General features: G+C 43.5%; 89 protein-coding genes and 1 pseudogene (1 of these 90 cut by a window edge). 19 read left to right on the top strand and 71 right to left on the bottom strand.

Annotation, left to right across the window (positions count from 1 at the left end; all coding sequences use genetic code 11):
* Window positions 1-87 precede the first annotated feature (87 nt).
* The 14 genes from MHI55_RS20580 to adhE form a co-directional block, all read right to left on the bottom strand.
* Window positions 88-1,077 (bottom strand): zinc ABC transporter substrate-binding protein, encoded by a 990-nt coding sequence (locus MHI55_RS20580; RefSeq protein WP_340390621.1) that lies wholly within the window; start codon window positions 1,075-1,077, stop codon window positions 88-90.
* 339 nt (window positions 1,078-1,416) lie between these two features.
* Window positions 1,417-3,477 carry a methionine--tRNA ligase gene (metG, locus tag MHI55_RS20585; RefSeq protein WP_315371686.1) on the bottom strand — a complete coding sequence of 687 codons (2,061 nt, stop codon included), beginning with the start codon at window positions 3,475-3,477 and terminating at the stop codon, window positions 1,417-1,419.
* A gap of 419 nt (window positions 3,478-3,896) precedes the next feature.
* Window positions 3,897-4,148, bottom strand: coding sequence for a membrane protein insertion efficiency factor YidD (gene yidD / locus MHI55_RS20590; RefSeq protein ID WP_017687565.1), 252 nt, complete (start codon window positions 4,146-4,148; stop codon window positions 3,897-3,899).
* Between the two features lie 2 nt (window positions 4,149-4,150).
* Entirely contained in the window at window positions 4,151-4,615 is a 465-nt protein-coding gene (locus MHI55_RS20595; protein WP_017687564.1) for a Fur family transcriptional regulator, read from the bottom strand.
* Window positions 4,616-4,953: 338 nt separating this feature from the next.
* Window positions 4,954-7,209 (bottom strand): stalk domain-containing protein, encoded by a 2,256-nt coding sequence (locus MHI55_RS20600; protein ID WP_036614422.1) that lies wholly within the window; start codon window positions 7,207-7,209, stop codon window positions 4,954-4,956.
* A 275-nt stretch (window positions 7,210-7,484) separates the two neighbouring features.
* Complete coding sequence (gene nagZ / locus MHI55_RS20605) at window positions 7,485-9,113, bottom strand: beta-N-acetylhexosaminidase (RefSeq protein WP_340386725.1); 1,629 nt, start codon at window positions 9,111-9,113, stop codon at window positions 7,485-7,487.
* A 28-nt stretch (window positions 9,114-9,141) separates the two neighbouring features.
* Window positions 9,142-10,773 (bottom strand): response regulator, encoded by a 1,632-nt coding sequence (locus MHI55_RS20610; protein WP_340386727.1) that lies wholly within the window; start codon window positions 10,771-10,773, stop codon window positions 9,142-9,144.
* The gene (locus MHI55_RS20615; protein WP_340386729.1) at window positions 10,770-12,605 is read right to left on the bottom strand and encodes a sensor histidine kinase; all 1,836 of its coding nucleotides are present in this window, start codon (window positions 12,603-12,605) and stop codon (window positions 10,770-10,772) included. The genes MHI55_RS20610 and MHI55_RS20615 overlap by 4 nt, the downstream gene beginning before the upstream one ends.
* 33 nt (window positions 12,606-12,638) lie before the next feature.
* The gene (locus MHI55_RS20620; protein ID WP_076327972.1) at window positions 12,639-13,469 is read right to left on the bottom strand and encodes a carbohydrate ABC transporter permease; all 831 of its coding nucleotides are present in this window, start codon (window positions 13,467-13,469) and stop codon (window positions 12,639-12,641) included.
* Window positions 13,469-14,353, bottom strand: coding sequence for a sugar ABC transporter permease (locus tag MHI55_RS20625; protein ID WP_340386731.1), 885 nt, complete (start codon window positions 14,351-14,353; stop codon window positions 13,469-13,471). The genes MHI55_RS20620 and MHI55_RS20625 overlap by 1 nt, the downstream gene beginning before the upstream one ends.
* 51 nt (window positions 14,354-14,404) lie before the next feature.
* Window positions 14,405-15,772, bottom strand: coding sequence for an extracellular solute-binding protein (locus MHI55_RS20630; RefSeq protein ID WP_036674965.1), 1,368 nt, complete (start codon window positions 15,770-15,772; stop codon window positions 14,405-14,407).
* A 221-nt stretch (window positions 15,773-15,993) separates the two neighbouring features.
* Window positions 15,994-16,746 carry a pyruvate formate-lyase-activating protein gene (gene pflA, locus MHI55_RS20635; RefSeq protein ID WP_036614436.1) on the bottom strand — a complete coding sequence of 251 codons (753 nt, stop codon included), beginning with the start codon at window positions 16,744-16,746 and terminating at the stop codon, window positions 15,994-15,996.
* Window positions 16,747-16,835: 89 nt separating this feature from the next.
* The gene (pflB, locus tag MHI55_RS20640) at window positions 16,836-19,094 is read right to left on the bottom strand and encodes a formate C-acetyltransferase (protein ID WP_076327975.1); all 2,259 of its coding nucleotides are present in this window, start codon (window positions 19,092-19,094) and stop codon (window positions 16,836-16,838) included.
* A gap of 940 nt (window positions 19,095-20,034) precedes the next feature.
* Window positions 20,035-22,647 (bottom strand): bifunctional acetaldehyde-CoA/alcohol dehydrogenase, encoded by a 2,613-nt coding sequence (gene adhE, locus MHI55_RS20645; protein WP_340386733.1) that lies wholly within the window; start codon window positions 22,645-22,647, stop codon window positions 20,035-20,037.
* Window positions 22,648-23,077: 430 nt separating this feature from the next.
* Between adhE and MHI55_RS20650 the strand changes: the two genes are divergently transcribed.
* Entirely contained in the window at window positions 23,078-23,794 is a 717-nt protein-coding gene (locus MHI55_RS20650; RefSeq protein WP_101313605.1) for a Crp/Fnr family transcriptional regulator, read from the top strand.
* An 87-nt stretch (window positions 23,795-23,881) separates the two neighbouring features.
* Here the strand turns inward: MHI55_RS20650 and MHI55_RS20655 are convergent, their stop codons facing one another.
* From MHI55_RS20655 to MHI55_RS20680, 6 genes are all read right to left on the bottom strand, one after another.
* Window positions 23,882-24,595: a hypothetical protein gene (locus MHI55_RS20655; protein ID WP_017687552.1), complete on the bottom strand. Its 714-nt coding sequence runs from the start codon at window positions 24,593-24,595 to the stop codon at window positions 23,882-23,884.
* Window positions 24,596-24,792: 197 nt separating this feature from the next.
* Window positions 24,793-25,524, bottom strand: a complete 732-nt coding sequence (locus tag MHI55_RS20660; protein WP_101313604.1) for a hypothetical protein — start codon at window positions 25,522-25,524, stop codon at window positions 24,793-24,795.
* Between the two features lie 194 nt (window positions 25,525-25,718).
* Window positions 25,719-26,015, bottom strand: a complete 297-nt coding sequence (locus MHI55_RS20665; protein WP_074096966.1) for a helix-turn-helix domain-containing protein — start codon at window positions 26,013-26,015, stop codon at window positions 25,719-25,721.
* A 331-nt stretch (window positions 26,016-26,346) separates the two neighbouring features.
* Window positions 26,347-27,075 (bottom strand): trehalose utilization protein ThuA, encoded by a 729-nt coding sequence (locus tag MHI55_RS20670; protein WP_017687549.1) that lies wholly within the window; start codon window positions 27,073-27,075, stop codon window positions 26,347-26,349.
* Between the two features lie 24 nt (window positions 27,076-27,099).
* The gene (locus MHI55_RS20675; protein WP_017687548.1) at window positions 27,100-28,068 is read right to left on the bottom strand and encodes a sugar phosphate isomerase/epimerase; all 969 of its coding nucleotides are present in this window, start codon (window positions 28,066-28,068) and stop codon (window positions 27,100-27,102) included.
* Between the two features lie 201 nt (window positions 28,069-28,269).
* Entirely contained in the window at window positions 28,270-29,382 is a 1,113-nt protein-coding gene (locus MHI55_RS20680) for a Gfo/Idh/MocA family oxidoreductase (protein WP_339191531.1), read from the bottom strand.
* Window positions 29,383-29,572: 190 nt separating this feature from the next.
* Here MHI55_RS20680 and MHI55_RS20685 point away from each other — a divergent pair, with 190 nt between their 5' ends.
* Window positions 29,573-30,391, top strand: a complete 819-nt coding sequence (locus MHI55_RS20685) for an AraC family transcriptional regulator (protein WP_036674960.1) — start codon at window positions 29,573-29,575, stop codon at window positions 30,389-30,391.
* A 25-nt stretch (window positions 30,392-30,416) separates the two neighbouring features.
* On the opposite strand, the gene MHI55_RS20690 is transcribed toward MHI55_RS20685, so the two are convergent.
* Together MHI55_RS20690 and MHI55_RS20695 are read right to left on the bottom strand one after the other, a co-directional pair.
* Window positions 30,417-30,731 (bottom strand): hypothetical protein, encoded by a 315-nt coding sequence (locus MHI55_RS20690; RefSeq protein ID WP_036674958.1) that lies wholly within the window; start codon window positions 30,729-30,731, stop codon window positions 30,417-30,419.
* A gap of 32 nt (window positions 30,732-30,763) precedes the next feature.
* Window positions 30,764-31,702 carry a Gfo/Idh/MocA family oxidoreductase gene (locus MHI55_RS20695; RefSeq protein ID WP_036674957.1) on the bottom strand — a complete coding sequence of 313 codons (939 nt, stop codon included), beginning with the start codon at window positions 31,700-31,702 and terminating at the stop codon, window positions 30,764-30,766.
* 121 nt (window positions 31,703-31,823) lie between these two features.
* On the opposite strand from MHI55_RS20695, the gene MHI55_RS20700 reads away from it, so the two are divergent.
* Window positions 31,824-32,513, top strand: a complete 690-nt coding sequence (locus MHI55_RS20700; RefSeq protein WP_340386735.1) for a VTT domain-containing protein — start codon at window positions 31,824-31,826, stop codon at window positions 32,511-32,513.
* A 181-nt stretch (window positions 32,514-32,694) separates the two neighbouring features.
* On the top strand, window positions 32,695-33,657 hold the full coding sequence (gene msrA / locus MHI55_RS20705; protein ID WP_127545601.1) for a peptide-methionine (S)-S-oxide reductase MsrA: 963 nt from the start codon (window positions 32,695-32,697) through the stop codon (window positions 33,655-33,657).
* A 103-nt stretch (window positions 33,658-33,760) separates the two neighbouring features.
* On the opposite strand, the gene MHI55_RS20710 is transcribed toward msrA, so the two are convergent.
* The 3 genes from MHI55_RS20710 to MHI55_RS20720 form a co-directional block, all read right to left on the bottom strand.
* Entirely contained in the window at window positions 33,761-34,996 is a 1,236-nt protein-coding gene (locus tag MHI55_RS20710; protein ID WP_340386737.1) for an MFS transporter, read from the bottom strand.
* 82 nt (window positions 34,997-35,078) lie between these two features.
* The gene (locus MHI55_RS20715; protein WP_340386740.1) at window positions 35,079-35,687 is read right to left on the bottom strand and encodes a TetR family transcriptional regulator C-terminal domain-containing protein; all 609 of its coding nucleotides are present in this window, start codon (window positions 35,685-35,687) and stop codon (window positions 35,079-35,081) included.
* A 137-nt stretch (window positions 35,688-35,824) separates the two neighbouring features.
* Complete coding sequence (locus tag MHI55_RS20720) at window positions 35,825-36,625, bottom strand: lipid II flippase Amj family protein (RefSeq protein ID WP_036614460.1); 801 nt, start codon at window positions 36,623-36,625, stop codon at window positions 35,825-35,827.
* A gap of 391 nt (window positions 36,626-37,016) precedes the next feature.
* On the opposite strand from MHI55_RS20720, the gene MHI55_RS20725 reads away from it, so the two are divergent.
* Window positions 37,017-37,487: a DUF2188 domain-containing protein gene (locus MHI55_RS20725; RefSeq protein ID WP_340386742.1), complete on the top strand. Its 471-nt coding sequence runs from the start codon at window positions 37,017-37,019 to the stop codon at window positions 37,485-37,487.
* 125 nt (window positions 37,488-37,612) lie between these two features.
* On the opposite strand, the gene MHI55_RS20730 is transcribed toward MHI55_RS20725, so the two are convergent.
* On the bottom strand, window positions 37,613-38,347 hold the full coding sequence (locus MHI55_RS20730; RefSeq protein ID WP_036614465.1) for a YitT family protein: 735 nt from the start codon (window positions 38,345-38,347) through the stop codon (window positions 37,613-37,615).
* A 950-nt stretch (window positions 38,348-39,297) separates the two neighbouring features.
* On the opposite strand from MHI55_RS20730, the gene MHI55_RS20735 reads away from it, so the two are divergent.
* The 4 genes from MHI55_RS20735 (at window position 39,298) to cysK (ending at window position 42,548) form a co-directional block, all read left to right on the top strand.
* Window positions 39,298-40,335 carry a nucleotide-binding protein gene (locus MHI55_RS20735; RefSeq protein ID WP_051447360.1) on the top strand — a complete coding sequence of 346 codons (1,038 nt, stop codon included), beginning with the start codon at window positions 39,298-39,300 and terminating at the stop codon, window positions 40,333-40,335.
* On the top strand, window positions 40,332-40,565 hold the full coding sequence (locus tag MHI55_RS20740) for a hypothetical protein (RefSeq protein WP_017687536.1): 234 nt from the start codon (window positions 40,332-40,334) through the stop codon (window positions 40,563-40,565). The genes MHI55_RS20735 and MHI55_RS20740 overlap by 4 nt, the downstream gene beginning before the upstream one ends.
* Before the next feature lie 479 nt (window positions 40,566-41,044).
* Window positions 41,045-41,428, top strand: a complete 384-nt coding sequence (locus tag MHI55_RS20745) for a hypothetical protein (RefSeq protein ID WP_339186606.1) — start codon at window positions 41,045-41,047, stop codon at window positions 41,426-41,428.
* A 163-nt stretch (window positions 41,429-41,591) separates the two neighbouring features.
* Window positions 41,592-42,548, top strand: a complete 957-nt coding sequence (gene cysK, locus MHI55_RS20750) for a cysteine synthase A (protein WP_340386744.1) — start codon at window positions 41,592-41,594, stop codon at window positions 42,546-42,548.
* Between the two features lie 489 nt (window positions 42,549-43,037).
* On the opposite strand, the gene MHI55_RS20755 is transcribed toward cysK, so the two are convergent.
* Entirely contained in the window at window positions 43,038-45,002 is a 1,965-nt protein-coding gene (locus MHI55_RS20755) for an ATP-dependent DNA helicase (RefSeq protein WP_338587805.1), read from the bottom strand.
* 206 nt (window positions 45,003-45,208) lie between these two features.
* Here MHI55_RS20755 and MHI55_RS20760 point away from each other — a divergent pair.
* Window positions 45,209-46,708: pseudogene (locus tag MHI55_RS20760) on the top strand (catalase); the annotation flags it as partial.
* Window positions 46,709-47,354: 646 nt separating this feature from the next.
* Window positions 47,355-48,716, top strand: coding sequence for a right-handed parallel beta-helix repeat-containing protein (locus MHI55_RS20765; protein WP_340386746.1), 1,362 nt, complete (start codon window positions 47,355-47,357; stop codon window positions 48,714-48,716).
* A gap of 139 nt (window positions 48,717-48,855) precedes the next feature.
* Here MHI55_RS20765 and MHI55_RS20770 read toward each other — a convergent pair whose 3' ends face one another.
* The 11 genes from MHI55_RS20770 to MHI55_RS20820 form a co-directional block, all read right to left on the bottom strand.
* A complete protein-coding gene (locus MHI55_RS20770) occupies window positions 48,856-49,137 on the bottom strand; it encodes a DUF6809 family protein (RefSeq protein WP_340386747.1) in 282 nt (93 codons plus the stop codon).
* 240 nt (window positions 49,138-49,377) lie between these two features.
* Complete coding sequence (locus tag MHI55_RS20775) at window positions 49,378-54,075, bottom strand: ATP-binding protein (RefSeq protein ID WP_340386749.1); 4,698 nt, start codon at window positions 54,073-54,075, stop codon at window positions 49,378-49,380.
* 99 nt (window positions 54,076-54,174) lie between these two features.
* Entirely contained in the window at window positions 54,175-54,816 is a 642-nt protein-coding gene (locus MHI55_RS20780; protein ID WP_340386751.1) for a DUF6037 family protein, read from the bottom strand.
* 737 nt (window positions 54,817-55,553) lie between these two features.
* Window positions 55,554-55,799: a hypothetical protein gene (locus tag MHI55_RS20785; RefSeq protein WP_340386753.1), complete on the bottom strand. Its 246-nt coding sequence runs from the start codon at window positions 55,797-55,799 to the stop codon at window positions 55,554-55,556.
* Window positions 55,800-55,876: 77 nt separating this feature from the next.
* Complete coding sequence (locus MHI55_RS20790) at window positions 55,877-56,317, bottom strand: hypothetical protein (RefSeq protein WP_340386755.1); 441 nt, start codon at window positions 56,315-56,317, stop codon at window positions 55,877-55,879.
* Window positions 56,318-56,375: 58 nt separating this feature from the next.
* Window positions 56,376-56,759, bottom strand: coding sequence for a hypothetical protein (locus MHI55_RS20795; protein WP_340386757.1), 384 nt, complete (start codon window positions 56,757-56,759; stop codon window positions 56,376-56,378).
* The gene (locus tag MHI55_RS20800) at window positions 56,753-57,175 is read right to left on the bottom strand and encodes a hypothetical protein (protein ID WP_340386758.1); all 423 of its coding nucleotides are present in this window, start codon (window positions 57,173-57,175) and stop codon (window positions 56,753-56,755) included. The genes MHI55_RS20795 and MHI55_RS20800 overlap by 7 nt, the downstream gene beginning before the upstream one ends.
* Before the next feature lie 21 nt (window positions 57,176-57,196).
* Entirely contained in the window at window positions 57,197-57,658 is a 462-nt protein-coding gene (locus MHI55_RS20805; protein WP_340386759.1) for a WXG100 family type VII secretion target, read from the bottom strand.
* Window positions 57,659-57,869: 211 nt separating this feature from the next.
* Window positions 57,870-59,291, bottom strand: coding sequence for a hypothetical protein (locus MHI55_RS20810; protein WP_340386761.1), 1,422 nt, complete (start codon window positions 59,289-59,291; stop codon window positions 57,870-57,872).
* 315 nt (window positions 59,292-59,606) lie between these two features.
* Window positions 59,607-61,475 carry a hypothetical protein gene (locus tag MHI55_RS20815; protein ID WP_340386763.1) on the bottom strand — a complete coding sequence of 623 codons (1,869 nt, stop codon included), beginning with the start codon at window positions 61,473-61,475 and terminating at the stop codon, window positions 59,607-59,609.
* Window positions 61,476-61,547: 72 nt separating this feature from the next.
* On the bottom strand, window positions 61,548-62,000 hold the full coding sequence (locus MHI55_RS20820; RefSeq protein ID WP_340386765.1) for a GNAT family N-acetyltransferase: 453 nt from the start codon (window positions 61,998-62,000) through the stop codon (window positions 61,548-61,550).
* A gap of 960 nt (window positions 62,001-62,960) precedes the next feature.
* Here MHI55_RS20820 and MHI55_RS20825 point away from each other — a divergent pair.
* The 3 genes from MHI55_RS20825 (at window position 62,961) to MHI55_RS20835 (ending at window position 64,986) form a co-directional block, all read left to right on the top strand.
* The gene (locus MHI55_RS20825; RefSeq protein ID WP_340386767.1) at window positions 62,961-63,479 is read left to right on the top strand and encodes a GNAT family protein; all 519 of its coding nucleotides are present in this window, start codon (window positions 62,961-62,963) and stop codon (window positions 63,477-63,479) included.
* 520 nt (window positions 63,480-63,999) lie between these two features.
* Window positions 64,000-64,563 carry a DUF4879 domain-containing protein gene (locus tag MHI55_RS20830; protein WP_076250953.1) on the top strand — a complete coding sequence of 188 codons (564 nt, stop codon included), beginning with the start codon at window positions 64,000-64,002 and terminating at the stop codon, window positions 64,561-64,563.
* Between the two features lie 120 nt (window positions 64,564-64,683).
* On the top strand, window positions 64,684-64,986 hold the full coding sequence (locus MHI55_RS20835) for a hypothetical protein (RefSeq protein ID WP_340386769.1): 303 nt from the start codon (window positions 64,684-64,686) through the stop codon (window positions 64,984-64,986).
* Between the two features lie 545 nt (window positions 64,987-65,531).
* Here the strand turns inward: MHI55_RS20835 and MHI55_RS20840 are convergent.
* The 8 genes from MHI55_RS20840 to yaaA (MHI55_RS20875) form a co-directional block, all read right to left on the bottom strand.
* On the bottom strand, window positions 65,532-66,125 hold the full coding sequence (locus tag MHI55_RS20840; RefSeq protein ID WP_340386772.1) for a hypothetical protein: 594 nt from the start codon (window positions 66,123-66,125) through the stop codon (window positions 65,532-65,534).
* 296 nt (window positions 66,126-66,421) lie between these two features.
* On the bottom strand, window positions 66,422-66,916 hold the full coding sequence (locus MHI55_RS20845; protein ID WP_340386774.1) for a hypothetical protein: 495 nt from the start codon (window positions 66,914-66,916) through the stop codon (window positions 66,422-66,424).
* A gap of 26 nt (window positions 66,917-66,942) precedes the next feature.
* Window positions 66,943-71,724, bottom strand: coding sequence for an RHS repeat-associated core domain-containing protein (locus MHI55_RS20850; protein ID WP_340386776.1), 4,782 nt, complete (start codon window positions 71,722-71,724; stop codon window positions 66,943-66,945).
* 31 nt (window positions 71,725-71,755) lie between these two features.
* Window positions 71,756-73,225: a hypothetical protein gene (locus tag MHI55_RS20855; protein WP_340386778.1), complete on the bottom strand. Its 1,470-nt coding sequence runs from the start codon at window positions 73,223-73,225 to the stop codon at window positions 71,756-71,758.
* Window positions 73,226-73,631: 406 nt separating this feature from the next.
* Window positions 73,632-74,810 (bottom strand): IS110 family transposase, encoded by a 1,179-nt coding sequence (locus tag MHI55_RS20860; protein ID WP_076254983.1) that lies wholly within the window; start codon window positions 74,808-74,810, stop codon window positions 73,632-73,634.
* A 154-nt stretch (window positions 74,811-74,964) separates the two neighbouring features.
* Window positions 74,965-76,593, bottom strand: coding sequence for a hypothetical protein (locus MHI55_RS20865; protein WP_340386780.1), 1,629 nt, complete (start codon window positions 76,591-76,593; stop codon window positions 74,965-74,967).
* A 314-nt stretch (window positions 76,594-76,907) separates the two neighbouring features.
* Window positions 76,908-77,402: a YaaA family protein gene (locus tag MHI55_RS20870; RefSeq protein ID WP_256720011.1), complete on the bottom strand. Its 495-nt coding sequence runs from the start codon at window positions 77,400-77,402 to the stop codon at window positions 76,908-76,910.
* 35 nt (window positions 77,403-77,437) lie between these two features.
* Window positions 77,438-77,659: a peroxide stress protein YaaA gene (gene yaaA / locus MHI55_RS20875; RefSeq protein ID WP_256720010.1), complete on the bottom strand. Its 222-nt coding sequence runs from the start codon at window positions 77,657-77,659 to the stop codon at window positions 77,438-77,440.
* A gap of 577 nt (window positions 77,660-78,236) precedes the next feature.
* Between yaaA (MHI55_RS20875) and MHI55_RS20880 the strand changes: the two genes are divergently transcribed.
* Window positions 78,237-79,697 (top strand): S1 family peptidase, encoded by a 1,461-nt coding sequence (locus tag MHI55_RS20880; RefSeq protein WP_076250940.1) that lies wholly within the window; start codon window positions 78,237-78,239, stop codon window positions 79,695-79,697.
* 52 nt (window positions 79,698-79,749) lie between these two features.
* Here MHI55_RS20880 and MHI55_RS20885 read toward each other — a convergent pair whose 3' ends face one another.
* The 5 genes from MHI55_RS20885 to MHI55_RS20905 form a co-directional block, all read right to left on the bottom strand.
* A complete protein-coding gene (locus MHI55_RS20885; protein WP_076250938.1) occupies window positions 79,750-80,160 on the bottom strand; it encodes a hypothetical protein in 411 nt (136 codons plus the stop codon).
* Window positions 80,161-80,235: 75 nt separating this feature from the next.
* Entirely contained in the window at window positions 80,236-80,493 is a 258-nt protein-coding gene (gene yaaA, locus MHI55_RS20890) for a peroxide stress protein YaaA (RefSeq protein ID WP_076250937.1), read from the bottom strand.
* Window positions 80,494-80,622: 129 nt separating this feature from the next.
* On the bottom strand, window positions 80,623-81,501 hold the full coding sequence (locus tag MHI55_RS20895; protein WP_083684427.1) for a prohibitin family protein: 879 nt from the start codon (window positions 81,499-81,501) through the stop codon (window positions 80,623-80,625).
* A gap of 397 nt (window positions 81,502-81,898) precedes the next feature.
* On the bottom strand, window positions 81,899-82,651 hold the full coding sequence (yaaA, locus tag MHI55_RS20900; RefSeq protein ID WP_076250933.1) for a peroxide stress protein YaaA: 753 nt from the start codon (window positions 82,649-82,651) through the stop codon (window positions 81,899-81,901).
* Window positions 82,652-82,769: 118 nt separating this feature from the next.
* Window positions 82,770-83,054 carry a DUF3139 domain-containing protein gene (locus MHI55_RS20905; protein ID WP_076250931.1) on the bottom strand — a complete coding sequence of 95 codons (285 nt, stop codon included), beginning with the start codon at window positions 83,052-83,054 and terminating at the stop codon, window positions 82,770-82,772.
* 231 nt (window positions 83,055-83,285) lie between these two features.
* Between MHI55_RS20905 and MHI55_RS20910 the strand changes: the two genes are divergently transcribed.
* Complete coding sequence (locus tag MHI55_RS20910; RefSeq protein WP_076250929.1) at window positions 83,286-84,056, top strand: hypothetical protein; 771 nt, start codon at window positions 83,286-83,288, stop codon at window positions 84,054-84,056.
* A 101-nt stretch (window positions 84,057-84,157) separates the two neighbouring features.
* On the opposite strand, the gene MHI55_RS20915 is transcribed toward MHI55_RS20910, so the two are convergent.
* The 6 genes from MHI55_RS20915 to MHI55_RS20940 all read right to left on the bottom strand — a co-directional run bounded on the left by MHI55_RS20915 (window position 84,158) and on the right by MHI55_RS20940 (window position 91,290).
* Window positions 84,158-85,228, bottom strand: a complete 1,071-nt coding sequence (locus tag MHI55_RS20915; RefSeq protein ID WP_256720009.1) for a cell wall hydrolase — start codon at window positions 85,226-85,228, stop codon at window positions 84,158-84,160.
* 280 nt (window positions 85,229-85,508) lie between these two features.
* Entirely contained in the window at window positions 85,509-86,726 is a 1,218-nt protein-coding gene (locus tag MHI55_RS20920; protein ID WP_036614537.1) for an MFS transporter, read from the bottom strand.
* Window positions 86,727-86,839: 113 nt separating this feature from the next.
* Window positions 86,840-87,655, bottom strand: coding sequence for a carbohydrate ABC transporter permease (locus MHI55_RS20925; RefSeq protein ID WP_076250927.1), 816 nt, complete (start codon window positions 87,653-87,655; stop codon window positions 86,840-86,842).
* Between the two features lie 49 nt (window positions 87,656-87,704).
* Window positions 87,705-88,577 carry a sugar ABC transporter permease gene (locus MHI55_RS20930; RefSeq protein WP_017687487.1) on the bottom strand — a complete coding sequence of 291 codons (873 nt, stop codon included), beginning with the start codon at window positions 88,575-88,577 and terminating at the stop codon, window positions 87,705-87,707.
* A gap of 3 nt (window positions 88,578-88,580) precedes the next feature.
* Window positions 88,581-89,855, bottom strand: a complete 1,275-nt coding sequence (locus MHI55_RS20935; RefSeq protein WP_076250925.1) for an extracellular solute-binding protein — start codon at window positions 89,853-89,855, stop codon at window positions 88,581-88,583.
* A 250-nt stretch (window positions 89,856-90,105) separates the two neighbouring features.
* Entirely contained in the window at window positions 90,106-91,290 is a 1,185-nt protein-coding gene (locus MHI55_RS20940; RefSeq protein ID WP_340390622.1) for an LLM class flavin-dependent oxidoreductase, read from the bottom strand.
* 685 nt (window positions 91,291-91,975) lie between these two features.
* Here MHI55_RS20940 and MHI55_RS20945 point away from each other — a divergent pair.
* Window positions 91,976-92,857, top strand: coding sequence for an AraC family transcriptional regulator (locus MHI55_RS20945; RefSeq protein ID WP_083684424.1), 882 nt, complete (start codon window positions 91,976-91,978; stop codon window positions 92,855-92,857).
* 84 nt (window positions 92,858-92,941) lie between these two features.
* Here MHI55_RS20945 and MHI55_RS20950 read toward each other — a convergent pair whose 3' ends face one another.
* The 9 genes from MHI55_RS20950 to MHI55_RS20990 all read right to left on the bottom strand — a co-directional run bounded on the left by MHI55_RS20950 (window position 92,942) and on the right by MHI55_RS20990 (window position 108,014).
* Complete coding sequence (locus MHI55_RS20950) at window positions 92,942-94,000, bottom strand: hypothetical protein (protein ID WP_083684421.1); 1,059 nt, start codon at window positions 93,998-94,000, stop codon at window positions 92,942-92,944.
* A gap of 2 nt (window positions 94,001-94,002) precedes the next feature.
* Window positions 94,003-98,580, bottom strand: a complete 4,578-nt coding sequence (locus tag MHI55_RS20955; protein ID WP_340386782.1) for an ATP-binding protein — start codon at window positions 98,578-98,580, stop codon at window positions 94,003-94,005.
* Between the two features lie 81 nt (window positions 98,581-98,661).
* Window positions 98,662-99,360 (bottom strand): hypothetical protein, encoded by a 699-nt coding sequence (locus tag MHI55_RS20960; protein WP_340386784.1) that lies wholly within the window; start codon window positions 99,358-99,360, stop codon window positions 98,662-98,664.
* Window positions 99,361-99,599: 239 nt separating this feature from the next.
* Window positions 99,600-100,520, bottom strand: a complete 921-nt coding sequence (locus tag MHI55_RS20965) for a hypothetical protein (protein WP_340386786.1) — start codon at window positions 100,518-100,520, stop codon at window positions 99,600-99,602.
* A gap of 8 nt (window positions 100,521-100,528) precedes the next feature.
* Complete coding sequence (locus MHI55_RS20970; protein ID WP_076318928.1) at window positions 100,529-101,896, bottom strand: nucleotide sugar dehydrogenase; 1,368 nt, start codon at window positions 101,894-101,896, stop codon at window positions 100,529-100,531.
* Between the two features lie 154 nt (window positions 101,897-102,050).
* A complete protein-coding gene (locus tag MHI55_RS20975) occupies window positions 102,051-102,854 on the bottom strand; it encodes a response regulator (RefSeq protein WP_036674925.1) in 804 nt (267 codons plus the stop codon).
* 276 nt (window positions 102,855-103,130) lie between these two features.
* Complete coding sequence (locus MHI55_RS20980; RefSeq protein ID WP_174806433.1) at window positions 103,131-104,531, bottom strand: glycosyltransferase; 1,401 nt, start codon at window positions 104,529-104,531, stop codon at window positions 103,131-103,133.
* 22 nt (window positions 104,532-104,553) lie between these two features.
* Window positions 104,554-105,762: a HEAT repeat domain-containing protein gene (locus MHI55_RS20985; RefSeq protein WP_340386788.1), complete on the bottom strand. Its 1,209-nt coding sequence runs from the start codon at window positions 105,760-105,762 to the stop codon at window positions 104,554-104,556.
* Between the two features lie 26 nt (window positions 105,763-105,788).
* On the bottom strand, window positions 105,789-108,014 hold the full coding sequence (locus tag MHI55_RS20990) for a hypothetical protein (protein WP_340386790.1): 2,226 nt from the start codon (window positions 108,012-108,014) through the stop codon (window positions 105,789-105,791).
* Window positions 108,015-108,870: 856 nt separating this feature from the next.
* Here MHI55_RS20990 and MHI55_RS20995 point away from each other — a divergent pair.
* Window positions 108,871-110,115 carry a DNA polymerase IV gene (locus MHI55_RS20995; protein ID WP_340386792.1) on the top strand — a complete coding sequence of 415 codons (1,245 nt, stop codon included), beginning with the start codon at window positions 108,871-108,873 and terminating at the stop codon, window positions 110,113-110,115.
* Window positions 110,112-110,453, top strand: a complete 342-nt coding sequence (locus tag MHI55_RS21000; RefSeq protein WP_047843669.1) for a YolD-like family protein — start codon at window positions 110,112-110,114, stop codon at window positions 110,451-110,453. Before MHI55_RS20995 ends, MHI55_RS21000 begins: the two co-directional genes overlap by 4 nt.
* 216 nt (window positions 110,454-110,669) lie before the next feature.
* On the opposite strand, the gene glsA is transcribed toward MHI55_RS21000, so the two are convergent.
* The 5 genes from glsA to MHI55_RS21025 all read right to left on the bottom strand — a co-directional run.
* Window positions 110,670-111,611, bottom strand: a complete 942-nt coding sequence (glsA, locus tag MHI55_RS21005) for a glutaminase A (protein WP_036614565.1) — start codon at window positions 111,609-111,611, stop codon at window positions 110,670-110,672.
* Between the two features lie 144 nt (window positions 111,612-111,755).
* Window positions 111,756-112,238, bottom strand: a complete 483-nt coding sequence (locus MHI55_RS21010) for a GNAT family N-acetyltransferase (RefSeq protein WP_340386794.1) — start codon at window positions 112,236-112,238, stop codon at window positions 111,756-111,758.
* A 264-nt stretch (window positions 112,239-112,502) separates the two neighbouring features.
* Entirely contained in the window at window positions 112,503-113,738 is a 1,236-nt protein-coding gene (locus tag MHI55_RS21015; RefSeq protein ID WP_340390623.1) for an OFA family MFS transporter, read from the bottom strand.
* Between the two features lie 180 nt (window positions 113,739-113,918).
* Window positions 113,919-114,719 carry a LytTR family DNA-binding domain-containing protein gene (locus MHI55_RS21020; protein ID WP_340386796.1) on the bottom strand — a complete coding sequence of 267 codons (801 nt, stop codon included), beginning with the start codon at window positions 114,717-114,719 and terminating at the stop codon, window positions 113,919-113,921.
* Window positions 114,720-114,729: 10 nt separating this feature from the next.
* Window positions 114,730-115,343, bottom strand: partial view of a sensor histidine kinase gene (locus MHI55_RS21025; RefSeq protein WP_235431634.1) — the final stretch only. It continues 1,048 nt past the right edge of the window; only the last 614 of its 1,662 coding nucleotides appear in the window; its start codon lies off the right edge, out of view; its stop codon occupies window positions 114,730-114,732.

Below are 115,343 nucleotides of genomic sequence, written 5' to 3' on the forward strand. Positions count from 1 at the left end.
CTTCATTATATATAAGAATCCCATAGCGTCCTAAGAGCCTTCACCGTGAACGGTAAAGACTCTTCGATCTGAATTCTTCATTATATCTTATTTTAATGCGATCAGCAGATTTTGCAAATTTTTCTCCATGAGGGTGAAATAATCATCCCCGTTTGTTGCCTGCTCCTTGGTCAATCCCTCAACCGGATTAAGGACCATGGTCTCCACTCCTGCTTCACTTGCCAATGTTTTCGCCAATTTGTCAGATACCAGCTCTTCGAAGAAAATGTATTTAATGCCTTCATCTTTAACGAGTTTCGCAAGCTTCACAATATCCTGTCCTGTCGGTTCAGCATCCGGGGAAAGTCCCATAATGGCATGCTGGGTTAATCCATAATCACGTGCAAGGTAGCCAAACGCTTGGTGCGAGACAACAATTTCGTTGTTTGGTACGTTAGCCAATTCATCTGTAAAACGCTGATCCAGCGTCTCAAGCTTCGTACGAAGCTCTTCATAACGTTGTTCGTAACCTGTTTTGTGATCAGGATCTGCCTCGACCAGACTATTTTTGATGTTTTCAGCCATGATCATGGCTGATTTCGGACTAACCCACGTATGTGGATCAATATGATGATCAGCGACATCTTCACTGGTAGCCTCATCTGTATGTTCATCCGCATGCTCGTCTTCGTGCTCTTCGCCGTGACCGTGCCCATCATCACCCTCAGCGGTTAACAGCTTAACACCTTCGCTGACGGCAACAGACTTCACCTGAGTATCACTATTCAGCGACTTCAGGAAATTTGGCACCCATCCTTCCAGTCCAGCTCCATTATAGAAAAACAGCTGTGCCTTGGACGTATTAACAATATCCTGACTCTTCGGAGTCCAGTCATGTGGCTCTACTCCCGTTGGCAGCAGGTTAATGACATTGGCATCCTCACCACCGATTGCAGTCGTAAAAGCATATACAGGATAAAATGTCGTCACAACGTTTACCTTGCCTTCCACAATCTTCGCACTATTGGAACTATCCTGCCCACACGCTGACAATACCAGCAAAGTGAGAATAAGCAAACCCGTCCACAGTAACTTCATGTTGCCTCTTTTGCTCGTCGTGCCTGTCCGGTTATCCTGAGCTTGATGTTGCACTTTATAAAATGTCATTATGATTCACTCCGCATCTCTTAATCGTAAACATTACTGAAAGAATTATAGGTAACCTGAACCTACTTGTCAAGCTATCCCGTCCTATTCATTCTTTCCTGAAGTACGGAGTTCATAACAGTATATGCTTGTTCTCTTCCCGTCAGATACGAATTATATCAACAAAAAAAGGGACCCGAATTATATCGGGCCACCTTGAGTCATTTTTATGACAGACTTTGAATCAATTTCATAACTCAATAAAAATAGATTTTCGATTCATTTATATTTTTATTTCACTTGTGCGCCATTAGGCATGTTGTCTGGTACTGTAGCAAGTGTAAGTTGGTCGCCATGGGATGCTGCAAGGATCATACCCTGAGACAACTCACCACGAAGTTTCACCGGTTTGAGGTTCGTGACACAGATGACTTTGCGTCCAACCATCTCTTCTGGCGAATAGAACTTCGCAATTCCAGATACGACCTGACGCTGCTCATAACCCAGATCGAGCTGCAATTTCAGCAACTTATCCGCTTTTTTGACCGGTTCGCAGGCAATGACTTGCGCGACACGCAGTTCAACTTTGGCAAAATCGTCAATCCCGATCTCTTCGGTACCTTCAGGTGCAGTTACAGGTTCAACAGCTGCTGAAGCTCCAGCATCTGCTTGACTTGTTTCAGGCTGTGCTGCTTTTTGGCCACCAGTCATTGCTTCGGAGATATAAGCAATTTCCTGTTCGGAATCCAAACGTGGGAAGATTGGATCACCTTTTTGCAATGCGTTTCCAGTTGGAACCAGACCCCATTGCTTGGCTGTATCCCAAGCCGTAAGTTCACCTTCCTGAATGCCGAGCTGTGCCCAGATTTTATGAGGAGCACGTGTCAGGAACGGTTGCAACAGAATAGAAGCAATTCGCAAGCTTTCGATCAGGTGAGCCATAACGGATGCCAATTCATCGCGTTTTGCTTCATCACGAGCCAGCGCCCATGGCTGCGTCTCATCAATATATTTGTTGGTGCGGCTGACAAACTGGCTGATCGCTGTCAGTGCTACGGAAAACTGCAGGTTTTCCATCGCCTGTTCCACTTTTTCCACTGTAACATGGCCTGCTTCTTCCAGCGAAGCATCAAATTCCGTTACATTCGAAGCAAACGCAGGCGCTTTGCCTTCAAAATATTTGTCTACCATGGCAACGGTACGGTTCAACAGGTTACCCAGATCGTTCGCGAGGTCGGAGTTAACGCGCTCTACGAAGCTCTCCGGTGTAAACGTACCATCGGAACCAAACGGTACTTCACGCAGCAGGTAATAACGCAGTGCATCGAGACCGTAACGGTCAATCAGAGTCACTGGATCAACGACATTACCTTTTGATTTGGACATCTTGCCATCCTTCATCAACAACCAGCCGTGTGCAAACACTTTCTTCGGCAAAGGCAAGTCCAGCGCCATCAACATAATTGGCCAGTAGATCGTATGGAAACGAACAATTTCTTTACCTACCAGATGAACATCCGCAGGCCAGAACTTGTTATACAGGGATGCATCGGATGAACCGTAGCCTAGTGCTGTAATATAGTTGGACAACGCATCAATCCACACGTAAACCACGTGTTTTGGATCGCCTTTAACTTTGACGCCCCATTCAAATGTAGTCCGCGATACGGCCAAATCTTCAAGACCTGGCTTGATGAAATTGTTGATCATCTCGTTCTTACGGGATTCCGGCTGAATAAAGCCCGGGTTCTCTTCATAATATTTCAACAAACGATCTGCATATTTGCTCATACGGAAGAAGTAAGATTCTTCTTTGACCAATTCAACTGGGTGTCCGCTATCCGGGCTCTTGGCCGAGATAATCTCACCATTCTCATTCTTCTCTACATCCACCAGTTGAGTCTCTGTGTAATACGTCTCATCCGGAATGCTGTACCAGCCTTCGTACTCCCCTTTGTAGATATCTCCCTGTTTCAGCAAACGGTCAAAGATATCCTGAACAATGGTTTTGTGACGTTCTTCGGTTGTACGGATAAAGTCGTCATTGGAAATGTCCAACTTGTTCCACAGTTCCTTGATCCCCACAACGATATCGTCGATAAAAGCTTGCGGTGTCTGTCCTTTCTCTTGTGCCTTGCGCTCAATCTTCTGGCCATGTTCATCGGTTCCTGTCAGATAATGAGCATCATAACCGCGTAGACGCTTGTAGCGAACCATCGCATCTCCCGCCACAGTTGTATACGCATGCCCAATATGCAATTTGTCACTCGGATAATAAATCGGGGTTGTCAGATAAAATGTTTTTTGGTCAGCCATGAATGACTTCTCCTCCTTCAAATGTTCCTGCTTCATGTGATCCCTTCGTCCAAAACAACTAAAAAAGAACACAAAAAACTCCCGCCCCTATGGGACGAGAGTTGCTCTCACGTGTTACCACCCAAATTCCCCATGTTTTTCGCAAAACACAGGCTCTGTCGGTCCTTCGACCGCCCATTAACGCTGGATCACGCCTCAGCCTTACGACAGCAGCTCTGAAATCACTGTCTGCACGCTCGAAAGAGGTTCCTCCGGGACCATATTCCATCCTCCTCCCAGACCGGTTCTCAGCTCATCCGGCTCTCTGCACTGGGGGTGTGTCTGTACTTATCCCTTCACTGGAAAATCATATAGGAAAAATATACTGAAATGCGGACCCCTTTGTCAAGTGGACAGCATACTCAAGTTCAATCCTGGCCTGCTTCCATACCACCCGAATACTTCAGGCAACATCGTTACTCTGATACCATCATAGACTTTTCCGCCTTTGGTGGCACCAGATCTACACCGCCTGGATGAAACGGGTGGCATTTGGCAATACGTTTCGCTGTTAACAACGAACCTTTGAGCGCACCGTGCACTTCAATCGCCTCCATGGCGTAAGCCGAACAGCTCGGATAGAACCGACATGTTGGCGGTGTTAATGGAGAGATATAGTTGCGGTACACCCGAATAGGTGCCTGAGCAATTCTGCGCGATAACTTCATGGTCAGTGCTTCCCATGAGCGTGTGTATGTCCCGATGCCGCTTTGGCCGGAGCATGCTCTGCACAGTCCTTACAATATCCAAATACCTCGAACTTGTGGTCTACAACCTGAAATTGCTCAGGCGCATCTGCAAGCTGCATCGGGCAAAAAATAATAGGATATGTCTTCTGACACTTCAGACAGATCATATGATGGTGATGATGATCTTCACTACAGTGCGCTTTGAATTTAACGCCATCTTCGAAGATGACCTGTTCCAGTACACCCAGTTCCTGCATCACCCGCAAATTACGATATACTGTGTCAAAACTCAGTCCGCTGTAAGTCTTACCCATATATTCATAGACGTCCTTGGGTGTAAGATACCCGGGAGACTCGGCAAATAACCGGGCCAGTGTTTTCCGCTGATCGGTAATGCGAAGCCCCTGTGAGGACATGGTCGAAATAATCTGTTCTGTCGACAGCATGATCTAAAGCACCTCCTGTCATACGAGCATTTTGCATCATTCATAGAGCGACAGTTTATTCGGCAAAAGCAAAAACTTTTGCTTTCTTGTATACCTCTAATAATGCATCAAATTACGATTAGAGTCAACGAAGACACCGGGTTAGGTCATTTTAACATCACATAAAAAGGACTCCATGCACATGCATTGCCATTAGTCTAGCTTGAGCTAATGACATTACATTTTGATGGAGTCCCTTCCTGACGGTTCAGATGATCAATCGTTCGGGCGACTTTTGGGGTGAACGGGTATATATGATATAAGCTTTCACTCCAAACCGTCCGTGCATGTTCATGTTATTACTTTTCAGCCGGAAGCGGCGTGAACAGCAGGTTAACAGGCAAGTTACTTCCTGGTGCCGCCGAGAAGAGAATGGTTACACTCTCGCCGTACGAACCTGTGCGATACATAACACTTTGCTCATTAGGTGCAGTTACAGATTTACCTGTGGAAATCTGAACGACCTGTCCATTCACGAGTGCCACACCTGAATATCTGCCTCCACGAGGGTTGAATGAAATCAAAGTGCGCGGAGCAACATTATTCAATGTAATTTTGTACAATACACCGAAGTTACCTGCGTTGGACGCTTCAGTGAAAGCCATAGGGTCCGTTCCCACAAGATTTGGATCACTTGCATTGTCTCCAAGTGGAAGACGTGCAGGTTTCGACCCTACTTCTTGGTCATACGTAATGATCCGTGTTGCATTTGGATAGGTACCACGGTTGTGAACTCCATCACGATCCAGAACCGGCAGGCTCGATAACACTTCCATCGGGTCCTTGTTTTCTTCGATCATGATAATGTTGTAATCCAGTTCATAGTCACTGAATACATCCGAATACAAGGAAATGACTTGTCCCTGTTTCATCGGAAGAACGCTCAGATCATTAAGAATCAGCTTGCTTTCTCCTGGCTGGATGTACACTTTCTTTTGTCCGGTACCATTCTGCATCGACTGGAACCAACGGTCAATGGACAGCTTTCCAGCTACCGTTGCAAAAGGAGACGGTCCTGCAAAACCCATGTTTTGCTGGTCAATGGATGCCGTGTATGCATTGTTGTTTGTCGCTACAACATACATTTTTACGCTTTTGCCCGTGTTGTTCACATGGTGAATCATGAAGCGTGTCTGTCCAAAGGAAGATTCCTTGTACACAATGCCTTCCGTATTCACGGTTTCAGGGCTGTTACTGCGGATCAGCAGACTTGGTTCATCATAATAAGTGAAAGGTACTTTCTCCAATGCCGGTACTCCACCACCGTCAAAAGTGAACTTCTCACCGACTGGTGTGAACAATTGATTAAAGTCAGTCACACTATAAAGTGTTTCTCCCGTAATATTGATCATCTTGGTATAGCTATCGCTAGCACCATGTTTATCGGTAACTGTAATCGTTACGGTCTTCGGTCCTGGAACAAAGAATGCAAGTGCATTGTTATCCCATTCGGTTTTTACAATTGCATTCTCATCATCTGTGCTTTGATCAATATAAGTGATTTTCTCACCCATTTTGTATTCTTCTTTATCTGTCGTAAACATCGCGACAGGTGGCAGATTCGGTCTTTCAACCTTAATCGTAACCGAATACGGATCGCTCCATTGACCACTTGAATCCTGAACCGCATAGGTTACTGTGTATACACCTGGTTGGTCGAATGAATCCTGACGGCCTGTCCAACGCTCATCTACAATGCTGAGTCCCTTGGGAGAGCTGGATCTGGTTGTGTAGGTTACCTGGTCTCCGGCAAAAACCTCTTTTTGTACCGTGAAGCTTGCCACCGGTTTGGTACTCAGATTCAATACAACCGTTTTGGCAGATTGATTTACTTTATACGTAATGTCCAGAGCCTGTGTAATTGAAGTCAACGGCACCATGAACGTATTTTTTTGTTGATAAGCCGCGCCCTTCATCGTTCTCGACACACCATTAACGGTATAGATCTTGCTGTTTGTTTTGAAACGCAGCTCATCTTCACCACTAATAATGATCGTTTCTTTAGTTGTGTTATCATATTTGACATCATAGCCAACCCGATCAACGAGCGCACGGATCGCTACATAGGATACACCATTTTTTACAGCCATCGGCTGTCCAGCAAGATATGTTTTGCCATCTTGCATCATTTTATTACTGTTCATATAAAGAGTGAGGTCTCCACCCCGGCCTCCAGCAACAGATGAACCGCCTGTAGATGGTTGCTCCACTTCTACTGGTGCAGGTGCTGGTGTTTCCTCAGCTGTACCTTCTTCGTCCATAGGTTCAATTACCGGCTCAACAGGAGTCGCGTCTGTTCCTGTAGGAACATCTGTCTCAGGAGGGTTCACTTCTTCAGTTGTTTCATTATTTGATGTTGGAGTGTTTGTTCCGGATTTCACTTCGGATTCCGCGATGGTCTGTTCTTTCTTCACAACCTCCACGGATTTAACTTTGGCTGTATTCACTGATGTAGTATCGCTCTGATCTGCTGATTGTGCATTGGCAGGAATCACTGCAAACGCCTGAAACACAGCAAAAGCGGTAAGTATGGACAATTTCTTCTTCAAATTCATTCTTTGTCTTTGGCTCCTTCTGCTCCCATTTTATAAATATCCCCCTCAAAAAGTCATATTATTAGACGCTTGGAACCGGGAAAAGTTGCTAAAAAGTTAAGAGGAGAATTGTAAACTTTTAATAGAAGGAAAATACTATGAAAATAGTTATCTATCAATTATCTTTTTGGCATTCATATCCCAAAATTAACCAATAGAAAATTCCAACAAAAAAATCTCTCCAGGAGATGGTTAATTAGCACCATATCGCAGAGAGATGTAAGGATTAAATAGGTCTAGCGCAAACGGACAGGTAGACTTCCTGTTGGCTGCAGTCCACCTGTTAACACATGGGACAGTACCCGAACAACTGCAGGTGTATTCTCATATGTACATACATAACTACCCGGCCTCGAGATCTCCAGCAGATCATATGGATTGCGTAGAGCAATTACAATCAGCGAATGATTTTCACTAAGCTTTTCAACCAAAAACTGTTGCCCTTTCGGAAGATGACCTGCCGATGTGTACGTACATACGATAACTTGTTCACTATCTGACACATCAGCCAATATCCGATCTGTTTCATCATAAGTGGGCTGCGTTGTAATTTTGTGCTCACGAACTCTGCCTCGCAGCTGCGATAACGCCATACCCAACGATTCTGTATGGGACCATGGTTCATCCACCTCTGTCCGTTGCACAACCTCAGGCCAGATGACATATACGCCCTTCTCTGGGTCCAACGGCAACAGCCCATCATTATGAACGATGGTAATACTGCTTGAAGCAATCTTGAACAACGTCAATTCGTTGGGCTCAGTGGGTTTAGTGCAATCAACAGGTTCAACATCGGTTGCTTCGACCGTTTCACTCGCTTTCGGCGAAACCAGATGATCATTCTGCTGGCCACAGCGCTTTTTTTTCCATGTCATAATGCGTTCAACCGCCTGATGAATAACCTCTTCCGAGATCCGGCCCGTTTGAACTGCTTCCACAATGGCTTCCAGCGTAGCAACCTGATCTTGCAAGGTATGACTCACCAGAATCAGATCTGCTCCTGCTTCCACAGCACGAACGGCAGCTTCAGCTACCCCATATGGCTTGGATATCGCATGCATTTCAAGACAGTCTGTAATAATAATGCCTTCAAAACCCATTTCCTCACGTAGCAGACCCGTTAACACCTTATGTGACAACGTTGCCGGAATGGGCTCGGGCTCAATCGAAGGGAACATCACATGAGCTGTCATAATAGCATCAACTCCGGCCTCAATCGCCTTGCGGAACGGCAACAACTCCATCTGTTCCAGCCTGTTTCGATCATGAGGTACCGTAACCATACCAAGATGAGAATCTACGGCGGTATCTCCGTGCCCCGGAAAATGTTTGGCAGTAGCAGCTATGCCCTGTGATTGATATCCGGTGATGGCTGCTATGCCATGAGCGGCCACACTTTCAGCATGTTCACCATACGAACGCACACCGATAACCGGGTTAAGCGGGTTGTTATTCACGTCGACCACTGGCGCAAGGTTCATATCAATACCGATGCTTTTTAACTCACAACCCAGAATTCGAGCACACTCCAGTGTATATTCCGGATTGCCTGTCGCACCAAGTGCCATATTACCCGGCACTTGGGTCATTCCCTCTTGGTCAATCCGTGCAACCATGCCACCTTCCTGGTCCACCGAAATCATGAGTGGTAGGGCCCCCGCTTCAGCAGCCATATCTTGCAGTTCGGCGGACAGCCGTGTCAATTGATCTACACTTTCGACATTACGCCGGAAATAAATGACGCCGCCGACGTGATAGTCACGGATTAAGCGAGTAACCTGTTCATCTGCGTGCTGACTGTGAAATCCACACATCAACAATTGTCCTACCTTTTGCCCCAATGTCAGATCATTCAAGGGTTTCATTCGACCTCTCCTCCCGTTTCCCTTGCTACTACAAACCCAATTGTTTACTCTGCCTGTACTCGGAGGGTTTCATGTGGAAGTGTTTATGAAACACCTTGGAGAAGTACCGGCGCTCCTTGAAACCTGTGGCTTCCCCAATCGCTGTAATGCTCCATTCGGTTGTACTCAACAATAAAGCGGCACTTTCCATCCGTTTCTGCGTCATATATTCCACAAAAGTAACACCCATTTGGGTTTTAAATAGCTGGCAAAAGTATCCCGGGCTGATTCCAAGCCAATCTGAGACTTCATCTATTCCCAAGTCCTGTTGCAGCCGTGCGTCCATATACTCACATGCAGAGAGGATCAGTTCCGATACAGAAGGACGTGGTTGCGTTTGTTTGCCCTGACAGGCATGGGCAACAACCTCTGCAAGTTCAAGAAGTTCCCTCATGGATACGGCCCCTTGCAGTGCATTCCAATAATTCACTTCGTGTTCTTCAGCGAGGACCTGTACTTCACGCAATTCCCGAAGCATGTGTACAAGCATAAACCGAAAATTGGTTTCATCTATCTTGCTGAAGGATTGTCCTGAATTCCCTATTTGCTGTTTAAGCCGATCCAATACATCACGTAACCCCTGCTTGTTCCCTTGACGAATCCACCGAGTAACCAACTCCAGATCTTCTCTTGTAATCCATGAGTTAGCCCCTTTGGAGGCCGTATGATCATACGATAAGGTGGTTTCGGGACAACCTGCCTTCAGCACCTTGTCTTCACTCTCCGAATGGGACATCAGTATTTTTTGATAATGCCGGTATCGCTCCAGAATTTGACTTTCCAGGTTCACGGGCACAGCATCCTGAACAATCCTAACCTTCACATTTGAATCCAGAGACAATATCACATTTAATTCGAGACACAGTTGATGGGCCAGTTCCTCTGAGCGACGTTTCCACTCACCTGATGCCTCCAGCAGGATGCACCACTCCCCTTTGCGGGTCGAAAGAATCTGACAGTCCTCCGTAATTCGATCTGCCACTTCCCTAAGTCTGGAACTTATGGTCTCATGCCATCGTTGATGCTGAAGCTCGGACCAGCCGATAGAATGGCGAAAATAACCGACCGCATCCACCAGCAGCAACGTATACGGTGTAGCAGTTGTTATGAATTCAGGAACAGAGGCAGGATAGACAACCTTCAACGGTGCTTCTCCTCGCAACAGGTCAATCAATTGTTTGTGTCTGATCCAGCTTTCCATCTCTTGGCTGCGATAACGTTGCGATTCGTTTTCCTGACGTCTCTTCTGGATCTGCCCGGCAAGTTCACGCAGTTTATGTTCCAGATTCAAATAATCAATTGGCTTACATATGTATTCATGTACGTTATACTTGATAGCGGTTCGAGCATATTCAAACTGCTGATACCCGGTCAGTAAAATAATCTCACACGTTTCACCCTGCTCTCGCAGCAAACGAATAAGTTCCAATCCATCCATAGACGGCATTCGAATATCACACAAGAGAATGTCTGGATGACTTTCTGTTACTTTCCCCAGCGCTTCTACACCACTTCTCGCTGTACCTGTGATTTCAATCCCCATCTCTTCCCAGGGTAAAATGTAGTTCAGATTCTCCAGAATCGGCAGCTCATCGTCAACCAGCATTGCAGTCAGATTCATCCGGCTTCCTCCTGCTCATATAATGGAATGATGCATCGAATAACTGTGCCATACCCCGGTGCTGAACATATAAATATGCCATACCCGGCCCCATATTGAATACGAATTCGATCTGCCACACTTCGTAATCCCAATCCCCTGCGTTCCGTTATGGACGATAATGATTCCGCCCCTTCCGCGAGCATATCTTCCGGCGGATCTTCTGCCATATACTCAAATCGTGCGAGCATTTCCTGGGGAATACCGATCCCATTATCCTCAACACATAACACCAGATGACCCCGTTCCGCATATGCGCTTATCCGCAGTACACCTGGGTAGGTGATCCCCTCAAACCCGTGTTGAATGCTATTTTCCACCAGAGGCTGAAGGGTAAGCTTAAGCAGAATTGAGCTGTATAGATGGGGTGGAATGTCAATCTCATAGGTGAACAAATCACTGAACCTGTACTGTTGAATCTCCAGATAACTCTGCAAATGTCTTATTTCCTCACCCAGCGGAATCTCCTCCTGATCCTGAATGCTGATACGAAGCATATTGCCAAGTCTGGTCACCATCTCGCTTACTTTGCGGCCCTCCCCACGCAGCGCTAATCCATTAATGGATTCCAATGTGTTAAACAGAAAATGAGGTTTGATCTGGGCCTGTAGTACACGCAGTTCCGCTTGGGCCTTCTGCTCTTGCTCTGCCCGAACACGACGGAATAATCCCCCGATCCGATCCAATAGTTCATTGAACCCTTGCGCAAGCAGCTGCATTTCATCGAACCCTTTTCCTTCCACCCTTGCATTAAAATCACCATCATCCACACGACGCATAAACCTTACAAGTACAGCAATGTTCCCCGTAATGCGATTCATGAAAAAAAGATTAAAGATCATCGCTGCGAGCAGACATAACAGAATAATGATGATAGACCAACCTGCAAAGGCATTGGTTTCCGCAGATAAGGCTTCCCATGAAGTCACACTGACGAGACTCCAGTTATAGTTCTTCAGATGATATTGCGAAATGATGCTCTCTTTGCCGTCAAAGACCGTTCTGACACTGCTAAAACCGGGACCGTAACGGCTGGATTCAGCACCAAGGTTTTGCATGTTCTCACCGTTATATATACCTGCAGGATCATAGACGATCAGCCCTTCTTCATTAATTAACAGGAATGATGTATCCTGTGCCGAATCGCTGATTTGTAGGTGACGGAAGATCCGGTCGATCTCTCCTTTTTTGATCTGAACAACAAGCACGCCGATATTTTGAAAATAACTGAGTTCTTTGACCAGTCTGATCTGGGTGAAGACAGGCTCTACCCCGGTTAATTCGGGATATTCCAGAGGTGCGAGCCATTTAGGCACGCCATTAAGTTGCTGAATTTCGTTGAATAAGGGATGCACTTTGAATTGCTGAAAAGGAAGGGCTTGAAAATTTTCTTTGGTGAAAATGGAGACAATCTGGTTGTTCTCGGAAGAACGCAAATCATATAAAAAGGCATAACTGATGAACGGATAATTATATAGAAGGGAACGGAAATTGCGCTGGCTGGCATTCAGGGATAACTGATTACCGGTTCCCAGATCCTGCTTGGTCGGATCTTTGGCATTCAACGCCATTTGAAAAACCGATGTCGCTATCCCGTTGTCGGTCACATTATTAATCTGCTGAAATACATTCTCGATATTGTAACTAATGGCCTGAAGCGCATATTCGGCCTGTTGATTGTATTTTTTCTCAATCGTATGTGATGTGACCAGAAACATGCCAATGCCCAGTGCACACATCGGAACAATAATCAGCAGCAGAAATGCCAAGGCCAGCTTCATTCGCAAGTTCATATCCCGTTCTCCCTATTAACTGGTTCATGGTATTTAACCTTTGACACCACCTGCAGTTACTCCTTCTATAATTTTCTCCTGGAGTATAGCGTAGATCACAAGTACAGGTACAACGCTGTATACAATACCTGCCGACATCTGAGCATAGTTCATCTGATATTGATCCCGAAACTGGACCATGCCCACTGGCAGCGTACGCAATTTATCGGTGGATAAAAAATAGTTGGCGAGTAAAAATTCGTTCCAGTTGCCGAGGAAATTAACGATAAAAACGGTAACAATAGCCGGAACGGTAAGAGGTATGACTATTTTAGCAAAGATACCCGGGGCCCTCAAGCCGTCCATGACCGCCGCTTCCTCAATCTCCCCAGGCAGAGAACGCATAAAAGCTGCCAGGATAATAATTGTAAAGGGGATCGCATTGGCCACATAGGGCACGATCAATGCCAGATGTGTATCCAATATGCCCATTTTGCGTACAAGCAGATAAATCGGTAGCATAAGTGCATTGTTAGGAATAAGCATACCCGCCAGAATCAGGCTGTACAGAAACAGGCTCCATCTCCGGTGTCTCATCCGGGTTACGGCAAAAGCAAACATGGCACCGAGCGCAATCGTACACGCCGATGATAAAATCGAAATGTACAGGCTGTTCCAGAAATACGTGCCAATCTTGGCATTCACCCAGGCCTCCACGTAATTGTTAAACTCCCATGTTGTAGGCAAACCGAATGGATTCAGGGCGATTTCATTGTTATCCTGCTTGAAGGAAGAGAAAATTACAAATAAAAAGGGAAACAAAATCGCGATCAAATACAACATTAACAACACATGAGGTATACTGCTTTTTATGCTTTTCGCCATCAATATTCCACCTTCTCGCCCCGCCTCGCCACCAGCAGTTGATATACCACAGTGAGCACAAGCGTCAGAGCAAAGATCAGCACTGCAATGGTATTGCCATAACCATATTTGAAGTTGGTAATTGCATATTTGATCATATATGTCGCCAGAACCTCAGTGGACCCAGCGGGCCCACCTTTAGTCATGACAATCACGATGTCGGCTGCTTTCATGGCACCTGCGATGGACAACATGATCACAACTGAAATGATCGGCCGGATCAGCGGCAACGTAATTCGCATTGCACGTTGTACCGCCGTTGCCCCATCAATTGCAGCCGCTTCATCCAGATCACGGGGAATCGCCAGTATGGCCGCCAGCACCATGACAATGTAAAATCCCGTCCACTGCCAGGCATTGGTCACCAAGATGGACAACATGGCAAATCGGTTATCCGATAACCAGTAGATTGGATTGATTCCCAGCACATGAAGCATTTTGTTTAATAGCCCGATATTCGGTTCATAGATGAATCCCCATAAAATACCGATAACGGCTGTCGACATGATGGATGGTAAAAAAACAGCGGTTTTATACAGACCTTTCAGCCTTTTCACATTGGCAATCAGAAGCGAAAACAGGACGATCAGGGGTACCTGAATCAGTACCGAAAATCCGATGAAAAAGCCGTTATTCCGTGTGGAAATCCAAAAACGTTCATCGGTCAGTGCCTTCACATAGTTGGATAAACCCACAAAACGTGGCACAGCCGATACCCCATTCCAACTCGTCAGACTGTAATACAGGGAGCTACCAATAGGGTATAAAAAGAACATTACAAACAGAATTAGGGCTGGCATTACAAACAACGTATAGATTAACGGGCTGCGGAGTGAAGTATTCATGGTCAGCCTCCTTCAGTCACTTCAACGATCGCAGTTTCGACTTGAATTGGTTTATTCCACTGAGGCGTTTGCTTCCTCTTGCACCTTTTGCAACTCTTCTGCCATTTTCTCTGGCGTGGTCTGCCCACCAATCAACTTCTGGATTTGCAGATTACTGATCTCTGTTGTCACATCAGCCTGAACGAGTGCATCAAATGCCGGGAACGACGTCTTGGACGCATTAAGCACAGCCACAATTTCTTTCATCAGATCATCGGTAATGCTATCGGTCAGCACTTTCTCGTCCAGCTTCATGGCAGGCAACACACCGTCTTCCACAAGGCCGCGGATCTGCATATCTTCATTGTAGAAATTTTTGATAAAAGCTTTCACTGCGTCCAGCTTCTGCGGGTCATCCGCCACTGCTGCCGAGAATCCGTATCCATTGTTCACATCCCGCATCAAAGACGTCTGATCACCTGCTCCGTTCTCTACCGGAGGCATATTGAAGAATCCAACCTTGCCAATGAGCGATTCACCGCTCTGACCTTCCTTAAATACAGATGATTTCCATGTTCCGTCATACATTAATACCACTTCTCCACTTGTAAATTGCGTGGTATATTCGGCATACTCAAAGCCCAGCTCACCTTTTTTGAAATAACCCTTATCCACCCATTCCTTATGTTTGGCAAAACCTTGCACAACACCCGGATCGGTCCACTTCGCTTCACCTGTTGCAAACTTTGCGGTAATCTCCGGCCCGGCATACCGGGACCACAGATGGTTGGTTAACATAAGCGGCACCCAGCCCGCCTTAGATGCAGAAGCAAGCGGCACTTTGCCATCAGCCTTGATCTCAGCCAGTATATTGTCCAGTTCAGCCATGGTCGTTGGGGCTTTCCATCCTTTTTGTTCAAAGTACTCTTTATTATAGAAAAAACCTTCGCCCGAACCGCCAATCGGCAGTCCATATACTTTGCCTTCATACGTAAACGGTTCAAGGGATGTAAACTGGTCCTGAATGCCCAGCTCTTGCAGGATTGGGGTCAGATCAAGCAGCATACCTTCCTTGGCATAAACTTTGGAATCCGGGCTACCGAACAGTTCAAATATATCCGGCGGGTTACCTGCCGCCATCTCTCCGCGAAGCTTTTCCTTACGATTCACATCGGATTCGACACCATCCAGCGTAAAGGTCAGATTGGGTATCTCTCCCTCAACTTTGTCTACAACATCCTGCAGAATGGCCAGTCTTTTCTGTTTGTCGGCTCCCACCTGCGTGTGGCGGAGAAGCATTTCAACCGGTTCCTTACTTGTTTCCTCCACAGGTGTATTACCTGCGCCTTGCTGTGGCTCGTTACTTGAGCTTGCACATCCCGCCAAAGTCCATGAAGTGATAAGCAATAATGAAAGCAGTAATGTCATTCTTTTTTTCATCTGGTTGACCCTCCTCAAGATATTGAGCGTTTGGCTTTACACTCTGATTATAAAAAGCCGGAGCTTACATCGTAAGGATGACAATTCATCAATGGAGGGATAAAATCCTTCACTGGACCCATAATCTTGCATTTCCAATGGATAACAGCAAAAAAACAGCCCCTGCGAAACATGTTCGCAAGGACTGCTTGGTTGATTGTTTTTACTATATAAAGGTCAGATTACTTACCTGAACAAGCCATGCCAGCTGTTTCCTGGCGACCTTGTTCGATCAGGCGATACGCCCGCTCCACTTCTTCTTCACTTGGTGAAGGAACTCCATCCAGTGGATATACTTTACCGAGCGCCTCCCATTTGTAGATCCCCATCTGATGGTATGGAAGAATTTCGAACTTCTCGACGCCATTTAATGTTCCGATAAACCGTCCGAGGTTAAGCAAATCCTCTTCCTCGTTATGAATGCCAGGCACATACACGTGGCGTATCCACATTTTCCGACCTTGCTCCGATAACCACTTGGCCGTTTTCAACGTTCTCTCGTTGGATTTGCCTGTCAGCTTGATATGTTTCTCATCGTCAATATGTTTGAGGTCCAGCAGAACCAGGTCTGTGTGATCCAACAGATCGTGAATCCGTTCCGGTTCGTTAAAACCGTTGCTGTCCAGTGTCGTATGCAATCCCCAGCGCCGCTTCACTTCCTTGAAGATCTCGGCTACAAAGTGGGCCTGTAACGTTGGTTCTCCGCCAGATATCGTGAGCCCGCCTCCAGAGCTGCGGTAGTAGGATAGATACGGCTCAATTTCAGCCAATACCTCCTCTAGCGTCATTTCTTTTCCGCCATCCAACGCCCAAGTATCAGGGTTGTGGCAATACTGACATTTGAGTAGACATCCTTGCATAAAAAGCACAAAGCGGATGCCTGGGCCGTCAACCGTCCCGAAAGTTTCGAGTGAATGAATATGTCCGTTAACCATGCTGCCTCTTCCTTTCTGTATCCGCATCCGCTGTGCGTTTAATATGATTTGGAATATCTTGCTCTAGCGGTCTTCTACTAGCAAATTACTTACATCGAGCCATGGAACGTACGGTTGATGACATCCAACTGTTGTTCACGAGTCAATTTAATGAAGTTAACGGCATATCCGGATACCCGTATAGTCAGTTGTGGATAGCTTTCCGGGTGATCCATCGCATCAATCAATTGCTGACGATCAAATACGTTAACGTTCAGGTGATGAGCGTTTTGACCGAAGTAACCATCCATCATCGCAGTCAGATTGGATTTACGTGTAGTCTCCTCTTTACCCAATGCTTTTGGCACGATGGAGAAGGTATTGGAAATCCCGTCAAGACTGTGTTCATAAGGCAATTTGGCTACCGAGCCAAGGGATGCCAGTGCACCTTTTTTGTCACGACCATGCATTGGGTTTGCACCTGGAGCAAATGGTTCACCTGCTTTACGACCATCCGGTGTAGTCCCTGTTTTCTTACCATATACCACGTTGGAAGTGATCGTCAGAACGGATTGTGTTGGAACTGCGTTACGGTAAGCTTTGTGCTTGCGAATCATGCCCATGAAGTTCTCGACCAGTTCAACAGCAATGCTGTCTACGCTGTCTTCATTGTTACCGTAACAAGGGAAGTCTCCTTCGATTTCGAAATCAACAGCGATGCCTTGTTCGTTACGAATTGGTTTTACTTTGGCATATTTGATTGCACTCAGTGAATCTGCTGTAACCGAGAGACCAGCGATACCACAAGCCATCGTACGTACAATGTCACGGTCATGTAATGCCATTTCGATACGCTCATAGCTGTATTTATCGTGCATGTAGTGAATGACGTTGAGGGTGTTCATATACAGCTTAGCCAGCCACTCCATCATTGGTTTGAAGCGTTTCATAACCTCATTGTAATCCAGCACTTCGCTAGTAATGGCAGGATACTCAGGTCCAACTTGTGCTCCGGATTTCTCGTCACGACCACCGTTGATCGCATACAGGAGAGCTTTTGCCAGGTTGGCACGAGCGCCGAAGAATTGCATTTGTTTCCCGATCTTCATAGCCGACACACAGCAAGCAATACCGTAATCGTCACCGTAGATCGGACGCATCAGATCATCATTCTCATACTGAATTGAACTTGTTTCAATGGATACTTTGCTGCAATAATCTTTGAAAGCTTCTGGAAGTTTCGTTGACCAGAGAACAGTCAAGTTTGGTTCTGGTGCAGGACCCAAGTTGTGCAGTGTATGCAGGAAACGGAAACTGTTTTTGGTTACACGTGTTTCGCCATTCACGGACATACCACCGATGGACTCAGTCACCCATGTTGGATCTCCACTGAACAGTTCGTTGTAATCCGGTGTACGCAGGAATTTGACGATCCGCAGTTTCATTACGAAATGGTCAACCAATTCCTGAGCCTGTTCTTCGGACAAAATCCCTTCTTGCAGGTCACGTTCAATGTAGATATCCAGGAAAGAAGATACACGTCCGAGTGACATCGCAGCACCGTTCTGTTCTTTGATCGCAGCCAGATAACCGAAGTACAACCATTGGAATGCTTCTTTTGCTGTTGTCGCTGGCAAGGAAATATCGAACCCGTGCATATCGCCCAATTGTTTCAATTCTTGCAATGCACGAATCTGTTCAGACAATTCTTCCCGCAGACGAATGACATCTTCATCAATAACATCAACTTCGAGTGCATTCAGTTCGCCTTTTTTGTTACGAATCAGGAAGTCTACCCCGTACAAAGCTACACGACGATAGTCACCGATGATCCGGCCACGGCCGTAAGCATCTGGCAGACCTGTAATAATTCCTGCTTTACGCGCTGCACGCATGTCGGAAGTATAAGCATCGAATACACCTTGGTTATGTGTTTTGCGAATGTTTGTAAATATATCAATGACGCCCTGTGGCATTTCAAAGCCATATGCCTCACATGCGTCAATCATCATGCGAATTCCGCCTGTTGGTTGAATGGAACGTTTGAACGGAGCATCGGTCTGAACGCCGACAATCTGCTCTTTGGATTGATCCAGATAACCGGGTTGGTGAGAAATAATAGTACCTGGTGTGTTCACGTCAACGTCAAGGACACCGCCGTTATCCCGTTCTTTTTTGGTCAGATCAGATACGATCTCCCACAATTCTTTGGTATTCTGGGTTGCACCTGCGAGAAATGCTTCGTCACCGTAATACGGAGACAAGTTGTGTGCCAGAAAATCATTCACATCTACGGATTTGGTCCATGTTCCTTTGGTAAAGTTTCTCCAGCCTGTTTGTTGTTTGACATCTTTTTCAATCACCGACATCGTAATCCCTCCACTAATTTGGATTTCTGGACACATAACATCTTGCTTCATTCGTAGCATTGTGTGCCCAGAGCCGCGATTAATGTGAATTGTTTCACATAAACCGGAACATGTTCTCTCTACTTGGGAACCGGAACCGCGGGATGAATGTTTTTCTTACATTTTCAGTATACGACTTGGGGCTTTCATCATCTGTGATTTTTGTCACAAAGCCAGTGAACTAACTCACTCCACCTGCGCTGTGTCCCATTGACCCCTGTAAATTCACACTTAGCCACTGCGCGGGCAGAACAACTTCCGCTCGCTGTTATCCCCGGATTTTTTCAATTTTATATTTCAAAGGGGAAAATCCGGGGATAAAGGCGAACGCTCCGCTTCTTCAGTTTTTTCTGCCCACTCCGTTATTGTGTGAACATCTGGCTCAAACAGCCACATCACGGATTCCGTGTAACCTCTATAGAACCCTTTTGCTCCTCTACGCTCGGAGCAAATCAAATCTTAGAAAAAATCCTGAAAAACAGATGCTCGCTCTTCTGTTTTTCTGCCCACTCCGTTAATGTGTGAACATCTGGCTCAAACAGCCACGTCACGGATTCCGTGTAACCTCTCTAGAACCCTTTTGCTCCTCTATGCTCGGAGCAAACCAAATCTTAGAATACTCCTGAAAAACAGATGCTCGCTCTTCTGTTTTTCTGCCCACTCCGTTATTGTGTGAACATCTGGCTCAAACAGCCACGTCACGGATTCCGTGTAACCTCTCTAGAACCCTTTTGCTCCTCTATGCTCGGAGCAAACCAAATCTTAAAATACTCCTGAAAAACAGAGGCTTCACTCTTCTGTTTTTCTGCCCACTCGTTATTGTGTGAAAGACGGCAATCGGGGCTCCCCTCTCGGGGAACCCTGATCTTCTTGCCGTAAGGCACGCTTCGTTCTAGATTTATTATTCAAACTTTCCGTAGAAAGCGTTGCGGTATACATCAGCCAGTTCAGTTACCAGCGGCAACTTCGGATTGGCAGTTGTACATTGGTCTTCGAAGGCACGGTCAGCCAGATAATCGACATGTGCTTCAAAGTCTTTGGCATCAAATCCGATTTCCTGGAACGATTCTTCAATACCCAATGTTTTGTTCAGTTTGCGAATGGCATTGATGAGACTGGTTACCCCTTCTTCTGTCGTACGAGCAGGCAATCCCAAGATGCGGGCAATTTCGGCATACCGCTCATCCGCTACAAAGTGCGAATATTTCGGGAACGATGCAAATTTGGTCGGTTTTTTTGCGTTGTAACGAATGACGTGCGGCATCAGAATGGCATTGGTGCGTCCGTGTGCGGTGTGATACTGACCGCCCCATTTGTGCGCCAAACTGTGGTTAATGCCCAGGAATGCGTTGGCAAATGCCATACCAGCAATCGTTGAAGCATTATGCATTTTCTCACGTGCCAGTTTATCTCCTTGCAGTGCCGATTGCTCCAGGTATTGGAATACCAGTTGGATTGCTTTGATCGCAAGTCCATCCGTGTAATCATTTGCCATTACAGACACATAAGCTTCAATCGCATGCGTCAGTACGTCCATCCCTGTATCCGCTACAGCCGTTTTAGGCAGGGAGTATACGAACTCCGGATCGACAATCGCTACGTCTGGTGTCAGCTCATAGTCGGCCAATGGATATTTGGTGTTACCTTGATTTTTATCTGTGATAACCGCGAACGATGTCACTTCAGAACCTGTACCCGATGTGGTTGGGATCGCTACAAATTTGGCTTTTACGCCGAGACGTGGATATTTGTAGATCCGTTTGCGGATATCCATGAATTTTTGTTTCAGGTCGTTGAAGTCCGTGTCTGGGTATTCATAGAACAACCACATGGCTTTGGCAGCATCCATCGGTGATCCACCGCCAAGTGCGATAATGCAGTCTGGTTGGAAGCGGCGCATCATTTCGGTTCCGCGATCTACCGTTGTTGTGGATGGATCTGGCTCAACATCGGAGAACACTTCGATCGCTACTGGCATTTGGCGTTGACGCAGATAGTGTTCTACCTTTTCAACATATCCAAGCTTCACCATCATAGCATCCGTAATAATGGCCACACGTGTGATGTCAGGCATTTTGGCAAGATACTGCGTTGCCCCTTTTTCGAAGTAGACTTTGTTCGGCACTTTGAACCATTGCATATTCACGGTACGGCGAGCCACCCTTTTCACATTGATTAAGTTCACAGCGGTTACGTTGGAAGAAGTCGAGTTACGTCCGTATGATCCGCATCCCAGTGTCAATGAAGGCATGTTTGTGTTGTAGATATCCCCAATGGCACCGTGTGTGGATGGTGAGTTCACAATAATCCGTCCGGTTTGCAGACGATCTGCGAATTTGCCAATCACTTCTTCATTTGTGGAGTGGATAACCGAGGAGTGACCCATGCCGCCAAATGCAACCACTTCTGCTGCACGTTCAATTCCCTCTGCTGCCGTTTTAACTTTGTAACAAGCCAGTACCGGGCTTAATTTCTCAGCCGACAATGGGAATTTAGTACCTACCCCTTCAATCTCGGCCACAAGAATTTTGGTGCCTGCTGGAACTTCAATACCGCACAATTTCGCAATGCTCACCGCAGATTGACCAACAATCGCCGGATTCACCGCACATTTCTCGGCATTAATCGCACCTGCTGTCAATTTTACTGCTTCATCTTTGTTAACAAAGTAACAGCCATTTGCGATCATTTTTTTCTTCACTTGATCAAAGATCGGTTCTTCAATGATGACCGCTTGTTCAGAAGCACAGATCATGCCGTTATCGAAAGACTTGGACAGGATCAAATCCGTTACTGCCTGATTGATATCCGCGCTTTTCTCGATAAAGCAAGGTACGTTACCCGGTCCTACGCCCAGTGCAGGTTTACCACAGCTGTACGCTGCACGTACCATGCCTGATCCGCCTGTTGCCAGAATGAGAGCCACATCATTGTGATTCATCAGTTCGTTTGTACGATCCATGGAAGGATCATCAATCCACTGGATACAATCTGCTGGTGCACCATGTTTCACAGCCGCTTCCAGCAGGATTTTGGCAGCTTCCCGGCTACAATTCTGTGCAGATGGGTGGAAGCCAAAGATGATTGGGTTACGCGTCTTGATGGAAATCAATGCTTTAAACATCGTCGTTGATGTTGGGTTGGTAACTGGTGTAATACCCATGATGATGCCGACCGGCTCCGCAATTTTCTGGAAGCTTTCATACTCGTTATCTTCAATCACACCTACGGTTTTATCGTACTTGATACTGTGGTACACATATTCTGTTGCAAATATATTTTTGGTGATTTTATCCTCATATACTCCGCGGCCTGTTTCTTCTACGGCCATCTTGGCGAGCATCATGTGTTTATCCAGACCCGCAAGCGCCATTGCTTGCACAATCCGGTCAATCTGCTTCTGGTCCATTTTCATGAATGCGGCGTGTGCTTTATTCGCTTTGTCGATTAACGTTTGAATATACTGACCTGCTGTCGGTTCTTTTGCTGGGGCGACTTCGTTCTTTACAGCCATCTCCCTCATCCTCCTAAAGGTTCGTATTAGTTTGTCTCTCTCGTTTACATTCACATCGTAACATGACAATAAACTTAATTATGTGATTTTTTTCACAAAGTATAACAAATTTAATTTAAGTTTTGTAGTGTCCTTCATACGACCATTTTCACTTCCTATTTAAAATATAGGGCTGTAAAATTCATCCTCTCCATCAAAAGTGAATTTTATCACAATGTTTGAAATTTCGTCATTTTTGCCCCCTTTCCTTCCCCCTCAAACGGTAAGATTAGGTATATACTGAACTTAAAAATTGAACCACCGCAATTTGTACCGTCCTTCCTCCCGGCCGAGATGACCCTGATCAGGACGGCAACGGTTTGCGGCGAACCTCGGAGGCTACTGCTTACTACAGAAGGTCGTCCGATGGACATAAAGGGGAGATAGACTTATGAGAGAACTAACAACTGTACTGGAAACGCGCGGTAATACTAACTGTTTCTCGGAAGCAAATTTCAACCATCTGCTGGTTACCATGAAAGATAGAACCTATCCGGAAGGTACACATCTGTACTGGGAAGGCGACATCTCTGACAAACTTTATTATATGAAACGGGGCCGTGCCCAGATCACCAAATCCACGGATGAAGGCAAGGAACTGATCATGTACATGTATCAATCCGGTGATATGATTGGGCAGGCTGATCCCTTCTTTGGCTCTAAACACAGCTTCTCAGCGGAAGTATTGGAGGACAGTGAGATCGGTGTACTGGAACATAAAGACCTGGAAATGTTAATCTGCCAGCATTGTGACTTCGCGATCGATTTTATGAAATGGATGGGCATCCACCACCGGTTGACACAGACCAAATTCCGGGATCTCATGTTATATGGCAAACCGGGTGCACTTTGCTCCACCCTCATTCGGTTGTCGAATTCGTATGGTGAGCCTCATGGAGAGCATGTCATTATTCACAAAAAAATTACCCACACGGACCTGTCCAATATGATTGGAGCCACTCGTGAAAGTGTAAACCGCATGTTAAGCGACCTGCGTAAGAAAGATGGGATTGAATATGACAATGGAATGATTGTCATCAAAGATCTGAAGATGCTGCAAGGAATCTGTCACTGTGAGCTTTGCCCGAACGAGATCTGTCGTATTTAATATTTGACTATGCTGATCGGATCTTGTTTATATATTTAATGAAAAAAAGCCCAGTTCTCTAAAAAGAGATTGGGCTTCTTGGTATACTTAGGATGCATTGGTTAATTCGAGCTTTACCGCATCACGTGGATTCAATTTCATGTCCAGACCATTTTCCATTAATTCTTTGTCATTCACCATAATGACCCACCGCTCATTCATACGAGGCGTGACATTCTCGACCGAGACGACAAATTTGTTGTTCTCCGACATTCTTACAATGCCGCTGGACTTCAACACATCGCGAACTGTGCACTCTTGAACGTAGACGCCGGCATATTGACGATTAAGGGTTGGCATAATGTTTCCACCGCTAACCTTGAGTAACGTTGTCTGATATGCAACGCCATCCCCCCCACTGTCAGCGGCTTTCACGTAAATGATCACTTCATCTTTGGCATGAAGCTCCATGTCCCAATCTTCCTGTTCAATATCCTTGCCGTTTAATTTGACAGCCCAGCTCAGCGAAGAATCCAGAGAAACTTCACCCACGGATTGAATCCGCTTGCCATCTGCCGTAAAATCAACCAGTCCGCTATTGAGTAATGCTTTTTTGAGTGTCAAACCCTCACTAAAATCTCGCTTAATGGACTTTGTTGCATCAGGCAAAAACGTACTGCCATCTACAGCCACTGTGATTGTATTCGCTGTTTCTGTCTCTTTGACAATTGGCTGCTCAGAAGGCTGTGTCTCACTACAACCAGCCAAGATCGCCAGTAGGAGCAAACATACACCTATGTAACCGGGGATTTTCTTCATCATGTAGGTAACACCACCCTGCGTAAAATCATTCACCCTGTTGTCCATAACCTCTATTATGGCACAACCTTCGGCAAAAAAAAGTGTCAAAGCCGTTACTTTTATAGGCTACCGCCTGCAAATAAGGCTTGTACAAGAAAGAGAGCCTGCACACAGGCTCTCCAATCTATATCATTTTTATGTTCTCATTGGTTACGTTATCATTGGACACTAGCCTGCATGTATGTCCGTCCTCCATCGCCATCTTTCAGATATGGATTAAGCCCGAAGAACTGCTCCTCAGATACGTATACACCTGTCAGCAATCGCCCTTCAAGCAATCCACCGTCAACCTGCACGCAACATGAAGGTGCGTCTACATACTCCTGATACAACGGAATCTGCCCATATTGTTGATGGACCTTAAATACCTTGCCTTGCTCATGCAAAGGCCGTTCCGAGAAATAGGTAGGCACAATATAACGGGCAATGACATCCAGCTCCTGCACGCTATAAAAGGGTTCATCACCAAGCCATGGTGCAAACATTCGAATCTTCTCATATTGAGACCAGACAACCGCCTGAATCAGCATTTCTGCCTGAACCAACCGACCTTCTCCCACATCTAAAGCCAATTGCTTACCATGCATAGTTTCTTCCATCTGAGACATCGTTGAATCAGGTTGTCCCAGCTCACATCCGATACACTTCCAGCCCCTGGACGTTTGAATCCATTTTTGCAGCACCGCCGGAGCTAATCTCGGACCATCGCTGTTCACAGAATGCGTATTCACTTCGGCAAGATCATCCTTAACCGAACGGGAATAGGCTGTGCGCTTAAACAACTCTGCAGCTTTTTTGTAAATTAGATGGACCTGAATGGATGCGCTCTCAAGTTCTGCAATATCTTTTTTGCCGTAGCGTACTTCACGGGATAAGCTTTCTTCTCTCATGACAAGTGGGCCTCCTTCGCTCCGGCCGTCTGTGGCCATTTTCTATAGATTATACTACAACTCATGACAACATGTGCATAGCCCAAGAGAAAAACGCCGATCAACATAGTACTTAAGACAAAAACCCCTGATTTCCACAGAAATCAGGAGTCTATGTCATTCATGCAACAAAAGTGGGTGATATTGCTTATGCGTTAGTCAACCCACTGCTCAGCCCAGTCTTGAATTTGATTCATGACAGGCTGGAGCGCTCTACCTTTATCCGTCAGTTCATATTCAATACGAACTGGCGTCTCGGGATAGACGTGACGAACCAGAATACCTTCACTCTCCAGATCTTTCATCCGTTCGGATAACATCTTATCACTCATGGATGGAATCAGATTGGAGATATCCTTGAATCGCTTCGAACCACTCATCAATGTTTGAATAATTAAACCATTCCAGCGCTTGCCCAAAAAAGAAAACGCCGTCTCAAAACGCGGACACATCCGCAAGTCTTGACCTTCCACATTAATCACCTCTTTAGAGATCACTCAAATCAACTTACATTTTGTTAGTATATTTCATAATAACATATTTAAGCTTCAAAGAAAACGCCTGCAACTAAAAAGTTTAAATTTTAGAAGCATATCATCCAAAATGGATCATACATCCCAGTATACATTACACGCTACGTCGTCACCATGGGAAATATCGTATAACTTCCCCATAGTACTATCTTACCCAAAAAGAACCCAGCTGCCACAGTCATCAATGACTCGGAGAAGGGTTCTTTTTGAATAAAACTTATAATTTCCATTACACGATTGAGTTAGTGAATTAGACCAGCACGCCACCAAATGGTCTTACAGGTTCGCTCTTGCCAAATTCCGGCTTAAAGCTGCGGGCAGGATATGCCCATTTCACAGCATTGCTGATCACTCTTAATATTTCCGGTTTGTAATAGGTCGGATACGTCTCATGACCTGGTCGGAAATAAAAGATTTTACCTTCACCACGCCGGAACGTACATCCGCTCCGGAATACTTCCCCACCCTGGAAGTTGCTCACAAACACCAGTTCATCCGGTACTGGAATATCGAAGAATTCACCGTACATCTCTTCTTTTTCCAATACAATCTTGCCTTCGATGCCATCCGCAATCGGATGAGATGGGTTAACACACCATACAATTTCCTGCTCGTCAGCTACACGCCACTTCAGATCGCAGCTTGTTCCCATCAGCGCTTTGAATGGTTTGGAGAAATGACCTGAATGGAGCACAATCATTCCCATCCCGTTCAGCACTCGCTGCGCAACCTTCTGTGAGATCTCATCGCTTACGCGATCATGTGCCATATGTCCCCACCATATGAGCACATCTGTGGAATTCAGCACTTCATCACTTAATCCGTGTTCAGGCTGATCCAGTGTAGCTGTACGAATAGCAAAGCCTTCGCCGCCAAGTCCGTCAGCCAGTGCTCGATGCAGACCATCCGGGTAGACTTCCCTTACTTCATCGTGAATTTTCTCATGGACAAATTCATTCCAAATGGTGACGTTGATCATATTCAATTTCCCCCTAGTGTAGCTCTAAACCCACCACATATCGCCCAGCGGTTCTTCGATTAATACTTGCTGGAGATTTTGCACGGCTTTAGAGAATCCTTCTTCAACCGACATCAGACCGTCTTCGTGCTCAATACTTACTACATAATCATATCCGACCAGACGCAAGGCACTCATAATGTCTGCCCATGTCTTGTTATCATGTCCATAACCAACCGAGCGGAACTGCCAAGCCCGATCCAGCATATTGGTATAGTCCTGCATATCCGTTACACCGTGTTTGTTCACGTTGACCGGATCAATCGTTGTATCTTTTGCATGGAAGTGATGGATGGCTCCTTCACGTCCTAAGATGTGAATTGCCTGAACCGGATCAATACCTTGCCACCACATGTGACTTGGGTCCAGATTGGCTCCGATCACTTCACCTGCTGCTTCACGCAGTCTCAGCAAGGTTGCTGGTGTATGAACGGAGAATCCACCGTGTAGTTCCAATCCAACTTTTACGTTACGATCTGCTGCAAACTTACCCCACTCTGTCCAGTAAGGGATCACTTTGTTCTCCCATTGCCACTTCAGGATCTCCTGGAAGTCATTTGGCCATGGTGCAACAGGCCAGTTCGGATATTTGGCATCCTCATGGTCTCCCGGACAACCGGAGAATGTATTCACTACAGGTACTTCCAGCTTCTCAGCCAGTTCTACCGATTTAACAAAATCATCGTGAAATCCTTTGGCAATATCCTTTTGCGGATGTAGCGGGTTACCGTGACAGCTGAGTGCACTGATCGTCAAACCACGTGATTCCACTGCATTTTTGAAGTTTTTCAATGCTGTAGGATTGCTTAATAACTCATCTGGCTTACAATGTGCATTGCCTGGATGTCCACCTGTTCCGATCTCTACTGCTTTTAATCCCTTGGATGCTACATAATCAAGAGCATCCTCCAATTTACGTCCTCCGAATAGTACCAAAAATACGCCGAGTTTCAAGTGCGATTCCTCCCTGGATTAGATATCGTATGATTGCTGAATTCATGAATATTGAACTGTATACAATTACCGTTCAGATCACATGCCTGTTTGATTAGTGTGGAAAATCGAGAGTGTTTCTATCCTGAAATTGAACGTAAGAATACTGGTTATTCTTCACCACTTGTAAGAGCATCAAGCTGCGAACACTTTTTTCTCGGACTAGTGTGATTCCACGGTTTCAACCTCAGTTTGAACTGTGCGAGTTACTGCAAAAGAATCATAGTTGCTCTCCAGATGTATGTGCTTGCCTTCAAGTGAAGAACGCTGGAATGAGTGCATGGCTTCCAGTACGTGATAAGCAAGCTTGCCACTGGCTTTGTGTTCCCGTCCGGCACGAATGGATTCAACCATTTCGGTTACGCCGATGCCTCGTTCGTTTTGTCCACTTTCGAAGACTGGTTTGACCGTCTCCCAAGTGTCTTGACCGTATCTGCGAACCTTCACTTCCCCGTTAAAATAATTGGGGTCCGGTACACTAAGCGTACCTTCTGTACCATAGATTTCAATACGTGGCAGATCCGAAGCTCCGCGAATATCGAAACTGGTAATCATGGTTGCAATGGCTCCTTCTGCGAAATCAATGGTTCCTGCCAAGTGAGTAGGCGTCTCTACTTGTAGCGCTGTACCTTCCTTCGGTCCGGAGCCAATCTTGCGATCTGCAATCTGTATGCCTGCCGAGGCGCTGATTCTGCGTATCGGTCCAAGCAGCGTAATCAGAGCGGTCAGGTAGTAAGGTCCCATATCAAACATCGGTCCGCCACCTGCAACATAAAAGAACTCCGGATTAGGATGCCAAGCTTCTGGTCCTCCACCCATGAAGAATGAAGTCGCTGCAACCGGCTTGCCAATCAGCCCATCCTCAATGGCTTTACGAGCTGTCTGTATGCCTGAACCAAGGAAGGTATCCGGTGCAGAGCCAACATACAATCCCTTTTCCTCAGCCAACTCAACAACCTTGCGACCATCCTCAAGAGAAATTGCCAGCGGCTTCTCGGCATACACATGTTTGCCTGCTTCGAGTGCAGCCAGATCGGTCATGGCGTGACTGCCAGGAACCGTAAGGTTCAACACAAGTTCAATTTCGTTATTTTGCAGCAACTCATCTACATTGTAAACGTTTGCGATATTAAATTCATCTGCCCGTTCCTGAGCGCGTTCACGAATCAAATCCGCAACAGCCACGACTTCAATGACCGGGTTGTTTTTGAGATTTTCCAAGTAGATGGCGCTGATGTTACCACACCCGATGATGCCTGCTTTCATTTTCTCCACTGTGACGTTCATCTCCTTACGCATGGTGAAAATCTGCGTTTGAATGGTTGAGATACATATGTTTTGTTGGATGTTTCCTGTTCCTTAAATCTAATACTATGGTATTCCGTTTCAGCTTCAATTAAAATGAATAATATGATTGAAACATGAACTATCTGGTCATAATTTTCAAATTGCAAGGAGTATGCCCATGCCGACAGATCAAACCTGCCAAGTTCTTACAGCAGGCTTTTCATTTCATCGTAAACCCTACGCTATGGTGCAGCCTGAAGGGGTGAAGAACTACCTGTTAAGACTGCAAACAGACGGACGTTGCCGTGCACGCATAGACGGGGACATGTCCCTGGTGGATGCGGGCGATCTGCTTCTTTTTGATCCTGACGAACCCTATGAGCTGAGAATAGACAATGAAACCAATCCGATGGGAGAACGACTAGTGGAGAGTGGTGACTATCACATCTTCTTTAATGGTTCCTGGGTGGATGAGTGGTGGAAACGTCACAAACGGCCGACCCGAATCAAAGTCGAACTGACGGAAAGTCTCTTGGTCCTGTTTCGACAGCTCGTACTGGAGCAGCGCCGCATCTCCAATCCTTATCCGGAAATTTCAAGTTATTATATGCGAATTTTATGTCTCGAAGTGGATCGTCTGCTCGCGGAGCATCCAACGATAACCAACACCAATTATGTGGCTTATGAGATCAAAAACTACATTGAAGAAAACGCTTCCTCTTTATTCAAGCTCGATGATGTGGCAACACATATTGGCATCAGTGTTTCACGGGGCGTTCATCTCTTCAAAGAAGCGTTTGGCAAAAGCATCATGCAATACACGCTTGACGTACGGCTGAATATGGCCAGGGAACGAATTATTTTCAGTCCAATGACCCTGGAGCAAGTGTCTGAGTCTTCCGGCTTTAACAACTATACCTATTTTCATCGGGTATTCCGTTCCCGGTTCGGCATGTCCCCGAAGGAATTCCGCGTCATTCACCGGGAACAGATGTAATCATACCAGTATACGTAAGTTGAACTTATTTGCGCGCGGCTATGGCCTCGGATACAACCATCGCCAGATCTTCATTGCCAAACATGGACAACACGCCAAGTACCGTATCATCCGGGATTTCACCGGCTTCCTCCTTGGATACAATCAGCTTCTGCACCTGCTGCAAACGCTCGTTGCTCTGCTGATCCGGGTAGGCTTGCCGGTACATCTCTTCCGGGTCCAAACCATTATTGACACACCACTGGGCAAATACGAGGATCATCATCTCTTCTTCCTGTTTATAGGTTTCTACAACAGCTTCCTCGATCTGTTTATTACGTTCCTTTTCATATTCATCCATGACTTGTATTCCTCCGTATGTGTATTCTGCAATTATTTGCGAATCAATTGTTCCGCCAGTTCATGACTGTCCATGACGTGACTTGCACTGATCAGGCAATCATCAGGTGAGTCCAGACAAGCCAGGAAATTATCAACTGCTCCGCTAAAACCTCTGCGTGTTAACACGGTTTCCCAGCTCCCGAACGTTTCTTTGGTTTCCAGACTCCCCTGTTCCATGCAGCTGATCGTGTCCATGTTCACCACTTCAACAGATCGTCCACCACCATGCAATTCGATCTTCTCCAGATCTGCCCCAGCTTCACGCACCATATCGAATCGACCGTAGGCTGTTCTGCCCAGCTTGGCCGTTCCGGTTGCGTGCAGCAGTCTGTCCAGATCATTCTTCCGAATCCATTGATGAAGCAACTCCACATTATGATCCGAGTACCACAACATCAGATCCAGCATATGGATGAGATCATCATAGATGGTTTCAGCCGCAGGACGATCCTGAATGCCTGTACGATGTTTGGTCACTGTCAAGGATTCAAAACCTTTTCCACCCTGCATCCATTCTTTCGCTTTTTGGTACATCGGTGCGAATCTACGGTTAAAGCCTACTGCGAGTAGCAGCCCTTGTGCCTCGGCAAAAGCAGTCATCTCTTCCGACTCCCGAATCGTATAGGATAACGGTTTGTCTACGTACACGGCTAATCCCTGTTCCAGACATTGCATGACAATGTCAAAGTGCGCTTCCGTTGCTGTATGTACAAACACCGCATCCAAGTCCCAGGACAACAGTTCTTTCAGATCCGTTGTTCCCCGTTCTAATCGATACGCCTCCTGAACGGCTTTGACCGGCTCCGGAGATCGGTTCATAATGCCTACAATCTCCACGTTCGGATGAGCTGTTAACAGCGGCAAATATACTTTACGTGCAATATCGCCGAGGCCGATAATTGCAACTCGTTTACGTTGGGTTGTTTCCATGATGATCATTCCACCTTCAGTTCGGTTCTATATTTCCACGTCCTATAGTGTAACCCTTCGGACAGCAACTTGCCAGTGATTGCAGCACACTTCGCACGAATTGTTCAGACAATGGGCGAACGTGGTAAACTTAGGAGGAACAGCAGTACAGATCGGGACACGACCAGACCTGCCTGATCTGAAAGGAGCGTTTGGGATTTTGCGAAAATGGTTATGGCTTCTGTTATATGTTTTACTTGCAGGAGTCACGTTTATTTACAGATATGAACTGCTGGCCTGGACAGATCTTCATCAGTCCATTCCGCTGTTACTCGCCATGGCAACATTGTTTGCTCTTGTGCCTGTAATTCCTTATAAGTTTGTTATTATCGCCTTTGGTTACAGTTACGGTACCACCACGGCAGCCTGGATATGCTGGCTTGGCACCACACTTGCAGCCATGCTCGTGTATGGCGGAGCAAGAACCATCTTCAGACATCAGGCGAGATCGTACCTCGAACGTATTCGGGGTCTGAACCGTTTTACCACATGGATGGAAGCACATCCGTTCATGGGTGTCATGTCGATGCGACTGTTGCCGATCGTGCCTCAGATGGCCGTTAATATCTACGCAGGTATAACGTACACGCCATTCTGGGTCTTCATGCTTGCCACGGCCATTGGGAAAATGCCAGCGATTTTTGTATTTGCCTATGCAGGTGCACAAGCTGAAACCTCAATCTGGCTGAGCCTGGCCATCCTTGCCGGATATCTGGTGCTCATGGCCATTGTATTGCTCTTATTTCGCTTTCGGTCACGCAACAAAGCCTGAATTCAGAATTCGCAAACCGTTCAGATTCAGCTTGTTTTCATTCCGGCTTGGTTGGCTTGCCAATTCAGGATATAATAGAAGAGCAAGCCTAATGCTTGTGTAACAAGTTTTAATAAAACGGTAGATTGCTGGAGCTCGAACACGAGCGCTAAATCTTCATCAGAAATGGAGTGACTATAGCATGGAACAACATTCAAGTGAGTTAGCAACTTTTGCAGGCGGATGCTTCTGGTGTATGGTATCCCCCTTTGAAGAACTGCCCGGTATTCATAAGATCGTATCGGGTTATACAGGAGGACATACCGAGAATCCAACATATGAAGAGGTCTGCTCGGAGACAACAGGACATGTAGAGGCTGTGCAAATTACGTTTGACCCTGCCATCTTCCCTTATAAGAAACTGGTTGAACTGTTCTGGCAGCAGATTGATCCTACGGATACAGGCGGGCAATTCCATGACCGTGGATCTTCCTATCAGACGGCCATCTTCTATCACAGCGAAGAACAGCGCCAGATTGCGGAAACTTCCAAAGCGGAGCTGGGACAAAGTGGACGTTTTGACAAACCAATCTTCACTCCGATTTTGCCAGCCAAACCGTTCTATGAAGCGGAAGAACATCACCAAAATTATCACCGGAAGAACCCTGCCCATTACAAACGCTACAGCAAAGGTTCTGGACGTGTAGATTTCATCGAACGCAACTGGACCGGTAACGTGGATAAAGACGGTCTGAAAGAGCGTTTGACGCCGATTCAATATGAAGTTACGCAGAACAGCGCGACCGAGCCTGCATTCCATAACGAATTCTGGGATCACCACGGTGATGGTATCTATGTGGACATCGTATCTGGCGAGCCATTGTTCAGTTCTACCGACAAATACGACTCCGGCTGCGGCTGGCCGAGCTTCACACGTCCATTGCGTGACCACAACGTGAAGGAAAAAACCGATCTCAGCCACTTCATGATTCGTACCGAAGTGAGAAGTCGTGAGGGCGATTCCCATCTGGGTCACCTGTTCAACGATGGTCCTGCCGAAGCAGGTGGAATGCGTTATTGCATCAACTCTGCGGCACTTCGTTTTGTACCCAAAGAAGACTTGCAAAAAGAAGGATACGGTGAGTACGCCGTCCTTTTCCAATAAGTTATAATGCAAATACAAAAAGAGCAGTGGGATGATCCCGCTGCTTTTTTGTTGTACATTCTTTTTTTCATAGACAAACTATTGTTGCATGAGAATGCATTGATTAGGTTTGGCTCGAAGAGATTTCCGAATTTAATTGGCTGGCAGAAGCCGTCTGATCATTACGAAATTGAATTCGCATCGCTGGAACAATACCCATGATCATCACGGTAACCGAAATTGCGTAGACGATAAAAATGGATGTGCTGTTCATCAGTACACCTGCCATGGAAGATCCAAGAAGCATACTTCCTATGAATAAAGGGGTGATGGTGCCATTCACTCTCCCGATCAAGTGCTCATCTATCCGAGTGACCAAGTACGTGGAGATGATGACGTTGATAAATGCCATACTGATTGAGCTCAAGAAGCTGATCAAAAGGGTCAGCCAGAACCAACTGGATAACACTTCCCCCATCGTGGCTACAGCCAGACACAGCACACCTACAAGCAGAGTTAAGGTCTGGTTCAGCTTGGCACTTACAGCAGCCGCAATACCTCCTCCAATCAATAAACCTATTCCGGACGCTCCAGAGAGAAACTGTAACGACGTTGCTTCAAGTCCCAGACGTTCAGTGATCAGAAATATTCCAAGTGGACTGATGAGACCTGCAGAAAGCCCTATACAGATGAATACCAGACTAAGCATTTTTAACGAGCGAGATCGAGCAACATATTGCCAGCCCTCTTTGATATCCGCTAATAATGAGGTACTTGTTACCCGCTGAGTGGCGTCTTTAGGCAGTAATGTGAGTAGAAGCGCAGAGATCAGGAATAGAATGAGTAATGCGTACATGGATGCCTGAATTCCCATTGCAGTGTATATAAACGTTCCGACGATTGGACCGAGAATTAAAAACAACGATTGACCACTCTGGGTAATAGCAATTGCAGACTGCAAATGTTCTCCCTTTACATTTCGCCTCACAATCTTTAGAGAGGATGGTTGAGAAAACTGGCTAACGATAGAGGATACAAACGTGGCTACGTATAGAATCTGCCAATACCCGGAAGATAAAACACCGATAATCATGACAATAGACAACGCACTCAGAATATCCCCCAGTATCATCGTACGTTTGGGATTCCAGCGATCAGCAAGTGCACCACCAATGATGGAGAAAACAAAAATCGGGGCATATTCAAGTACGGTAATCAGCGAGACAGCTATTGGACTTCCTTGAGTTCGATCCATTACATAATAGAGGATTGCCATATTCCGGATCCATATCGCCAGATTTTGTAGCAGATCAGACCCTGTCACGATTAAAAAAGCTTTGTTTCTGAACAATGTGTTCATTCGCCATCTCCTCTTTTAAACCGACTGTCCGGTTTATTAATATTTAAAAAGAAAAACTGACAGTTACATCAGCTTTTCATAATTAATGTTGTTGAATACCTGCCAGCAGACTGGCTATGCCTTTGTGGTAAATACGACGAATATCCGTCAGGTCCTTCTCATAATAGAGTGTAGTCAATCCGCTAAACAGACCGTAGATGATGTGCATTACATCCTGTGGGTCATCCGGTTTTAACTCTCCATCTTCCATCCCTTTAGTAATAATGGACTCGTATGTCGCATACGGAATTCGGATCAGGGAAAGCATCTCATCAAGCATCTCCTGACTGACGACCTGACCCGAGACAAACTCGTTAATGGCGTGATTCAGCGGGTTAGCCAAATCATCTACATAATGGTCAGCAAGTCCGTACAGTTTGTCTATGGCAGTCTTATACCCGGATTCTTTGTCCAGCCAAGCATCCATCCAATCTTCATTGTTAAGCTTGATTAGATACATAAATAACTCTTCTTTGCTTTTGAAATGATAATAGATGCTGCCTTTACTCCGATTGTTAATCGTACATATGTCTTCCATGGAAGTTGCACTATATCCCTTTTGGGCAAACAGTTCCTTGGTATTACGTGCAATGTCTTTCTTTATCTGGGTAACATCTTTTCTTCGTTTAACTTCGATTGGAAAAACCTCCATAAATTAAACCGACTATTCGGTCTAATAGTATCACAGCACAAATACCCCGTCAATTCAATTTGCTCAGGCACCCTCTCATTTGCTGTTTCAAAAGGATGTACAAGAGAGTGCCTGGCTACAATTCAGGAAAGAAGTCGTCACATCATACTTACAATCCAACCGATCCAATACGCAAATGGAATTAATAACAACTGTGCCAACAGAGTACCGAATAAACGGGATACGAGCATGCATCCATAGATCTGATTCATGCGATCCAAACGGATCTCGCCACGTAATGATTTGTCACTGAGCAGGGAAATCCGCGGATCAATCAGGATGGTTAACAAAATAGTCGCTATTCCGTTAATTAACCCGGTTGATTGGGATGCAGCTACAGCCTGCCCTGGGTAAAGGTACGCTGCGTATAAGCTGGACAGGACACCTGTGGTATAGATTGCGGTTACCGCTACATTAAGCAGCATTAACCGTCTTGGCATCCCATGTTGTACCAATCGTTTGGCCATCTTCCAGGATGGCGGGGTGATGTAATACGTTGCATTTCTAATCTTGCTTCGCTTCAGCATACCGCGAACCATCGCAGGGATGGAACCGGCTGCTTCAAAATGTACAACCATTCTTGATGAGAGCTTCACCATGGTTGGAAAACACAATATGGCTAATGCCGTTCCAATTGTTGCCGCACCCATTAACCAGTGCAGCTGCGCCGCAAAGTGTGGATTGGTTCCACGTGTTGCAGTATCCACTAGATTACCTACCATCGGACCCTGGGCCATATTCGAGGTTCGAGAAACCAACAACAAGATACCTGCCAATGAAATGGCCAACGCGATTCTGCGGGTGCGTAATCCACCGAGGCGGAGCGCGTATGACAAGCTGTCTGCGGCATGAATCAGCATGGTGAACAGCATAGGGATTGCCAGACTAAGACTAAACATATGTACGTACTCCTTTATATTCCTGTTATTGAACTTATTTCTTTCATGGACAGCATTATACTCCTCTGACTTGCAAAAGTATAGGAACGAGATCCCTTTATATAAGTTGAAATAAAGAATGTTTACACTGGACACTCCGATGACAGAACAACCTTCCGATCGCTGTTATCCCCAGATTTTTTTGATTCCTTTTATAAAGGGGTAAATCCGGGGATAAAGGCGAACACTTCGTTTCTTCAGGTTTTTTCTGTCCTCTCCGTTTCGTGTAAATGTTTATTTCAATTTATATAGATCATCGGTAAATGCACTTACGACCTCGGATGTTCATCGTTTATCCCTCACCTCAGAGGGTAATATACAACTAATCCATTATTGTACAGGAGGGGTTTATATGCCTTGGAACAAACATGATTATCCGGTATCCATGAAGAACCTGGAACCACGTGTCAGACATAAAGCAATTGAGATTGCCAATGCTCTGCTCGATGACGGGTATGAGGAAGGACGCTCGATTGCCATAGCGACAGCTAAGGCGGAAGAATGGGATGAAAATCATCCCGCACCGGAAAGTTCGAAATCGGACTCCACATCTTCTTCCGATAATTCCAACCCTAAAAAGTCGTCTTCCACAGATCGCCGTCATTCCGAGCCCGTCTCTTCGTCCAAAAGTCATGACAACATCCATGTCGTGCCTACCGACTCCGGTTGGGCGATCAAGGAAGAAGGAAAGTCTACCTATCTGTCCACATTTGATACTAAGGCAGAAGCTGTAGATAAGGCCAAAGAACTGAGTAGCAAACAAAATATTCGAGCGATTATCCATAATCAGGATGGTCAGATTGCTTCTTCGATCAAGTCTTGAATGAATCGGAAAACAACAAAATCCCTTTTGCTGCTGAAGAGCAGTCAAAAGGGATTTTGTATGAACTTTAACTATCAAGACCTGAATATGATGCATACAGGTTATGGTTGTTCTGAAACGTATGGTTAATTGGATACCCCTCTAGCCACCGTAGTCCGTTGTGAAATAGCAGCAGCGTTAACTGCCTTGGCTGCAGCCGATGGCATCGGCAATTTCACCGCCGAAGTTGTAACCACGGTTCCGCGAGCCGGAACACTAACGACGTACGTGATGACTTTGCTGGCAATCCATACGGCCAGAATCGTATATAAAGTTTCTTTTACCGGAAGAAAGAAAAGCGACAATCCCAATACAAAAGCATCGCTGACAAAGAAAACTGTTCCCAGCTTCCATCCCTTCCAGCGGCTAACCAGCACGGCGAGAATATCGTCTCCACCTGTCGCTCCACCGAATCGAAGCACGATCCCAGCGCCTACCCCTGTCAATATACCGGATAGAACTGCCGGAATCCACAGATTTCCGTTAAACGACAATACCAGTGTGGAGTATCGTTCAAAGCCGTCATAGAATAGGGAAAATGCACCGACGCCAAGCAATGCCTGAATCATGAATTTCCAGCCTTTAAGGAACCAAGCCAGGATCATGACCGGAATGTCCAGTAACAACATACCGATAGCAGGTGATAAGCCTGTTGCGTATTTTCCGAGCAGGGCCAGACCAACAAATCCGCCCTCCGATAAATGATTCTGAAAGTTAATGTGATAATAAGCAAAAGCTAAAATAAATGTACCGAGTAGCATAATGGCGAATTTGATCGCCTCTGTTTTAACGTGTTGTAAGGTTAACGATGTTCTCTTCATTCAGGTTCCCTCGCAGTTTGTAGGTTGGTTTTTTAGACCGACCGTACCCTGCAAAAGGTAAGCCTGGAAGAAATCATCGTGTACGTCCTTCGAATATTCATTCCAATCCCCTCTTTCGCAGAGTCAGCCGTTTTTTTGAAACCGGTTGGTGTACTCTACAAGGGGCGCTATGTGTATGAGAGATCGTAACGTTTCCAGATCGTCCTTGGGGAGATTGTCCTTCGGGAACTCATGGTATCCTGATCCTTTCTGTTCTGTTGTGGTTAGCTGTGCTCAGTTAAACTGAAAAATAACTACAATGCGTAAGCTTGAACATTTAATTGTACACTTACACTTGGATTACAGTACCCTCTTTTGATCGCGGTTATCCCCGGATTTTTGGAATTCCATTTTCCCTCTGGGGAAAATCCGGTGATAGCTTATGCTTCCGAATCTGCTTTCATTCAAAAAGCTTTCAGACGAACGCTTCGCTTCTACAGATGGGTTCTGCACTCTTCGTTCCTGTGTAAATTGTAAATCCAACTTACAGCAGTTGCAAGTTCATTCAGTTTAAACACCAAAGCTAACTTGCTTGTTCTTCTATTATATAACACCAACGTGACCGGGTCTAAACAGTAGACCCCTCAAAAACAGGCATAAAGCAGCCTTTGGACTGCTCCAGCAGTCATACGGCAACACCAGGATAAGCAATGCTTGCTAATGGTGCAACCTGCTCCTTTATTCTATGACCAAAGCTTCCAAAAATAACTGTCAGTCACCCAACTGTGACAAATTGGGGCCTTTTTTTATTTTCTTGCGCTTTTTAAAGGAATCATTTTCCTTTCACACATACACTATAGCAAACGTAATCGGCTTATTCTTTGTCCAGTTCAGACGTTTCCAGACTTACTCTGCTGTTTATGGTATAATATAACAATTGAATCCCACTACCGTTTAAGCGAGGCGGATTGATGAAAACGTTAAAGCCAAGAGTCTTTATTGGCTGCTCGCTGGAAGCGAAGCCGATTGCAGCCGCAGTACACGAAAACTTACGTTTTTCAGCCGAAGTTACCCCTTGGTATTCTGGGGTTTTTAATCCAAGCAGCTATACCATGGACGATCTGGAAGTAGAGGTCCGTACGACTGACTTTGCCATTTTTATTTTTCATCCGGATGATATATCCAAAATCCGCGGGAAGTACTACGCGTCGGTCCGGGATAATACAATGCTGGAAATGGGTCTGTTTATGGGTCGTCTGGGACGAAAACGTATTTTTTTCATTCTTCCTGAAGATATTACAGACATCAAGGACACAACTAAGGTTGAAGGATTGCGTATGCCCACAGATCTGCTGGGGTTAAATCCACTCGTATATGAAATCCGTTCTGACGGAAAGTGGGCACCAGCCGTGTCCGTGGCATGTTCCAAAATCGCAGACAGTATTGAGGAACAAGGACGCTGGAGTGATCCAGAATTGGAGAACATCATTGAGAAGCATAAACGCACTGAGGGAGAAGCAAGGTTACAACTGCTTAAGTTGCTGCGGTTCTTTAGGGAATTGCTGCGTACCCGCAAAGCAGATGCCAAGATGCTGGAGCGAATGAGCGATGCCTTACGTACTGCCTTTGTCTCTCATCCTCCATTCGCTGTACGTGGCACAGCCATATACCGTACAGATGACAGTGGTTACATCGAGCAATTATGTGGTAATGTTGGAGAACCGGGGAGAAAGTATGACTTGTCCGCTAACGACGACAAACAACCGGATGATCCCAAGCGCATTCTGGTGATTGATTCTTACCGGGAGAATAAAATCAAGATCAACCTGTATGATGATTACCTTGAGAAAGAGTATCTGCTATGCTATCCTGTAGCCAAGAGGTATGTAATCACCGTTCACATTATTGGACATATTGAAGCGGATGAGGCGGTATTTCAGCAGATTGACCTACAGAATCGTCAACTGTTCAACGCCATCAACGATTTGTTAGGAGGCGAACCGGAATGAAACCGGAAACGAAAAAAATAAGCAAGCGCTGGGGCAGCGAAAAAAAGGTACGCCTCAGTTCTGCGCCCGAATCATCACGACCGGTTCCGGAACCCAAGGAAGAAGATCGTTTCCACAAGCCGGCCGTACCGCTAACTACCATTGGGCCCTCCCTGAAGGGCAAGGAAAGACCTTATAAGGTCATCCTTGAAAAAGAGGCGTTCTACGAAAAGCCTCAATATCTTGCTTAATTTCTGAACACATCATCAAACCTGCCGCTGAATCGGCAGTATTCCATAGGCCCCGCCGCCCAAGGCAGGGGCTTTTTTGTTGCTCATTTTCTCTAAAATAAAACTGCTTCTACTCGTTGACCTGGTGCCATCGTGTTGCGGCAAGGCATCCTTGAATCATGATCATAATCGTAATAGCAATTCATTGCAGTAATTCATTGCTTGTAATTACTTCTGTAGCAGACTGCATTGCATAAGGTTTATTTGGTTTATGGCCTTAGGTTTCCTGCAAAACCCATAAATTATACCTTATTTTGGAGCAGGCTTGTCCCTAAATCCCTAGCCTCACTCACTATCTGTACCTTTAGGAAAATGCGATAATGTTTGCTTCCAATATTTCTCGGTTGTATTGTGTATCTCCATTACATATATTGATTATAATATAGGAACACATGTTCTGTAAATATAAAATTCCAATTAAAGGTTAAGGAAGTGAACATATGACATCCTCAACTTCCGCCCCATCCCCTGCGGATGAAGACCATCGTCTGATTAAAGGTCTGGTTGTGCGCACGCTATTGCTGGATGTACTTGAACGAGATATTCACACACTGGATACGTTGCTACTGAAGATGCCCGAAGTCTACATTCTGTCGCTGACCCGCATTCAAAACAATGTGCTCAAGGAGATGTTGGCCCTTCGTAAACAGATGAGAACCCGCGGTGTCAAAGTACTGGAAGAGAAACGGGAAACCGAGGGCATCGAAACTCTGTATATGTGCAGAGGGTATTGGCAACGGTTCTATATGCTGTGGACATTCGCACGTAATGAAGTCAAAAAAGAACTCAGTCGGCATCTGCAGATGGACTTGGCGCAGACTTGATACAACTCTGACAATATAGAACCCATTCCCCAGCAAAACAAGTTGACCACGGAAGGTTACGTTCATTAAGATGGAATAGAGATATCCAACCATTCCAATAAGGCATGATATAGTTTCAACCGGATATACTCTCAACGTCTTATCAATCAAGGAGTTGTACTTCATGGATTTGAATACACATTCGATTAAACAAACACCCGCACATACAGGCATTGCCGCAGATGTAACCGAACTGATCGGCCAGACACCTGCCGTTAAACTGAACAGACTCACAGGCAGCAACTCTGCTGATGTATACGTGAAACTGGAATACTTCAACCCAAGTGGCAGCGTCAAAGACCGTGCCGCCTACAACCTGATCGTTCAGGCTGAACTTGCGGGACACTTGGTCCCTGGTGCTACCATTATTGAACCGACGAGCGGCAATACCGGGATTGGTCTTGCGATGAATGCCGCCGCCAAAGGATATAAAGCCATTCTGATCATGCCGGACAATATGTCCAAGGAGCGCATCAACATTCTGAAAGCCTATGGCGCAGATGTAGTGCTCACCCCTGCTGCGGAGCGGATGCCTGGTGCGATTCGCAAAGCGAAAGAACTTCAGGCAGACATTCCGGGAAGTTTCATTCCGCAGCAATTCGAGAACCAGGCGAACCCGGACATTCACCGGATCACGACGGCTCCCGAGATTATGCAGCAGATGGATGGCAGGCTGGACGCCTTCATCGCTACGGCCGGGACTGGCGGAACCATTACCGGAACGGGAGAAGAACTGCGCAAGCAGTTACCTGATATCCGCATCTATGCGGTGGAGCCCAAAGGTTCTCCGGTGTTGTCCGGTGGCGAGCCCGGACCACACAAGCTCGTCGGTACAAGTCCGGGGTTCATTCCGGACATCCTGAATACCGACGTGTGGGATGCCATCATCCAGGTGTCCGATGAGGACGCACTGGATACGATGCGGCAGCTTGCTGCCCGGGAAGGGCTGTTGCTCGGCCCTTCCTCTGGCGCTTCGGTGTGGGCCTCCCTTCGCATCGCGAAGGAACTGGGGCCGGGGCACCGGGTGCTCTGCATTGCGCCGGATACCGGGGAACGGTATCTGAGCATGGGTATTTTTTAACACAGCAAACATCTATACACATCACAAAGGGGCTTCCATCTCCCATAAGTCATGAGCATGACAGAGGCCCTCCCTTATTAGCGCTCATTGGTCATTGGTTCTAATGAACCTGACACACGCTATTCGCTCCTATTTGCGCAGGTCTGACGTGTAACGAATCACAGCGACGTTATTTCTCCAAATTCGGTCGATTTACAGGCTTAAGAGCTATTTTCGGCGGGATAACGTTACTGAGATTCGTTAGAATTTACATCTCTTCATTATCACCCTAATATGGTGCGGTAGGTTCGTTAGAATGTTGGAGCGATTGGGAGCGAGGAGCGAGGGAAAATTCCTTGAAAAAAAGGGAAGAGAAGTACATTAGAGGAACCATCAAAATAAACAAAAAAGCTCTTGCTCCCATACGGATGATGAATCCGCAGAGAACAAGAACTTATTTTGGTAAGAAACTTTGTATGAAACAAAGCAAGAATATTTAACGTAAGCTAATTAATGTGTCAGGGTTGTCCATTCCACACCTTCAGGAAGCAGGGCCGCAATGCGGTCTTTGGCTTCCTTTTTGGTATACAGCGATTCATCGAGAATGACCGCGGAACCGGAATCTGTGCTTGTCCGAATCAGACGTCCGAGACCTTGCTTCACACGCAAGAGCATATACGGAAGATCGATCTCTTCGTATGGTGCTGCCGACGCACTGCGTTTCGCATTGAAGACAGGGTCCTGTGGTGGATACGGAAGCGACCAGATCATGACATTGGATAATGACGGGCCTGGAACGTCCAGTCCTTCCCACAGATTAACGGAGCACAGCACACTCTCCTCATCCTGCTGGAACGCCGCGATCAGATCACTGATCTCCCGATCGCCCTCATACATAAAGCGCAAACCTTCTGCTTCAGGTACATGAACGATGTCCTGCTTGAACGCACGTAGCTCTTCCATCGTACGGAACAGAACCAGCGCACGTCCTCCACTCTCCTGAAGTAACGACACCGCATCACGCATGCGATTTTCGTTCTCCGGGTGACCCGGTATAGCTTCATCGGTAATTTTCATCTTCATTTTGTCCGCATAATCATACGGGGAAGCCACCGAGAATGATACAAAATCATCAATGCCCAAGCTGTCCGCTACATAACGGAACGAACTATCCACAGATAATGTTGCAGAGGAGAACACGATTGGAATACCTGTGTTGAACACACGCTCGTTCAGCATTTCCTTCACGGTGCGCGGCATGATCGATAAGGTCGTCTCATCCTCGCTCTCTTCCGCCCAACAGATGTAACCATCTTCCTTACGGAACAAAGCAAGTGCAGACTGAATCATGTCCAGATGTTCTTCCACGACACGCATCTGATAACCATCCAGCGAGAACAATCCGCTCTCAAATACCAGTTCCTCACCGATCGCATCCAGCACACTCGTCAGGCGTTCAATCTCACGCAGCAGTGGCGGCTCTACCCGAACTTCTTTCCGTTCCGATCCCGGAATCGCCACCGTATACGTATCCAGCAATGCAAACAGTCGCTCACTGCTCTCAATCGCTTCATCCACACGCTCCGCGAGGGATTCACGAATCTCTCCTTCTAACAAGCGAGTGACGAGTTCCTCGAAGATACGGTGCTTCAGTTTGTAGCTTAATGCGTTCAGGGCTGCTTCTTCCAGCAAATGTCCTTCATCAAATACAACCGAGCTGTGATCAGGCAGCAGTGGTAATTGTCCCTCACGCTTGCGCGCATCATAGGTCCACACATGCTCCATGTAATAATCATGGGAACAGATGATGATGTCTTTGGAACGACGGTAATGGTCACGCGACAGCGTCAGGCCGCAGCGTTGTCTTTTTGGACAAACAAAACAATCCTGGAACGGGTCCCAGTTGATTTTGTTCCACTGACGATCATTCAGATGTGGATACTGTTTACGGTCACCATACGGATGGAAAGCCTGAAGTGTACCCGGCGTATTTACAAAATCCGGAAGGCTCTCATGCACTTCTTCAATAACAGGCGCATCCTCATCCGCAAATCGCATTGCACTTAATTTGTTCAAGCAAACGTATTGGTCCGGTGATTTGCCCAGACGTGCGTCCACTTCCAAGTCCAGATGTGCAGCCAGCTTCGCAATATCTCCGCCGGGCTTCACAAGCTGTTCAATCAAGGACTCATCGGCACAGGCAATCACCGCCGGTTTGCCCGTATAACGTGCATAACAGACCGCGTAGAGCAGATAGACTAACGTCTTGCCTGTTCCGACACCGGCCTCCGCCATAATGGTCTTTTTATCTCCATAGGCCCGTTCGAGCTGGTACGCCATAAAAATCTGTTCATCCCGTACCTCGAAGCCGGACTCTGGCAAAATATCGTAAAAAACATCGGCAACCCATTCCCCGAGACGGGATACAAAAGGTTCAGCCGGATCATATGCAAAAGGATAACGTTGTGTAGACAATCCTAGGTCAGCCTCCATTCTTAGACGCGGTCCTCTTTCATTTTTCCGTTCAAAAAAGGCCGCAGGGCAAAAGTTAATTATCTCACGCGATGAAGCGGGTGACAAGCTTTTTTTACGAGATTATTTGCGAGGTTTAATGTATAGAACCAATTTTCAGGGAAAATATATACAGGAATCCACTTTAAGGAAAGGCGGTGCTCCACTCCATGAATCATCAGTCTTCACAACCAGAGCATTCCTCAGACAAATCAGCTGAGACATTAACGGATCGACAAGGTCATCCGATTACGGACAATCAGAATGTTCGAACCGTTGGCAGTCGGGGACCGACTACGCTGGAGAACTATCATTTTCTCGAAAAGATTACTCACTTCGACCGCGAACGTATTCCGGAACGTGTGGTCCATGCCCGCGGCGCTGGCGCTCATGGCATATTTGAAGCGTATGGAACAGCCGGGAGTGAACCGGTATCGAAGTACACACGTGCACGTCTGTTTCAGGAAAAAGGCAAACAAACGCCCGTTTTCGTTCGCTTCTCTACCGTTATACATGGCGGACATTCACCGGAGACACTGCGGGACCCGCGCGGATTTGCTGTAAAATTCTATACTGAAGATGGCAACTGGGATCTGGTGGGTAACAATCTGAAAATCTTTTTCATTCGCGACCCGCTTAAATTCCCGGATATGGTACACGCCTTCAAGCCAGACCCGTTGACCAATGCACAGGATATGGAGCGGTTTTTCGACTTTGTCTCGCTGAGTCCTGAAGCTACCCATATGGTGACATTCCTCTCCTCTCCATGGGGCATTCCAGCGAATTATCGGCAGATGCAAGGGTCGGGTGTTAATACATACAAGTGGGTCAATCAGGAAGGCACAGGCGTACTCATTAAATACCACTGGGAACCGCTCAATCAAGGGATACGCAACCTGCTGCAAAAAGACGCGAGCGAGATTCAGGGACTGAACTTCAACCATGCGACGTTGGATCTGTATCACGCCATTGAACAAGGGGACTATCCCGAATGGGAGCTGTGCGTTCAAGTGATGGAAGACGGCGAGCATCCGGAGTTGGATTTCGACCCGCTGGACCCAACCAAGCTATGGCCGCAAGATCAGTTCCCTTTTCTACCTGTGGGCAAAATGACGTTGAATCGTAATCCCGAAGATTATTTCAATGAAGTGGAGCAAGCAGCGTTCGGGACAGGTGTCTTGGTGGACGGGCTGGATTTCTCAGATGACAAACTGCTGCAAGGACGGACCTTCTCCTATTCGGATACCCAGCGTCACCGGGTTGGTGCGAACTATCTGCAACTGCCTGTGAATGCACCGAAAAATCGGGTAGCCACGAATCAGAGCGGCGGACAGATGCAGTATCAAGTGGATCGTGCGCCGGGTCAGAATCCACATGTAAATTACGAACCTTCGTCGCTTGGTGGCTTAAAGGAAGCAGCCCCACGTGGCAAGGAACATGAACCACTGGTGGAAGGCAAACTTGTTCGTGAGAAGATTGAGCGTACCAATGACTTTGGACAAGCGGGTGATACGTACCGGGCGTTCGAAGATTGGGAGCGAGATGAGTTGGTCAGCAACATGGTCGGGGCTTTGGCGCAATGCAAACCGGATATCCGGGAGCGCATGATCTCTCATTTTACCCAAGCCGATGCCGATTATGGTCGTCGTGTGGCTGAAGGGCTGGCCTCTGTTCCAACCGATGATAGTGCCACAGTCCAACCGAAACCTGAACCAAGTGTCGAGCAAGCAGAGAAACGCAGTCGTGAGACGGACGGATATTAAAGCAGCTGGACAGCGTTTGGACTGATAAATCTGACATTGTTAGTACATTTGAGTATTTTGAGTAAGCAGATTACGTTCTGAATTAAACATAGCCCTGATCGTCAAGTTGCCAGTTGCAGCTGCTATCAGGGCTTTTTCATGACTAGCTGGAGTGTAATCTCCACTTCAGGATGCATACTGCTATTTATTTTAGATTGAATGAAGTTCATATGAGTGGATCATAAGTAAAACTGGTACTCTGAGGATTGAAAAGCGTACTTCTCTACGTTCATTTCAGATGATTCTTCGTTAAATGAGAGCTATCACCCAATGGAAAGATTACATAACCCTTGTGATATTACAGTCATTGGAAGCTTCCAGGCCTGAACCGCCTGCATGTAACTCCATCTGATCAGATGATTATTGATGATAACGCTTACAACAATTACCATAAAGCTGTGTCCTAGAGATTACATCTAACCAGCCGGCATGATCTATCTCATAGGTAACGGTCTGGTACACGGCTACCACATGCTCTTCATTCTATTCCCAATTAACCAAGGAGGTTTGCGTAATGAAATTATTCCCATCTACATCCACTCATGCACCTGTACGATCCGAACGTTCACTGAAATCGAAAATGGCCCAGATCTGTCTGAGCGCCGCGTTCCCTCTATTATTGATTGGTGGTGGATCGGCCGGTGCTGAGGAACTGATCGAGAGCAGCTTGCAAAATCCCTCTGAATCGGTGGCGACTTCGAATATCGCACTTGCTGCGGGTGATCTGTATGTGTCTCCTGGCGGCTCAGCCAGCAATCCGGGAACACTGAACAGCCCTACGTCACTCGCTAACGCATTAACCCAGATCGCCCCAGGCAAGACCATCTATCTGCGCGGCGGCAACTACAGCTTTTCTCAGACTATTACCATTGAACGTGGCAACAGCGGCACATCGAGCCAACGTAAAAACCTGGTGGCGTATGGATCGGAAAAACCGGTCTTTGATTTCTCAGCCCAAACCTTCGCTTCCACCAATCGTGGACTGCAAATGTTCGGAGACTACTGGTTCGTCAAAGGGCTTGAGGTGAAGGGTGCGGGCGACAACGGCATCTTCATCGGAGGCAGTTACAACCGTCTGGAGCAGATCGAAGCTCATCACAACCGGGATACGGGTATTCAAATGGGACGTTATGCTTCCACAGCCGCCAAGAGTGAATGGCCTGCATATAATGAAGTGATTCGTTCCTACTCCCACAACAACTATGACCCAGATGACGGCGAGGATGCAGACGGTTTTGCGGCAAAACTAACTGTAGGCCCGGGCAATGTCTTCGACGGTTGTATTGCCGCCTATAACGTGGACGATGGCTGGGATCTCTATAGCAAAACGGACACAGGCGCCATCGGCGCGGTTACGATCCGTAACAGCATCGCCTACGCCAATGGAGCAACGGCAGACGGTACTTCCACCTCTAACAGCGATGGCAACGGCTTCAAGCTGGGTGGTGAGAAGATTGCAGTGAATCACATCGTTGAGAACAATATTGCTTTTAATAATAAAAAGCACGGCTTCACCTATAACAGTAATCCCGGTTCGATCCAGATGAAAAACAACACCTCCTGGAACAATGGACAAAGCAACTTTGCCTTTGATGTAGGCACCCACATCTTCACCAACAACCTGTCCTTCCAAGGCGGCGCCAGTGACAAAACCAGCGGAACCGACGTCAGCAGCACCAACGTTTGGTGGAAAAACAAGAAAAGCGTTAACGACAAAGGCCTGCTTGCCAGCGCAGCCGACTTTGTCTCCCTCGTGCCTTCGGTAACGCGCAGCGCGGACGGAACGCCTGTCTTGGGTAATTTCCTGAAGCTTGCGAACGGCAGTGATCTGATTGGATCGGGTACGCCATCGGGTACGAATATTGGTGCGCGGTAAGTGGTAGTTATTGAGATAAAGGAATAATTTTAAAGCAGAATCCCCTCCCCCATGCCAGCCTGATCGGTGGTAATGGAGAAGGGGATTTTTGAATTGCTTTGTATTGTTTGCTGGCTTCTAGGTTGAAAGATACTCACACTCACGTTTTGCCTAAAATCTCAATGATGAGTCTACCGCCTGTGCGAAAACCTTGTTCGAATGCCGCTTCCACATACATCGACGTGGATTGTCCGATTAAGTCTATCAGTTGCTCCAAAGCATCGTATTCATTCTCGGTAAGATGTGTTTTGAAGGCCTGCATGAGGTCTGATATTTGACGATTGATCTCCTGATATTCGGAGTGCTCAGGATGAATCGACTCGTCCAGCCGCAAGTTTCCGTGAAACAAATCTTCGATCAGGTTTGACATGTCATCCTTCATGGTAAGGTCACCTCAGGAAGATTGTACATCAAGTAAAGAGACGAATTAGGATTTTAGCGGGAAATCCGCTAAGAGTGTTTGGTATTGGCGAGCAACTCTATTCTTCTTTCCCACACTTTTCTTGACAACACGCACAAAAATGTCGATGGATTATTGTGAGAGTTCTTTCCCAAAGATAAGGATATATAATCAACCATCGTTTGAGAAAATATCTGGGGATAGAAACAGCTCACTAATCTTTCACAGAGGAATTTCCATATAATTCGCCTTTAATTTATTACAGAAGTTCACCCAATCTGTTACATCGCTAAACTTTCTCTTTTCATAATAGAGCTTCAAAGGCAAAATGCCACCGCCAGTTAGCCACGATGTATGCATACTAAGTATTTCAGAAAAAATATCAACCACTTCCCACTCTGTTAGTATTTGAGAGTAACAATATGAAAAGTTTTCTAAGTCACTATTAATAGAATATAATTTTAATTCCTCACCAAATGTTCCTCTATCAATATGACCACTAACTAAATTAGTGTATATATTCTGAATCATTTCATTATTTAAGAGTGGGAAAATTTCCTTAAATGCTCTATCTGCTCCATCATATTCCCAATTGTAACTGTCTTCTCTTTCCATTAATAGTTCATACATATCAACAGTGTATCTTTGTATCTCTGCTGAGTGTGACACTTTCAATTTGCGGATGAAACTAACAACATAATCCCATCTAAAACTATCGTCATTCAATGCAAACCGTTCTTTTAGATAAACACATATTTCATCATCAGATAGTTCTTTGGTTTTATCTAAAAAATTTTGCGTTCTTTCAAAGGGAAATCCATCTTTATCAAACCATCGAGTAGGAATAATAAAACTATGCTTATCCTTGCTTATCCTTTCTAATCCAAATTGAAACTTCGATATTTTCTTCATTTCTTCCATTATATTTTCATAGCCGAGCCGACTACTCGCCAGAAGAAGAGCTTCTTTTATGTCATTTATATACACTATTCTTAATTTATTTTCACCATCATACTCTCTAGGATTCTCTAACACATAAAAAATTTCTGTAGCAACTTCCCATATGGACAATAATTCCTGTTTTGAAAAATCATTAAACTCAAGCGCACCAATGACGCCATCGAAAATAGTCTGTATCCATTGTCGGTCCCAGTTGTGTGAGACGTTTGCAAATTCCCATAATGATTTGACTCCATTTTCCCCTGCCGATATCGCTATTGCGGAATCTATAGCAACGCCAGCTCTGTTATCACCAGTGTCAGACGCATTTTGGGATACATTGAGTAATTGGATGCCGAGTGTATCCCAGTAACTATTTTCAAAACTGTTTAATAATTGGTACCATTTAAGCGGAGTGTACAGGGAATAATCCTTTCTACCAACATAACCAATCAATTTTCTTTTTAAAATTCCCTGAGCTTTTTTTGCCGACTCACTCCATCCTAATTCTATCGCCTTTTCTATAAACTCCTCTGCTATCTCATTTAATTCTGATAACTCTTGCTTCCAGACCAATCCATCTTCACACATCCAATGATCAAACAAATCTATCAATACTTGAAGTTCATTTCTTTTCACCAAATAACTCCAATAAATATCTAGGTGGCGAATGTTATCAAATCTTTGTGCCCTGTTCACAAATTGTTTTTGGAGTATTTTAGCATAACTCTCGTCCAATTTGTTCGTAGCGAAAATCAATTTATTCAATAAAGATGCTTCAATCTCATGACCGCCAACATCATATCTTCCGTAAATATTTCGCTCATCTAATAGAACCTCAATTAGATTTTCAAAATCTTCAGGTAATATTTCACATAACTTAGCATCATTCAAGCATTTAAACATATACCCCAAGTAAGAGCCTGCTTTGAGTAAAGATCGGGCAGCCCAATAATCACGATCTTTTTTAGTCAATTTCCCATGCCTATATATGCTTAAACTAAGATTAGTAATTTCATCACTGTCTACATCGTTATATGAAAGAATAAACGCAATTAATATATGATGTGGAAATGAATCCCTTTCAAATTTAAAGTTAGCCTCTTTAATATAATTAAAATGCTCAGTCACAACTTCCGCCATTAAATTGGTATAAGGTTCTGTCAAATTATTGAGTATCGTGCATACAATCAATTTAATTTTAAAAATCTTGGAGAAATCATCGATTGTAAAGTCATTTGTTATCTTCAATACCATCTCGGTATTGTTTATATCAATTAATGTAGATAGAAATAACTCTAAGTCCTCTTGGAAGTAATAACTCAGATTCTCTAAAGTATTCATTACAATATCATTGTCAATATATTCTCTTCCTTCATTCAACCAACCTTTTGCAAAATTAGCCCGCGATTGCTTTATTTCTTCAGAATCATCTTTATTATTGTGATTTTTCTCAAAACCAACGATCATTGTTTGTTGACATATCGCCCCCCACCACTCAAGAGCAGAGTTAATATCTCTGATAATTTCTTCTTCAAGTATCTCACTAGTCATATTATGATTATTAATTAAAAGTTCATAAACATCTTCTGGAGCTAAATCAGCTAACCATCTTTTTAATACATTCTTTGCTCGATCTAGTTCGTCATGATTAATCAGCAATTGCACATCAGCAAACATCCCCTTGAGTTTATCTACTGTCAGAAGCGGTTTTTGTACTACTTTTTTTTCACTAAATAACGCGGTTGGCAAATCTACTTTCGCATGATATTGTTTATTACTCCATTGTAACGACTGTTGGAATTGGTGTAATGTTGCGACAGCGCAACTTAAACTAACTACTTTATTCATATTGTTGATAATACCATTAGACTTAAGAGTTAGTTTAAGTTGTTCAATTATTTCATCCATAGGCCTTGCTATACTTAAAGCTTCTATCACATATTCTTTAGTAAAAACATTTATGTAATCATATTCTCTATTAGAATATTTCAGCAATTGAAAAATTAACTCATGCCTGCTGATTGCATCATCACTCTTCAGAATTAAGTAGTCCGCAATTCTGCTTGCAACATCAATGAAAGTAGAGACATCCTTACGTATATATCTCTCCAAATATATTCTTACATCGTTATGGAACACTCCGAAGTATCCTTCATTGTTTACAACAACAGGATATAACTTTTGCATAACTCTCTTCCACGCCATTTCAGTTATACCTATATCTCCACAAATATCCACCATAATTTTAGGATCTACTTTTTTATTTAATAAAGAAAATATGCCGGCTAAAACAGTATCTACATAAAAGAACTCTCCCGGTATATTTTCTATTGCAGATTTCCAAATGTATTCATAATAAGCGGTAATGCCACTCGACAATTTTTTATTTCTTAAATGTTCATCTAGTTCTTCCACAGTAGAACAAAGTTTAGCTTCATAAATTGCAAATAAAGCTGAAAGCGTATTGCCTGCCACTGCGTCATGAATTAATTTAATAGCTATATCTGAATACTCTTTAGAAATATTTACGCCTGCATCGTAGTAAAGTTGTTTAATATCTTGCTCATTAACCCTAGGAACAGATACCTCTAAAACTTTGTCCTTATCCGCTAACCAATCAGGATATTGATTATATTCATGTATAGGTTGACCTGCAATCAAAAAACACACTTTTTCAGGGACTCCTTCTGGAGGAACAAGAGTACTTAAAAAAGTTACTTTATCACCTGCTCGAGCAGCATGGTCAATTCCATCAATAGCAATTACCGTCGTAACTCCGCTTTCGATTGCTAATGCTTTTGAAAGTCTTAAAACTTCACTTCTAAGCTCTTCGACCGTAGGTAATAATTCATTAGAAATTGGTACACAATATTTCGAGAGTTTCCCTCTTAACAATTCTCGAAGTTCAATTAACAAATCGCCCCATAAAGCTTTAGGATCGCTGACCCCCTTATCAGCAGGTAAATATAATTCCTCAGCTGATAGTGGTTTGAATGTATGAAATCTAATAGTAATTACAGAATCCACTTTATTTGCAAGATGGCTGACAATATTAGTTTTCCCTGCACCAGGCTCCCCAGTTAGAAATACAACAGGAATTTGTCGACTTCGAAGAACTTCTTCCAATTCATCGGCAAAAGTATATCTTGAAGAAAAGAAAGGTTCTTTTGTTGGAATATCATGAACCCCTTGCAAATTATCTGAGCTCAAAGACAACGCTTCAAGTAAATCTTCCTTCGTTACTTCTTCTCTCTGCCTTAAACTCGTAGCCCATGTCATCAGGGCATAGCACAAACTTTTATGAAGCTGAACAGCAACTCTGGAAGATACTTTAAAATATTTTGAAATTTTCAATGCAACATTATCAATTATTTGGTTTAAATCTTCTTGATTAGCCTTTATTTCAAAATTCTTTAGAAAAGATAACTTTTCCTGATCATTGAGCACATCCATCTCGCTTAGCCATAGTTCCCAGGAAGTTTCCCATTCTTCCCCCATTTTTATATCACTTATATATACAGCACTTTGTAGCTCGTTCCTTATATGTGACCAAAACTTTTCTAAAGGTGGTCGTTCATATTGTCCACCATCCGAATCATTCACAGTATACTTTCTTGATCCAATGTTTCTATTCGTGAACAACACTGCCTTACACGATTTAACCCCTAATTTCTGAGCTCTTTTCCAGTCAGAGCAAAAGTGACGAACATATGAATCTGACTCATCACTTCTCTGGATCATATCAGAGAAAGTTAATGATGCATTTTCTCTTGTATGTTTAATTTGAATACAATCTGTTTCATCGTTATTATAATGTATGACAACGTCATCTAAGCCTTGAAGTTTTCTTGTTTGAAATACAACATGTTTTATATTGTTATCTTGAATAAGCATGTCAAGAGCATATAGTAACCCTACACTCCACTCGTACCAATAAGGATCTGCCATTCCTGCAGTTGTATTGGTTATATCATTCATTTGATAACCTCCGCAATCTTGATTAGGATAGAATCATTTTCATACGTAACTAGTGTACAGTCTGCACAATGCTGATATTTATACATAACTAATATTTTTTTATATTTCTCTAATGATTTCTTCAGTTCTTGTTCTAAAGAGCAAACTTTTATTAGTTGGCGTACTTGACCAGACTGAACTTATATTGTTTTTTCTACAGTGGTTCTCAATATCTCTACCAAATACTCTTTTGGTTTTTTCTAAATTATGCGCTTCAACGCGCCCCCTATAGGTATTTCTAGACCACGTTTTAAAGAAAGGGCGTTCTCCGTCCTTATCATAGTTCCTATCTTTGGTACGGGTTCTTCTTATGGATTCAATTAGCTCCTGTTCCGCAGGAATTATTACCTCATCCAATTGAACACTTCTCATTCTTGCACTAATAGTCTGAAATAAACCTGATGTTGAATGCCTATGATATCCACCCTTATCGGTTTTTACATATTCAACAACATCAAGCATATTTTTTATTTCTCTAAATACATCTAAGGGAAGTGACTCAGACAAATAGTTGTTTGTAACCGAGGCTAACCAACCAACATTATAGTCTTTGATCCCGATCATGAATGTTATGCTATTTAAAAAAAATACTACACTTCCTTTAATTCCATTGTGTTCAAAATTAAAAAGAATACTATCAGTACTCTTCTCTTCACATATCGCAATTAAATTCTTGATTTCAGCTGTGATATTAATTGTCATCTATACTCAACTCCTGTTGCACCATTTGTTGTGATCCTTTCACTTAGTTCGACCACATTCTACAATTTTCCTGCTTTTGGATAGTTTATTGGGCACTAAAAGAACCAGATAGCCTCTCTGTATGGGAGACATACTGATTCTGACTAAATGTTTAGCTCTGGGCACCCAAAATACTCTGGTATCCGAACCCAAACACTGAAAACTTTAAAAAAAAGAAGTGTTCAGTATAAACTGTACCCTATAGGGTACTTTGTAAAGGTCTCTCTATGGGGTATTATTTTGTCGATAAAGAGTCTTATGAATCAATTGATGTAGGGCAAAAAGTAAAAATCACTGTTGATTTTAACCAACAAGAATCCTTGCCACCTATTAGGACGGTTGTGAGTATTGAAAAAATCAATGAATAAGTTACTCAATAGAGAAATTCCCCGCAATAACTTCAAAAATCTAAAAAAGAACCATGATAATTTAAAACCGACAATCCAAGACTGAGGGGGATTATCATGGTTCTTTTTACTCAATAACACACTTTTTCACCGAGCCGCTGTTCGTTTTCATGATTCGAACATATTCTGAACATTCGTTGTTCTTCGCAAATGATTTATGATTCACATCCAGTGAGTTACGAATTCAGATCCAATCTTTTTTTGACGATATCTAATAATTTATAAATTCCCTCTTTTTCCTCCGGATGCTCCTCCACGTATTTCCCACTGTAAATTTCTATAGTTATAAAATTAATCATATTTCATGACTGCCATTACATCTTCATCATATGCTGGAGGCTCTCCAATAAAACACACTTTCTGATCACCAATGTACTCTTCCTCTTCTGGCATGTGATAGGATGAAAGTTGTACTTCCAGTGGACCTAAACCATAACCCTGTCTGTCATGATCTCCAAAGTATTTTAATGCTCTGGGTACATCGATAATCCAGAAATAAGAGTCGACTAATTGATCTATTTCAGCTTTTGTTGTCATTATTTTGTACATCAATTATCTCTTCCTTAATATTAATCTGAAATGCAGGATCAACATTCTTTATGTTCCCTTTCTCATCATTTAGAAGTTAGTCTTTGGGATTTTTTATAACACCAGTCTGGATCATCCGGTAAAGATTTCAGTTTATGTATGTCCTCCCAGTTGTATACCCAATCATTGTCTGCAATCCAGAAATAATCATCAGGATTCAGCTTTAGATATTCATAAATAAAATGAAGTATTAACTCTTGATTACCATAGATATCCTCAATGTGCCCGACTTGGCATAGTGATACATTAGGATCTAAACCTAAATCTTCGTGATAATAAAATTCAGTACTTGGGCTACTAATGCTGTGAATATGGAAAATTAATGAGGATTCATTGTCCCCTGTAAATGACTTATGATTAATAATCAGCGTTGTATACAGGAACTCTCCATCATTTGTATATGTTTTATTGTTATAGAAATAGAGAGCAGAGTCCGAATGAAAAGCCGCAACAATAGTGTCAGCCAAGAGCTTCTCTGGTGAATATATCTTTTTTTGTTAAAATAACAGATGAAGTTCCCATTTTTTACTTCAATACCCCCTTGAGTTCCTCTAAAGAGTTCACAACAGTAACACCTTTAGACTTAATTAAGTCTAATTTTAGAGAATCTTTAGGGTGTGGATTAGTCAATGGCTTGTCAATATATAAAATAACCTTCTTTTGTTCATAGTTAAAGTAATCTTGGTGTTTTACATTAACGTATTTATCAAACTGTTCCACATCAGTGAAGGCTTTCAATGATTTTTTAACTTCAATAATCTCATGTTTAGTTACTACATTAAAATTCCCTGCAGGATTGCCATCAGCCCTTTGAATTTTTTGGCTGAAGGCTGTAACTTCCTTACTTTCTCTTACAGCGTAAGCTGCTTTGGCTTCAGTTGCTCTTCCTGAGTCCTTACTGTTTAACAATTGATATTTTTGGGATGCTGATCATCCCAATGGAGAACATTACCAGCTGGATTAGTATATTTCGTTTTGTTTCCTTCTTTAACTAAAGTACCAACATTAGAAGACTGTCCGGTAACGCCAGCACCTTCCTTCTTACCATTTCCTCTTCTTGCTTCAGCCGCTTCCAAATTCTTTTTAATCTTCGCCACAGCCGGATCAGAAACAGGCAACCGAAAAGGCCCTCTGCCACCCGGCATACTCCCGCGAACCATCTGAAATGCCATACATAGCTGACTGAACTTTAGAGAAGTCAACATCATCTGAGCATACTTATCGGATACAGGCTCGCCTGTGTACGGATGGATTTTCTTTTCAAAGGCTTTGATCTGCATCGCATAAATATCTTCCCCTGGCGGTTCTACATTCACAGCTTGCATCCGATTAAAATCCAAATGCCCTTAGTCGCTCTGATACGCCTGAAGCGCAGCCTGGTCCGAGACACCATTTTCATTGACAGGGATCCACATTAACTTTCCAAACATATTAACTTGTGCCATCCGGTATCCCTTATCAATTGAACTTGAATTACTTCCCGAGGTCTTCATCATCGTTGCCGCACCTATAGCCCCAATAGCACTGCCCAGACTCACCTTCTCAGCATCTGCATTCTCAAACCGCATGGCAATATCCTTCAGTTCCTTCGAGGTGTTCACCATACTCTCCAGCGCTTTATCCAGAAGGGGGCGTGAACGCTCAATCTCATGGTAAAACCTCTCCTGCGTCGCCCCCATCCACATAGCTTGAAGGAACATACTCTGCCTGGAGAGATTATCTTGGATATGCTCCAATTGTTTCCTCGCCTGATCCACCTGACTTGATACGTGATGTAAGTGCTCAGGTGTTACTTTGATTGTACTCATCCGTTTTCACCGCTTATTTTATGTAGGATATATCTATGTTAGCAGAAACTACGGAGTTGAAGTACCCTTGCTTCTTTATGACCAATGAAAGACTCCAGAACGCATTTATAGGGCATAGACCATCGTCTACCGAGGATTTTGTTAAGAGATTGAAATAGCCCTAAGAATGGCTCTCTAGGGCTTTTTGATATGGATAAAATATGAGTTTTATTTATTCATTATTACTACAATTGCATTCATTAATTATCTTCGATATTCTATTATAGTTCGTCAAATCGATATTCGGAATACTTAATATTTTTTCTTTGTTGTTACAAATAATACGCTTACATTTTCTTCGATATAATTGTCCATTAGAAGATGAAGCGAGGTTGCTTCTATATGCCATACTAAATTCTAAACTATCAAGTGCGGAATTTAAGGTTTCAATGCAATCTATATCCCAATCTAAATAATTAAAACAACATTCAATGTAATTAGATTCATCTGAAACTAATTTATGATAATTGTTAAATTGTGAATTTGAATCTGTCTTAAAAAACCAAGATGATTGTTCAAAAATATATTTTTTGAAGATATTATTCTGGTTAAGTATCCGCAGTTTTCTATCGTCTGGTTCAAAGGAAGCGATTAAAGCGATGGTACGAACTAAAATTTTATCGATATTAATACCTTTGTACCTGTCTAATGTTTCAACTAATAATTCCCAGAACCTCTTCTGATTATTATCTAAAAAAAAGAAAGGTTCACCTAACCATTCTGATAATCTCTCCAATATAAATTTTGAATCGACCGAAATAGCCAATTCCAGTACTTGTGGGAAATGTTCATAAAAGTTAAAGAAATTAAATGGAGTTGCTGAAATTTCTTCAATAATTCCTTCTATAATACCTTCATGTTTAGATTCAAGTATATCCTTCCAATAATTAATGTTAGATTCCTTTATTAATAGCTTACTGGGGTCATTTTTTTTCAAGTTAGTAAATAATTCATGGAAGAAGTCTTTGGATTTATTCTTAATAGTTACGTTTAAGTCGTTTATTATTGCGGTTACTCTTTCTGGATTCACTATATCAGGATAGCTATAGTATTTATATATATTTTCCAATTCTTTTAATGTGTACTGCTCACCACCAAGGACATAAAATTTATTCAAGTTATCAATCAAGTAATTCCAAAAAGATTCTACGGTTGAACTATCAATGGTTACCTGTTTTTTTGCATGCACGCAATCATTTCTAATGTCTCTCCAATAATTATAAGCTGATTTTGTCTGTTCCCCATTAGTAAAATGTAGAATACCAATAGGCTTTCTATTCTTTTCATCCGCACAAGATGCTTCAACAATACTATTTAAGAAGCTTTCCCAACTATCATCATTCTCTAATTTCTTAATAAGTTCGTTTTCCCAGAACAAAGGATTTGGATTGGAACTGACAGCTTCTTTACCATAGGGGCACTCTAATATTCTATTTCTAACAATAGTTTTAAATGCAAGATAAGACATAACAAATGCAGACTTATAAGCCCCAATTTTATAGCAACGAACAGATTCTTCAAAAAAATCATGTGCAGAGTCTGATTCCTTAAATGGTTTAGTTTCGTCTACCCATTTTTCAATTTGTAATTTCAAACGATATTACCTCCATAATATAGTTGTGTACTCAAAGTAAACCTACACTATTTATTATTATTAGTATTATTATTTTTTCGAAGTAGTTCCATAGATATCTTAAATGGGATTACTTATTTGAAAAACGGTTTACTGCCCGTTTATACTCTAGAGTAATAATAATCCAAGGAGGGTGTCCATGGGTTATTATTACTCTAAGCTTCAAGACAACAGAATGCGTATGGAAGTACAATATTGTCTAATATGCCTCGTTCTGTTCGGAATTAGAAAGAGTGTCTGTACTATCTTGGTTGTTAGAAATTGATTCACTTACATTTATTTGATTTTAATCCTCAACCTCGCACCATATCCCTTATGGGCTAAAACTCTATACCCAAAGCCATGAGTGTTTATTAGAGGAACTAATTTCTGTTTAATATCTTTAGTAGCGTTATTCTCCCTACCACTCTTATTGTTCTTAGCTTCATGTAAATCTAATGTAGTGGAATCCTCAGATATAGTAAGAATAGCTGAATCAATATCGGTTTGAAGCCGTTTCTCGGGGGATTTTGACATATCTAAAATCTTTGTTCTACTAATTAGAAATAACTTGAAGCCATCAAATTTTCTATTTACAGAATTATTGAGTTGTTCTAATTCGTGAACCCGATCCTGATTATCGTTGATTGCATTCTCTGCTTTCATTGCAAGTTGAATCACCCCATAATTTTTTTGTTCGAAATCTGGAGCTAAAAAACCAAAATGATGATAATGATTTTTTTCAATATGTAAAACTAAATTTTCATTCTTGAGAAAATATTTTAGGACATCTAAAAAAAACATCTCAAATACACTGTTAAGTTTCGGATAGTACCATTGGCTAAAGTTTGAATAAGTTTCTTCCAGAATCTTCTCTTTAATCACTTCTAACTCGACTGTTAAAGAAGAATTAGCTTCTGAGATTTTATCAAGTTCAAAAGCTATACCTAATATATCTGAGTCATGATAATATATAATTTCGTTAAATAATGTATCCAAGTATGAAACAATAGCAAATATCAATTTGTTCAGATTAGATGATGAAATAGATTTCGATATAAAAAAATTGATATAAGCTTCATTACTTATCGGATTAATATCTACATCAAAGATAACTTCATTAAATTTGTTCAACATAGAACTTAGCTTGTTTTTTAGGCGAATATGGTCTCCTTTAAACATATCATATTCTAGAGTAACTTTAGAAAATGGAATAAATTTAGGATTTTCGATTCTAATCAATTCAGTTGTGAAAAGTGATTCTTTGAATATTTCATCAAAAGTAAATTTATTTTGTTCAAAGTTTTTTTTCATCTCTAGTGAATATTCTGCTTGTTTACAGATAACATTTGACTCTAAATATAACTCTGTATATAGAGAGTTATGTAAGGAACCCATCAAACTTTTTTCATTAGAAACAAAGGATTTTAAATTTAGAATTGCTGACATTAAATCAATTTTAATAGGTAAATGAGAGTAATGACTGTCAATTGAGATAATAGATAATTGTCTAATCATATAAAAAGTATTTTTAAGTCTATCAAGTTTATGGGAGTCTACTTTATAGTGTTTAGAGAAATCATCTAATAATAAAGATTTAAGTAAAACTATAAAAATAGTATTAGATTTTCTAGAATTGCATAGCATGTATACTCTAAGAATACTAAGGACATAATGTAATTTGGAATAATTGTTTCCCAAAATTATTTTCGATGCATAATCTTTCAAATCTTTATCCTTTATCTTATTGAGTACATATCTTCTCATTTTGGTGTGATTTAATAAGTAGTTTGTTAGAAACTTTTCATCACCTAAAGTATTTTTTGCGTGACCTAAATTTGAGAGAAGGAACCAACTTTTCAGAATAGCTTCTCCATTGTATGTAATGCCATTGATCTTCAAACTTCCTAAAGCTAAATCAGCATCTCCCGAATGCATTTTTCGGGTGATCTCAGTTATACCGCATTGTAACATAAGGTAATCCCATCGACTATGTGAGACATTATCAAAAACAGAAGAAATTAACCCAAGATGTTTAATATTTTTTTGGCGCTCAATTTCATTGATTTTTTTATAGAAATCAAGAGTAACGTAAGCGCAGTCAAAAAAATTAATATTCATGACTCCAAGTAATGGGACAGCTACTTTTTGAGATATGGTATCCAAAATTTTCAACCCTCCGTAAACTTCACTATATATAAACAATAACCGTAGAAGCTTTAGCACTCTATTCTATTTTTATAGCACTTTACGTAACACCATAAACGGTTCCAATCCTGATTCTTCAGCTATCATTCCTTCAATTTCAAAGCCACATTTTTCAATATACAAATGTTTGACATTCTGATAGCTTAATAGTGTTTTCAAAAGGATTTCTGGCATATCTTCAAATCGAGCAACTAAAATCAATAAAGCTACTAAAAATGTACCTATGTTGTTGTTTTGCACATCTTCACGCACATATAATGTATGCAATACCAGAGTACTAAATCCCATTCTATAAGCAACAGCTACTCCACAATATTTCCCATAAATATCTGTTAAGGCTATAGTGAAGATTTCATCGCTTTTTAATGTTACTAACTCCTCCTTTAAATCAGTTGGTGGAGTAACGGGCGTTATTACATCATTTGAAATTTTTTTGATACACTCCTCGAAATATTCACGCCTATTATCAATTCTGCCTTTCATATGCAAATTTATTATTGACATTCGAATATTTTGGCATATTCTACTTCCATGTTCTTAATTGCGTCCAGAATTTCATCTACGGTCATACTCAGATCAACACTCCTTTAGTCATTCTTATACTTTATCTTTATTTTATCATAAATTAAATAAAGTCACTTCCATAAATTAAGTTGGTTGTCATGTTAAGACCCTTTTCCAGTGAGTCTAACTTGCGTTATGCAAACTTAGTTTTCTAAACTCTTTCAGAACACTTCTGAATAATAACAATAACGTTCCTGCTTCTATTCGATCAGGTAACATCTTGATATACGTAATGTCCATTCTTTCACTCCCTATCATTCATTAGATATATTAAAGAGCTAATCTCGACATATACTCTGTAATCTTCAGGATTCATTGCAAACATTTCAGTCGTTTCGTTAAATACAAGCACTTCATCTTCGTTTTTCGGATAATAAAATGATCCGTCAACTCTAGTATCTCCCTATGGAAGAATGATTGAGAAACTTAATAATATCACTCATACTGTATTCGTTTCTAAATCACGGTACGATCTGAAAAACCAAAGTCTAGCCGAGCATCTCCGAAGCTTTTGATCCCCCTCGATCTTTAGAGCAAAATCGAAAGCATATTGAGAAACTACTTTCCTGTAAAGTTAGGTTAAAACATTGGCCTCTTCCTGCCAATCGGGGCCATACTGTAAAAGGTACTTCTTTTCCCGAGATTTTTCGTGCAAAATACAAGCCTTCGTCACAGGGAATACATGCGATTCAAGGGGCTATGTTGAATAACGAAATAGGAATGTTATACTTGCTTTACAAAAACTTAATTGCCAAATTCAACATTTTTCAACATATTAAAAAAGAGGAATTAGAACAAACTGAAATCGTGGTGCAGATTATAATTTACAGAAGTAGATTCGTAGTATCTTGCATTAAAGTTGATTGGAGGAAAGGGTTCATGAATATAATAATCGAGAAGTTAAAAGATACAGATATTGAAGACTTGTATGAATTCGAAACTGAAAACAGAATTTTTTTCGAGGAAATGGTACCGTCTCGAGAAGATGATTATTACATACCTGAGGTTTTTAAAGTAAGGAATGAATCTCTGCTTGATGAACAAGTCAAAGGCCTCTCCTTTTTTTATTTAATAAAAGACGAAAATAACTCTATTCTTGGAAGAATAAATTTAGTTGATATTGATTCCGATAAAATAGGATTTCTCGGCTATAGAGTGGGACAAATCCACACTGGAAAAGGTGTTGCTAAAAAAGCATTAAAATTATTACTCGATACGATAGTTGATTTAGATATAAAAGAAGTTAAGGCAAAAACAACCACCAATAATTTAGCATCTCAAAAAGTTTTAGAGCAAAACGGATTCGAGCATACAGAAACTAGCGATAAACAATTTAAAATGAATGGGCAAATGTTAAAATTCATTACTTATAAATGGATAAATAAATCATTATTCTAATCACTAATCGGACACTGCTGTTTAAGCTGAAGATCATAAGCCAAATTCCTCGTTCATGATACTGAGGGGTTAGGCTTTTTTCGTCTTTTTAGATACATTTTTAACAATTAATAGAATTAAAGAATGAACTTGACTTGTGCCAACGAATAGGTGTACTATATGTTTGTATAAATGGAATATATTACAATTTAAATATTTATTTTGGAATCTTATATTATCAAGATGGGTATCAGAGCCTATCATAGCTAAGATATCAATGCGTATAAATGAGTTTTACATTTTGTCTGCAACACATAATCATTGGCAGGCATTCATTTTACATATACATTCCTACTTCATAGAGTTTTCTAGCCTGTAGAGTTCTACCTCCTTAAATTCTTTTTCAGTAAAGAAAAAAGGGGAAGAACCATCTTTAAAAGAGAGGAGGGCAAGAGGCTTTAATCTGCAAGCAGGTCTATTTGTCGTAACCACATGTTTTTGTAAAAGAATACCCATAACAAGAAAGGTGGAATTTATTGCTATGAGAAAATTGTTTAGTTTAGCTCTTATTCTTGTTCTAGTGCTTTCATTTAATGTAGCTGCCTATGCAGATGGTGACGTGACTCAAGCCAAACCTATGACAAAGGAAGAAATTATTAATTCCAAAGAATTCCGTGAAGCTGTGAAAGCGGCTAAGGCTGAATTCGAATCGCAGAAGGCTGATAATGCGGGTGGTCCAGTTCTGTTTGCGCCTGCTCCGAAAGTATCTCACATTAATGTATATGGTGTCGTATCTCCTAATGGTGGTCAAGAAATTTACGGCTTCAACAACAACCCGCTCTCCACGACCAATGATCATGGCGGGGCTTGGATTCAGTGTATTACTTTCCAGATCGGTTATGACAGCAGTCACTACGGCACACTCGCCGGCAATACAATGACTAACAACTGGTCTGAAGCTATTGATCTGGACGGTGATCGTGTCGTTGATGCTTTTGCCCATTCTTGGGTTTATGAAGCGCCTAGTACAGGTGGACAATTTGTAGGTACGGTCTATTCCATTAATATTCCAACACAGTGGACCGCTTGGATTAATGTTCGTTAACCGGAAGGATGTAATATGAATATTGGAGGAATTGGCTATGACAGCCCACTCTTCTGCTAACAATTATATTAGTATATTTTCTCAGGCGGCCTTGAAGAATGCATCTCAAGAAGGTCCAGGATGCGTGGAACAAAGCAGATGAAAAAAAGTAGCTTCAATCCCTTAACCGATGCTGATGGTAAACTTACAGGTTCCTCCTTGATGGCGCGACATATGGAGATGGAATACAACTTGATGCTTCGTTATGGTAATAAGGAAGCCCGTGTACGCATGGACAATGTGTTTGTAGACAAAGATTCCGCAAAGGCTCTTATCCGTGCGGCTTTGGAACGAGCTAATCATCCGTTAGCAAGCACTAAAGGCTCTGCCCAGCTTGAGTTAGAAAAGCATTTATTAGAGTCCTTTCTACCCTATATGGATTGATGGACACCGATTTGATTTCTTGATCAGGCGCAGGGATATACATCCCCTGCGTCTTTTTTTGTTGTGACATTACCCTAAGAGCAGTAGCAGAGCCACTTTTCAAGGAAATTGACGAGTGTCTAGTTCAATAGGGTCAAACCTTCCAGTTCCACTTGTTTTAATATGCTCTTATTAAACGTATGGTCTCAATACGTTTAATCCGACTTTCAGGATTGGCTACGTGAATTCAATGTCACATTACAATTCATATCATTCAATTGATTTTGGAATAATATCAAGCGTTAGTTGCACCCATTGCTCTTCTCTGTAGTTGTACACATATTCTTGTGAGTTGTCCTTAAATTTAACCACAATAGGACACTGAGGAATTTACTACGACGAGCTTTAATGCTAACAATATTATTTTTTTCTATCCCTTTTTAACGGTTCAATACGTTCTTAAACCATCTTCAAGATCCTTCATATCCTTTTTATATGAGGCATACGAAGGAGGGGATATTAAATAAAGACCTTGAGGATTAGAGTCCTCAAGGTCTTATCAGTTCCTAGTTCTTAATACTATAATGTTTCATTAACTTATTAGTCACATCTTCGGGTATACCTTTGGTAAAGTTTAAGGCCACCAAATCAGTAATAGCCCTGTCTATTGAAAAACATGAGTCACTACTGTACTTGCTCATTTCATCGTTAAAACCTAAAATACAAATGCCGTAACTTCTTTCTCCCCATATTGCCCAATTCAGCGACGGCGATAACCATATAACTATTTCAGAGTTAGATAGAATAGCATCAGCAGGGCTTTCTTCTGGTCCCTGATTAAGGATATTCCAATACTCATCAGCGGTGGTACCCTTTTGTAAAACGCACCAGTTATATTGGGAAAACTCACTGTAGTAATAATTTACAGGGTCTGGATCTAAAACAGCCATAATTACAGAGTAGTCACCAAAAGTATCCATGATTTTCTCTAATTCATCCCAAAATTGATAGCTCATTACATAATCAAAATCAAAAACAACTTTATTTGGAAAGGAAACTTTAAATACTGGATTTGGTAACCTCTCGTCAACACAAATTACTTTTGAAACCAAACGTGATGCTTTCTCAAACTCTTCTGAGCTTTTAATCATTTTTCTCAATTTGTCAGTCCCCAATAGAATCTTAGTTGTGACCCCTGTCGCACCCTTAGCCCAAAATTCAGCGTTGAGTTATTTAGATTCAATTGTATACCTATATTCAATCATGTTAGTATCTCCAATCTCCTTAATACAACGGATATGCCGATGGTTGCAACTCATACTCTCATTAATATTAGAGAAGATGCCCCGATGTATAACGAGGTCATCTTCTTTAAGAACGATACGGCAATTTTTATTATCCATATTAAAATGCAATATAAGAATGAACTCATTTCTCTCATTTTTCAAACAATCTTTTACTGTATTTTTGTTATGTTAATAGGGGTGTCCCAATTATCAAGATAAAAAATAACATTGGATTTAATATTTACTTTGTTCCAAACTTTCTTGTCTATAGGAAATGTTTCATCTCCAAAACTGTTTGATTTAACTTTAATATAGAAGGTTCCTTCATTTTCTAACTTTTTAGTTACCACTCCTGACAAAGGATCTTTCGTTGGTTCTTTATTAATTGAAACGATGTATAGATACTTCCCTTCATTCAGATACCGATAGGTTATTGAATCACCTTCTTTTAATTTGTTACATGATGGACTTTCAAATCGTTCTGTTTGAGTACTCCTGTTTATAGGCTTTGGTGGATCATTAACAGTTACCTTGCATGAATTACCTTTAAGGTCGACTGATATTATATGCCTGCTAGTTTGTACTGGAGTTGAATCTTTAATGAAAATAAAAAAAATGAATATGGTAATCATTAATAAAACACCTATTATTAATACCTTTCTCAAAATAACACCTCTTCCCTACAAAATACTTAATAGTATGGATTCCAACCAGTCCATCCAGTAGGTTTACCATCACTAGTAACAATTACAGTTTGCATAGTATACCCTTTGGGGTTGGCCACATAAATCATAGTAGTTACCGTACCCTTTTTAGTTACTTCAACATTGCCAAAAACTGATGCTACTAAATAGTTTACATTCCCGAATTTTTCACTGGTAACTAGACTTGTAAGTCGTGAGGAAACATCCCCCATAATTGCATCTGCTTTTCCCTTCGTGTAAGTTGTCTCATCGTAAATGCAACCAGTGCAATTATATTTTGACGCGTCCGCATAATAAACTATATTACTTTTAGGATCTACCATTACTTTCATATTTCTTGAAGTATCATTTTGTAAAACAAATGCATTAAAGACGGGATCACTTTGCTTTAAAAGTCCTTGCATTCCTTTATTGCTGTTTCTTATCGCTTTTGCTTGATTTGCAGCTTGGTTTCTTTTTTTGTGTGCGTGAACCCACATTGATGAATTGTCTTTGGATCCTTTAAAAACCCCATCCCAGTAAACCCAATCTGCTTTTAAGGAATTTAATTTCCAGTTAATGTTAAAAACATCTACATCTACGGCCACATGGCCACTCGGATCTACATATTTTAGAGGATTATTACTTACATAAGAGTATAAATTCAAACTTAATGGATCATTCAATTCTCCCTCATACGTGTCCTCACCGATGAAACGTGCCATGCCTGGATCATACCAGCGCGCTCGCAGATATTGCAGCCCTACCGTATCATCCCAATATTCTCCGGCATAGCGAAGCATATTCGGTACGGTTTCCTCTGTTGTTAACGGTCCGCCCCAGATATCATAGGTATAGCTGTTCAACACTTTTCCTGCATCGTCTACAAGGCCAACGACATCGCCATGACCATTCAACTGGTAGTATTCCAGTTTACCTGTTTGCTTGTCCTGGCGAGCCCATAATTGCCCATACAGATCATAGATATAGGCATATGTCAGCTCTGCTTTTCCAGACGTCACAGTGGCCTCAGCCATGAGTTTGGCTTCTTCATCGTAATAATAACGAATCGTTTGGTCGCCTTCCGTACGTTCATACAACAATCCATCTCCATTATAGCTGTAGGTTACCGTTTTGCCTTCACCCGTTGCTTTAATCAGACGATTCTGGCTGTCATACGTATACTGTGCATCCTTTAGACCGTATACCTTACCACTTCCGGTACTGTACCGGTTACCATTCGGGTCATAAGTATACGTTTCTTTTTGCGTACCCGTTTCGGTCTGAATCCGGCTCAATTCATCGTATGTGTATTGATCAGTTTCCCCATTCTGTGTACGGGACGTGATGTTTTTATTACCATCATATTCATAGGCGAACTGTTGCACCGCAGATGTCCCTTGAGAGATCGTGATTCCCGACAGGTCATAGCCGCTGAACTGGTAGCTTGTGCTCAGGCCCTTGCCAAACGACAATTTCTCCAGCAAGCTATTGGACGCATAACTGAATGTCATACGATCCACAGGCGTCGTTCCCGATGCTGCGAGTGCAGAGGCCCCTCCTGAACCCGTGGTAATATCCATGGAGGTTACCCGATTCATGGCATCTACTTCGCCGTGAATGCGCAAGGATTGTCCTTTGGCATCCGTTAAGGTATACCCTAGACGTTGCTGGGTATTGTTTTCGTAATCAAGTCGTGTCCCATCCGGGAACGTCAGTCCGTTCAACATCCCATCTGCCACTCTATAACTGTACGTGGTCTTTCCATGATCATCGGTCATCGATGTTCTACGGCCAATCTCGTCGTACGTATAGGATACATTCGTATCCGGTGCTTTCATACCTGTGAGCATGTTGTCACTGTTATACGTATACTCTGTTACTTTCCCAAGTCGATCCTGTTTTTTAATCAGATTACTTTTCTTATCGTAATATAACGTTGTCGCATACCCGGCTGGACTCGGATGCGTCTGTTTAATGAGTCTTCCCAATTCATCATACTGTTTTGTGACTGTTTGCGTATTCGGTGATACGATCTGTGTCACTTGGCCCTGATAGCTATAGAAGTAGCGGCTTGTCTCTTGCTTCGGTGTTGTCACTGTTGTGATCTGTCCAAGCGCATCATACGTATAGGTCGTTCGTTGACCGTTACCATCGATAGATGCAATTACGTTACCATCGATATCATACTCGGTTTGTTGTAACGGAACATATGCACCATTCCGATATTCTTCCACCGCCGTCACTCGACCAAGTAAATCCTTCTTCTCCCGTGTTTGATTGTCAGCGGCGTCCTTATAGGTCACCGTTTGGGCCACAGCATCAATGTTGGTTGTTTCGATGGTCCCGTCTGGATACTTTGTCTCTATCGCTTGTCCAAACGCGTCGACTACAGCTCTCGTAACATTGCCTTCAGCATCCTCAACAGCCGTAACATTACCTTCGCGGTCATAGGCGTATTTGTACGTAGCCTGAGCCGTCTGCTCTTCTACCAAAAGACCTAACGGATTATACCGCTCGGTCGTGACAATGCCATCTGGCGATGTATTTGTAATGATGTTCTTAACATCATCATACGCCGTAGTTGATTTCGTACCATCAGCATGTACGATTTGTAGAAGTCGCCCTCTCTTATCATACTGATAGGATTCCTGTTCCCCGGATGCATCGGTTGTCTTTTCCAGTTCACCAGCATTCGTATATTGATACGATTCCACGAGGGCTTCTGCTTTACCAGCAGCATCATTCACGGTTATGGACTTGGATTTCACCAAATGCCCTGCATCAGCCTGATAACTCAACATCGCTACGCTGTCTTTAGCTAAATAGCCGCCTTTATCCGTGGTGCTGGTGACTCTTCCTTTATCATCCAGCTTCACTTCCGATTCAGTGAGCAACTGCCCGCCGTATCCATTTTTAGTTGTGCTCCGCAGAACGGAACCTTGGCTGTTATAGGTTGTTTCGGTGTATCTCTCCAAGGTACTATTAATCTTGCTGGTCGAACGAATAGGTTTGATCCAGTGATATGGAGCCTTACCCGTTTCATACGCATAGGTAGATTCTTGTCCTGTACTTTGTTTTTCGGACGTCACCATTCCATTGGCATCGTAGGTCATGGTCGTGGTTAGCTTCTCGCCTGTACGTCCACCCTTACTAACCCACTCCGTCATTTGAGTCGGAAGGTTTCGCTTCGTTTGACTGTCGTACTGGAACTCCGTGGAAAAAGTTACGTCATCTCCAGTTAACGTGTGCTTATCTGCGCGAACCAAATCTGGATGAGCTGCAGCGCTAAACGTTTTGGAGAACGTCCAAGTATCTACAGTGTTCTCTGCTTTTACTTTCGTTGTCCATGTGGCTGATTGTCCATAGGAGTCCAGATCTTCTCCAGAGTACTCAAAGTTAACCTTGTCCAGAACGCCTTCGCCATCCGTTGTACTAAACTGGCTCTTGCGCTCTCTTACTTTGAATACAAAATGGGAGGAAGCTTCGCCAATCTGCTTCAGCGCTGGAATATATGCATAATCCGTTATAGCCGATGAAGGGCTTGTAATACGCGATAACAGCGCTGTATGCATCACACCTTGAGCATTTTGGTTGCTTTGCAACTCAGGTAAAAAGTTGAATTTGGATTCCGGATAATAGTACGTATACGTCGTTGTGCGATCGAGAGCATCCGTGTATTCTCGCAAAATGCGAATGCCTTCGTCCTCGCGTTGCGTGTATGTTGCTTTCCGATCCGTTCCTGCAAGCTGTACAGTAACCTTCAGGTTGTCATAAGCAAATGTCAGCGCCTGACCTTCGCTGTTTTCAATTCGTGCAATAACTTGGTTTCCGTTCAATGTCGTATAGTGAAAATTCACGGTATTACGGTAGCCATCTGTAATTTGCAACAGCTCTCCGGCTTCATTAAATAGATAATCGTAGCCGTTACGGATGGATAGACGATAACTGCTTGATACGCCATTCACAGTCACGGTGGCATCTCGCTTAACGGTTAAGTCATTCCATACGTAACCTTCCAGTTCCAGATTCGCGTTTAAGCGGTAATAGCCCACGCCCGGAATCAGAATATACTGATGATCGCCACGTTTTTCCATGAAAGGAATATCCCAACGCCAGCCTTGCCCCAATCCAGCAGAGAGTTCTTCCTTGCGTGGCGTAACTATATTGGAATACGTCTGTGTCGTTTCGTCATATTCAACGCCCAGCTGTCCACTCGCTCTAGCGCTGTCATAGACGCGTGTCAGATCAAACGGAATGAGACCAGGTAGAGAAAGGTCAGTACTCTGAATCATCATTTCCCCTGTAGCAGTTGAGATGGATTCCGCTCCATAAGACGTCATATAAAGCGATGCGTCATCTCGGATATCGACATGGTTAAGTCCAGTTTCGTCCACGGTTGTTCCCGTACCTGGAGTATCCTCATTAAGAGCATTAATCGAGAAGTTGTTTTGCTGTGATGAACCGGAAGGGCGTAGCCCCTCCATTTGAATTGGTTCGCTTATTTCTTGTGCTTCTAGCCATTTTTCAGCAGCCTCGCCGCCTGTGCGATCTGTCTGTAAAGCTTTATACAATTGGTACAGCGAGTAACCTTGATCTAGTTTTTTCTCAATCCAATCTTCTTTGATACCAAATTGCTCTTTTAAACTATGGACAGTAATGTAAGTAGCGGAAGGGAGGGAATCCCTACCTTCTGCCGCCGCTGCTGTTTGTCCTCCATATCCAAAAGAACTGAACCCACTAAGAACCAATATGACGCACAACCAAATAATCGTTATTTTCTTAAACACTCCATCACCTCAACCTAGATTTAGACAATCATTAATTAAATGGGAAAATCTTTTTTGTTCGTTTCGTTAAATTACCGTTGCGATCATACTCAAACACAATTTGATCTCCTGTAAATAGAACGACTTTAAGCAATTGATTGCCATAGCCGTACTCATAGCTATTGTCATTACGAATGTTCATCCATGCTGCTTTTATGGCTCCCTGAATCGGTTTTCCTTCTTTTTCACTTAGCTTGAGATAATAATTCTGTCCACCTTCAAGCTCCCATTCAAGAACGGTATATTGCTCACCATATACCTGTTCTTGCTCTATTGAAGCAGCTACCGGAATGCTCAATTCCTTATCTGAATACAATTCGATCCGAGGTTCAATGGAAAAATCACCTGATTCCTTTATGGCAATCCGATACTTGTCAGAGCTATACGGACTAAAACGGTAGTACACATTCCCTTGCTGAACTGTCGGAAGCGCCGTCTCTGTGTTTTCATACAAAGTCAGAAACTCCACCTCCACTTCCTTGACCGTAAAGTGCCGATAAGCACCTACAAATTTCAGTGTTTGGGCTGACACGTTATGCACCTGAATGTCAGACTTTCCAGGTACAAATTGTCCTCCTGTAGCGTTCTTTCCTTCCTTAACAACAACTTGATTCTGATTTCGAATAACGTAATCATAGGTTCCTCCTTCAGAAGGAGAACCAACGAGTATAGCCTCATAAGGTGAGGTATTCGAGAACAAGAGCGTGTTATTCGGCGTCAAATTCCGCTTGATAAGTGCAGGCTCCTGACTTAAGCTGGCTGTCACGGGAGATTGATATTGAATCGTTACAGGTTCCGTAGATACTACGGTAACAACAAGCGTTGCACCTGCTGGAATATCCCATGTTGCATGACTCATACCTTCCACGAAATACAATGCTTTATTAGATTTATCGTAAACTGTATAATCCACAACGGATGCTACTCCTGCGATTCGTTCAATTTGAGCAGGTTTTGAATCCGGATTCGTAAATACTGCACTTTGCCCTTGATTGACAGTGATATCTGTTTCTGGTGAAGGGACTTGATCATCTTGACCACGGAAAACGCGGTAAATCCCACCATACGTTATGGGTTGATCCGAGATGTTGGTAACAACAACTTTTTTACCACCCAAGACATACGCCTCAATCGCTGTTGCTGTTCTACTGCTTGACACTGTTCCATCTACGTTGTAAATCGTGTAATCATACACCCGCCCCTCACTGCTGGAAGCATCATTTCGGACCCTTTTCGCATCTGAGCTTATGTTGGTAAAGGCATAACTCTCGCCTTTGTTCAACGTAACGCGCAGATAAGCTGGTTCCTGGCTGTCCACGACAGAGAAATCATCCGTGTATTCAAATATTACAGGTGTACTTCCCCCTACGGTAACGACGGCTTCACCACCAGAAGGAATGGTAGCGAGACTTACATTGCTATTGAATTTGTCACTATGTGCTCTACCGTCTGCCTTATACACCACAATATCAAACAGTGCACCTAATTTTTTGGCGTTACTCCGTATTGGGTTGCTGAGTGAGCCTCCATTATGGAATTTTACCGATTGACCCGGTGATACCGTAATCTTAGTTAGTGCTTCATTTGGTCGATCCTCTACATCAAAAATGGTGTAAATCGCCCCTATGGTTACAGGCTCCGCAGATACACCTGTGATTACTGCTTTATTTCCATAGTAAACAACTGGTTCAACCGTTGTTGCTTTTCTTGTACTGCGTTCTGTACCATCTGGATAATAGGTGACGTAATCAAAAACCAGCTAATGTTTGTCAAGCATTTCTGGTTGGATGAGTTCTCTTTTCGTGGTATACTTTTTCCGACCAACACGAATAACCTCCACGGGTATGGAGGTTTTGGTTAAATATGGATTACACTTGGTAGGGCTGGCCTTTCTGCAAGATGGCGAAAATGTGATGTAACAGCTTGTTTGCGCAGGCGATCACGGCCACCTTGTAGGGCTTGCCCTCGTTTCTTTTTTTCTCGTAGTACGAACGGATTCTTGCATTCGCATTCTTTCGCATTCCACATTGCACCGCTAAATATAGTGAACGTCTGAGCCTTTTAGAGCCTCGTTTCGTAATTCGTGTACTTGTCGCTGTGAACTTTCCTGAACTGAAAATCCCTGGGTCAAGGCCCGCAAACGCTACAAGTTGCTTCGCATCACTAAACTGTTTCACATCACCTAGTTCAGCTACAATGGCTGCGGCCAGTTTCGTTCCAATTCCCGGGATACTTCTCACCAGTCCGACTTCAGGCAGATTTTCTGCAAGTTCCTCCATTTGTTTTTCGAGTTCCTCCAGTTGCCGAATCATCGTCAACAATAAAGAGACCATTCCGAGCAGTGCCTTGCTTTGAGCGGGGCTACGCCGAATTTCTCTCCATTCATCCAGTACTTCCTCCAGTTTTCTCGCTTTTTCATTGGTCCATCGCTTGGAATGGGATCGTCCCGAATTACCCTGAATGACTTCATTCCAATTCGTCACACTTCCCTCCAAACAATGAGACAGCACCGTCAATGATGTTGTTGAAAACACATTGTAAAATATCTGCTCATACGTCGGAAAAACTTGCTCCAGCAAGGCTCTGCTGTTCAGCTTCGCCTGCACAAAGATTCCCGTGACAAACTCATGCTGCCGAGTCAAATGCTGTAGCTCTGTAAACGTCTCATCCCAATTTCGATGCGGCTTCACGTCGCCGCGATAGTACATCTCTGCCAGATGCCAAGCATCTGCAGCATCTGTTTTAACTTTGCGTAACTGCGTTCCCTTCGCTCGCTTGGATTGCAAGGGATTCACAATGTAGTAGGTGTAGCCACTCCGATTCAGACAGGACACCAAGGCACGATGGTAATGCCCAGTCGCCTCCAAAACAACCACTGGAGCAACACCCGTTTCGGCTTGAAGGGCCCCTAACATCTCCGTGAATTGTTCGAATCCACTCGCAACATGCTCAATGACGATAGCTTTACCAACGGGCTCATTTCGTTTTTGAAACGCCTGTATCACACTTGAACCTTTAGCGACATCTACACCAACAACAGGTTCCATGCCCTCACTCCTTATCTTTCGTTTCGCCGGTCCTTTCCACGATGGTTCCAAACCCATAGCTTCGCTTGTTATACGGGGTCAACTGCCCCTACCAGCCCAAACATGGTCTTTTGGAGGTCGTGGGAGAACTGTTTTTGTTACGAGGTCCTAGCCCCTAAAACCGCCACGTTCTCCCGGCTTCCCCCATCGTAAAACGACCACAAAAAAAGGCCAACCAGTAATTACTGGCTAACCTGACAATACGAAAAATCCGCCCTTGGGTGGTGGACGCATCACTGTCGAGATATTCCCGATCAGTAGTGTTATTCCAAAATGTCACGCTTTCTCCCTGTTTGAGTGTTACGCGATGGTACGCAGGTTCCATGCTTTCTTCAACCGAGAAATCATCCGTATAACTAAACTCAATTGGGACTTGCCCAACTACAGTCACGACTGCGTAACCTTGTGAACGAATGATCGGATTTGTATTTTTGTTGAATCCATCCGAATGAACGACGTTTTCTGCTGTATAAAGAACATAGTCAAAAAGGGCTCCATTGGTACTGCTGGCATTGTTTTTTATCGGATTGGCCAACGAACCATTATTACTGAAAATCATAGATTCTCCAGGATATACAGTGATTCGAGTAATTGCATCGCCACCGGCTTTTTGGACATCAAATGTCCGATAGGGCACACCATATGTTACAGGCGTTGCTGTAACCAAAGTTACAACGGCGGTTCTTCCTGCTGCTACAGTAGGTTTAGTGGTCGTATTCGTCCCTGTAGAACTTTCCGTTCCATCCGGAAGATAAACAACGTAATCATGCTTATCTTTGGTCGTTCCATCCGTTTGGAGTGCATCGGATTTGGAACTGATATTAGTGAACTGGTAGCTATCTCCCTGATATAGCGTTGTACGCGTATAGGCTGGCTCATCGCTCCATTCACCGGTATAGACTTCATAGGGAAAACCAACACTAACAGGCTGTGAGCCCGCACCAGTAATAATGATTTCGTTCCCTCCCGCAAGTGAAGGTTTCCCAGTCGTTTCGAAATTGGAAGCTACAAGACTACCATCTTCTTTGTATGAAGCGTAATCTATCTTCCTGTCCTGAGCTGTGGAAGTATCGGCACTTAAAACTCTTGACTGTGTCCCTTCATTAAAGTATCGATAGCTCTCTCCTTTGGATAACGTAACCCTAAGCATGGCAGGGTTAGCTGATACACTGTAGGAAAATTCTGAACGAATTGTCACTGTAAACGGATTCTGACCCGTCGAGGTGATCACTGCTGTATAACCTGAACCTACTGATAAACCACTAGTAGAGTCCATGTTCTCGCCCATGATGCTGCCATCTGGTCTATAAATAACGTAATCGTATGCACTGCTTCTTGAAGTCGCGGCATTGGTACTTAACGATCTTGCGGCACTTCCGTTATTCGTGAACGTATAGGAATCTCCGGGACTCATGGTCAAAGTTCCGTCTGCCATGGCCATAGCTTGAGGAGAGAAAGAGTTTTCCCCGTATGTATCATCAGTAACCGTCGCTTCATCTTCTGCTTCTTCGATAACTTCATCTACACCTTCTGGTTCTTCGTAGACATCCGGATCAATAACATCTAGATTCTCGCCGTCTGTTAAAGCTGATTCCTCCATAGAAACATCAACATTCTCCGCGCTACTTTCACTTGTTATTATGGCATCCGATTGGTCCGAAAGCGCATAACCGCTAGTCGGATACATGGTTCCAATCAACAACAAAGCCATCAGAAAAACAATAAAACCTTTTCTTAAACTCATGGAATTCATATTCCTCCTTTATGTTTTTTATCCATTTACTCCCTCAACAGATGTATAAATGGAGCCTAATAAATCATTATCGTCATTTTCCTTATTTTAGGACATAGTAAATTAGTCCCTAAATTCAGGGACTTTTTTCCTTTTATATCTCAGATAACAATTTAAAATATAACCTGTCATTATCCTGATACAAAATATATTCCTATTTTGATTAGGACTTAGATTTAATATCTGAAAAATAAAAAAGCCGCCAGTTGGCGACTTTTAATTGAATCAAATAGTTATCATTCTGGTACATGATCAGCGCACAGCAGCTACTGTACCTCTGCTTGTATAAAAACAAACGTACTCTCGTCGGATCGTTCTTCTGAAAAAGCGAAATTCAACCGATCAAAGTTTCTTACATCCCTCACATCTGTAATCTTATGCTCTGCCATATAACGTACCATTTCACCTCTGGCCATCTTGGCCCAGGTTGCCTTTTCAACAAGCTTCCCATTGACCATTTGTCCGAATACACAAGTAATGAACCGGGTTTCCTCACTCAGAAAAGGTAAAATATTTTTGCTATACTCTTTGGAAGCCAAATTAAGAATACAGTTGCTGTCCGCTTGAAGTTGATCTGCCAACTTGCTGCCCCAGAATTGATAGAGCGATTTGAAGCCCGGACCTTGTAACTTGCCCTGCATCTCCAACCGATAAGGGGTAACCCCATCCAAAGGCCGCAACATGCCATAAAAACCGGATAAAATACGTAAATGCTGCTGAAGATACTCTAATTCCTCATTTTGAAAAACACCCGGAGCCATATATTGATACTGAATGCCCTCATAGGCATAGATGGCTATGTAAGATTTTCCTTTATATTCATATTCTGAATCCGTTCCACGTTCTGTTCGGCGATTGCATCGTTACACTTCCACATCGCTTTGAGTTCGTCATAGGATAACTCTTGAAGCAGACTCATTAGCTGTTCTGACTCGTTTATAAACTGCGGCATCTGCGCGATAGCCATAAGATCGGTATCAATCTTCATCTTTTTAGCTGGTGATATGATAATTCTCATCGTGCTAATCCATCCTTAATCTACCGTTGTTTTTGTCGTTATCCATTGTACAGGATTGGGCAGGCGAATCCAATGTCTAGCGCGTTCATTACAACTCGAAAAGTTCAATTGGTTTTTGAATATGGATTAGGCATAAGTTGTACTCATTGCTCTCCTCTATAAGTGAAGGGGGTTATCCTTCATTTTGACGACTACAGGATACTGTGTCGTTTTACTGCGACGAGCAGTAATACTAATAATACCATGTTTATCCATACCCCTTTCAACATTTGACCACATCAAAAATCATCTCCAAGTTTTGTCATATCATTCTTATAAAACCCATATAATAACGTCATTTAATAGAATGCTTCTTTAATATAGTCAAAAAACCGCCGTCTATCGACTCGCTACAATAAATTTAGCGTGTACGCTCAAAGATATTCGACTCTGACCTGTATTAAGTATCATATTTCCACCTTTGTTAAATGTTATATAATGTAGTATTTTGTCACTTAATCAGGTATTTCTTCCTATTCAAAATATAAACAAAAAAATCCATAATAGATCTAAATTAATATAAGGAGGTTATATAAAATTGAAGAAACGATCTATGCTTCTTAGTTTTGGTCTTTTACTTTCCCTCTTTGCAGGCAGCACTTCCTCAGAAGTTTATGGTGCAGATGACACAAAACAGTCCCCCCTTTCGGAGTCTATAGTTAGCGATATAAAGGATATATCTCCAATTGTTACATTTCCAGAAGATGAGATGGCTCGCGAACTTGAATTTAATGAGGAAATAGTTCAAAAACATCAGCGATACCGAAAGTCAAATAACCTCGATTATTCCAATCAGGCTATCATGAACGCATTAAATTCTTCTAATGCAAGAGATACTATTCCAAAATATAGTATAGCGCTCACTGAAGAAGAGGAAAGATACATTCAAGAAAGAGATGAGCTTATGAATAAGTATGGACCCCAAATATCAAACTTACTCACTAAAAATGGTGTAGTATCTGCAAAAGGTCCAAATAATGACATAATAGAAAAATATAGTGATATTGGAACATTTCATCAGGAAAAAGAAAACGGATTAAAATTTGTTATTGGTTTCTCGGTAGAAAATGAAGAAGTCAAAGAAATTAAAAAAGCAATTGAAGCGCTTGTCCCAGCAGAATATTTAGAAATCAAGAAAGTAAATTTCTCAGAGGCCGAACTTGTAAGCGCCTATGAATCTGTGATAAATGAAAGTAAGCAGCTTGGGATTCCTTTCGAAACTGTTGCTGTAAGAGTAAAAGAAAATGTGGTTGAGATTCAACTTGCCGACAGTACGAATGCAACGAAGTTAATGGCATCTAGCCCAATTAAGGCGCTAACTGTAGAAAATGATAATATTTATAAAATAGTGACTGGCAAGTCGAATGAAAAACTGGATGCAAGAAACACTAAGCTTGACACTATGGTTGGTGGATTACTTATCGCTGATACTGCAACAAACTCTACAAATTCTATAAACTATTGTACAATAGGAACCTTGGCCACAAAGAGTAGTGATCGCTTTATTATCACAGCTGCACATTGTCTCGAATCATGGAATACCAATAATGCATACCAAGGCGGTTCATTAGTTGGAACAGAGCATTTTTCTTATAACGGAAACTATGCCGACGTAGGTGTTATCAAAGTACCGTCTACTAAAAAAATTTCTAACTACGTCTATAAATATTCTTGGACGGATAGCAAAATCACTTCTTATCAAACAAGTACAAATTCCCTCAATGTAGGTGACAATGTTTGTTTATCTGGGGCAACTAGCGGTTTTAGCTGCGGATCAGTTACAGCAAAAAACATCACCTCAATAGGAAACAGTGGGTATATGGAGGCTGATGTTGTTTCTCTTGGAGGCGATAGCGGAGGAACTTGGTGGTATAACGGAGTTTTGATTGGCATACACAGATCTGGTGACGGCGCTTCGTTTGCAAGATTCTCGCATATTTCTAATGCAAAAGCCTATGGTGGGGATTGGACTCCATATACATCAGATACAGCTAAATAATTGTAAGAACTAATTCAAAAAAGCGATCTAGCTAGATCGCTTTTTTTCAATTTTATTCTGCTATATTTATTTCTTTGGCAATAGATGTTGGAGGAACAGTATCAAGATGTTCTTTTTCAGCAACATAATTGATTTTCACCCCAATCTCCAGAGCATTAAAATCTTTTTTTTCTAGTGAGATGTCTTTTAGGTCTAGCCATTCTAAGTTATATTTATTTTTTTTTAAAATCTCCTGAACGGTTTGACCCGTAATTTCTTTTAGGTTTGACTGTAACTCGGGATTTTTTGTGTCTAATGCAAGCAGAATTTTCTTCTGTCCCTTTGACTCCTGCTTTGCAAGGACAATAGCCTCAGACGTCTTTAGAGCGTCTTGCTGTTCTGTTGAATTGTTAGAATGGTCACCTTTACCGCTACAACCTGTAACCATAAGAATCAAAATGAAAACAGACAATATAGATTTCAATGTCTTCCTCTCCTTTCCAAAAGTACTTATTAGACGGTTAAAGTAATGCGAAGGTTGCAAGCCAACGGAAAGTAACTATTGCGAAACCAAACGTGTCTTACGTTTTTCTGTGTTTGGCCAATTTGCTTTTATATTCATATTCCGAATCCGCTCCACATTCTGTTCGGCAATTGCATCGTTACACTTCCACAACGTTTTGAGTTCATCATAGGATAACTCTTGAAGCAGACTCAATAGCTGTTCTGACTCGTTTATAAAATGCGTCATCTGCGCGATAGCCATAAGATCGGTATCGATCTTCATCTTTTTAGCTGGTGATATAATAATTCTCATCGTGCTGATCCATCCTTAATCTACCGTTGTTTTTGTCGTTATCCATTGTACAGGATTGGACCGGCTTGTTCATTAGAATTCAACACATTAATTTGTTAAGAAAGTAAGACGTGCACTTCAAACCACTAATTAGGGAGATACGCTTCCCGCGCCACTATTTTGCTCTACTTTAGTACCCGGTAATTGAATCATTGGCGTGTTTGACCCACTTACATATGGAAGGGCTCCATCCCATTTCTTGATGGTTTCATATTCAACGAGTTGACTCGATAATGATTGTTGAAGCTCTTTATTTGCTTTAGCTTGACCTTCTGCTTCGATCAATAGTTTGTCTGCATTACCTTGCGCTTCCACGCGCTTACGATCTGCTTCTTTTTTGGCGATCTCAAGTTCAGTCGTTTTACGTTCCAGTTCTTGAGAAGCTTCAACACGCTTATCGATTGCTTCCTGAGTCTTAGCGTCAGGTTGAGGAACACCTACAGTAACGTTTGATACAATAAAGCCTAAATCTTTAACGTCATCAGAAAAACGTTGTTGCACGTCTACTCCTGCTTCGGATGACTTTTCACCATACACATCAATGACTGTAAACTTGGAGATACCTTTACGAGCTGCGTCACGGAAACGTGTTTTGAGATATGTATCCTCAATTTCTTGAATGCTAATTGGCCCAAATGTATTAAAGATAGAAGATACTTTACTTGGTTCTACTTGGTAGTTGTAAGCAAAATCGATTGTGATGTTTTTCCCGTCAGAAGTAGCAATCTGAATATCTCTGTATTCCACCGTTTGAATTCGGATCGGATATTTCGTCACTTTATCAAACGCTCCAACGAGTTTCCACCCTTGACTCAGTGTGCTATCTTTTACGCCTCCATTGGGTGAATAAACGACCCCAACATATCCATTAGGAATTCGTGTTAAAAAGAAGGTCACCAGTAATACTCCTACAATAATAACGAATGCAACTGTAATTGCCCCTACTCTAAACGTCTTTGAATTTTTCATCACCATTCTCCTCTTGTTTGAATTTATTGTATTTCTTCAGAATTCTACTACCTATTTTATTGAATAGCGGGATCATTAATGCCCATAGAATAAATGCTAGGATCAAGATTAAAATGATTCCCCCAATAAATGGCATATTCGTCCTCCCCTCTTTGGATGTAACCGAGTACAAATTTATAAATAACAACTAATTATATCCTTCTTTATATATACTTTGTAAATTCATATTAGGTTTCAAGGATATTCGGCGTCACTTCCTGTAGACCTCTGTAGATACAAACATATTCCGAACAAGACTGCCTTAGTCTTACAAAAAAAAAGCCATCAAATTATTTGATGGCATTTTACGAATGCGTAACCTATACAAACCAAAATTTATAAACCATTGTGCAACAGGCTACTGTCCCTCTGAATATATAAATACATAAGTACACTCATCCGACTTCTCTTCTGAAAAAACAAAACCTAACCGATCAAAGTCTCTTATATCCTCCACATCTGTAATCTTCCGCTCAGCCATATATCGTACCATCTCACCTCTAGCCATCTTGGCCCGGGTTGCCTTTTCAACAAGTTTCCCATCGACCATTTGTCCGAATACACAAGTGATCAACCGGGTTTCCTCCTTCAGGAAAGGCGTGATGTTCTTGCTATACTCTTTGGAAGCCAAATTTAGAATACAATTGCTTTCAGATTGAAGTTGATCCGCCAATTTGCTGCCCCAGAATTGATAGAGCGATTTGAAACCTGGACCTTGCAGCTTACCCTGCATCTCCAACCGATACGGCGTAACGCCATCCAAGGGCCGTAAAATGCCATAAAAACCGGATAATATGCGTAAATGCTGCTGAAGATACGCCAGTTCCTCATTTTGAAAAACGCCCGGTGCCATATATTGATACTGAATGCCCTCGTAGGCATAAATGGCTGGCGTAAGATTTGCTCTTATATTCATATTCCGAATCCGCTCCACGTTCTGTTCAGCGATTGCATCGTTACACTTCCACATCACTTTCAGTTCGTCATAGGATAACTTTTGAAGCAGACTCAATAGCTGTTCTGACTCATGTATAAATTGCGGCATCTGCGCGATAGCCATCAAATCGGTGTCGATCTTCATCTTTTTAGCTGGTGATATTATAATTCTCATCGTGCTAATCCATCCTTAATCTACCTTTGTTTTTGTCGTTATTCATTGTACAGGATTGGATGGGTAAATCCAATGGTGTTGCATATTATCCTCTATTATCTTAGTACGTATGATTGAATTATTCATGCGGATCAGGCGTCAGCTGAATCCATTCATCTGCTCTATAGTAGATATATTCCTGCGGATTGTCCTTGAATTTGACGACAACAGGATACATCGGCATTTTGCTTCGACGAGCAGTGATGCTTATAATCTTATTTCCATCTATTCCTTTTTCGGCGGTTAAATATGTTCTCAAGTCATCCTCCAGCTGCTTCATATCACTCTTATAAGAGCCATACCATGTAAAAGAAGCGATGACCACTAGTGGAACTATAACTAATGAGGTCTTTAGCAACTTCATTTTTACTCACCCTGACTTTAATTTATATACTAATAATCCGAATTTCTCCAATCTGATTGAACCACCTTATCTAGAATAGGCCCTTGCTACTAGATCAGATCAAAACTTGTCAATATGCTATTACCTGAAGTTGGGTCGAAATTCTCATGGGTGACTATGATCTGGTTTGTTATGATTATAAATAAAACGTATTTAAATTAGTAGGGTCTATGAGAAAGGGTGCCGCTTCTTATGTTTATTGTTCATCTATTGCTCGCTCTCGCACTGTTGGGCGGTTCAGACAGCTCCAATGATGCCACATCTACACAACTTCAAGTCAATCCGTTACAACCTCATCCTGCTTATTCTGAACTAGTCTTGGAATCCGGTTTAAAGCCTTTCCGTTCTGAACGAACATACAAAGGATATGATCCAGACTATAATCAATTTGAGCAGGCTGCTAAAATTCTACAAGACAAGCTTCTTGAAAGCGCACTACCACCACTTCTATCCAAATCCGGAGATACAGGTACATTTGATTATGGAGGACATTTAAAATTGTTAAAAACTGTCCCTCTGAAGCAAAGTATTGAATTCGGCCCATTAACTATTCACATGATGGATGTACAATTATTAGAAGCTAGTGATATACCAAATGATACTAGTAAAAACATTTCTATTCTGAACCAAGAAGATATTGGTCCTGATATGACGTATATCAAAATCATCTACAGTGTAGAAAATACAACGGATCAAAATATCGGATTTTACGGTTTGAATTCCATTCATCCGAACACCGGTAAACCAATTTCAGCAGACCGTAATTTCATGAGGAAACCCTATGTTTATCATCAATATGACGGTGTAGTCATGGATAACATGGGCTATGGTTTAGTCTATACAGATGACCCCGACAAGCTGGAATCCATTGAATTGGTTTTCAATAGAATCTATGACTACGACACTGGAGAAACCATTGTAGAGCCTACTTCGTTAAATATTCCTTTCACGTTCCAGAAGTAATATTAAACCCCGGTCACGTACCTGCAGATGAGCAGCATACAGCCGGGGTCACTTGTTGTTTTAAAAGGATGCCTTTGATTTATTTAATATCTCAAACTATCTCATCTCGTAAAATCATGCTGACCAATCGTCAGCAACGTTGGCCTGCTCTTACTCCATACCGAAGTCGCAATCTTCGGATTGTAATAATACAGCGCTCCATTCGTCGGATCAACACCATTTAATGCTTTGCGTGCTGCCTTATAAGAGGTCGCCGTCGGCTTGGTATTAAACTGGCCATCGTCCACCGCCGTGAACTGACCTTTCTGGAAAATGACCTTCGAGATCGATGACGGGAATTCACTCGAATGTACCCGATTCAACACAACCGCTCCTACAGCGACTTGCCCTTCAAAAGATTCTCCGCGCGCTTCACCGTGGATCAGCTTCGCCAACTGGCGTAACGTCTCGCCTTCGGCTTTGGCCTTTTTGTTCAGTCTGTTCAGTGTTGCTGGACCTGCAACGCCGTCTGCACTCAGTCCCTGCGCCTGCTGGAACTTGCGGACAGCGCTTTTGGTAATCGAACCGTAATAACCGGTCATTCCCGCATCAAAATACCCCAGGTCACTTAATTGCTCCTGCAATTGCAGCACATGTTCACTGCGAACGCCTTGTTCCAGCTTCTGTGCCCCCGCAGAAGGTGCTGCTACGGTCAACCCGACAGCCATCGCACAAGTACCGAGAAGCATACCCACTCGTCCTGCTCTTTTGCCTGCCTTTCTCCCTCTCCGATGGGTTACTTTTCGACTAACGGTGATAGGCTCTATGAAGTCAGCACCCAACTGCATATCAGACCCCTCATTTGTGCTACCGACTCTAATCCGTACATCCTCACTGCCCGTGTACTCCATATTTTTCGTAATCGTCATGTTATTCATAATATTGGTGACCTCCATCTCTTTCGTAGGTTTACTTTCATCCACAACATACACATCATACATTCCGTTTATCTCACTACGTCCATTAATGTTATTATCGCTGTACATTACATGTATGTTGTTATTCCCATGTACTCGCACCATGTCAATCACGTTGTTGTGGCTTCCATTTATGCTATTCGCTCGAGTCGCTTCACCCATCGTATTGTTTTCATTGAATTCACGCATTTGATCCATTTCACGCTTGATCTTCATCTTTTCGTTACCCTCCACTTTTCTGAATCCAGATCCCACTTCTTTCCCCTGAATCCTCACAGTTGGACATCCCGAGTGTCATTATAGGATATAGAAAAAACGAAGTCTATCGGACCGATGACGCAGTGAAAAAACGAAGCTGAACATAACAAAAAGAGGCATGAGCCCATGGTCACACCATGGTCATGCCCCTTCTTGTATCAACCATATACCGCTTGTCTAACCCGTTTTTCCGTAGGCAGGCAGACCTGTACAAAAGTTGCGTTGTATTTATTGACAATTACTCAGCAAGTTCCTGACCCTTCGTTTCCCGGCCCCAGAACAGTACAGCCGCTGCGCCAATGAGGATTGTCACGAAGAAAATCGTGAAAATCAGGCTGATTGCCACTTCGCGTTGAACCAGCATACCGACCATTAATGGAGCCAGTACGCCACCGATTCGGCCAACCGATGTGGCAAGGCCAACACCTGTCGAACGAACGGAAGTCGGATACAATTCCGGGCTGTAGGCGTACAGACCACCCCAGGCTCCCAGATTGAAGAAGGAAAGACAGATTCCTGCGGTCAGGATCGTGGCTTCCGTTGTAGCCAATCCAAACGCAATCGCACTGAATGCAGTCAAGGTAAGGTACACAACCAGTACGAACTTGCGCCCGTAACGTTCAATGAAGTACGCTGCGGTGAAGTAACCTGGCAACTGTGCAATCGTCATGATCAGCACGTATTGGAAGCTTTTAACCAACGTGAATCCTTTTGCCATAACAACCGAAGGTAGCCACAGGAACATTCCATAATAAGAGAAAATGACGGTAAACCACAAAATCCAGAGCATCAACGTTGTACGGCGATGTGGTGCTGACCAGACGGTAGCCACTTTTTCGCGGAACGTGATTTTATGAAGCTTGGTATGATTCTTGTACCGCGGCGGGTCCTGAATGGCACGACGCAGATACAGTGCATAGAACGCCGGAAGCGCACCAATGGCAAAAGCAATTCTCCATCCGTACTCCGGGATGACAAAGTTGGCAATGAGCGCGGATACAATCCAGCCCCCTGCCCAGAAACTTTCCAATAATACAACGGCACGTCCCCGTTCCGCTGTAGGCATCGACTCCGATACCAGTGTGGATGCCACGGGCAGCTCTCCGCCAAGTCCAATACCCGCAACCAGACGCAGTGCACACAATACGGCGAATCCAGTCGCCAATGCAGACAGACCGCTTGCAATCGTAAAGATTAACAAGGTCCACATCAGTATGGCCTTCCGTCCAAAACGGTCCGCAAGTGCACCTGCAAGCAAAGCACCGAGCGCCATACCGATCGAGTTAATACTCGTAAGCACGCCGACTTGTCCGGGACTGAGACTCCATTCCTTGGCGAGTGCAGCCACGATAAAGGAGATCATACCAACTTCCATCGCATCAAACAGCCAGCTCATGCCGGCACTGAACAGCAGCTTGCGCTGCTTGGGATTCCGCAATACTTCCAGTTTGCTCATCACTTATAGCTCCCTTGATCTCTATGTAGTCATTCTGACACTAAATCATTATTATGCAGAATGCTCCAGAAATCAATGCAAAATAAGCTTTTCCTTCCGATTTCTGCGATACCTCACCCCTTGAGTGAACCCGCTGTCAGACCTGCTACAAAGTAACGCTGGAGTAGAAGGAACAACGCAATCATCGGAATGGCCGTTACCAGCACACCCGTAAGCATCATCGGATAGTTCGTCACGTATTCCCCGCGGAACTGCATAAGTGCGAGCGGTAAAGTGAGCTTGGACTTACTGCTGAGCATCAGCATCGGAATAAGCAAGTCATTCCAGACCATGACGAGCAGGAACGTAGCCGTTGCAGCCAGCGAAGGTGCAGCCAGTGGCAGTGCAATCCGCGTATAGAGTCTCCACTCGCTTGCTCCATCCATACTGCCCGCTTCCAGAATCTCCGAATTGAGCATGCGCATGAAACCTGTCAGCATAAATACTGAGACAGGCATCAGCATAGCCGCGGATACGACAATCAATCCCGTGAGACTGTCCGACCACCCGAGTGTACGCGTGAGGGAATAGATTGGCAGCATACTCACTTGGGATGGAACGATCAACCCTGCTACGTACAGAGCAAACACGATTTTTCCTACACTGCCGCCCCAGCGGACAATGGCATAAGCAATCATGCTACTCAGCAATAACTCAATGGCAACCGTACCAAGCGTCACGACCAGACTGTTTCCGAAATATTGCCACATCGGCTGATTGCGGAACATGCCAGTGATGTTATCCCACGTAAACGGGTCCGGCCAGCTGAACGGACTGGTGAAGAAGTTGCTGCTTGTTTTGAACGAGGATACAAATACAAAGTACAGCGGCACCAGAATCAGCAGCGCGTACACCAATAAGATCAGGCGATTGAACCATTTTAAAAACATGTGAACTCCCTTCTGCCTCGATTGCAGGATGAATGCTCCAACATCAACCTCAATAACTTACCCGGTCGGCACGCAGTGCCTTGAACTGCAACAGCGTCAAGAGCGCGAGCAACACCAGGAAGATCATGGAACCGGCAGAAGCCAGACCAAATGAATAGCTGCCAAAGGCGGTATGATAGATATATGTTGTCAAAATTTCAGTTGCGTAGTTCGGGCCTCCGTCCGTCATGGTAAAAATGAGGTCAAATGCCTTGAACGACTGAATGGTCGTATAGGCCACAACAATCGTTGCCGAAGGTGCCAGCAGTGGCCAGGTCACGGTACGAAATACCTGCCATTTGCTGCCGCCATCCATGCGAGCCGCTTCATACAGTTCTGCCGGGATGCCTTGCAGACCTGCGATGAATACAATCATCATCTGTCCGGCATGGGCCCAGACTTGTACCGCAGCGATGGAATAGATGGCGATCTTGGGATCACCAATCCAGTTACGAGCGATGCTGCTCATGCCCGCTTCATTCAGTCCATAGTTGATTAGTCCGATAGATGGATCATACATAAATGCCCAGATCAGTCCAACCGATACGGAGGACAGAATCGCAGGCAGGAAATACAATGCCCGAAGCACAATGCGTGTCTTGGTATTACGTACCAAGAGCAGGGCCAGGACAAGTGAAATAAAGGTTTGTGCAATAACAACCGTTAACATGAACTCCACGTTGTTGCCAAAGGCTTTGCGGAATACGATGCTGCTGAGACTGTCCTTGTAATTATCCAGCCCTACAAATGCATACGACGGGGATACCCCATCCCAGTCCGTAAAGGAATAGAACAGCCCCGTCAATGTAGGAAATACGAACAATCCAACGTACAGCAGCAACCCGGGGATCAGAAACAGGGATAGCTGAAGACGGTTTTTCATCGTTTATTTCCCGATATGCTGATCAATGATCGCTTGTGCCTGCTGTGCTGCTTCTTCCGGAGAAGTGCCGCTCAGTACAGCCTGAATGGAGTTGGTTACTGCTTTTTGATTATCTCCGTTCAGGATGGTGAACCGTGGCTGGAACACGGTCTTTTTGGTTGCCCATTCTCCGGCTACCTGAAGCTCAGGCGTATCGTACTTCACACCATTCACCGTTACATTTTGTCCCGTTTGGTTGGCATAGTCACTCGCTACATCGGGATTGCTAAGGAATTCGAGGAACTTCTTCGCTTCTTCCGGATGTTTTGACTTGCTGTTCACCGCGAGCATGAACGTAGTAGTATGCACTCCTTCATACTTCGCTTGATCTGCACTTACTGTAATCGGTGCAAGCAGTTTTTGCTCCAGATTAGGATTCTGCTGCTTGTTCTGAGCCAATTGATACGATCCACTTGCCAGCATCGCTGCTTTCTCTTGGATAAACAGTGCGCCCGCCGCAGGGTCTTTCGTACCCAGTGCATCCTGTTGGAAGTAACCTTTATCGTTCAGTTCCTTGATTTGAGTCAACGTTTTCACCCAGAACTCATCCGTCAGTTTGGCTTCGCCCGCTTCTACTTTGGTAAAAATGTCGTCACTCGGTGCATTGTTCATCACCATCGTATTCATGAATTGTCCTGGGCCAATGTCCGCTCCGGCAAAGGCAATCGGAATGATGCCATTGTCTTTCAGCTTCTGGCAAAGTGCCAGGAAGCCTTCCCAATCGGTCGGCGGCGTCAAGCCGTATTGTTCAAACAGCTTTACATTATAAATTGGATCGTTATATACGAGTTGATACGGGATCGCATATTGCTTGCCATCGTGCTGTCCTGATTCAATCAGCTTGGAATTGTAGGCCGACAGAAACGATGATCCGGTCAGGTCCGTGAACAAGCCGGCTTTGGTGAAAGCTTCGAACTGTGCACCCGGGAAGGAGGCAAATACATCTCCTACCGAACCGTCACTGATTTTGGATTGTACGGTGGACTGATATTGATCGGAAGGCAGCGTCTGCATCTCCACTTTAATGTTCGGATTTGCTGTCTCAAAAGCGTCAATGGTTTTGTTCAGTGCTTCCACATCTTCTCCACGCCAGTGCATGAAGCTGATTGTAACTTTACCTGAACCCGAGGAGCCGTTCTCTCCAGATGACGTGTTATCCCCACCGCCGCAAGCTGACAGCAGGATGGACATCACCAGCATACTGACAAGCGGCAGGATTAATTTTTTATTTTTTTTCATGAAAGACGACCTCCTGAGGATGCTTGATATTTTAACTAAAGAATGTTTATACTGACCACTCCGATGACAGAATAACCTTCCGATCGCTGTTATCCCCGGATTTTTTGAATCATTTTTCTCAATGGTTAAAATCCGGGGATAAAGGCGAGATGATGCTTACGAAGTAGCTTTCTTTCAGAAAGCTTTTAGCTTCGCTTCTTCAGATCGGTTCTGCCCTCTCCGTTAAAGTGTAAAAAAAGGGGCTCTTACTTTAGTTAGTAGTAACTTGATGCTGCTTCTGTCTTGTTTTCCATTTCTCGCGAATGATCGACATCACGGTCCGTCCGAAGATTTCGGCCTCTTCCAGATGCGGGTAACCGGACAGAATGAAGGTTGTCACGCCAAGATCTCCATATTCCATCAAACGTTCTGCGACTTGTTCGGCTGTACCCACAATGAGGATCGCACCGCCGGAACGCACAACGGACAAGCCTGTCCACAGGTTGGGACCTACGACAAACTGCTGCTTCTCGGACAGTTCCCGTAGCTCGTTCTGTCTGCGTTGGTTGGTTGCATCCGTCTCGGCAAAAGCGGCTTTGGCTTTCTCAATCGCTTCTGGTGGTACTTTGCTAATAATCTCCCAAGCTGCTGCCCATGCTTCTTCTTCGGTATCCCGAATGAGTACCTGAGCACGCATGCCGTAACGGAGCTGACGATCTTGTCCCGTTTCCTCTTTCACCTGCTGACGAATGACCTCAATCTCTTCGATCTGCTCCTGAATCCAGTCATGAGGCTCGCCCCACATGAGGAACGTATCCGCATGTTCAACAGCGACCTTTTTCGCAATCGGAGAACTTCCTCCCAGATAGAATGGTGGATGCGGATTTTGCACCGTCTCCGGCATGCCTACCGGTCCTTTGAAGTTGTAATACTGGCCGTTGAATTCAGGATTGGGATCACTGGATGCATCTGCACCAGATTTTGAACCATTTCCGGCAAACTCCGTCAGATTCAGTCCCGTCGATTGGGTCCATGAACGCTTCATGACTTCCATATACTCGCTCGCCCGCACATACCGCTCATCATGCGCATGTGCCAGTGGATCGCCAAGTTCCTCCAGATCTCGAACAGAACTGCCTGTCACCACATTGATCATGGCTCGACCACCCGATAGCTGATCCAGTGCCGCTCCCATTCGTGCAGCGAGCACGGGGGTAACTAATCCCGGGCGAATGGCGACAAGGGGACGCAATGTCTTCGTGTGACTCATCACAGCTGAGCCGACCACCCATGCGTCCAGACAGGCTCCCCCTGTCGGAATCAATACAAATTCGAATCCTGCCTTCTCCGCCGTCTGTGCCACATCGATCAGATAATCCAAACTTGGCTCCCGCTCCGGGGCAACCCCTACATACTTACCATCCCCTGCTGTAGGCAAAAACCATCCAAACTTCATTTCTTCCTGTTCGCTCACAAAAGTCAATCCCTTCTATGATAAATTGCTCTAAAAATGTTTCACTCAAGCACTTCGGTTACAGAAAACCTTCCGAGCACTCTTGTCCCCAGATTTCTTCTCATTCCCCTTTCATGGGGAAATCTGGTGACAAAGGCGCACGCTTCGCTTCTTCAGGTCCTTTCTGTCCCCTCCGTTGTCGTGTCATTCTTTAAATTGATTTATTAGGCATATCCAATCTCAAATGCCGATTAATTAACTTGGTTTAATAGGTATGGACATCATAACAATTGATTTGTCTGTGAGCAATGTCATTTCGCGGCAATTTTATTTTGTCATTTTGTGGTCTTTTCTCAGATTTAGGTCTTCCTGATCTTGAATATATATAAAACCCACCTGTATAATAGGTTTAAATGCATGTTCAAAAAGTCTGATTTTCAGTACCGAGAAGATGGAATGAAGATAGAAATGGAGTAGCGGAGCGTAGGAAAACTACGTGAGCAACCACAATGTTTCCAAAGGAAACATACTTCGTAAGCCTCCCGCTTATTTCGGCTGAATTTCAGCTTCGATGTTGATGATGCCACTAGGCATGATTCGTAATCAAAAGTGGACTTTTTGAACTACATCTGTAAGCGAAACTTTTAGAATGTACAAACGATACTTATACAATAAAGAGGTGTTCCTGATGACCGAGAGCATGAAGGAGGACCACCATGAGTTTTTGGATATTATTTTCTTCACTCCATCTGAATTCGAGAAAGCTGGTGGCGCCTGGCCGATTCGCATCGGACGAAATATAGCCAAAACCAACTATCATATTGGCCCGCGCACTACGCCTTATTATTATTTGCTGTTTGTACTGGAGGGGGAAGGTACATTCATACAGAACGGACAGCGTCATGCCCTTCGTGCCAGGGATGCGTTCTGTCTATTTCCACATGTTACCCATGAGTACTGGACGGACCCGGAAGACACGTTGCAGAAAATATTTATTGCATTTGACGGTGCACATGCAGCCGAGCTACTGTCTCGAATTGGACTTACACCCGACTCACCGTACCGTTCAGGTGTACTGACCCCGGAGACTGCAAGTGCCATGCGCTCGTTCATGGAGGATGTTCGTAAACCGCAGGACGGAGCGAGTGATCTGGGACGACTCACCCGATTTCTAAACCTCTTCGACCGAATTGCCCGGTCACCCGCAACCAAAGGATTGCAACCGGATTCAGCCACGCCTTGGCTCCAGAAAGGCAAGGAATACATGGACATTCATTTTGCAGGCGGCATCTCCGTGGAAGGTGTGTCCGCTCATGCGGGTGTGGATCGAACCCATTTTGCCAAACAGTTCCGCAAAGCCTATGGTCTGTCCCCTGTGCAATATATCCAGCAATTGAAAATGACCCAAGCCAAACGTCTACTCGTGCAGACGCCGCTAAGCTTAACTGAAGTGGCTCATTCCGTAGGTTACCCGGACTTGTTCTCCTTCTCTAAAGCGTTCAAAAAGCAAGTCGGTCTGCCGCCCAATCGCTATCGGACAGCGGAAAATGACTCAAATAAGATTAAATAAAAAATACACCCTAGAATTCATAAATAAACTTGAAGTTTATTTATGAATTCTACAGGTGCAATTTCATTAGTTTTGAGCACAACGTTATTGCATTATAGTATAGCTTTTTAAGCTAAAAATTATCTGTAGTTCTTGGCCATCTAGTATTTTAAGATGAGCAAGATCATTTCTTGAAGCATATATTAACTGAAAAATATCACTATCCTTTTTACTTAGTCCTTCTTTAGTTTTTAAATAATAAAAACGAATATGTCTTAATTCCATATCCTCAGGACGCTTAATTTTTTTCCCAAATTCATCTGTAACAGGTAGTATTGTAACTAATTCATTATAATAAAATTCTATTATTCTTCGCCTTTCCTGCTCAATTATAGGAAATACAGTCTGAATCTGAGCTTCCCATAGGATATATTCAACATTCTTTATGCTATTTAACATTGTTCTAATCTCAGGATCATATTTCGCAATATTATTTAATAATCCTATGGCATCTTCTCCAATCTGTCCTACAGCTAATTTTTTACATATTATAGGGTTATCCACAGATAAGCGTGATACAATCTGCGTAATGTAATTCTTCATCATAACAGACAAATCTGTTTGTTCAGCTAGACAGTAAGAAGCAAATAGTTGCATATCGTAAATGGTAATATAATCCTTAAAATCAAATACAGAGATTTGTTTATTACTTTTCATTAAGCTCTTTTTGTCACCATAAGTCAGCAGAATAGCTCCACTATTAAAAGAGCAATATTTAGCAAATTCTGTCCCAATTTCAATCCATCGCTGGTCTTCTTCAATATTCCTTATAATTATAATTTTCTCATTCAACAAGTTTTTACTAGCCATGGCTTTTGTTAAAGAACCATACATTGGATGATGATCATAATCTGCTGCGTATTTCTCTATTAAAGTATCCTCGAGATTTTCAGACATTTTGTAATCTACCGCATCATAAATATCTATTTGTAAACTACTATTCTTGTGCAGTAGCTTGTCTTTCAATTGAATAAAAAACTGCTCCATATAAGCTGTCTCTTTTAAGATTGTAACTCCACCATCTGAAACAGCTTCAATTGTATCGTGAAGATAACGAGATGGCCCAGAAACTTGATTCCACCAGAGCATTTCACTACTTAACATAACTATGCTCCTTGCTCACTATATTTCAGTAATTGGTCAAATACATTTTCTGAACTACCTAGCATTTGGAAGAAGCTATACCTATTAAAAATATATTTCCCATGTAAACCTTGTTCTTGTCTAAGAATATTCAGCTCATCCATTTCTTCCAAAAGAGCCTTCAAATTATCCTCAGACATTTTGCAAATCTTCTTTATTTCGAAATATTTACATATTTCCATTATTTCTTTTACTGTTGCTCCCTTGTTCACACCCCTTGAATAATAATGATAGGCCATTGCATTAGCCAATATGTCATAGAGATCATCTTTATCTAACTGTAAAGTAATTCGGAATCTATCTTCAATCATTTCTAGAAATTCAGATTGTGATAAAAGAGTTCTTAAATGCTTCTCATCCAACAAATATGGAGGAGAACTATTTATTGAGTAGCTTCCATTTTTATAACTATCTATAGTCGCCTCAATAAGCTTTTGACAATAGAAATGAATAAGGCCTGGGTAATAGTTAGTCTTGGCCAGAATCAAACTTAACATGTGATCATCTCGTTCATCTATACGAAAACCTAAATAATGTAGTGGTTTTTGTAAAAGATCACAAGCATCAGCATAAGCTAAAGGACGGATTGTAATATGTCCCATATGAGCCAATACACTATTTCCACTCAATCGCCGTTTGTTAAATCGAACAACATCTCTTAGACCAGCTAAAATAAATTTGAATTGGTCGTTAAAAGAATCTTTAATTTCCTTAAGTATTTCAAGAGGCCGATTTTCATCTTGCTCACAGCTCGAAAGAAAACGATCTGCTTCATCTAAAAGCAACAACAATTTATTGACAGGCCTTTCTTTATTATTCAATCTTTTCTTCAGTGCTACTTTCAATTCTCCCCAAGTAGAACACTCACGATCTAAAACTCGAGCATAGACAAGTTCTTCACTTATCTTTTTAGGGGCAGTATGACAATTATCTTGCTTCAAGTCTATAAAAACAGCATAACTTCCTTTTTCTGGGTGGTGGTCTAGATTCTTAGCTTGACGAAGTAAAGCCGTTTTTCCAAGTTGTCTCCCCCCATACACAAGCACAGGTCCATTTAAATTCCTTATCCTATTGAGCTCATCTGTTCTTCCAATAAACATTTCTGGTGGAATTATTCCATTTGGAATGTATGGTTGTATGTTACTAAAAGGAAGTGAGACCTGCAACATAACATTTCCTCGCTCCACTTGGTTATATCCAGCAAGAAAGAGCGCCATAACACGATCTATAACAATAATAATTTCAGGAATCCCTCTAAGTTTTACTGATTTGGCAAGAACTCGTCTCTCCACTAAAGGCAAAGCATAGTCTAAGAAAACTATTGTTGAAGCTGCACCGCTTGCACCATATTGAATCAACTCATCTAGTATATTATCAGCAGATCTTGTACCTGCCATATGAATAACACGAATACCTTTCTGAGACGTTTGGGTTCCAAAAGCAGTAAAGGGGTGACTATATTGACCCAATGTTCCATCAATAGTTTTAGGATAGATGAAAAATTCATTTTCTTTACCATTTTCCAATTTATCTATCTCATGGAATGAGAGATGCTTCATAATAGATTCTAAACTTCCAGCACTAGCAATTTTAGACCAAAGTCGAATAAACTCATCCGCATTGGTTGTATTACGATTACGCTGGTTCGCGAAAATACTGGATTTTACTTCTCTCTCGTAAATTCGATTTAAATCACTGCTCTTATTAGAATTACACGCAGTAAATAATGCTTGGTAACGCTGAAAGAACAATCCGAAAGGATCAAAATCATTTTGTTGAATAGAAGGAATATCTTGTTGTCCATTTCCATTGTTGGCTAGTTGAATATAATCCTCTGCCACAGTCATGTTACGTTTTTCTAACATAAGATCTATTTTTTCTAAAATAGGCCACTGTTCAAGCACCTTTTCATTATCTAAATCCTCATCTTGTTCTCTTAGCGCTACATTAAGAATATTGTTTTTAAGTTCTTTTAATCTAACCTGCGTTGCTTCTAAACGTTCTTTGGAATCTTGAAGTATTTGCTTTCTACACGCTTCAAGTAATCTGTTGTAAAAACCAGAATTATTCAACTTTATTGCATGTTGTTCAGCAACAACAGCAAGCCTAAAATAGTTATCCATAATTCCCTTACTTGAAATTTGTCCATAATTTTGTGCTATTTCAACGCTAGTCATAAACTCTTCTTTATAACGTGTAATTTGAGTTGAGAATTTTTTTCTAATATCTACAATTACTAACTCATCTATTGATATTTCTTTATGGAATCTATTAAAAATCAAACCATATCTTCCTAAATCATAATCAAAAAGAGCCTCCATAGCAGCCTTTTGCCAATTTCGCTCTTGATATTCACAATGTTTAATGGCCCTCTCCCATAAACGGAATTCTTTCACATTAGGCAATTCGTGCATCCAATTATCCAATACAGGAATATACTGGTCATCAAGTTCAATTTCACCAGTCAGAAGTAAATTTTCATAAAAGTAATTTTCTTCTGGAGTATCTTCGTTTAATTCTTTATGAATTTGTTTAATTACCGTTGTCAAACAAGTGTGTCCTGGTTTTTCCTGAGTATCAATAATATTTTGTGAAAGTTCATTTAGAATATCCATCATAATCTCATTTGCTCTTTTACGATATTTATTAAGAGCTTCTGGACTAACTACATCCATGTTACTTCTTTTCTCTGCTTCAAGTCGGTAGATATAACACTTCAGTACTGGTGTTACCGCGTCTCTTAGCCAACTACGCTGATGCTCTCGTTCTCTTCCAAGCAGACTAACATTTTTATCGAAATTAGCTTTAAAGTTCATACCATTCCAATAGTTATCAATGAAAACTTCTAGCTTTTTGTCTTCCGGCGTAAAACCACTTGTATGGTGATTAACGGAAAGCATATCTGCCGATATGAACTGTTCACAAAATTCTTTTAATTCATTCATATTAATTGTATAAGCTGTTCTTACTACATTGGTTAAAACACCATTATTTCCATATAACTCCAATACCATCTGATGTGCTTTTTTATGCCCTATTTTAGCTTTAATATTTCTCGTGTTAAATACATTGATTGCTTCTGTAAGCTGAATGTTAATTTGTTCAAGTGTTTTAGTTATGTTCATCTGATCACGTACAGTACCAGATGTACAAAATATAAACCCTACGTTGTGACGTTCAAGGAATAACCAGAAGTGACTAATTAGTTTTTTTAGAGAAGGACAGTTCTGTAAGACTAGGCTAGAGTTGTCACTGTTAATTTGACCCCAACGTGATTTTAAACGATGATCATTGGGATTTTCAGGATTAAAGAAAATACGCAACCACATCGCAACATTTAAATAGTCATTTAGGACCTCTTGGTTCTTCTTAACGGACAGATTAAGTGGTGTATCTACTAGTGCAAACAAGTCATCATACTTACATATAGGGTCCTCTAAAACAAATGAAAGCTTGTCTCTTAATACTTTGTCTTCAACTGAAAATTCAGCAATAGAATGAAGCAATATCATAGCTTCAGCCAACTTATTGTCTGAAAGCATCATTAATGATTTTTCAACAACTGAATACAGATCATCTTTTTCAACATATGGAGTAAACTCAGGTAATGAATCTTCGCCTTCACGTTGAACATAACCTTCAGTTCCGAGACTACTTTCTTCTCCTGACATATGTTGCACTACTTCAATTGTCTTTTCTTGTAACTTTTCGTAGGACATAGATAAATCATCATGTTCGGTAGGACTAAATTTGGGAACATTAACTACTTCTAAATTATGTGAGTTAGTTTCTTCATTAAGCTTTCCATCCTCAACCAAGTTCTTATCTTGCTCAAAGACCACATGGAATTTGTCGTCACCTTTGTAATCACCTAATAATATTTTGTCATTTTCATCAGTCAAGAAATAAACAATGTGATCGTCTACTGACAATTCTTCGCTAAGGTAAAGGCCTTCATGTGTTGATGTTGTCCAAATAATTGGAACACAATCTTTCTTCATCTCTATAATCTGCTTAATTAATTTCAGATCATAAGTATCATCTTTCATAATTGGAGCTATTATAACCAAACGAATCCCTAATTTACGGTATTCAAGATCTCTATGAGGTAATGGAACAAGAGTCTTCCAATTTTCTAAAATAAATCTCGACTTTAATGATTTCTCTAGTAAAAATTGTGCTCGATTAATCAAACTCAACTGACAAGCCACCATATAAATTTCTTCATACTGTTCCAAATCTAAGTAGTCATCTCCTGGATTTCTATAAGAAGGTTTAAGTTTGGAATTTTGTAATAATTGCTTACGACTAGTCTCCTTTTGAAAAGCTTCTGCTCCGACAGAACTCAGGGTGTAGAAAACAGTAACTTGTTCATCATTACTAATCTCCCACGATGTAAGATATCCTTTCTGACATAAACCACTTAGTGCTCTACGATAGTAATCTAATTTGTTATCATTATCTGAACCCGAAGTATCCGAGTTAAATAAGAATAATTCATTTTCGCTGAGTATACCGTGATTATAGATGTAAGTTAACATTAGCTCCGTCGGCCCACGACTTGAAGAAATTCTTTTCAGATCTTGTTCAAATTTACTTACTGAGAATTTCTGTAGTTTCTTTCATCCAACTTTGTAACTAATCTTAGGATTTACAAGCTGATCCGATGTTATATCATTTTTTTGTGGAATTAGTTCAGAAAATTCAGTCATAGAAGGATTTATAGTCTGCATTTCCATTGTTTCAATATCGTAAATCTTAAATAAACCCTTTTTTAGAGCATAACTTGTAGCGAATCCTATTTCTTTGGTTATACGACTATAATCATTAGCTTCGGGGGTAATTGTACGAAGAGCTATCTTCATTGCTAAATCATACTTTTCACCCAATTCAGTTAATTTTTCACTTGAAGAATAGTTATCGAGTAGCTCTTTCGCTGCAGCTTGTTGTTGTTTAATTTCTTCAATAATATCTTGGTCTATACACTCTAACTTAATGAATTGAAGGATGCTAATTTTAATTTGTTCAATTGCTCCTTTGATTCTTTCATTTTGTTCAATTTCTTCTATTAACACTCTAACATCATTAACATTAACAAATTGTTGTTCATGGTTCATTGATAGATACTCTAGTAGTTCTTTCTGCTCAACAGATAAAACTGATAATACTTCAATCGCATCCCTCATAACTGACTCTGGTGGGAATTGATCGTTTGTGATTTCTTTAATTAATGGCTCAATATAGTCGATTGCTTGCCGACGTAAATGGACTAAAGAATCAACTTTTGCTTTTAAATAGGTATTTCTATTTTGTATAATCAAAATAATTTACTCCGATCTTTTAATTAGATAATAGCTCTATAAATTATAAGGGTGTATTCAATCCTCCTCCTTCTTTTTATAATTCATTAGTACTGATTCTTTAGGATTACTTTTATTAGTATAATACTACTATCATGTCGTTTACTGTCAGATTACGCCGTCGAAAAACAAAAAAAACAGGTTAGTCTGATGAAGGCTCTTTACCCACTTCAGACTAACCTGTTAACGCTGACCTAAAACTATTCCTTCTCCTCATTCTTGCGCGCAAGCGGAATACCGTTCTCCTTGGCATACCATGCTTCATAATGATGCACAGCCACACCTGCAAATGAAGAATGAGAGGTACCCAGATCAAACACCTTTGCCATCTCTTCATTCATATTGCTAACCGGTTTACGGAAAAAGGTCAGGTGATCCCCCTCGTGTGTATCCGCGAGTTCCGCTCCGATCCAGACTTTCTTGCCGAGATCATCCGCTTCGTCCAGTTCTTCCTTGGACAGATCATACATCTGCTGCCCACTATCCCGGTAAGCCATAATAGCCACCGCATCAAAGTGGGAGATCACCCAGCGACTGAATGTACCTCCTTCAGCCGACTGACGGGCATCAAGCCAGAACGGAATGGCAGCGCTCATGTACAGTCCGGCATCCTCGCCGGCTTTTGTCCAGGCCTTCATGTTGTTCTGCCACTCTGCAATGACGCTGCTCTCCTCGTTCTCCCAGCGCTTCAACTGATACGGCTCCACATCCAGTTGAATGCCTTCGAAGCGTTCATTCTTGGCCGAAGCTGCATTGTATGCTCTTACTCGCTCAATAAAAGCAAGCCCTTCATCCCGCTTCTCCTCATAGGCCCAGTCTGCATGACCGTTAAGTCCATGCACTTCAATCTCAGCCTGTCGGGCAGCCGCAATGAATTTGCGGTATGTTGCGTCAGGCAACTCATCCTGGATTTGCAGGAAGATGGTATCGACGCCCTGTTCTTTGGAGAAAGCAATAATCTCAGGTGTCTGCTCTGCAATAATGGACGCGTCCCACAGCCAGGTCGCTTTGTGTTCCTCTGCCGAGAACCATTTGAACATCCAGGACAGAAGCAGCAGGCACAACACCACAGCCAGAATGGCCCATTTCGCCATACCCACCAGTTTGCCCCGTTGCCTCATATATTTCCTCAGACGAGCAACGCTTCACTTGGTTCAAGCACAGGATGCTGTACCGAGTGACCAATCTTGTAGATATGCGGATGTGTGTATGAACGGAACGCATTACGTGTATCCAGAATCGGTACACCCATCTCGGCAATATCAAAGTAAGGCAAATCGCTGTGGTTGGTGATCAGCACGATGCAATCGTACTTCTTGAACTGTTCCAGATTGAACGCTTCGCTGTGTACGGTCTCGCCATGTTTGTCCTGGAAGGAATCCGCATGTGGATCGTAGTAGCTAACGTTAGCTCCACTTTCCTTGAACAGTTCATATACTTCCAGTCCTGGTGATTCACGCAGGTCGGCAATATTCGGCTTGTAAGACATGCCAAGGAGCAGAATATTTGATTTACGTACGGATTTAGCGTATTCGTTCAGAATCGTTGACGTTTTGTTCAATACATAATATGGCATGTTGTCATTGGTGGATTGCGCCAGCTCAATGAATTTGCTATAGAAACGGAAGCCTTTGGCCTTCCATGACAGGTACATCGGATCAAGCGGGATGCAGTGTCCACCGATGCCTGGCCCTGGATAGAATGGCATGAAACCAAATGGTTTCGTCGCCGCTGCGTCAATAACTTCCCAGATATCGATGCCCATACGGTCACACATCATCGCCATCTCATTCACAAAGGCAATGTTCACACTGCGGAATGTGTTCTCCAGCAGTTTGGACATCTCAGCCACTTTTGGCGAAGATACCGGTACTACGGTTTCTACATACTTGCTATATAGCGCTGTTCCGAGCTTCAAGCAAGCTTCAGTTGTGCCCCCGATTACTTTCGGCGTATTAAATGTTGTGAAACGTCCGTTCGACGGGTCCACACGCTCAGGCGAGAAGCAGAGGAAATAGTCTTTACCTGCTTCTTGTCCGATCTTGTCCAGCTGCTGCTGGATCAGTTCTTCGGTTGTACCTGGATAAGTGGTGCTCTCCAGCGTAATCAGCATGCCTGGTTTCATGTGCAGTTTGATCTGATCTACAACCGTCTCGATGTAAGACGTATCCGGGTCCTGATTCTCACTAAGCGGTGTTGGTACGCAGATACTGAGGGCGTCGATCACACGCAGCATGCTGTAATCTGTCGTTGGCTGGAAACGACCGCTTTGCATTACTTTTTTCAACTCATCAGAGGAAATATCGTGAATATAGGAATCTCCTTGATAGATACTCTCTACTTTGGACGCATCCAGATCAATTCCGATTACCGTGAAACCTTGATTGACCATCTCCACGGCAAGTGGAAGTCCTACGTAACCGAGCCCGACGACGCCGAGTACAGCTTCTTTATTTTCAATCGCATTCAGTAATGTGTGGAATTGTTGATTCTCCATGATATTCCCTCCGGGCAGTGTATTTGGTGGTGCTTAAAATCCATATAAATAGATGAGTGTCTGTGCTCTAAATGTTGCTCTAATCTATCTGATTCATAGTGTAAAAAAAGCTCTTACTTTGCACTTCACACAATCAGCTTATTCAAGCCGTCTTCTAATGCAGGCAGCGTCTGATTCGGGCATCCAGCTCTACAGGCGAGAACGGTTTAGTCATGTAATCATCGACTCCGCTGCGGAAACATTGACTAATCGTCTGCTCGACACGCTGTTCGGTCAACACGACAATTTTGGGTGGCTGCTCCATCTCCAGGTTCTGAATATGATGGATGAACGGCAGACCATCGATGCCATACAAATTCAGTTCGGTGAGCACCAGATCTGGTGTGACTTTCTCGATCAACTCCAGTGCAGCCAGTCCATCAACGGCTTCATAGGTTTCGTATCCCTGCATCTTCAACCGCAATTGCAGGAATTCGCGTACCGTCGGATCGTTGTCCACAATCAAAATTCGTTCCGGCTCGTCCGCCGTATTGTCCAGCGTGTAGATATGAATTTCCGACGAATCTACGAGCTTCGAGGACTCAGCCATATGCTGAATAGTTGCCTTCGAAGGGCGCTCCCCTTCCGGGAAACTGGCCAGTGTAATCTGTGGATCGGCACCGGGTACAGTCTCTTGCAACTCATGTTTGATCCGAAGTCCTTCATAATGAACTTCATCCAGTGACAAACCTGGCAACAGGACGGCAATCGCTTGGGTAGCCCCATCCTTCCACACCTGGAAGGCAGACTCACTCGTTTGTTCCAGATGTGTCCTGACCTGCTGCTCAGGTTGAGAGTTTCCTGCACAATGGATGAACATTAAGCCGCATGTTTCGGCACCCGTTTCCTTCAATCCCTGTTCTACACTTCGGTACACATTAACGGCAGCCTCACGCTGCAATGTCGCCGTATTTGGCATGTTCTTTTCCACCCTTCTCCTCGATTATCTATATAAGTCCAAAATATATTATTTACACTGACACTCCGTTGACAGAACAGCCTTTCGATCGCTGTTATCCCCAGATTTTTTGATTCCTTTATACAAGGGGAAATCCGGGGATAAGCGTATGCTTTCGATGCAGCTTTCTTTCAGAAAGCTTTTAGGTGCACGCTTCGCTTCTTCAGGCTTTTTCTGCCCTCTCCGTTATCGTGTAAATGTCTAGTTGGACATATAATTGCTTTGATTATTCTTTAATCAAGCGGCTTCGCTTGTTTTCTTCTCATCCTCGGACCAGCTTTGACGTGTCATGGTACCCCATGAGTTGTTGTTTTGCATGAACTGCACATGTCCCTGCAATCTCCACAGTACGCCGAGCTGGTGGTAACCCACGAATTTCAGCGCGGAGTAGACGAGCATTTTGACCAGATCGGAGAGTTTGTTGTAACGTTTGAAAGCAATCTCCTCCAGGACAAGTGCGCCTACACTCAGCAGATAACCACTCACAAAGTTCAGCAGTCCGAACAGAACCAGAATCGGCCATTGCGTCATATCCAGAAGGACATATCCAGCGAGAGCCAGAAGTCCGGTAATCCGGAAATACGGGTTGAGCGCTTCAAAAAGGACGTTATATGGCATGGTCACCATACCCATAACCTTATATTTTGGATTGAACAACATGCCACGATTCTCGATCATGTTCTTCAGATTCCCGCGGCCCCAGCGCTTACGCTGACTGGACAAGATCCGGTAGGAATCCGGTGCCTGCGTCCAACATACGGCCTCAGGACAGAAGGCAATGCGGTACTTCAATTTGTTTTCCAGCATGTAACGGTGAAGTTTGATGATGATGTTCATGTCTTCCCCAGGATAACCATCCCGGTATCCACCCACGGCGATTACAGCGTCCTTACGGAACATGCCGAAGGCACCGGAGACAATGATCAGACCGTTCATGTGACTCCAGCCAATCCGTCCACCCAGAAAGGCTTTGAGATATTCAATCGACTGGAACATGGGCCAGATCTTGCGTGGCAGCGATACATCTTGCACTGCCCCGTTTTCAATTTTGCAGCCATTGGCGATCCGTACATCTCCACCGATGGCTACCGTCTCTTCCGGATTCTCCATATACATCCGTGCCATGCGGATCAGGGCATCCTTCTCCAGCAACGAATCAGCATCGATGGAAGAGATCAACGGATAATGGGACAGGTTGATCCCGGCATTGAGGGAATCGGCCTTACCGCCGTTTTCTTTGTCAATGACATACAGATCCGGGAACTCCGGGTTATGGTAGATCCCACGAATTTTCTGACAGGCGATCTTGCCCCGAATCTTCGTATTGGGTACTGGCTTCAGACGATATTCTTCCAACAGGATATTCAGTGTCGCATCACTGGAGCCATCATTCACCACAATGACTTCATACGTTGGATAATTCAGCGTCATCAGACAGTTCACATTTTCAATAATCGTCAGTTCCTCGTTGTATGCCGGTACCAGCAGAGAAACGGAAGGCACCAGTTCCGAGCCTGACAATGTATTGTATTTGGAATAATGCGACCGCCGGAAGATCGTCCAGATGTTACGGAACGATAAGGCCAGAATGGAAAAATAGAGCGTATTTACAAAAACAACATAGTAGATTGCGACCATGCCGTAGATTAATAGTAGATCCCTAAGCAGTGTAATCCCCTCCTACCGTAGCGACACCTGGACGTTTCTTGCTGGTTCTGTTCTCTCGTACAGGGCCAAAATAGCGATCGTACAGCAGTCTTTTTTTGTTATGTGCAATCATCTGCTCTACAGCTCTGTCATCGGTTCTCGTATGCTGCATGGTACTCTCAATCTGCTGCATCGCAATCTCGCGCTCAGCAACTGTACCTTGCACCGCAGCCTGACACAGCGCTTCGAATCCCGGTTCACCGAGCTTGCTCAGACTCTCCGCACTGTTATAGCGAACTCTCCAGTCTTCATCCCGTAGCGCTTTGCGCAGTAATGGAATACTACCAGATGCATGCTTCGAACCAAGCGCTTGTACCACTTCGGCGCGAACTTCCGGATCGGGGTCCTGGATCAGCTTCAGAATGGTCTCATCCCGGAGTGCCGGACTTGCGCTAAGATACAGCTTCACCGCCTCGGCACGTACATCCTGATGTTCTGCGCCTACCAGTCTGTCGAGTGCAGGCATCACTTCAGGCACAGCCTGTCCCCACATGGCAACCAGTCCAACTTTTACGAAATCAGGATTCCGATCCTCCAGCAATTCAATTAGAATTCTGCTCGTATCCAGACTCGTTTCGAGCAGAATATCTGCTGCCAGATGGTGAATGGACTTACCTTTGGTTAACAGCAACGCCAGCATGTCTTTCAGTTCACCTTGCCGAGTCGTACATCTGGAGATGGACCGACCAATCATAATGGCCATCGGGCCCGGTTTCTCATCCTTCAGCAATTCCATCAAACCCGGAACGGCTTCGGGACAACGCATGCCACCCAAGCGATAAGCCGCATCAATCTGGCGACCGTAACGCAGACGGCCCAGTTCCTTCAGATCATGCTCTACGAATCCTGCTTCACGGCACAGTGCGATTAATTTGTCGCGATACTCACCCTTGAACTGGTCGATCCATTCAATCAGCCTGTCCTGAATGACTCTGCGTTCCAGCGGAGCCAGTTTGCCTGGTGGCAATTTGAGTGGACTATTCTCAGTCAAGGCTGTTTGCAGATAGGTGAAATAGTCACGCTGCTTCAATTCATAAAACGCCGTCTTGCGTCGTTTGCCATTGTGGGACATTTTCATGGCAAACAATACGATGACGCCTACAACAACAAGTGCGATACAGATGTACAAAAACAGATAGGCCAAAGCCAAACTTGGAAACATGTGAAAAGGTCCTCCTTTATACTCATTTATTCGATCTGAAAACTAGGAATTTTTTCATAACTCTTCTTCATTTTTTCGTAGCTTAGCTTCAGGCGTTCACTATACTGCACCTGCTCCCAAGGCTGCCAGCTATATACCGGCAATGTATTCAGATCCAGGGTCGTCTGTTCACCCCCGGGCCAAGATACGTTCTTCGTGGCGCGGTCCGTTAACCACGGAATGAGGGTAACGCCTTCCACAGCAACTGTGGAGAACTCACGTCCATTCTTGAGCGGTCCATAGTCGATCGCTTGCAGCGAACTCGGATCACCGAACCCAAGCAGCATCCAGGGAATTCGCATCTCCACCTGATTGCCGTTATACTGCCATGACGTTAATGAATCCGTATCAGGCTGGCCGGGAGCCGTCGTTCCTCGCTTCAATGTTCCGACCTTTTCATTCATGAACGGTTGAGCAGATCGGGTATCCGGCGGTGTCATCCTCAGGCTAACTGCCAGATTCCATGGGTGGAACGGATCTGCGGAGTCTGACTGCTGATCTGGCAGCATGTCGTATCCTTCTTTGCCGTACAGACGCTGATTAAAGTCATAATCCTTGGCAATCTCCACCTCTGATTCTTCATCCTGCCCCAGTGTAATCACTGTCTCAAGACCATCACTGAGTGTCCGGCCCGGGAGTAACTTGTCAGGCTGACTGCCTCCAGCAAGTGTATCTGTGCCAATTCGCAGCACTGTCTTCTCCGAGTCAAACGGTTGATCCAAGGTCAGCCCAATATACAGATAGGCTTCATCATGAGTCATCTTCATTTCCTGAATGCCGTCCACTTGGCCCTGCCAGGTCGTGACCTCTTCAACCTTCAGATCATCCCAGTCATCCAGTGATCCGTCGATGGTCAACTGTTCCTGTTTACCCGGGTCCATGGCAAGCAGACCAAACATCTTCTCGTTTGTCAGCACGTTCAACCAATATGCACGGCGATCAGCCGGGATTTCCAGTGGCATCGTGTTCCATGTTTTTTTGAACCATTCATCCTGCCACATGAACACAATTGCTCCCGAGTATCCTTCATCATAGATATCCTGCGTCAGTGACGCGTCGATATCTCCCTGCTCTACTTCGTTATGTCCACCCTGATTCCGTCCTCCCATACCCAGATGGGAAATACCAAGAGAAGAGGGTACGCCATACTCTGTAATCATTACAGGCATATCGGAAAACTCGGCTTTAAGCTTGCGCAGATAACTTTTGTACGTGTTGTACTCACCGTTCTCATCCTTGATGGTTTGGAGTGTTTTATCGATATGGAACAGATCCGGGTAATACGGGTACACATGGTAGGCTGCAAAATAACCTCCCTGCCATGCCTCCGGCTGAATATGTCGGGCATCCACACTGACGAGATCCTCTTCATACAGCGGCTCGCCGGGATGATCCAGCACATCGGTCGTTACCCAGTTGGTGAAGGTCATCGGATGTTCCCACCCATACTTCTTCTCCAGGACCGCCGTATGATCCAGCAGCTCTGCGAGCCAGTTCTCGAACGGTGACGCTTCTGGACTCGCCGAGAAATGAACTCCCTTGTACTGCGGCACGTCCGCATGTTTTGCGTTTGTGTTGTCTACCATTGCCGGGTCCCATTCCGTACCCACATGCCAGGCCATCAGATATTTTCCAGCATTCGTCTTGTATTTGCCGCTGGACTCTCCCTGCTTGGCAGGAATGTCCGCATCGCCATAGACAGCAGATACGGCCTTTTCAATCTCCTGCTTGAACGTCTGCTCAATATGCGCCGCATAGGCATCCTGCTTCTCAATCAACTCTTCTTCAGGTGACCATATGCCCTGTATAAAATATAACGGTTGCTCCCGGCCGCGGTTATATTCGACTAATGCGGAGTAGAAAATCGGTTCGTGAACCGTGTATACCCGGATTACATTGGCTCCCAGATCCTCGATCTGCTGGAACCACCGCAAGTAATCCTCTTTGGTCAGCGGGAATTCTCCCGGGTAATGTCCCGGTGAAGTTGCGCCCAGGTTGACACCTTTGACGAACATCTCCCTCCACGTTCCATCTGGCCCGTATTCCATGAACCGGTCTCCATCGGTCTTGAATTTCATCTCCGTGCCGTTCTTCGCTGTGTACGTAACGAGCTTGGGTTGCATATAGTGCCATCCGGCAAATATCCCACCGGTCACCACCACTGCTCCCGTCAACACCGTTAATAACCAGCGTCTTCGTCTTTGTCTGCTCATGTCTTTAGATTGCTCACCTCTCTATTATGCATCCTGCTTCAACACCGAATGGTCCAATATGAAGCATAGGAATCATTCCGCTTCGGATGTCCGCTTGGTAGAGATGTCAGCGGTGTAGTTCTCACTATAGCGCTAAGACTCTGTATTTGTAACTAGGCTGATGGAAGCAAACATGAAATGGAACATTCTGCCCATGATTCGTAAAAAGGTCCATCAACTACCACTCGGAAGCCTCTGGGATACCTCTGATTCCCAAACACTAATAATTGCTCGAATTGCATGGATTAGATGCCTGCTGATCTTGCACTTCTGGAACCTTTATTGTTATGTGCAACGCGGGTACAGGCATCGTTTTACGTTTGAACACATACCCCATTAAACGCGAGTCATATGTTAAAGTTGCGGACCTTTTTACAGTATTAACCATAAAGATTACAAAATTGATACTATAGTCCGATAACGCATCAGCGATATTCCGCGTCACATCAAGGTTTTCTGAAAAATGCAGAAAACCAAAAAAGGACGTCAGTCCCCCTCTATAGGACTGTACCCATTTATAAACCTTTTACAAAAACCTAAATGAACGCCCGGTCATCACCCAGAGGTCACAGATCTCTCACATTAAATGTAAAAAAGCACATCTTATTTCCTAATTTCTGCCTCTAATATAGCGAACCAATAATTGTGTCCAATTTGCAAAATAATTCCGGTTGCTGCATTTCGAATTGTCGGATATGCTTATAAAACAAGAACACTTGTTCCATACTGTAAATAAACTGTTAATTATCGATGTTCAAATGAAAATAATTGCTTCTTAACATAAGAGCTTAGAATCACGAATAAGGAGAGAAGTCTTATGCACCGCCAAGACAGACGTGTCATCATGCTGGCAGACTGCCAGTCATTCTATGCCAGTGTGGAGAAGTCTGCACATCCCGAATACAAGGACCGCCCCCTCGTAGTTGCGGGAGATCCGGCGCGCCGTTCGGGTATTATTCTTGCGGCCTGTCCACTCGCCAAGTCCTATGGAATTACGACAGCAGAACGACTGGGCGAAGCGCTCGCCAAATGTCCGGATGTTGTTGTTGTTCGTCCCCGGATGGCCGAGTACATTCGGGTGTCCCTTCATATTACGCGTATCCTTCAGTCTTACACCGATCTGGTGGAACCCTATAGTATTGATGAGCAGTTCCTCGATGTCACCGGAAGCCTGGATCTGTTTGGCAGTCCCGAGACGATTGCACGCAGCATTCAATCCAGAGTGATGGATGAGACGGGTGTATACATTCGGATCGGCATCAGTGATACCAAAGTTGTTAGCAAGATGGCCTGCGATCTGTATGCCAAAAAAATCCCCGGAGGCATCTGCACGCTGCCCCGCAAAGATCTGCCGTCCACCATCTGGAAAAAGCCTGTGCGAGACATGTTCATGGTTGGTTCCCGCATGGCGCAGCATCTCTACAAGATGGGCATTCATACCATTGGTGATCTGGCCCAGACCCCACTGTCCCGACTAAGAGAACGTTGGGGGGTGAATGGCGAGGTACTGTGGCGTATCGCTCGCGGTATTGACGATTCCCCGGTCAAACCCGGGACATATGCTCAGCAGCAGCAGGGGATCGGACATCAGATGACGCTGCCCCGGGACTATGACTCCTGGGAAGATATCAAAGTGGTACTGCTTGAACTGGCGGAACTCGTCAGTCGACGTTCCCGGGACAAATCACTCATGGGCCATGTGGTCTCGGTTGGATGTCGCGGACAGGATTATGATCGACCAACCGGTTTCTCCCGCCAGATGAAGGTGAATGAACCCACCAACATTACGGATGAAGTATACGATGCGGCAGCAGCTCTGTTCCTGCGCCATTGGGACGGATTACCCATCCGCCGCATCAGCGTGTCATTGACCGGACTTGTACCCGATTCCGAAGTGCAGCTGTCCTGGTTTGATGACCGCGAACGCAAAAGAGAACTGGAACGTGCCACGGATGATATCAAGCGCAGGTACGGAGATACTGCCATTATGCGGGCATCTTCCCTCTGCTCGTCCGCGCAAGCCCATGAACGTTCTCATAAAATTGGAGGTCATTATAAATGAGTAAAAAATTACAGCAAAACGGTATCTTCGAGTCCTCACGCATGATGCTCCCCGAACACCGGGAAGCCTACATTCTTCATCAGGAACAACTTGCTCCTCGTACCCGCCCATCTCTGGATGCCCAGGCCGCGGAAGAAATGTCCCGTTTGCTCAGCAACTCGATGATGCTTGGAGATAGGGTCACTATTACCGTGTTTCACGAACATGATGATATTCGTTACACGGGGCAAGTGCTTCGACTGGACCGTCCGGCTCGTACCCTCAGACTGCTGATGGAAGATGGGTCCAGGGATATTCAGATGAACCTCATTACAGATGTGGCCCTAGCCGATGACTGAAGGGAGATATACCCACCCCGATGTTGCGGATGTTCCATGATAGGTGCAGCATTGCCGTTGCCATGCAGGACTGTCTTCCTACACTTCCAGGTGAATACCAAAAGCAGCCGACGAGACATATCCAGACCATTCACTTCGTTCTAAAGAAGCAAAATATCAGATATGTGATTCATCGGCTACATATAAGGGTAAAACTTCTTTTTTCTGAAAAACTCCTTAGAAAAAGCTCCAGTCGAATTCCTTGGACAGACGCTCGAGCAGATGCACGCCGGCAATACTGTTGCCTTTGCGATTCAGAGCCGGGCCAACAAGACCTATGCCGAATTGTCCCGGTACAAGGGTCAATATCCCCCCGGATACACCACTCTTGGCGGGCAATCCAACCTCGATGGCAAATTCGCCTGATGCATTATACATACCACAGGTGGTCATGAAGGTTTTGGCAATCTGAACATAGCGACGAGGGATGAGTTCTTCTCCCGTAATTGGATCTGTTCCATTATAGGCCAGAACGAGTGACATTCGAGACAGATCTGCACACGTCACTTCAATGGAGCAATGACGGAAATACACGGCAAGCACGTCTTCAACGTCATCCTTAATGACTCCGTTGTGCTTCAAAAAGTAGCCAAGTGAACGATTCATATGACCGCTCTCCGATTCGGACTGGAATACCTCTTCGTTATAGCCCAGCTGATCATTATTCGCCAGTTTGCGGAAAAACTCCAGAATGCGGCGTGATTTCTCTTCCTTACAGTCTCCTCCAACAAGCGAGGACACCGTAATCGCACCCGCATTGATTAATGGATTAAACGGAATACCGGGTTCAACCAATTCAAGCTTGATCATCGAATCGTAATCGTCGCCTGTCGGTTCTTTTCCTACATTAAAGAAAACCGCTTCTTCCCCATGATCCATCAGGGCCAGAATAAGGGTAAATACTTTGGAGATACTTTGCATCGTAAATGGGACACCGCAATCCCCTGCCGACACATAGTTCCCTTCGGCGTCCATGATATGTATACCGAGCTCATCCTGAGAGGCTTTGACAAGCTCCGGGATATAAGAAGCCACCTTACCTTGCCCGGTGTGCAAACGACTGGTCTCCAGCCACTCCGGCAACAATGCATTCAGACGTTCCATGGTTGAATTGCTCATATCTCATCTCCTCCACATCTCTATATAAGCAAGCATCTTGCATGAAATGTACATGGGTGAACCCATGTACCATAATGATAATGAGCTCCATCTGTATCCATGCAAGATGCCCTATATTATCTGATTACCCTCAGAACAGTTCCTTTACCGCTTCATTTGAAGATTTAACTCCAAAATCTCGCCGGGAAGACCATCGTAATCGCCTGTCCAGGTGGATACAAAGTTCTGTCTGGTCAAGATCCGGCGGGAAGCAGCGTTACCCGGATCGATAACTGCATAGAGTGATCCAATCCCTGCGGCTTGTGCCTGAATAATCAACCGTGACGCTATGGATGTGCCTTGGCCTTTGCCCCAATGTTCAGGCAGGATCATATAACCTATCTCAGCCTTGGTCGAGTCCTCCTGATCCGGAATCAATTTGGCATACGCCACACCGGCACCATCTTCACTAAATACCCGGTAATGTCCGCAAGTGGAACGCTCATTAAAATCCAGCATGGACTCGAATTGCGTTCTCGCCTCTTGCTCAGGTAGTGCACGTTCTGTAATCTGTTTCATTACTTCCATATTGGAAACCAATGCATAATAATCATCAAAATCAGGTTGTGTGTATTTAATGAACTTCATGATATGCCTCCTCTGGGGTACATAACTTATCTTGGTCTTGTTGATTTCACCTAGAGTATAACAGATGCGAATGATGGAATGCACACAAGGCACCACGCTTACAGGCAGCCAGATGATCCAATAGGCCAACAGGCTGGCCGGCAATCTGGCCATTGTAGATACCAAAAAGCGGCCTCTACTGGAGACCGCTTTGTTTACTTTGTTTTTTAATTTGCTTTTTAAGATGAAGAAATATCCTCAGTTCCGTACTTCCAGTGCATGTTATTAGCTTGCCCGGGATGAAGGGTTAAGGTTCATCTGTTTTTCACGTTGACGAGCACGACGACCTTCACCTGGAGGGGTGATGATCAGTGCGAGCAACAGCGAGACAGCGCAGAGTACAGCAATCACGATGAAGGTTAGATGGAATCCGCCCAGCAGGGCGCTGATGAATGATCCGGCCAAGGCACCAAATCCAAATCCCTGATAGATCACGCCATAGTTTTTGCTCTGATTTTTCAATCCGAAGTAATCGGCCACAATCGCCGGGAATACCGTAATGTTACCGCCAAAGCAGAATGCAACGGCCGCCACACAGGCGAAGAAAATCCCGAAGGTCAGTGGGACCAGACTAAGTGTCATGACAGCTACGGCTGTAACCAGCAGCGCGCCAGCGATGACTTTCATTCGTCCTACTTTATCCGACAACGCACCAAGAATAATACGTCCTGCCGTGTTAAAGATTGCAACCATGGCCACTGCGTTCGCAGCGGTAGCTACATCAAGACCTGCAAGCTGTACACCGATATCTTTGACAATACCGATCAGGTACAGACCGCTCATACACGCCGTGAAGAAAATAACAAACAGCATATACGCTTCTTTTGTACGCAGCATCTCTTTCACCGTATAGTCATGACGTGCCACGACTTGTTTGGATCCTTCCTTGCTTGCCGGTGCCTGTTCACGAACAACCGCCTCATGGATCAGGAATGATCCCGCAACGACCAGAACCAGAACAATAATGCCCCAGTACATAAATGCTTGAGCAGGACCAACGGCACCAATCAATGCCGTGTTCACATATTTGAACAATAAACTACCAGTACCAAAGGCGCCGACCGAGATCCCCGAGATTAGGCCTTTACGCTCCGGGAACCATTTGATCAGATTAGACAGCGACGTGATGTACGCCGTACCATCTGCAAAACCAACAACAAATCCAGCCAAAATGTACAGCAGTGTTAACGAGGTGACTTGGGAACTCAGAATAAGACCCAGCCCAAGCACAACCCCGGCTACACGGATCAAGCGCTGAAGACCCCAACGTTCCTGCAACCGGCCTGCAAACAATGTGGCAAAAGCCAAAGCAAAACTGGTAATTGAAAAAGTTATCGCGACCGAGCTGACGTCCCATCCGAAACGATCAGACAACGGTTGATTAAATAAACTCCAAGTATAGATGGTTCCAAGACCCATTTGTACAATGATGGTCCCCAAAACAATAAGCCAGCGATTCATTTTTGTAGGTGCAGATGTTGATTCAGGTGTTGATGAAACGGATGAAATTGTTGCTTTCATCGTGATCTCCCCTTTGCCGATGTCATATACATGAATGCGTTCACAAGCTAATCATACATGAAAGGGGATTCATCACACCGTTTTGAGCATGAGTTGCATCAGATGCGGAATGAAATGCTTCTAGATGCGCATGAGTTGCCTGAATTCTTTGACCTTCCCGCGACTCACAGGCACTTCAGCTTCCAAATCGCGCAGACGGAGCAGATACGTATTGTTGAACCAAGGTACTATTTCACGGATTTGCGACAGATTTACGACGTACGAACGGTGGCAGCGAAAGAACGTATCCTGTGGCAGACGGCTGTGAAAATCCGATATGCTCACTGGCATGGTGAACTCCCCATTTTTGGTATATACCTTCGTCACTTTCTCTTGTGCTTCCGCATAGTAGATATCTGCCGTATCCGTAACAATAATATTGTCATTCCGCAGCAAATTAATTCTTCTGTCTGTATGGGAATTCATATCTCGTTCTCGTACCAGTTCACCATGCGCAGCAGATCCGTCCGCCGTAGGGGCTGGTCCGTCCTCAACATGTTGCTCCACCGGCGCATGATCACGTTTGAATGCGAGCTCCAGCTTATGGAGCATTGCAGCAATTCGTTTCTCGTCATACGGCTTCAGAATATAATCAAACGCCTCCAACTCAAAGGCTTCCGCTGCATGTTCCTTATATGCCGTAGTAAATACAATGTAGGGTTTCGTTGCAAACTTTCCAATATGATGGGCCAGCATCATACCGTCCAGCGAGGGAATATTGATATCGAGAAAAATAACATCAACTTCTTGTTCTTGCAAAAACTTCAGTACATCCAGCCCATCTTCAAGGCGATCCACCACTTCAATCTGACTATGTTCCTGGATTAAATAATTCAATTCTTCACTTGCCAGAATCTCATCTTCCACAATAAGAGCTCTCATTGATCCATCATCACCTTGTTACGACATCTCCTTTGGGCACATCAAATAAAATATCGGTTCCTTGTTCCAGCCTAGTAATGGTTACACCTTGTCCGTAAATAAGCTTAACCCGGCGATGCACATTATATAGCCCGATCTGGTTACCAGGCATACGGTCATGGTAAACACGTTCAATTATATCTGCACTGATTCCTGCCCCTGTATCACTGACACTGATTCGTACAAACTCCGGATAATCCTGTACACGAATTCGAACAGTCCCGGGTCCTTTGACCTTGAGAATGCCATGAATAATTGCATTTTCGACGAGCGGCTGGATAACAAGACTCGGAATATGCACCGCGACCTCATCAATGTCATAGATCACGTTAAGTCGGCTACCAAAGCGAGCTTTCTCAATCTCTACATAATTACGGACCTGCTCCAGTTCCTTATGAATATCGATTAACTCATCCGACAGCTCCAGATTGTAACGCATGTACCCCGATAGATTCACAATCAGCTCCCGCGCTCGATCCGGTTTGGTTCGGATGGACGATGCAATCGCATTTAATGCATTAAACAGAAAATGAGGATGAATGGTTGTCTGTAACGCACGTAGCTCCGCTTTGTTGGCAGCAGCCT

Origin of the sequence: Paenibacillus sp. FSL E2-0151, from assembly GCF_037993015.1 — a bacterium.
GTDB classification, from domain to species: domain Bacteria; phylum Bacillota; class Bacilli; order Paenibacillales; family Paenibacillaceae; genus Paenibacillus; species Paenibacillus amylolyticus.

Bases quoted from the DNA above. Each gene is read 5' to 3' on its own strand.
- MHI55_RS20660 (WP_101313604.1), bottom strand. From the start codon at position 25,524: ATGAGAGAAGAAAGCTTATCCCGTGAAGTACGCTACGGCAAAAAAGAT.
- MHI55_RS20975 (WP_036674925.1), bottom strand. From the start codon at position 102,854: ATGCCAAATACGGCGACATTGCAGCGTGAGGCTGCCGTTAATGTGTAC.
- MHI55_RS20895 (WP_083684427.1), bottom strand. From the start codon at position 81,501: ATGAAAAATTCAAAGACGTTTAGAGTAGGGGCAATTACAGTTGCATTC.
- MHI55_RS20870 (WP_256720011.1), bottom strand. From the start codon at position 77,402: ATGGCTCCGGGTGTTTTTCAAAATGAGGAATTAGAGTATCTTCAGCAG.
- MHI55_RS20765 (WP_340386746.1), top strand. From the start codon at position 47,355: ATGAAATTATTCCCATCTACATCCACTCATGCACCTGTACGATCCGAA.
- glsA (WP_036614565.1), bottom strand. From the start codon at position 111,611: ATGAGCAATTCAACCATGGAACGTCTGAATGCATTGTTGCCGGAGTGG.
- MHI55_RS21015 (WP_340390623.1), bottom strand. From the start codon at position 113,738: ATGAATCGCTGGCTTATTGTTTTGGGGACCATCATTGTACAAATGGGT.
- MHI55_RS20610 (WP_340386727.1), bottom strand. From the start codon at position 10,773: ATGAATCTGACTGCAATGCTGGTTGACGATGAGCTGCCGATTCTGGAG.
- pflB (WP_076327975.1), bottom strand. From the start codon at position 19,094: ATGTCGGTGATTGAAAAAGATGTCAAACAACAAACAGGCTGGAGAAAC.
- MHI55_RS20730 (WP_036614465.1), bottom strand. From the start codon at position 38,347: ATGAAGAGAACATCGTTAACCTTACAACACGTTAAAACAGAGGCGATC.
- MHI55_RS20740 (WP_017687536.1), top strand. From the start codon at position 40,332: ATGAAACCGGAAACGAAAAAAATAAGCAAGCGCTGGGGCAGCGAAAAA.
- MHI55_RS20930 (WP_017687487.1), bottom strand. From the start codon at position 88,577: ATGAAAAACCGTCTTCAGCTATCCCTGTTTCTGATCCCCGGGTTGCTG.
- MHI55_RS20980 (WP_174806433.1), bottom strand. From the start codon at position 104,531: ATGGTCGCAATCTACTATGTTGTTTTTGTAAATACGCTCTATTTTTCC.
- MHI55_RS20800 (WP_340386758.1), bottom strand. From the start codon at position 57,175: ATGCAAGCTGTGAATGTAGAACCGCCAGGGGAAGATATTTATGCGATG.
- MHI55_RS20620 (WP_076327972.1), bottom strand. From the start codon at position 13,469: ATGGCGAAAAGCATAAAAAGCAGTATACCTCATGTGTTGTTAATGTTG.
- MHI55_RS20780 (WP_340386751.1), bottom strand. From the start codon at position 54,816: ATGACAATTAATATCACAGCTGAAATCAAGAATTTAATTGCGATATGT.
- pflA (WP_036614436.1), bottom strand. From the start codon at position 16,746: ATGGTTAACGGACATATTCATTCACTCGAAACTTTCGGGACGGTTGAC.
- metG (WP_315371686.1), bottom strand. From the start codon at position 3,477: ATGAAGCAGGAACATTTGAAGGAGGAGAAGTCATTCATGGCTGACCAA.
- MHI55_RS20830 (WP_076250953.1), top strand. From the start codon at position 64,000: ATGAGAAAATTGTTTAGTTTAGCTCTTATTCTTGTTCTAGTGCTTTCA.
- MHI55_RS20710 (WP_340386737.1), bottom strand. From the start codon at position 34,996: ATGAACACATTGTTCAGAAACAAAGCTTTTTTAATCGTGACAGGGTCT.
- MHI55_RS20920 (WP_036614537.1), bottom strand. From the start codon at position 86,726: ATGAGCAAACTGGAAGTATTGCGGAATCCCAAGCAGCGCAAGCTGCTG.
- MHI55_RS20935 (WP_076250925.1), bottom strand. From the start codon at position 89,855: ATGAAAAAAAATAAAAAATTAATCCTGCCGCTTGTCAGTATGCTGGTG.
- MHI55_RS20985 (WP_340386788.1), bottom strand. From the start codon at position 105,762: ATGTTTCCAAGTTTGGCTTTGGCCTATCTGTTTTTGTACATCTGTATC.
- MHI55_RS20970 (WP_076318928.1), bottom strand. From the start codon at position 101,896: ATGGAGAATCAACAATTCCACACATTACTGAATGCGATTGAAAATAAA.
- MHI55_RS20655 (WP_017687552.1), bottom strand. From the start codon at position 24,595: ATGATGAAGAAAATCCCCGGTTACATAGGTGTATGTTTGCTCCTACTG.
- MHI55_RS20945 (WP_083684424.1), top strand. From the start codon at position 91,976: ATGACCGAGAGCATGAAGGAGGACCACCATGAGTTTTTGGATATTATT.
- MHI55_RS20910 (WP_076250929.1), top strand. From the start codon at position 83,286: ATGTTTATTGTTCATCTATTGCTCGCTCTCGCACTGTTGGGCGGTTCA.
- MHI55_RS20940 (WP_340390622.1), bottom strand. From the start codon at position 91,290: ATGAAGTTTGGATGGTTTTTGCCTACAGCAGGGGATGGTAAGTATGTA.
- MHI55_RS20825 (WP_340386767.1), top strand. From the start codon at position 62,961: ATGAATATAATAATCGAGAAGTTAAAAGATACAGATATTGAAGACTTG.
- MHI55_RS20805 (WP_340386759.1), bottom strand. From the start codon at position 57,658: ATGAGTACAATCAAAGTAACACCTGAGCACTTACATCACGTATCAAGT.
- MHI55_RS20720 (WP_036614460.1), bottom strand. From the start codon at position 36,625: ATGTTTAGTCTTAGTCTGGCAATCCCTATGCTGTTCACCATGCTGATT.
- yaaA (WP_076250937.1), bottom strand. From the start codon at position 80,493: ATGAGAATTATTATATCACCAGCTAAAAAGATGAAGATCGATACCGAT.
- nagZ (WP_340386725.1), bottom strand. From the start codon at position 9,113: ATGAAACCCTTGAATGATCTGACATTGGGGCAAAAGGTAGGACAATTG.
- MHI55_RS20690 (WP_036674958.1), bottom strand. From the start codon at position 30,731: ATGGATGAATATGAAAAGGAACGTAATAAACAGATCGAGGAAGCTGTT.
- MHI55_RS20770 (WP_340386747.1), bottom strand. From the start codon at position 49,137: ATGAAGGATGACATGTCAAACCTGATCGAAGATTTGTTTCACGGAAAC.
- cysK (WP_340386744.1), top strand. From the start codon at position 41,592: ATGGATTTGAATACACATTCGATTAAACAAACACCCGCACATACAGGC.
- MHI55_RS20925 (WP_076250927.1), bottom strand. From the start codon at position 87,655: ATGTTTTTAAAATGGTTCAATCGCCTGATCTTATTGGTGTACGCGCTG.
- MHI55_RS20580 (WP_340390621.1), bottom strand. From the start codon at position 1,077: ATGAAGTTACTGTGGACGGGTTTGCTTATTCTCACTTTGCTGGTATTG.
- MHI55_RS20600 (WP_036614422.1), bottom strand. From the start codon at position 7,209: ATGAATTTGAAGAAGAAATTGTCCATACTTACCGCTTTTGCTGTGTTT.
- MHI55_RS21010 (WP_340386794.1), bottom strand. From the start codon at position 112,238: ATGAAGTTCATTAAATACACACAACCTGATTTTGATGATTATTATGCA.
- MHI55_RS21020 (WP_340386796.1), bottom strand. From the start codon at position 114,719: ATGAGAGCTCTTATTGTGGAAGATGAGATTCTGGCAAGTGAAGAATTG.
- MHI55_RS20905 (WP_076250931.1), bottom strand. From the start codon at position 83,054: ATGAAGTTGCTAAAGACCTCATTAGTTATAGTTCCACTAGTGGTCATC.
- MHI55_RS20725 (WP_340386742.1), top strand. From the start codon at position 37,017: ATGCCTTGGAACAAACATGATTATCCGGTATCCATGAAGAACCTGGAA.
- MHI55_RS20775 (WP_340386749.1), bottom strand. From the start codon at position 54,075: ATGAATGATATAACCAATACAACTGCAGGAATGGCAGATCCTTATTGG.
- MHI55_RS20670 (WP_017687549.1), bottom strand. From the start codon at position 27,075: ATGATCAACGTCACCATTTGGAATGAATTTGTCCATGAGAAAATTCAC.
- MHI55_RS20915 (WP_256720009.1), bottom strand. From the start codon at position 85,228: ATGAAGATCAAGCGTGAAATGGATCAAATGCGTGAATTCAATGAAAAC.
- MHI55_RS20820 (WP_340386765.1), bottom strand. From the start codon at position 62,000: ATGAAAGGCAGAATTGATAATAGGCGTGAATATTTCGAGGAGTGTATC.
- MHI55_RS20950 (WP_083684421.1), bottom strand. From the start codon at position 94,000: ATGTTAAGTAGTGAAATGCTCTGGTGGAATCAAGTTTCTGGGCCATCT.
- MHI55_RS20735 (WP_051447360.1), top strand. From the start codon at position 39,298: ATGAAAACGTTAAAGCCAAGAGTCTTTATTGGCTGCTCGCTGGAAGCG.
- MHI55_RS20745 (WP_339186606.1), top strand. From the start codon at position 41,045: ATGACATCCTCAACTTCCGCCCCATCCCCTGCGGATGAAGACCATCGT.
- MHI55_RS20990 (WP_340386790.1), bottom strand. From the start codon at position 108,014: ATGAGCAGACAAAGACGAAGACGCTGGTTATTAACGGTGTTGACGGGA.
- MHI55_RS20630 (WP_036674965.1), bottom strand. From the start codon at position 15,772: ATGAAAAAAAGAATGACATTACTGCTTTCATTATTGCTTATCACTTCA.
- MHI55_RS20595 (WP_017687564.1), bottom strand. From the start codon at position 4,615: ATGCTGTCGACAGAACAGATTATTTCGACCATGTCCTCACAGGGGCTT.
- MHI55_RS20835 (WP_340386769.1), top strand. From the start codon at position 64,684: ATGCGTGGAACAAAGCAGATGAAAAAAAGTAGCTTCAATCCCTTAACC.
- MHI55_RS20685 (WP_036674960.1), top strand. From the start codon at position 29,573: ATGCCGACAGATCAAACCTGCCAAGTTCTTACAGCAGGCTTTTCATTT.
- MHI55_RS20955 (WP_340386782.1), bottom strand. From the start codon at position 98,580: ATGTTAACTTACATCTATAATCACGGTATACTCAGCGAAAATGAATTA.
- MHI55_RS20715 (WP_340386740.1), bottom strand. From the start codon at position 35,687: ATGGAGGTTTTTCCAATCGAAGTTAAACGAAGAAAAGATGTTACCCAG.
- MHI55_RS20865 (WP_340386780.1), bottom strand. From the start codon at position 76,593: ATGAGTTTAAGAAAAGGTTTTATTGTTTTTCTGATGGCTTTGTTGTTG.
- MHI55_RS20625 (WP_340386731.1), bottom strand. From the start codon at position 14,353: ATGAATACTTCACTCCGCAGCCCGTTAATCTATACGTTGTTTGTAATG.
- MHI55_RS20965 (WP_340386786.1), bottom strand. From the start codon at position 100,520: ATGAGGCAACGGGGCAAACTGGTGGGTATGGCGAAATGGGCCATTCTG.
- MHI55_RS20665 (WP_074096966.1), bottom strand. From the start codon at position 26,015: ATGTGTCCGCGTTTTGAGACGGCGTTTTCTTTTTTGGGCAAGCGCTGG.
- MHI55_RS21000 (WP_047843669.1), top strand. From the start codon at position 110,112: ATGAGTAAAAAATTACAGCAAAACGGTATCTTCGAGTCCTCACGCATG.
- yaaA (WP_256720010.1), bottom strand. From the start codon at position 77,659: ATGAGAATTATCATATCACCAGCTAAAAAGATGAAGATTGATACCGAT.
- MHI55_RS20695 (WP_036674957.1), bottom strand. From the start codon at position 31,702: ATGGAAACAACCCAACGTAAACGAGTTGCAATTATCGGCCTCGGCGAT.
- yaaA (WP_076250933.1), bottom strand. From the start codon at position 82,651: ATGAGAATTATAATATCACCAGCTAAAAAGATGAAGATCGACACCGAT.
- msrA (WP_127545601.1), top strand. From the start codon at position 32,695: ATGGAACAACATTCAAGTGAGTTAGCAACTTTTGCAGGCGGATGCTTC.
- MHI55_RS20650 (WP_101313605.1), top strand. From the start codon at position 23,078: ATGAGAGAACTAACAACTGTACTGGAAACGCGCGGTAATACTAACTGT.
- MHI55_RS20995 (WP_340386792.1), top strand. From the start codon at position 108,871: ATGCACCGCCAAGACAGACGTGTCATCATGCTGGCAGACTGCCAGTCA.
- MHI55_RS20615 (WP_340386729.1), bottom strand. From the start codon at position 12,605: ATGAACTTGCGAATGAAGCTGGCCTTGGCATTTCTGCTGCTGATTATT.
- MHI55_RS20785 (WP_340386753.1), bottom strand. From the start codon at position 55,799: ATGACAACAAAAGCTGAAATAGATCAATTAGTCGACTCTTATTTCTGG.
- yidD (WP_017687565.1), bottom strand. From the start codon at position 4,148: ATGAAGTTATCGCGCAGAATTGCTCAGGCACCTATTCGGGTGTACCGC.
- MHI55_RS20860 (WP_076254983.1), bottom strand. From the start codon at position 74,810: ATGGAACCTGTTGTTGGTGTAGATGTCGCTAAAGGTTCAAGTGTGATA.
- adhE (WP_340386733.1), bottom strand. From the start codon at position 22,647: ATGGCTGTAAAGAACGAAGTCGCCCCAGCAAAAGAACCGACAGCAGGT.